General features: G+C 62.5%; 96 protein-coding genes, 1 tRNA gene and 1 pseudogene (2 of these 98 only partly in view). 53 read left to right on the plus strand and 45 right to left on the minus strand.

Annotation, left to right across the window (positions count from 1 at the left end):
* The 3 genes from PY254_RS08540 to PY254_RS08550 form a co-directional block, all read left to right on the plus strand.
* A protein-coding gene (locus PY254_RS08540; protein WP_281015034.1) for a pilus assembly protein crosses the window boundary here: on the plus strand, positions 1 to 2753 show its 3' portion. Its footprint begins 1099 nt before the window's first position; 2753 of the gene's 3852 nt are visible here — the last part of the coding sequence; the start codon falls outside the window, past its left edge; the stop codon is at positions 2751 to 2753.
* Positions 2754 to 2764: 11 nt separating this feature from the next.
* Positions 2765 to 3310, plus strand: coding sequence for a type IV pilin protein (locus PY254_RS08545; protein ID WP_281015035.1), 546 nt, complete (start codon positions 2765 to 2767; stop codon positions 3308 to 3310).
* A 348-nt stretch (positions 3311 to 3658) separates the two neighbouring features.
* Positions 3659 to 7390, plus strand: a complete 3732-nt coding sequence (locus PY254_RS08550; RefSeq protein ID WP_281015036.1) for a diguanylate cyclase domain-containing protein — start codon at positions 3659 to 3661, stop codon at positions 7388 to 7390.
* Positions 7391 to 7711: 321 nt separating this feature from the next.
* Here PY254_RS08550 and PY254_RS08555 read toward each other — a convergent pair whose 3' ends face one another.
* From PY254_RS08555 to PY254_RS08565, 3 genes and pseudogenes are all read right to left on the minus strand, one after another.
* Positions 7712 to 9382, minus strand: a complete 1671-nt coding sequence (locus PY254_RS08555) for a Wzt carbohydrate-binding domain-containing protein (RefSeq protein ID WP_281015037.1) — start codon at positions 9380 to 9382, stop codon at positions 7712 to 7714.
* A gap of 81 nt (positions 9383 to 9463) precedes the next feature.
* Positions 9464 to 10174: pseudogene (locus tag PY254_RS08560) on the minus strand (transposase).
* Positions 10175 to 10562: 388 nt separating this feature from the next.
* Positions 10563 to 10637: transfer RNA gene (locus PY254_RS08565), tRNA-Val, on the minus strand.
* A 135-nt stretch (positions 10638 to 10772) separates the two neighbouring features.
* Here PY254_RS08565 and PY254_RS08570 point away from each other — a divergent pair.
* On the plus strand, positions 10773 to 11114 hold the full coding sequence (locus PY254_RS08570; protein WP_281015038.1) for a lipid-A-disaccharide synthase N-terminal domain-containing protein: 342 nt from the start codon (positions 10773 to 10775) through the stop codon (positions 11112 to 11114).
* 153 nt (positions 11115 to 11267) lie between these two features.
* On the opposite strand, the gene metH is transcribed toward PY254_RS08570, so the two are convergent.
* Genes metH through PY254_RS08585 form a run of 3 tightly spaced genes read right to left on the minus strand, consistent with a single transcriptional unit; the run spans position 11268 to position 16025 of the window.
* Complete coding sequence (metH, locus tag PY254_RS08575; RefSeq protein ID WP_281015039.1) at positions 11268 to 13958, minus strand: methionine synthase; 2691 nt, start codon at positions 13956 to 13958, stop codon at positions 11268 to 11270.
* Between the two features lies 1 nt (position 13959).
* On the minus strand, positions 13960 to 15054 hold the full coding sequence (locus PY254_RS08580) for a homocysteine S-methyltransferase family protein (RefSeq protein ID WP_281015040.1): 1095 nt from the start codon (positions 15052 to 15054) through the stop codon (positions 13960 to 13962).
* 41 nt (positions 15055 to 15095) lie between these two features.
* A complete protein-coding gene (locus tag PY254_RS08585; RefSeq protein ID WP_281015041.1) occupies positions 15096 to 16025 on the minus strand; it encodes an ArsR/SmtB family transcription factor in 930 nt (309 codons plus the stop codon).
* Between the two features lie 190 nt (positions 16026 to 16215).
* Between PY254_RS08585 and PY254_RS08590 the strand changes: the two genes are divergently transcribed.
* Positions 16216 to 17376 carry an acyl-CoA dehydrogenase family protein gene (locus PY254_RS08590; protein ID WP_281015042.1) on the plus strand — a complete coding sequence of 387 codons (1161 nt, stop codon included), beginning with the start codon at positions 16216 to 16218 and terminating at the stop codon, positions 17374 to 17376.
* Here the strand turns inward: PY254_RS08590 and PY254_RS08595 are convergent.
* Positions 17334 to 18428: an AraC family transcriptional regulator gene (locus tag PY254_RS08595; protein WP_281015043.1), complete on the minus strand. Its 1095-nt coding sequence runs from the start codon at positions 18426 to 18428 to the stop codon at positions 17334 to 17336. The genes PY254_RS08590 and PY254_RS08595 overlap by 43 nt on opposite strands.
* A 93-nt stretch (positions 18429 to 18521) precedes the next feature.
* Between PY254_RS08595 and PY254_RS08600 the strand changes: the two genes are divergently transcribed.
* The 3 genes from PY254_RS08600 (at position 18522) to PY254_RS08610 (ending at position 23086) form a co-directional block, all read left to right on the plus strand.
* Positions 18522 to 20129 carry an FAD-dependent oxidoreductase gene (locus PY254_RS08600; protein ID WP_281015044.1) on the plus strand — a complete coding sequence of 536 codons (1608 nt, stop codon included), beginning with the start codon at positions 18522 to 18524 and terminating at the stop codon, positions 20127 to 20129.
* A 127-nt stretch (positions 20130 to 20256) separates the two neighbouring features.
* On the plus strand, positions 20257 to 21237 hold the full coding sequence (locus PY254_RS08605; protein WP_281012220.1) for an IS5 family transposase: 981 nt from the start codon (positions 20257 to 20259) through the stop codon (positions 21235 to 21237).
* A gap of 190 nt (positions 21238 to 21427) precedes the next feature.
* Positions 21428 to 23086: an acetolactate synthase large subunit gene (locus PY254_RS08610; protein WP_281015045.1), complete on the plus strand. Its 1659-nt coding sequence runs from the start codon at positions 21428 to 21430 to the stop codon at positions 23084 to 23086.
* 152 nt (positions 23087 to 23238) lie between these two features.
* Here the strand turns inward: PY254_RS08610 and PY254_RS08615 are convergent, their stop codons facing one another.
* Positions 23239 to 26418 (minus strand): multidrug efflux RND transporter permease subunit, encoded by a 3180-nt coding sequence (locus PY254_RS08615; protein ID WP_281015046.1) that lies wholly within the window; start codon positions 26416 to 26418, stop codon positions 23239 to 23241.
* Positions 26419 to 26431: 13 nt separating this feature from the next.
* Positions 26432 to 27625 (minus strand): efflux RND transporter periplasmic adaptor subunit, encoded by a 1194-nt coding sequence (locus PY254_RS08620; protein ID WP_281015047.1) that lies wholly within the window; start codon positions 27623 to 27625, stop codon positions 26432 to 26434.
* Between the two features lie 534 nt (positions 27626 to 28159).
* Here PY254_RS08620 and PY254_RS08625 point away from each other — a divergent pair.
* The 3 genes from PY254_RS08625 to PY254_RS08635 all read left to right on the plus strand — a co-directional run bounded on the left by PY254_RS08625 (position 28160) and on the right by PY254_RS08635 (position 35023).
* A complete protein-coding gene (locus PY254_RS08625) occupies positions 28160 to 33085 on the plus strand; it encodes an NAD-glutamate dehydrogenase (RefSeq protein WP_281015048.1) in 4926 nt (1641 codons plus the stop codon).
* A gap of 147 nt (positions 33086 to 33232) precedes the next feature.
* A complete protein-coding gene (locus tag PY254_RS08630) occupies positions 33233 to 33994 on the plus strand; it encodes an NAD kinase (protein ID WP_281015049.1) in 762 nt (253 codons plus the stop codon).
* 105 nt (positions 33995 to 34099) lie between these two features.
* Positions 34100 to 35023, plus strand: a complete 924-nt coding sequence (locus PY254_RS08635; RefSeq protein WP_281015050.1) for a 5'-nucleotidase — start codon at positions 34100 to 34102, stop codon at positions 35021 to 35023.
* Position 35024: 1 nt separating this feature from the next.
* On the opposite strand, the gene PY254_RS08640 is transcribed toward PY254_RS08635, so the two are convergent.
* The gene (locus PY254_RS08640; RefSeq protein ID WP_281015051.1) at positions 35025 to 36119 is read right to left on the minus strand and encodes a diguanylate cyclase; all 1095 of its coding nucleotides are present in this window, start codon (positions 36117 to 36119) and stop codon (positions 35025 to 35027) included.
* A 68-nt stretch (positions 36120 to 36187) separates the two neighbouring features.
* Positions 36188 to 37063 carry a DMT family transporter gene (locus tag PY254_RS08645; RefSeq protein WP_281015052.1) on the minus strand — a complete coding sequence of 292 codons (876 nt, stop codon included), beginning with the start codon at positions 37061 to 37063 and terminating at the stop codon, positions 36188 to 36190.
* Positions 37064 to 37164: 101 nt separating this feature from the next.
* Here PY254_RS08645 and PY254_RS08650 point away from each other — a divergent pair, with 101 nt between their 5' ends.
* The 4 genes from PY254_RS08650 to PY254_RS08665 are packed head-to-tail and all read left to right on the plus strand — an operon-like array spanning position 37165 to position 41716.
* Positions 37165 to 38334, plus strand: coding sequence for an acyl-CoA dehydrogenase family protein (locus tag PY254_RS08650; protein WP_281015053.1), 1170 nt, complete (start codon positions 37165 to 37167; stop codon positions 38332 to 38334).
* A 17-nt stretch (positions 38335 to 38351) separates the two neighbouring features.
* Positions 38352 to 38894: a GNAT family N-acetyltransferase gene (locus PY254_RS08655; protein WP_281015054.1), complete on the plus strand. Its 543-nt coding sequence runs from the start codon at positions 38352 to 38354 to the stop codon at positions 38892 to 38894.
* Positions 38891 to 39397 (plus strand): nucleotidyltransferase family protein, encoded by a 507-nt coding sequence (locus PY254_RS08660; protein ID WP_281015055.1) that lies wholly within the window; start codon positions 38891 to 38893, stop codon positions 39395 to 39397. Before PY254_RS08655 ends, PY254_RS08660 begins: the two co-directional genes overlap by 4 nt.
* Before the next feature lie 42 nt (positions 39398 to 39439).
* Positions 39440 to 41716 (plus strand): thiamine pyrophosphate-dependent enzyme, encoded by a 2277-nt coding sequence (locus PY254_RS08665; protein WP_281015056.1) that lies wholly within the window; start codon positions 39440 to 39442, stop codon positions 41714 to 41716.
* A 23-nt stretch (positions 41717 to 41739) separates the two neighbouring features.
* On the opposite strand, the gene PY254_RS08670 is transcribed toward PY254_RS08665, so the two are convergent.
* From PY254_RS08670 to PY254_RS08680, 3 genes are all read right to left on the minus strand, one after another.
* The gene (locus PY254_RS08670; protein ID WP_281015057.1) at positions 41740 to 43500 is read right to left on the minus strand and encodes a sensor domain-containing diguanylate cyclase; all 1761 of its coding nucleotides are present in this window, start codon (positions 43498 to 43500) and stop codon (positions 41740 to 41742) included.
* 341 nt (positions 43501 to 43841) lie between these two features.
* Positions 43842 to 47309 (minus strand): transcription-repair coupling factor, encoded by a 3468-nt coding sequence (mfd, locus tag PY254_RS08675; RefSeq protein ID WP_281015058.1) that lies wholly within the window; start codon positions 47307 to 47309, stop codon positions 43842 to 43844.
* A gap of 145 nt (positions 47310 to 47454) precedes the next feature.
* Positions 47455 to 48060: a GNAT family N-acetyltransferase gene (locus PY254_RS08680; RefSeq protein WP_281015059.1), complete on the minus strand. Its 606-nt coding sequence runs from the start codon at positions 48058 to 48060 to the stop codon at positions 47455 to 47457.
* A 49-nt stretch (positions 48061 to 48109) separates the two neighbouring features.
* Here PY254_RS08680 and PY254_RS08685 point away from each other — a divergent pair, with 49 nt between their 5' ends.
* Entirely contained in the window at positions 48110 to 48652 is a 543-nt protein-coding gene (locus PY254_RS08685; protein ID WP_281015060.1) for an MmcQ/YjbR family DNA-binding protein, read from the plus strand.
* Positions 48649 to 49038, plus strand: a complete 390-nt coding sequence (locus PY254_RS08690) for a VOC family protein (protein WP_281015061.1) — start codon at positions 48649 to 48651, stop codon at positions 49036 to 49038. Before PY254_RS08685 ends, PY254_RS08690 begins: the two co-directional genes overlap by 4 nt.
* Positions 49039 to 49085: 47 nt before the next feature.
* Here PY254_RS08690 and PY254_RS08695 read toward each other — a convergent pair whose 3' ends face one another.
* The 8 genes from PY254_RS08695 to rlmJ form a co-directional block, all read right to left on the minus strand.
* The gene (locus tag PY254_RS08695; RefSeq protein ID WP_281015062.1) at positions 49086 to 49763 is read right to left on the minus strand and encodes a type 1 glutamine amidotransferase domain-containing protein; all 678 of its coding nucleotides are present in this window, start codon (positions 49761 to 49763) and stop codon (positions 49086 to 49088) included.
* A gap of 57 nt (positions 49764 to 49820) precedes the next feature.
* The gene (locus PY254_RS08700) at positions 49821 to 50855 is read right to left on the minus strand and encodes an NADPH-dependent curcumin/dihydrocurcumin reductase (RefSeq protein ID WP_281015063.1); all 1035 of its coding nucleotides are present in this window, start codon (positions 50853 to 50855) and stop codon (positions 49821 to 49823) included.
* 41 nt (positions 50856 to 50896) lie between these two features.
* Positions 50897 to 52054 carry an iron-containing alcohol dehydrogenase gene (locus tag PY254_RS08705; RefSeq protein ID WP_281015064.1) on the minus strand — a complete coding sequence of 386 codons (1158 nt, stop codon included), beginning with the start codon at positions 52052 to 52054 and terminating at the stop codon, positions 50897 to 50899.
* A 73-nt stretch (positions 52055 to 52127) separates the two neighbouring features.
* Positions 52128 to 52739 (minus strand): TetR/AcrR family transcriptional regulator, encoded by a 612-nt coding sequence (locus PY254_RS08710; protein ID WP_281015065.1) that lies wholly within the window; start codon positions 52737 to 52739, stop codon positions 52128 to 52130.
* Positions 52740 to 52828: 89 nt separating this feature from the next.
* A complete protein-coding gene (locus PY254_RS08715; protein WP_281015066.1) occupies positions 52829 to 53368 on the minus strand; it encodes a DUF2058 domain-containing protein in 540 nt (179 codons plus the stop codon).
* A gap of 86 nt (positions 53369 to 53454) precedes the next feature.
* The gene (locus PY254_RS08720; RefSeq protein ID WP_281015067.1) at positions 53455 to 54366 is read right to left on the minus strand and encodes a cation diffusion facilitator family transporter; all 912 of its coding nucleotides are present in this window, start codon (positions 54364 to 54366) and stop codon (positions 53455 to 53457) included.
* Between the two features lie 79 nt (positions 54367 to 54445).
* Positions 54446 to 54961, minus strand: coding sequence for a Slp family lipoprotein (locus tag PY254_RS08725; protein ID WP_281015068.1), 516 nt, complete (start codon positions 54959 to 54961; stop codon positions 54446 to 54448).
* Positions 54962 to 55000: 39 nt separating this feature from the next.
* Positions 55001 to 55915: a 23S rRNA (adenine(2030)-N(6))-methyltransferase RlmJ gene (rlmJ, locus tag PY254_RS08730; protein ID WP_281015069.1), complete on the minus strand. Its 915-nt coding sequence runs from the start codon at positions 55913 to 55915 to the stop codon at positions 55001 to 55003.
* Between the two features lie 210 nt (positions 55916 to 56125).
* Between rlmJ and PY254_RS08735 the strand changes: the two genes are divergently transcribed.
* Positions 56126 to 59050, plus strand: a complete 2925-nt coding sequence (locus PY254_RS08735; protein ID WP_281015070.1) for a ligand-binding sensor domain-containing diguanylate cyclase — start codon at positions 56126 to 56128, stop codon at positions 59048 to 59050.
* Positions 59051 to 59092: 42 nt separating this feature from the next.
* Here PY254_RS08735 and PY254_RS08740 read toward each other — a convergent pair whose 3' ends face one another.
* The 7 genes from PY254_RS08740 to PY254_RS08770 form a co-directional block, all read right to left on the minus strand.
* On the minus strand, positions 59093 to 60022 hold the full coding sequence (locus PY254_RS08740; RefSeq protein WP_281015071.1) for a DMT family transporter: 930 nt from the start codon (positions 60020 to 60022) through the stop codon (positions 59093 to 59095).
* Between the two features lie 30 nt (positions 60023 to 60052).
* Positions 60053 to 62209: an AsmA family protein gene (locus tag PY254_RS08745; protein WP_281015072.1), complete on the minus strand. Its 2157-nt coding sequence runs from the start codon at positions 62207 to 62209 to the stop codon at positions 60053 to 60055.
* Positions 62210 to 62350: 141 nt separating this feature from the next.
* Positions 62351 to 63286: a peptidylprolyl isomerase gene (locus tag PY254_RS08750; RefSeq protein ID WP_281015073.1), complete on the minus strand. Its 936-nt coding sequence runs from the start codon at positions 63284 to 63286 to the stop codon at positions 62351 to 62353.
* 112 nt (positions 63287 to 63398) lie between these two features.
* Positions 63399 to 64040: a DUF2894 domain-containing protein gene (locus PY254_RS08755; RefSeq protein WP_281015074.1), complete on the minus strand. Its 642-nt coding sequence runs from the start codon at positions 64038 to 64040 to the stop codon at positions 63399 to 63401.
* Positions 64030 to 64680, minus strand: coding sequence for an OmpA family protein (locus PY254_RS08760; protein ID WP_281015075.1), 651 nt, complete (start codon positions 64678 to 64680; stop codon positions 64030 to 64032). Before PY254_RS08760 ends, PY254_RS08755 begins: the two co-directional genes overlap by 11 nt.
* Positions 64677 to 66770 carry a DUF802 domain-containing protein gene (locus PY254_RS08765; RefSeq protein WP_281015076.1) on the minus strand — a complete coding sequence of 698 codons (2094 nt, stop codon included), beginning with the start codon at positions 66768 to 66770 and terminating at the stop codon, positions 64677 to 64679. The genes PY254_RS08760 and PY254_RS08765 overlap by 4 nt, the downstream gene beginning before the upstream one ends.
* On the minus strand, positions 66751 to 67464 hold the full coding sequence (locus PY254_RS08770) for a DUF3348 domain-containing protein (protein WP_281015077.1): 714 nt from the start codon (positions 67462 to 67464) through the stop codon (positions 66751 to 66753). Before PY254_RS08770 ends, PY254_RS08765 begins: the two co-directional genes overlap by 20 nt.
* A 169-nt stretch (positions 67465 to 67633) precedes the next feature.
* Here PY254_RS08770 and PY254_RS08775 point away from each other — a divergent pair, with 169 nt between their 5' ends.
* Positions 67634 to 67999 carry a PadR family transcriptional regulator gene (locus tag PY254_RS08775; protein ID WP_281015078.1) on the plus strand — a complete coding sequence of 122 codons (366 nt, stop codon included), beginning with the start codon at positions 67634 to 67636 and terminating at the stop codon, positions 67997 to 67999.
* Positions 67996 to 68919 carry a sensor domain-containing protein gene (locus PY254_RS08780; RefSeq protein WP_281015079.1) on the plus strand — a complete coding sequence of 308 codons (924 nt, stop codon included), beginning with the start codon at positions 67996 to 67998 and terminating at the stop codon, positions 68917 to 68919. The genes PY254_RS08775 and PY254_RS08780 overlap by 4 nt, the downstream gene beginning before the upstream one ends.
* A gap of 15 nt (positions 68920 to 68934) precedes the next feature.
* Here PY254_RS08780 and PY254_RS08785 read toward each other — a convergent pair whose 3' ends face one another.
* From PY254_RS08785 to PY254_RS08795, 3 genes are all read right to left on the minus strand, one after another.
* Positions 68935 to 70134 carry a DUF1501 domain-containing protein gene (locus tag PY254_RS08785; RefSeq protein ID WP_281015080.1) on the minus strand — a complete coding sequence of 400 codons (1200 nt, stop codon included), beginning with the start codon at positions 70132 to 70134 and terminating at the stop codon, positions 68935 to 68937.
* A gap of 19 nt (positions 70135 to 70153) precedes the next feature.
* Complete coding sequence (locus PY254_RS08790; protein WP_281015081.1) at positions 70154 to 71749, minus strand: DUF1800 domain-containing protein; 1596 nt, start codon at positions 71747 to 71749, stop codon at positions 70154 to 70156.
* A 108-nt stretch (positions 71750 to 71857) separates the two neighbouring features.
* Complete coding sequence (locus PY254_RS08795) at positions 71858 to 72145, minus strand: hypothetical protein (protein ID WP_281015082.1); 288 nt, start codon at positions 72143 to 72145, stop codon at positions 71858 to 71860.
* 134 nt (positions 72146 to 72279) lie between these two features.
* Here PY254_RS08795 and PY254_RS08800 point away from each other — a divergent pair, with 134 nt between their 5' ends.
* Entirely contained in the window at positions 72280 to 72888 is a 609-nt protein-coding gene (locus PY254_RS08800; protein WP_281015083.1) for a class I SAM-dependent DNA methyltransferase, read from the plus strand.
* Between the two features lie 102 nt (positions 72889 to 72990).
* Here PY254_RS08800 and nth read toward each other — a convergent pair whose 3' ends face one another.
* Both nth and PY254_RS08810 read right to left on the minus strand, forming a co-directional pair.
* Positions 72991 to 73626 (minus strand): endonuclease III, encoded by a 636-nt coding sequence (gene nth / locus PY254_RS08805; protein WP_281015084.1) that lies wholly within the window; start codon positions 73624 to 73626, stop codon positions 72991 to 72993.
* Entirely contained in the window at positions 73623 to 74243 is a 621-nt protein-coding gene (locus tag PY254_RS08810; protein WP_281015085.1) for an RnfABCDGE type electron transport complex subunit B, read from the minus strand. Before PY254_RS08810 ends, nth begins: the two co-directional genes overlap by 4 nt.
* A 69-nt stretch (positions 74244 to 74312) precedes the next feature.
* On the opposite strand from PY254_RS08810, the gene PY254_RS08815 reads away from it, so the two are divergent.
* The gene (locus PY254_RS08815; protein WP_281015086.1) at positions 74313 to 74603 is read left to right on the plus strand and encodes a hypothetical protein; all 291 of its coding nucleotides are present in this window, start codon (positions 74313 to 74315) and stop codon (positions 74601 to 74603) included.
* Positions 74604 to 74614: 11 nt separating this feature from the next.
* Here the strand turns inward: PY254_RS08815 and PY254_RS08820 are convergent, their stop codons facing one another.
* The 3 genes from PY254_RS08820 to PY254_RS08830 form a co-directional block, all read right to left on the minus strand.
* A complete protein-coding gene (locus tag PY254_RS08820; RefSeq protein ID WP_281015087.1) occupies positions 74615 to 75400 on the minus strand; it encodes a PA3715 family protein in 786 nt (261 codons plus the stop codon).
* A 16-nt stretch (positions 75401 to 75416) separates the two neighbouring features.
* Positions 75417 to 77516: a methionine--tRNA ligase gene (metG, locus tag PY254_RS08825; protein WP_281015088.1), complete on the minus strand. Its 2100-nt coding sequence runs from the start codon at positions 77514 to 77516 to the stop codon at positions 75417 to 75419.
* A 130-nt stretch (positions 77517 to 77646) separates the two neighbouring features.
* Positions 77647 to 78111, minus strand: coding sequence for a DUF2147 domain-containing protein (locus PY254_RS08830; protein ID WP_281015089.1), 465 nt, complete (start codon positions 78109 to 78111; stop codon positions 77647 to 77649).
* A gap of 191 nt (positions 78112 to 78302) precedes the next feature.
* Between PY254_RS08830 and apbC the strand changes: the two genes are divergently transcribed.
* From apbC to PY254_RS08850, 4 genes are all read left to right on the plus strand, one after another.
* The gene (gene apbC, locus PY254_RS08835; protein ID WP_281015090.1) at positions 78303 to 79397 is read left to right on the plus strand and encodes an iron-sulfur cluster carrier protein ApbC; all 1095 of its coding nucleotides are present in this window, start codon (positions 78303 to 78305) and stop codon (positions 79395 to 79397) included.
* Positions 79394 to 79936: an NADPH-dependent FMN reductase gene (locus PY254_RS08840; protein ID WP_281015094.1), complete on the plus strand. Its 543-nt coding sequence runs from the start codon at positions 79394 to 79396 to the stop codon at positions 79934 to 79936. The genes apbC and PY254_RS08840 overlap by 4 nt, the downstream gene beginning before the upstream one ends.
* A 93-nt stretch (positions 79937 to 80029) precedes the next feature.
* A complete protein-coding gene (gene dcd, locus PY254_RS08845; RefSeq protein WP_099653832.1) occupies positions 80030 to 80596 on the plus strand; it encodes a dCTP deaminase in 567 nt (188 codons plus the stop codon).
* 100 nt (positions 80597 to 80696) lie between these two features.
* Positions 80697 to 81203 (plus strand): hypothetical protein, encoded by a 507-nt coding sequence (locus PY254_RS08850; protein ID WP_281015095.1) that lies wholly within the window; start codon positions 80697 to 80699, stop codon positions 81201 to 81203.
* A gap of 99 nt (positions 81204 to 81302) precedes the next feature.
* On the opposite strand, the gene PY254_RS08855 is transcribed toward PY254_RS08850, so the two are convergent.
* Both PY254_RS08855 and PY254_RS08860 read right to left on the minus strand, forming a co-directional pair.
* Positions 81303 to 81719, minus strand: coding sequence for an HIT domain-containing protein (locus tag PY254_RS08855; RefSeq protein WP_281015096.1), 417 nt, complete (start codon positions 81717 to 81719; stop codon positions 81303 to 81305).
* Positions 81716 to 82384 carry a dienelactone hydrolase family protein gene (locus tag PY254_RS08860; RefSeq protein ID WP_281015097.1) on the minus strand — a complete coding sequence of 223 codons (669 nt, stop codon included), beginning with the start codon at positions 82382 to 82384 and terminating at the stop codon, positions 81716 to 81718. The genes PY254_RS08855 and PY254_RS08860 overlap by 4 nt, the downstream gene beginning before the upstream one ends.
* A gap of 164 nt (positions 82385 to 82548) precedes the next feature.
* On the opposite strand from PY254_RS08860, the gene rimO reads away from it, so the two are divergent.
* Positions 82549 to 83886: a 30S ribosomal protein S12 methylthiotransferase RimO gene (gene rimO / locus PY254_RS08865; RefSeq protein WP_281015098.1), complete on the plus strand. Its 1338-nt coding sequence runs from the start codon at positions 82549 to 82551 to the stop codon at positions 83884 to 83886.
* Positions 83887 to 83894: 8 nt separating this feature from the next.
* On the plus strand, positions 83895 to 84713 hold the full coding sequence (locus PY254_RS08870; protein ID WP_281015099.1) for a DUF3025 domain-containing protein: 819 nt from the start codon (positions 83895 to 83897) through the stop codon (positions 84711 to 84713).
* Between the two features lie 30 nt (positions 84714 to 84743).
* Here PY254_RS08870 and greB read toward each other — a convergent pair whose 3' ends face one another.
* Together greB and PY254_RS08880 are read right to left on the minus strand one after the other, a co-directional pair.
* Positions 84744 to 85247 carry a transcription elongation factor GreB gene (gene greB, locus PY254_RS08875; RefSeq protein WP_281015100.1) on the minus strand — a complete coding sequence of 168 codons (504 nt, stop codon included), beginning with the start codon at positions 85245 to 85247 and terminating at the stop codon, positions 84744 to 84746.
* 75 nt (positions 85248 to 85322) lie between these two features.
* Positions 85323 to 86831 (minus strand): helicase HerA-like domain-containing protein, encoded by a 1509-nt coding sequence (locus PY254_RS08880; protein ID WP_281015101.1) that lies wholly within the window; start codon positions 86829 to 86831, stop codon positions 85323 to 85325.
* Between the two features lie 116 nt (positions 86832 to 86947).
* Between PY254_RS08880 and PY254_RS08885 the strand changes: the two genes are divergently transcribed.
* Entirely contained in the window at positions 86948 to 88432 is a 1485-nt protein-coding gene (locus tag PY254_RS08885) for a transglycosylase SLT domain-containing protein (RefSeq protein ID WP_281015102.1), read from the plus strand.
* A gap of 21 nt (positions 88433 to 88453) precedes the next feature.
* Here the strand turns inward: PY254_RS08885 and PY254_RS08890 are convergent, their stop codons facing one another.
* Positions 88454 to 88897: a hypothetical protein gene (locus PY254_RS08890; RefSeq protein WP_281015104.1), complete on the minus strand. Its 444-nt coding sequence runs from the start codon at positions 88895 to 88897 to the stop codon at positions 88454 to 88456.
* A 260-nt stretch (positions 88898 to 89157) separates the two neighbouring features.
* Complete coding sequence (gene asd / locus PY254_RS08895) at positions 89158 to 90003, minus strand: archaetidylserine decarboxylase (protein ID WP_281015105.1); 846 nt, start codon at positions 90001 to 90003, stop codon at positions 89158 to 89160.
* A 75-nt stretch (positions 90004 to 90078) separates the two neighbouring features.
* Between asd and prmB the strand changes: the two genes are divergently transcribed.
* The 9 genes from prmB to PY254_RS08940 all read left to right on the plus strand — a co-directional run bounded on the left by prmB (position 90079) and on the right by PY254_RS08940 (position 99111).
* Positions 90079 to 91005, plus strand: coding sequence for a 50S ribosomal protein L3 N(5)-glutamine methyltransferase (prmB, locus tag PY254_RS08900; RefSeq protein ID WP_281015106.1), 927 nt, complete (start codon positions 90079 to 90081; stop codon positions 91003 to 91005).
* A complete protein-coding gene (locus tag PY254_RS08905; RefSeq protein ID WP_281015107.1) occupies positions 91006 to 91563 on the plus strand; it encodes a GNAT family N-acetyltransferase in 558 nt (185 codons plus the stop codon).
* Positions 91564 to 91597: 34 nt separating this feature from the next.
* Positions 91598 to 92686, plus strand: coding sequence for a chorismate synthase (gene aroC / locus PY254_RS08910; protein WP_281015108.1), 1089 nt, complete (start codon positions 91598 to 91600; stop codon positions 92684 to 92686).
* 30 nt (positions 92687 to 92716) lie between these two features.
* The gene (locus tag PY254_RS08915) at positions 92717 to 93706 is read left to right on the plus strand and encodes a 2-hydroxyacid dehydrogenase (protein WP_281015109.1); all 990 of its coding nucleotides are present in this window, start codon (positions 92717 to 92719) and stop codon (positions 93704 to 93706) included.
* A 37-nt stretch (positions 93707 to 93743) separates the two neighbouring features.
* Positions 93744 to 94775, plus strand: coding sequence for an aspartate-semialdehyde dehydrogenase (locus PY254_RS08920; protein WP_281015110.1), 1032 nt, complete (start codon positions 93744 to 93746; stop codon positions 94773 to 94775).
* Between the two features lie 55 nt (positions 94776 to 94830).
* A complete protein-coding gene (locus tag PY254_RS08925) occupies positions 94831 to 95073 on the plus strand; it encodes a hypothetical protein (RefSeq protein WP_281015111.1) in 243 nt (80 codons plus the stop codon).
* Between the two features lie 171 nt (positions 95074 to 95244).
* Positions 95245 to 97602, plus strand: a complete 2358-nt coding sequence (locus tag PY254_RS08930; protein ID WP_281015112.1) for a motility hub landmark protein FimV — start codon at positions 95245 to 95247, stop codon at positions 97600 to 97602.
* Between the two features lie 100 nt (positions 97603 to 97702).
* On the plus strand, positions 97703 to 98473 hold the full coding sequence (gene truA, locus PY254_RS08935; RefSeq protein ID WP_281015113.1) for a tRNA pseudouridine(38-40) synthase TruA: 771 nt from the start codon (positions 97703 to 97705) through the stop codon (positions 98471 to 98473).
* A complete protein-coding gene (locus tag PY254_RS08940; protein WP_281015114.1) occupies positions 98470 to 99111 on the plus strand; it encodes a phosphoribosylanthranilate isomerase in 642 nt (213 codons plus the stop codon). The genes truA and PY254_RS08940 overlap by 4 nt, the downstream gene beginning before the upstream one ends.
* A gap of 25 nt (positions 99112 to 99136) precedes the next feature.
* Here the strand turns inward: PY254_RS08940 and PY254_RS08945 are convergent, their stop codons facing one another.
* Positions 99137 to 100030, minus strand: a complete 894-nt coding sequence (locus PY254_RS08945) for a LysR family transcriptional regulator (protein ID WP_281015115.1) — start codon at positions 100028 to 100030, stop codon at positions 99137 to 99139.
* A gap of 126 nt (positions 100031 to 100156) precedes the next feature.
* Here PY254_RS08945 and trpB point away from each other — a divergent pair, with 126 nt between their 5' ends.
* The 4 genes from trpB to PY254_RS08965 all read left to right on the plus strand — a co-directional run bounded on the left by trpB (position 100157) and on the right by PY254_RS08965 (position 104191).
* Complete coding sequence (gene trpB / locus PY254_RS08950; RefSeq protein WP_281011714.1) at positions 100157 to 101368, plus strand: tryptophan synthase subunit beta; 1212 nt, start codon at positions 100157 to 100159, stop codon at positions 101366 to 101368.
* 129 nt (positions 101369 to 101497) lie between these two features.
* Positions 101498 to 102298: a tryptophan synthase subunit alpha gene (trpA, locus tag PY254_RS08955; RefSeq protein WP_281011715.1), complete on the plus strand. Its 801-nt coding sequence runs from the start codon at positions 101498 to 101500 to the stop codon at positions 102296 to 102298.
* A 47-nt stretch (positions 102299 to 102345) separates the two neighbouring features.
* Positions 102346 to 103221, plus strand: a complete 876-nt coding sequence (accD, locus tag PY254_RS08960; protein WP_281011716.1) for an acetyl-CoA carboxylase, carboxyltransferase subunit beta — start codon at positions 102346 to 102348, stop codon at positions 103219 to 103221.
* Between the two features lie 640 nt (positions 103222 to 103861).
* On the plus strand, positions 103862 to 104191 hold the full coding sequence (locus tag PY254_RS08965) for a hypothetical protein (protein WP_281011717.1): 330 nt from the start codon (positions 103862 to 103864) through the stop codon (positions 104189 to 104191).
* Between the two features lie 33 nt (positions 104192 to 104224).
* On the opposite strand, the gene PY254_RS08970 is transcribed toward PY254_RS08965, so the two are convergent.
* A complete protein-coding gene (locus tag PY254_RS08970) occupies positions 104225 to 105046 on the minus strand; it encodes a transporter (RefSeq protein ID WP_281011718.1) in 822 nt (273 codons plus the stop codon).
* 30 nt (positions 105047 to 105076) lie between these two features.
* On the opposite strand from PY254_RS08970, the gene gltX reads away from it, so the two are divergent.
* The 11 genes from gltX to hisB all read left to right on the plus strand — a co-directional run.
* Positions 105077 to 106477: a glutamate--tRNA ligase gene (gltX, locus tag PY254_RS08975; protein WP_281011719.1), complete on the plus strand. Its 1401-nt coding sequence runs from the start codon at positions 105077 to 105079 to the stop codon at positions 106475 to 106477.
* Positions 106478 to 106512: 35 nt separating this feature from the next.
* Positions 106513 to 106806: a hypothetical protein gene (locus PY254_RS08980; RefSeq protein ID WP_281011720.1), complete on the plus strand. Its 294-nt coding sequence runs from the start codon at positions 106513 to 106515 to the stop codon at positions 106804 to 106806.
* A 36-nt stretch (positions 106807 to 106842) separates the two neighbouring features.
* Positions 106843 to 107331 (plus strand): transcriptional repressor, encoded by a 489-nt coding sequence (locus tag PY254_RS08985; RefSeq protein WP_281011721.1) that lies wholly within the window; start codon positions 106843 to 106845, stop codon positions 107329 to 107331.
* A gap of 96 nt (positions 107332 to 107427) precedes the next feature.
* Positions 107428 to 107862, plus strand: coding sequence for a MerC domain-containing protein (locus PY254_RS08990; RefSeq protein ID WP_281011722.1), 435 nt, complete (start codon positions 107428 to 107430; stop codon positions 107860 to 107862).
* A gap of 46 nt (positions 107863 to 107908) precedes the next feature.
* Positions 107909 to 108880 (plus strand): cation diffusion facilitator family transporter, encoded by a 972-nt coding sequence (locus PY254_RS08995; protein WP_281011723.1) that lies wholly within the window; start codon positions 107909 to 107911, stop codon positions 108878 to 108880.
* 66 nt (positions 108881 to 108946) lie between these two features.
* Complete coding sequence (locus PY254_RS09000) at positions 108947 to 109108, plus strand: 30S ribosomal protein THX (protein WP_281011724.1); 162 nt, start codon at positions 108947 to 108949, stop codon at positions 109106 to 109108.
* A gap of 199 nt (positions 109109 to 109307) precedes the next feature.
* Complete coding sequence (locus tag PY254_RS09005; RefSeq protein ID WP_281011725.1) at positions 109308 to 109643, plus strand: YerC/YecD family TrpR-related protein; 336 nt, start codon at positions 109308 to 109310, stop codon at positions 109641 to 109643.
* Entirely contained in the window at positions 109640 to 110533 is an 894-nt protein-coding gene (gene hisG, locus PY254_RS09010; protein WP_281011726.1) for an ATP phosphoribosyltransferase, read from the plus strand. Before PY254_RS09005 ends, hisG begins: the two co-directional genes overlap by 4 nt.
* Complete coding sequence (gene hisD, locus PY254_RS09015; RefSeq protein ID WP_281011727.1) at positions 110530 to 111837, plus strand: histidinol dehydrogenase; 1308 nt, start codon at positions 110530 to 110532, stop codon at positions 111835 to 111837. The genes hisG and hisD overlap by 4 nt, the downstream gene beginning before the upstream one ends.
* Positions 111834 to 112925: a histidinol-phosphate transaminase gene (gene hisC, locus PY254_RS09020; protein WP_281011728.1), complete on the plus strand. Its 1092-nt coding sequence runs from the start codon at positions 111834 to 111836 to the stop codon at positions 112923 to 112925. The genes hisD and hisC overlap by 4 nt, the downstream gene beginning before the upstream one ends.
* On the plus strand, positions 112922 to 113908 hold the 5' portion of the coding sequence (hisB, locus tag PY254_RS09025; protein WP_281011729.1) for a bifunctional histidinol-phosphatase/imidazoleglycerol-phosphate dehydratase HisB. It continues 81 nt past the right edge of the window; the window shows 987 of its 1068 coding nt (coding positions 1-987); its start codon is at positions 112922 to 112924; its stop codon lies off the right edge, out of view. Before hisC ends, hisB begins: the two co-directional genes overlap by 4 nt.

Here is a 113908-nt window from a genome sequence, read left to right on the forward strand (position 1 = left end):
GCAAGTATTACCAGTCGACGCAGCCATGGCAGGGAATGGCGTCCGATCCGGACTACACCACGGCAGCGGGAAGCGAGCAGCTTGCCTGTCGCCAGTCTTACACCATCCTGACCACCGATGGCTTCTGGAACGGAGGCGTGCCTAGTGGTATCGGCGATGCCGACGGCACGGCCGGGCCCTCGGTGCTGGGTCCCAATGGTCAGAGCAGCTATTACACCCCGGCGTCGCCGTTCTCCGACTCGGCGTCGTCAACGGTGACCACTACCCAGACGCCCAAGTGCAGCGCTGGTTACAGCTTGTTGCCACCCGGTGGCACTCACACCACTTATTACTGCCTGAAAGGCACCAGCGTCGTTGCGCCAACGTGCAACACCGGCTACACACTGAGCAGCGACCGCGGCATATGCAGCAAGGTAACCACCACCACCGCCACTACCTACAGCAACACGCTGGCCGATGTGGCGATGAAGTATTGGAAGACTGACCTGCAGGACGGTATGTCCAATGAAGTGCCGACCAACACGGACGACCCCGCTTTCTGGCAGCACATGTCGACCTTCACCTTGGGACTGGGTTTTTCGCCGATGTATGCGGACCAGACAACACCCATTCCGATGGATGACGTTCTAGCCTGGTCGCGAGGCGACTCCAGCAAGGCCATCAGTGGTTTTGTGTGGCCGAGGCCAGCCGCCGACAGTTTGAACAACATTGCCGATCTTGCGCATGCTGCAGTCAATGGTCATGGCGGTTTCTACTCGGCCAAGAGTCCGGAGGAGTTCGCCAACGGTCTGAAAGACGCACTGAAACGCGCCTCGGAGCGTGTCGGTACCGGTGCCAGCTTGGCGGCGAATTCTACCCAGTTGCAGACCGGTACCGTGGCCTATCAGGCCAACTACTGGACGGCCAAATGGAAGGGTGACCTGAAGGCGCTGCCCGTGGATTCCACCACCGGCGCCCTTAACCCGGCAACTTGGTTCGCCCAGGTTGAGCTTCCAACGGCTGCCAACCGCAATATCATGACCTTCAATCCGGCAGCGAGCCATGGCAGTCAGTTTGTGGCGTTCAAGGTCGCCAGCGATGGCACATTGCCGTTACTGTCGACCGCCCAACATGCCGCGTTGAGTAACGTGGCTGGCACGGCTACTGACGAAACAAAAGTCATCAACTACCTGCGTGGCGACAAATCAAACGAGACCACAGCTGGGGGCTTGCGCATTCGCGATACCCCCATCGGTGACATCGTGAATTCGCAGCCGGTCTATGCGGGGGCACCGAATTCGAACCAGTTCTACACCGAATCGTTCACCGGTTCGTCGGCGTACTCGACATTCGCAAGCGGTCAATCCGGTCGTTCGGGCGCGATCTACGTGGCGTCCAACGACGGTATGTTGCATGGATTTGACGCCGCTACGGGGGCAGAAAACTTCGCCTACATGCCAGGTGCCGTGATTACCGCTGGCGTCAGTGCGCTCGCCAGTGTGGAATATGGCGGCACGGTCGAGCATAGTTTTTTCAACGATGGCGAGCTGACCATTGCTGATGCCTACATCGGCAGCACGCCGGAGTGGAAGACCGTCATGGTGGGTACCACCGGTCGTGGCGTGGCCAAGACGGTCTATGCGTTGGATGTTACCAACCCGGCCAGCATTCAGTTCCTGTGGGAGCGATCAGCAGCCGACGGCCTGACCAATAGCGGCTTCATCGGCGAGATGGTCGGCAAGCCGGTGATTGCGCAGACGGCCGATGGCACCTGGTCGGTGTTGATCGGCAACGGCTACAACAGTGCCGAGGGCAAGTCTGCGCTGTTGCAGTTCAACCTGGCTGATGGTGGCTTGACCGTGCACCAGACCACCGACACCAGCGGCCTGGCTGCACCGGCGGTCTGGATGGACCCGTCAGGCAATGGCGTCAGCACGACAGCTTATGCGGGCGATGCCGACGGGAATGTTTGGTCGTTCACACTGAACACCAGTGCAGGCACCACGGCCACCGCAACGCCAAGCAGTGATGGTGTGAATCTGTTTACCGCCCTGGACGGCAATAGCGTCAGGCAACCCATCACGGCAGGCATGCTTGTCGGCAAGGATCCGGCGACCGGCAATACCTGGGTGTTTTTCGGCACCGGTCAGTATCTGGACACGCCAGACCTTACCAACCTCAAGACACAGAGTTGGTATGGGTTGATCGTGCAGTCCGGCACGCCAGGTCTGGCCGTCAAATCCACCTCGACCCGTGCGACCGACCTGGTGAATCGCACCATCACTTCTGAGGTCGGCAACGGTCGCACGGTGACGACGTTGGCCCAGGCGGCGGCTGCCAGCACAGCGATTACCGGTAAATCTGGCTGGTACATCGATCTCACGTCGCCGGTCAACGGTGCCGAAGGCGAACGCATAGTCACGCCCAACCAGTTCCAGGGCAACCTGCTGCTGGCTACCACGCGCATTCCGCAGGCTACTGACCCGTGCAATCCGTCAGGGCGAGGCTGGATCATGGCGTTGGACCCCTTCACTGGGACCAATCCCTCGGCGAACTTCTTCGATCGAAACGGCGATGGCAACATCGATTCGTCCGACTCGGTAGGCGGTACGCCGGCGGCTGGCATTGGCTTCTCATCGCTGCCGAACAACCCGATCTTTGTTGGTAGCACCATGTTGACCAGTTTCGACAACGGAACGACCAGCAGCACCAAGACCTCGAGCTCGACCGGCGCCATAATCCGCGTTTCCTGGCGAGAGCTGATCGCCCAGTGAAGGACTGAATGATGAATGCGTTTTTTTTGAATGAAAACGGCGATGTCGCGGTGGATGGCGAATCCGGGTCGTTCTTGGCTGACGGCTCGGTCGCTTCCGCTGGATGCGGTGCGGCTCGGCGCAGCGGGGGCTTCACCCTGATGGAGTTGATGATCACGGTGGTAATCATCGCCATCCTGGCGGCGATCGCCTGGCCGATCTACACCAAGTACATCACCAAGACCCGGCGCGTGGCAGCCGAAGGCTGCCTGTCGGAATACGCGAACTACATGGAGCGCTACTACACCACCCATCTTCGCTACAACGACGATGGCGCCACTCCTCCCGTTCCAAACACGAAGGCGCTGGCCAATCTTGATTGTTCGGGGAATGCGCAGACCGGGCGTTTCTACAACTACGATTTCCCGTCGACCTCGTTGACTGTTTCCAGCTACCTGGTAACTGCAGCACCGAAGGACTCGCAAGCAACCAATGACGCAAGTTGCGGCACACTCTCAATCGATCAGAAGGGTGCGCGTGGTGACGACAGCTCCGTTTCCGGCTCGTGTTGGCGTTGACCCATTTGCCGTGCGCTGACGACGCCTGACGAAGTTCGTGGCGGCGAGATCGAAGGACACCTCTTCATTGCGAAACAGTGGAGAGGTGTTCTTTTTGCTGCACAAGTAACGTGCCAAACCAGGGGTTTCGCGGGACGTTACTGAGCCGTCTGGTGCGGGTGTCCAGCCGGGCTTCACGCTTTGGTGTGTTGGCGCGCTGCGCCCGATTTCCACTGTCGGTAGCCGGGCGAAACAATAGAGTGGCTTTGCTACCCGTACTCGTGGTGAAGTAGAGCTTGGTCGTACCCGGGGCAGGGTATCGAGCCAGTCGTGCCCCTCCTGTTCCGATGATCCTCTGCTGACAGACGGATGACCTCCAAGGAAAAGACCCGCGCCGAACTTCGAGAACGCTTCTATCGGAGCGTTGCGGAAACGCTTTCCCTGCTGCACGAAATGCCGGACGGCGATCGGCAGGAAATCATGGTCACGATCGCCGGCATTCTGGCCTCGACCATGGGACTTCCGCTGGTCTGGATCGGCCGCAGGGAACCGGGGCGGGACGCCGTTGACATCATGGCTGCCGCCGGTATCGCGACGGAATATGTGAAGAAGCTTCACATCAGCGCCAATGAAGCGGACCCTGGCGGTGGTGGCCCGGTGGGCAAAGCGCTGCGACAGGGTTCGGCACGAGCTGACCCAGTTAGTGCACCTGGCTTCGGTCCATGGCTAGCCGCAGCGAAGCAGTACGGGTTTGGGTCCTGCATTGTGGCGGCGTCGAAGACGCGCGATCTGGGTCAACTGGTATTGGTGGCCTATGCCGGAGAGAACGGCCCGAGCTTGAATGTCGAGTTGCTGGAGTGGGCGCAGCGGCTGGCGGATGAAATTGGTCGCTTCTGGGATCAACACGAGTTGCAACAACGCAGCCTGCGGATGAGCCGCTACCGCGATGCACAGCGCACGATTCAGCGCGCCTTGCTGGAGCAGCCTGACCCGCATGCGGTCTACCAGGTGTTGGCCAAAGCGCTGGTGGATATGGCAGGAGCAGCCTGGGCCGAGGTTTTCGTGCCGGAAGATGCCACCGGTCTGCTGCGGCGGAGCGCGTTGTTCGGTCCGAGCATGGACATCGTGCGGGACCTGCCTTGTCCACGGCAATACGACGACGATCCGTCAGTCATGACCCCGACACTGGCGTTCATGCGCCGGATGCCGATGATTCGGCGCCGCCCGGCCGTGTTTCCCGAGTCCATGGAGCCGTGGCGTCGAAAAGTTTTTGAAAAGGTGGGTGCCATCGGTTGCTGGCCGCTGTTCGCGCTGTCGGCTGGCGACTTGGCGGCATCGCGTGAACCGGTTGGCGTGCTGTCGGTGGCAACGGTCGAGATTGACGCGTTTGACGGTGAAATGTGCCGGCTACTGGATGAAATTGTTGATGCTGCCGGACTGGCCCTGAAGCAGCACGCGCAGCGTCAGGCGTTGCAGCGCGAGCAGGAGCGCCAGTCTTATCTGGCGTTGCATGATGATCTGACCGGCCTGCCCAATCGGCGCGCACTGGACCAGTATCTCGACACCATGCTGGTGGACGCGCGACAGCACGGAAGTCGCATGGCGATCGGCCTGCTTGATCTTGACGATCTGAAGCCTGTCAACGACCGTTACGGTCATGCCGTCGGCGATCGGCTGCTGGTGGAAGTGGCCAACCGTTTGCGCAAGGTGCTGCGTGCCAAGGATTACGTGGCACGGTTCGGTGGCGACGAGTTTGTCTTGGTGTTTGAGAACATTCAGCAGGAAGCCGATATCGAGTGGCTGCTGGATCGCGCTGGTGAAATCCTGTTGCGGCCCGTGTGGATGGACGGTTTGGCGTTGCCGATGGGTGCCAGTCTGGGTATCGCATTGTATTCGGCTGATGCTCCGGCCAGCGGCGAACAACTGCTGCGCCGTGCGGATCAGGCGATGTATCAGATCAAGGCGCGGAAAAACTTTCGCACGCGGTGGTGGGCCATGGCGCAAGCCGATGGCACGCTTGAGTCAGCGCAGGATTCCGATGCCAGTTTGTCGGCTTATGACGATCAGGCGGCAGGCTTGCTGAAAACTTGCTGCGTGGTTTGGGAGTCGCAACTTCCCGACGTGGTCGAGAGCTACGTCGACGGTCTGCTTCGGCATGACGGTATTGCCTCGATGCTTCGTGCACTGCCAGAAGCCGAGATGACCGTGCTCAAGAGTCGTGTGATGCATCACATGTTGTGCCTGCTGCGGCCGGATGTGGACTTTGCCTATCACCGCTCGCGCGCTATCCGTGCCGGCATGTTCCATGCTGCCTGCGGGTTGGACGAAGTGTGGATGCTGGAAGCCGTCGATCTGCTGCGTGAGCGCTTGGCCATCCAGTTGCGGGTGGTGAGTCATCACGAGCGCAGGGCACAGACGATCGTGCTGCAACGACTGGGCATGGAACGCCAATGGCAGCTGGAAAGCATGCGCGAAGTACAGCGTCATCGAGTCGCACTGCTGGCTCGGTTGAATGCGTTGGCCTGGTCCGCTGATAGCTACCTGAAGCTGGCCCAGGCCGTGGTCGACATCATGGCTTCGCACGGGGAAATTTGCGCCAGTGCGGTGGGCCGTCCGGATGCTTCGGGTGAGTGGACCTACGAGTTCATCGCCGGGGACCCGATCGCCGGATATTTGCGTGCAGTGAGCGCTGGCACAGCACCGTCAATCCATATCGATGCCGATTCCGTGGGCGGGGGCAACCCCAATGTGCGGGCATGGCAAACCTCGACCATTCAGCGTTGCGTACATTTCGGCAGTGACCCGGCCACGGTAGCCTGGCGCGATATCGCTGCCAAGGTTGGCGTGGTTTCCAGTGTGGCCATTCCGTTGTGTCCCGTGCCGCAGCAACCTGCCGCCGTGCTTACCTTGTACAGCCCGTACCTGGGCGGGTTACGCAGCGACGATCAGCAGGCTTTTGTCGAACAGATAAAGACCGTGCTTGATCTTGCGCTGGCGCGCCTGGCGCCGCCGCGTGCCGGTACCGAATTGCTGCCATTTTTCGTGCGCGAGCGCTGGCGGACCATGGTCGGAACCGATGCCTTGCAGATGCATTACCAGCCCTTGCTCCGGCTTGCCGATGGCAAGGTGGTGGAGTTCGAGGCGCTGGCTCGATTGCGCGACGTCGATGGCAAATGGCTTGCGCCGGGCTATTTTCTTCCCGTGCTGGACACCAACGAGCTGATCACGCTTTTCCATCAGGGCTTGAGCCAGGCGACGGCATGCCGTGCGCGGATGCTGCAGCTGGGTCATGCCTTGGACATGTCCGTGAACGTACCCGCTGCAGCACTTGAAGATTCGCGTTATGCCGAGGTGGCTGCCGCCGTGGTCGAGACTAGCGGCTGTCCTCCACACGCGTTGCTGCTGGAGATACTTGAGTCTCCGATGGGTACCGAACACGCGGCGTGGCTCGATGCCCCCGGCATGCAGTCACTCCGTGCGCTGGGTGTGCGTTTGGTCGAGGACGATCTGGGCGCGGGCTACAGTTCCCTGATTCGCCTGCGGCAGTGGCCGTTTGACCGGATCAAGATTGATCAGGCCATTGTCTTTCAGGCACGGCAGGACCCGTTGGGAACGCTTCGCTTCATTCGCCAATTGATCCGGATTGGTCACGACCTGCAGCTTGAGGTGGTGGTTGAAGGTCTGGAGTCGCTCGACCTGGTCGAGGCTGCTGCCATTCTTGGCGCGGATTTCGGTCAGGGCTATGCGCTGGCTCGACCGATGCCCGCCAGTGCGTTGCCGGCATGGCTGGATGGCTTCAGTTACGAGCTGCACGGCAACAGCCCGCGAACGGCCCTCGGTGCACTGGCTGGTGAGTTGCGTTGGGAGGAGCAATTCATTGCCTTGCCGCCCGAGCCTGCGTTCTGGGCGCGACATGCCAATGTAGCGTGTGATCCTGGCGAGTATCTGCACGTCACCAAGCTGAGTGCTGCGCTTGATGCCAGTCATCAAGCCATGCACAACGCCGCAATGGCGGGCCCCCAGGACCCGGGATATCGGGAGCAGCGTCAGGCATTTCTCGCCCTGTTGGTCGAGCATGTGCTTGGCGCAGGATCGTTCTGACCACGAACCGAACGCCAAAAAGCAAATGGCCCGGCAATGCCGGGCGCTTTGCTTTTGTACAGTGGTGGGCGATGCAAGGGTAGTCCCTCCATGACGGTCTTGGCGTGGGTGATGCTGATAAACCAGCATTCGTCGCGCAGGCGTTCGTTGAATGATTCGATATAGGCGGATGTCATTGACCAGCACGCCAGGTTGGATTTCTTGAGAATCGATGCGATCTTGAACTAGGTCGACCGCGACTTTGCCACGGGAACCTCCCGGACGAAACATGTCAGAAAGTTCCACTTCCGAGCTGTCTAACGAGCTGACTGAGCTTACGCTTTAAGTAAGCCGGATGTGAAAAACGTGTCCGGAATTGGGATTTTTTTCCACGAACCAGGCAACCCCTTCTTGAACCAGCGATACCACTAAGCGAAGATCCCCACGCTCGCGGGGTACGCGTACCCTTAACGGCACGATCACCGTGTTAGCCGGCGACATGTCGAACGGCAGCCGTGTCCGCAGCCCATCGGCAACGACGATCCTGCCCTCAGTCGTCAACCAGCGATAACTCAGTGCTACATGCTGCAGACCGAATGCTGGCCATCCCTCGTCGCCGAGATTCTCCACGCGCAGCGACAACAAAACGTCTGTTCCAACGTCGAGGTGCGCAGGGTCGCACATCGGCGAAATCGTTGACATAAACTGAGACAGTGGTTCATTCATGCGACCCAGTGAGCGGACCAGACGGCTCGGCCCTGTGGATGGCGCACGCTTCCATGACGCTTCAGGCGAAGTGGCGGTCAATGCGACCTCTGCATCCATAAGCAAGCGTCCTTCGAAGTGTTTTGACGCGCTCTCATACACTTCGAAAAAAGCTATCTGTTCAACCCAGTGATAACAGCCATCGTAATGACTGTCGCTGCGTACCAATGCAGCATCCACGCTATAGCGGCCATGACCGGTACGATTGAGCATGTCGAATTGGGCTGTGTACTGGCCCGGGAAGACGGAATATATACTGCCGAGCAGCAATGAGTTGGTGCCGAAGACGAGTTGGCCTAGTTCGTCTTTGATGGCTATGCCGATGTTCAGTTCGTCGATCATCTCGCATGCGACAAAGTCGATCGCTATCGAAAATCGCTCGTCCATCATCACGCATTCGTGCCCAGATATTTCGCCGGTCATTCTTACTCCTTTCACGATGCAGCGTCTGTCACCAAAGTCCTGGACTGTCTCAATGGCGAGACTGCTGGCAGAGGCGAGTTCGACCCTATCGGTGATGAGGGGGAGCTCTTTATTCGGGCCCGGCGACCGGCCGATGAACTTCCTCCGCTCGCGCTTGAATCGGCGCGTGGCCTGCTGGTACAGCTCGAACTCGGCCTCGAGCAGCTTTTGCAGGTGTTGCCGCTGGTAGGGTTTCAAGTCATCAGCGCTAACACGCAGCGAGGTTGCGTTGTGTATCTCAAGCGGCAGTGGCGGCCACATATAGTGGGCGTCCAGCATGCACGCAAAGTCCTCCAGTTCTTCCTGCACGCCAAGCAGCTGAAAACCATCTAGGGCGAGCACCGATGCTGCGAGTTTGTCATTGGTCGACAAGGTAGTTTGGGAACTCGTGCCTAGCGGATAAAGCATCTCGATTTGCAGTGATAGGCAATTCCGCTCTTGCAACGAAAGACTTTCCAGATATTCGTCCAAGCCGAGGGTATGTTTTCTTGCGTCAAGCAACCGTTCGGCGTTATCGCTTTTGGAAAAGAAATAGTCCGATAGGAACCGGTCAATAGGATCTCTTAATACGGTCATTCCGCAGCGATCGGCAGGCAGTCGATCACCTTGACGCAGAGAAAAGTGACCACTGATGACGTCGAGGTTGTCCCATTTGGACACTGCATCATTCAAGCGCATGCCAACTATGCTGGGAGTAACGCGTGCGGCGCCCAGTTGCTCGATTAGGTGATGGCGTAGTGCGGTACCACCAGTTTTCGGTAAATGAAAGTGCAGAATTTTATGCATGCGGTGATCACCACTTTCCATGAAGCAACAATTCAGGTGTATCGGTAATCCCCCCATTTTTAGCAGTCGCCAAAAGTGGAGCTAATGGATCAAGGCCAAACGTTGCATCGGTGTGATGCCGCCGAGTGCCATGTTCGGCCGCTCGTGATTGTAAGTCCATAGCCAGCGGGTAGCCGATTCCTGCACCTCCTCGATCGAGTCGAACAGGAGCTGGGCCAGCCAGTCGTAACGCACGGTCCGTTTGTAGCGTTCGATGTAGGCATTCTGCTGTGGGTTGCCGGGCTGGATGTAGTCGAGCTTGATGTCATGTTGCTCGGCCCACTGCTGCAGTGCGCTGTTGATGTATTCGGGGCCATTGTCGCAGCGAATCGCGCCGGGCTTTCCGCGCCATTCGATGATTCGCTCCAGCGAACGGATCACCCGCGCAGCTGGGAGTGACAGGTCAGCCTCAATGCCCAGCCCTTCGCGGTTGAAGTCATCCAGCACGTTGAACAGCCGAAAGTTGCGGCCATCGCTGAGATGGCCTCACCATTTTTTTGTGAGGGCTTCCTTGAGGATGTCGGCGCTCATCCGTGCCTCGGCGTACATCTTCTTCAGTCGCCGATTTTCGTCCTCCAGCTCCTTGAGCCGGGACATCATCGAAGCGTCCATGCCGCCAAATTTCGACCGCCACTTGTAGAACGTGGCCGAACTGATGCCATGGGTCCGACACAGCTCGGGAACCGGCGTACCGGCCTCGGCCTGCTTGAGCACGGCGATGATCTGGCTGTCACTAAAACGCGATTCCTTCATGGGAACCTCCTCGGATCAGACTACGAGAAAATTCCACTTTCGACTGCTGCTACTTTTCGGGGGGATTACCACATCAACATCGTGCAAGGATCGTCTTAGTCCATCTGCTTTTAGGTTCGCGAGGCTTGCCTAGACTTCGCTCAATCTTTTTCTTGATGGGAATTCACTCGCCAGCCATGGAGCAAGTAAGTGGTGACACCCAGAGTTGCCCATGCCTATTGCTCTAAATCTAGCGCTTCAGCGCGGGGCTGTGCGAGCCTGCTGAGGCCTCGCCAAACTGAGCCAAGATCTTGGCGGCACTGAATGCCAGTTCGGAAAGACTTTCCGTACCAGCATCCGTACAACGAAAAAGGCCACCGTTAAAGGTGGCCTAATTCGTTGATTTCATTGGTGGGCGATGCAAGGATCGAACTTGCGACACCTGCCGTGTGAAGGCAGTGCTCTACCGCTGAGCTAATCGCCCGCCGAGAACGCGCAATTTTAGGGGTAGTCGATGGGCTGGTCAATGTTTTTTGGCAACCGGACGATGGCCGCCTCCGATGACGCTCAGCGTCGCCTTGTTAGACTGGCGTCTTGTCTCTATTGAAAGCGTACCGCCATGGACCCCGTCAGCACCCATCTTGCTTCGATCCTGCATGCCCTCCAGCAGTTCCAGTTGACGCCATGGAAGATGGTGGGGTTCGCCGGTACCTTGCTGTTCACCAGTCGCTGGTTTGTGCAGTTGTATTACACGCGCAAGTACAAACGCGTGGTGATGCCGCTGGCATTCTGGTGGCTGTCGGTATGCGGCAGCATTCTGTTACTGGCTTACTTCACCCTGGGCAAGAACGACTCGGTCGGCATCATCTCGAACTTCTTCCCGGTGTTCGTCTCGGTCTACAACCTGATCGTGCACCTGCGCCACCGCAAGAACAGCGTTACCGGTGACGTGACCGCGTAAGTTCGCGCAGGGCGGGCACTGCCCGCTGTTTTTGCTTGGGGGCCGGCGGGCAGTGCCCGCCCTACGAAGGGTGGAAGCGCCGCTTCCGCGCGATGCTCTGGGTGACGTGGCGGAACGCTTCGCGCGCAGGGCGCGCCCCTATGTGGACGGCGATCACTCGGGGTCGTAGTCGAGGTTGGACGATAGCCAGCGTTCGGCTTCGGCCAGCGTCCAGCCCTTGCGCCTGGCATAGTCCTGAGCCTGTTCCTTGCTGACTCGGCCGACCACGAAATACTGGCTGTCCGGATGCGAGTAATACCAGCCCGACACGGCGGCAGCGGGGTACATCGAGAAACCCTCGGTCAGTTCGATGCCGGTGTTGTTCGTGACATCAAGCAACTTGAACAGGGTGGCTTTTTCGGTGTGTTCCGGACACGCGGGGTAGCCGGGTGCAGGACGGATGCCGCGGTACTTCTCGTCGATCAACGCATTGTTGTCGAGCGCTTCGTCGGGCACGAAACCCCAGAATTCCTTGCGCACGCGTTCGTGCATGTGTTCGGCGAACGCTTCGGCCATGCGGTCGGCCAGCGCCTTGAGGATGATCGAGGAATAGTCATCGTAATCGGCGAGGAAACGCTCAAGGTGTTCCTCGATGCCGAGGCCGGCAGTGACCGCGAAACCACCGATCCAGTCGGGCTTGTTGAACTCTTTTGGCGCGATGAAATCCGCCAGACACAGGTTCGGCCGCTCGGGCGGCTTGTCGGCTTGCTGACGCAGGCTGCACAGCGTGGCGAGGCGCTCGCTGCGGCTGGCATCGGTGTAGACCTCGACGTCGTCCATCAAGTTGGCCGCCGGCCACAAGCCGATCACGGCGCGTGCGGTCAGCCATTTTTCGGCGATGATCTTGTCCATCATCGCCTGGGCGTCGTTGAACAACTCGGTCGCCTGGGGGCCGACGATTTCATCGGTCAGGATGGCGGGGTAATGGCCGGCCAGTTCCCAGGCCTGGAAGAACGGTGTCCAGTCGATGTACTGACGGATCACCGACAAATCGTAATCGTCGAACACGGTGACGCCTGGCTGGTTCGGTTGTGGCGGCTCGTAGTTGGCCCAATCGCAGCGGAAGCGTTGCGCGCGGGCTTTTTCCAGTGACACCAGTTGTTTGCCGGGACCACGGTTGCGGTGGCGTTCGCGCACGTCGGCGTAGTCGGCGCGCACCTTGGCAAGGAAGTCGTCGACAAGATCCTTGCTGACCAGCGACTGCGCGACGCCAACCGCGCGTGAGGCATCTTTCACCCAGACCGTGCCGGCCTTGTAGTGCGGTTCGATCTTCAGCGCGGTATGCGCGCGCGAGGTGGTGGCGCCACCGATCAACAGCGGTACGTGGAAATTCTGCCGCTGCATTTCCCGGGCGACGTTGGCCATTTCTTCCAGGGACGGCGTGATCAATCCGGAAAGGCCGATCATGTCGGCCTTCTCGGCGATCGCGGTTTCCAGGATCTTCTGCGCCGGCACCATCACACCCAGGTCGATCACTTCGAAGTTGTTGCAGCGGAGCACCACGCCGACGATGTTCTTGCCGATGTCATGCACGTCGCCCTTGACCGTGGCCATCACGATCTTGCCGTTGTTCTTGCCGGTGTCGCCGGTGCGCAGCTTTTCTTCTTCGATGAACGGCAACAAATAGGCGACTGCCTTCTTCATTACACGGGCGGACTTCACCACCTGTGGCAGGAACATCTTGCCGGCACCGAACAGGTCGCCGACCACGTTCATGCCGTCCATCAACGGGCCTTCGATCACGTCGAGCGGGCGGGTGGATAACTGGCGTGCTTCCTCGGTGTCCTCGACGACGTATTGATCGATACCGTGGACCAGCGCGTGACTCAGGCGTTCGCGTACATCCTTCTCGCGCCAGGCCAGGGTCTCGACCACTGCATCGCCGCGCTTGCCCTTGTAGTTGTCGGCGATCTCCAGCAGCCGTTCGGTGGCATCGGCGCGGCGATTCAGCACCACGTCCTCGACGCGCTCGCGCAAGGGCGGGTCGATGTCGTCCATGATGGTGAGCGCGCCAGCATTGACGATGCCCATGTCCATGCCCGCACGGATTGCGTGGTACAGAAATACCGAGTGGATCGCCTCGCGCACGATATTGTTGCCGCGGAACGAGAACGACACGTTGGAGACGCCGCCGGAGATGTGGCAATCCGGGAAGAGCTTCTTCAACTCGCGTGTGGCGTTGATGAAATCCACCGCGTAGTTGTTGTGTTCCTCGATGCCGGTGGCGATGGCGAAGATGTTCGGGTCGAAGATGATGTCTTCGGGCAGGAAGTCGAGCTCTCTGGTCAGCAATTCATAGGCACGCGAACAGATCGCCACCTTGCGCTCGCAAGTGTCCGCCTGGCCTTGTTCGTCGAACGCCATCACCACCGCAGCGGCGCCGTATTGCTGCACCTTGCGTGCCTGTTCGAGAAATGCTGCCTCGCCTTCCTTCATCGAGATCGAGTTGACGATGCCTTTGCCTTGCAGGCAGCGCAGGCCAGCCTCGATCACCGTCCACTTGGACGAGTCGATCATGAACGGCACACGGGCGATATCGGGTTCGGACGAAATCAGGTTGACGAAGCGGGTCATCGCCGCCTCGGAATCGATCAGACCTTCGTCCATGTTGATGTCGATGATCTGCGCACCATTGGCAACCTGCTGACGTGCGACTTCGATCGCTTCGTCGTAGCGATCCTCCTTGATCAGCTTCTTGAATTGCGCCGAGCCGGTGACGTTGGTGCGCTCGCCGACATTGATGAACAGCAGTTCGGGTGTGATCACCAGCGGTTCGAGGCCGGACAGGCAGGTATGACGTGTCATTTCAGGCGGCCTCGGTTTCGATGATGGAAGGCAGCTTGCGTGGTGCGTATGGGCGCACGGCGTCGGCAATGGCCTTGATGTGTGCCGGTGTGGTGCCGCAACAGCCACCGACCAGGTTGATCAGGCCGTCGCGTGCGAAAGCGCCGATCACACTGGCCATTTGTTCGGGCGTTTCATCGTATTCGCCAAACGCATTGGGCAGGCCGGCGTTGGGGTGCGTGCTGACGAAACTCTCGGCAAGATTCGCCAACGTCTGAATATGCGGACGCAGCTCGTCGGCGCCGAGGGCGCAGTTGAAGCCCACCGAAAGCGGTCGCGCATGGCGCACCGAATAGTAGAACGCTTCGGCGGTCTGCCCGGAGAGCGTGCGGCCAGAGCGATCGGTGATCGTGCCGGAGATCATCACCGGCATGCGGGTGCCGCGCTGATGGAAAAGTTCGGAAAGGGCGAACAAGGCGGCTTTCGCATTCAGCGTGTCGAAGATGGTTTCCACCATGAGCACGTCGGCACCGCCATCGATCAGACCGTTGGCGGACTCGGTGTAATTCGCCGCCAGTTCCTCGAAGGTGACGTTGCGGAAGCCAGGGTCGTTGACATCGGGTGACAGCGACGCGGTACGGCTGGTCGGCCCCAGTACACCGATCACGAAGCGCGGCTGGTCCGGTGTTTTGGCGGTCATCGCGTCGCAGGCGGCGCGCGCCAGCTTTGCGCCTTCGACGTTCAACTCGTGTGCCAGATGCTGCAACTGGTAATCGGCCTGGCTGATCCGGGTGGAGTTGAAGGTGTTGGTCTCCAGCAAATCGGCGCCGGCTTCCAGATACGCGTCGTGCACGCCGCGGATGATTTCCGGACGGGTCAGACTGAGCAGGTCGTTATTGCCCTTGAGATCGCAACTGCCGGGATGGCTGTGGTTGTCGTGGATCTCGGCGTGGCCGTCATGGCCATGTTCGAAGCGGCCACCACGGAACCCGGTTTCGTCCAGTTCGTGCGCCTGCAGCATGGTACCCATGCCGCCGTCGAGAATCAGGATGCGTCGCTGCAATGCCTGTTCCAGCAAGGCGACGCGATCGGGGTGGAGCCAGGGCAGGGTGCTCATCGAACTTCCTTCAGACGACATGGGTATTGCGGTGAATCGGTTTATGCGGATTTGCGTGCGAGCAGGCTGATCACTTCAAAATGCGGCGCCTTGCGCTCGCGGCTCAGTCGATTGCAGCTCAGTACTTCCAGCCCGGCAGTGCGCGCGTAGCTGTCCAGTTGCTCGCTGCTGAAACCTAGGTTGCGATGGTCGAACGGCTCCACCGCCTTGGCGTGGTCGTGCTGGCCCAGCGTCACCGCCAGCAGACGACCGCCGGGACGCAACAGGCGTGCGGCTTCGGCGACGGCCTTGGCAGGATGCTCGGCATACGTCAGCGCGTGCAGCATCAACACCAGATCGAAGCGCTGTTTGCCGAGCTCCAGCGCATGCATGTCGCCCTGAAGCACCTGCACGTTGGGGAACGCCTGCAGGCGCTTTGCGGCGGCTTCGACCACGCGCTCGCTGGAGTCCACGCAGACGATCGAGTGTGCGTGAGGTGCCAGCAATTCGGCGGTGATGCCGTCGCCCGAAGCGATGTCGAGTACGTCGCCGGTACCGAGCAATTGCAACAGCGAGCGTGCCAGCGTTTCCCAGGTGCGGCCGGGTGAGTAGTGGCGTTCCATGTCGCCAGCCACGGTGTCTGCCCAGCCTTCTTCACGTGCGCGGTTGGCCAGCACGCCGGGCAGGCGCGCAGCGTCTTCACGCAGCAGCGCGTCATCGATACTGGCGCGCAGCGAAGTGAGCAGATCGTGCTGTGCCTCGTCGCCCTCGTTGTTGGCACGGTAATAGGCCGACACGCCAGCACGGCGGTCGCGCACCAGTTCGGCTTCCTTGAGTTTGGCCAGGTGGGTCGATACGCGCGGTTGCGCAAGGTGCAGCACGGCGGCCAGTTCGGCTACCGTCAATTCCTCGTTCTCAAGCAGAGCCAGCAGGCGCACCCGCGTGGGGTCGGCCAGCAGCCGAAGCAGACTGGAAGCGGTCGCCAGATCCATAATCATCCATGTATCGCGATATAAAGATGTATAGGCTAGGGCGCGTCGCGCAGGGCGTCAAGGTGCCAGCCGACAGAGGACGGTTTGGCCGGCGGTAAATGGCCGCCTTTCTGGCCCCGCCCCGGCCGGTAGCCATCCCGGCTAAAATGGATGGCTTTCCCGATTCCCTTTCAGTTGCCGGAGCCTTCCCATGGATTTCAGCTTTACCGAAGACCAGTTGTCGATTCAGTCGATCGCCCGTGATTTTGCGCAAAAGCGCATTGTGCCGGTGGCTGCCGAACTCGATGCGAAGGGCGAGTTCCCGCTGGAGAACATCCGCGAGATGGGCAAGCTCGGCCTGATGGGCATCGAGGTGCCGGAGGAGTACGGCGGTGCCGGCATGGACCCGATCGCCTATGTGCTGGCGATGATCGAGATTGCCGCGGCCGATGCCGCCACCTCGACCATCATGTCGGTCAACAACTCGCTGTTCTGCAATGGCATCCTCAAGCATGGCAACGAAGAGCAGAAGCAGAAATACGTGCGTGCGATTGCCACCGGCGAAGCGATTGGCGCGTATGCGCTGACCGAGCCACAGTCCGGCTCCGACGCATCGGCCATGCATACCCGCGCGACCAAGAATGCCGACGGCGACTGGGTGATCAACGGCAAGAAAAGCTGGATCACCTCCGGTCCGGTGGCGCGCTACATCGTGCTGTTCGCCATCAGCACGCCGGGCATTGGCGCCAAGGGTGTGTCGGCGTTCATTGTCGACACCCAGTTGCCGGGCTTCCATGCCGGCAAGAGCGAGCCGAAGCTCGGCATTCGCGCCTCGGCCACCTGCGAAATCGAATTTACCGATTACGTGTTGCCGAAAGAGAACCTGCTGGGCGAAGAGGGTAAGGGCTTTTCGATGGCGATGGGTGTGCTCGACGCCGGACGCATCGGCATTGCGTCGCAGGCGGTCGGTATTTCCCGGGCAGCATATGAGGCCACCTTGCAGTGGTCGCGCGATCGCAAGGCCTTCGGCGTGCCGATTGGCACATTCCAGATGACCCAGTCGAAGATTGCCGACATGAAGTGCAAGCTCGATGCGGCAACCCTGCTGACCTTGCGCGCGGCCTGGGCCAAGGGCGAGGCTGAGAAGAACGGCGGCCGCTTCGGCACCGAAGCGGCGGTGGCCAAGCTGGTCGCTTCCGAGGCGGCGATGTGGATCAGCCACCAGGCCGTGCAAATCCACGGTGGCATGGGTTATTCGAAGGAAATGCCGCTCGAGCGATACTTCCGTGACGCCAAGATCACCGAGATCTATGAAGGCACCAGCGAAATTCAGCGGATGGTGATTGCGCGAGCGGAGACTGGCTTGCGCTGAGTCGATCCGTGGCTGGCTTCATGGACTCGCGCAAGCGTGTCTGCGGAAGCCACCATCCGACGGCGCCACTGGCCAGGCGTGTAGCCAGTCCAGCGATGGAACGCTCGCCAGAACGTGCTGGGCTCGGCAAAGCCCAGCGACTGGCCGATCTCGGTCAGATCGCGGTCGCTGTGTTCGACGGCCTGTAACGCGGCGTCGCGCCGGGCCTCGTCCAGCAGCACCGTAAAACTCAGTTGCTGGGCCTGCATGCGCCGCGCCAGCGTGCGTTCGGTGACGCCTAACGCCTGCGCCGCCAGGCCACGTGTGGGTAGTTGGCATTGCAACTGCACCGCGATCCAGCTGCGCAACTCCTGTACCAGCGTGCCAGGTGTGGACAGGCTAGCCAGTCGTGCCTGTGCGTGTTGGCGGTGTAGATGGGCCAGCTGCGCATCGGCCTGCGGCAGGGCCGCGTCGAGCACGGCGTTTTCCAACAGCACGCCGCTGAAGGCCTGCCCGAAATCGACCGGGCACTGGAACAACTTGCGGTAATCCGCCAGCGGGCCGATCTGCGTCTGGCTGAATTGCACGCGCTGTGGCCGTAGCGGCGTTCCGGCAACCCGTCGCGAGAAGCTCACCACCGCGGCCAGCACGGCTTCGATCTGGTGTGGGCTGAAGGTCAGCAGGCCGTGTTGCGGGTGGTAGATCAGCCAGCTCGCGGACTCCCCGGCAATCATCTGGAAGCGTCCGCCATCGCTGATCAGGTGCTGATACTTCTGCAACAACACGATCGCCTCGCGCAGGTTGGGTGCGGATTGCAGCAGTGCGCTGACCACGTTGAAACTCGCCGGCCCCACGTCTGCACCCACCTTCAAGCCGAACCCCGGGTCTTGCGTGCATTGCACGGCAGCGCGCCACAGTCGGGTGATGTAGTCGATCGGCCAGCGCTCGCGCTGCCATGCGGACAGCTCGATACCCGCCCGGGCCAGTACGTGTTCGCGCGCCACGCCTTGTCGCTGCGCGGTGTCCAGCACGGTATTGGCCCAGCTTGTCGATACGGTTGCCTGCAGGGTCAAGCGGCGTGTCCTCCAAGGTCAATCGCCAAGGCATCATAAACCGGTATCAATGGTGGCACTGCACAGGGTATTGCACTCGCGAGACAACGACTCATGACGACACAGGCTTCAGATGTCCTGATCATCGGCGGTGGTCTTGCCGGCATCGTCACCGCACTTGAAGCACTGCGCGCGGGTCAGAGTGTGACCCTGGTGGACCGCGACACTCAGGAACGCTTCGGTGGCCTGGCCCGGTGGGCGTTTGGAGGCATGGCGCTGGTGGGGACGCCGCTGCAGGCGCGCATGAAGATTCCCGACACGCCGGAGCGTGCATTGCAGGACTGGCTGCGCTTTGGCGAACTCGACGCGGACGATGAGTGGCCGCTGCAGTGGGCACGCTACTACGTGGAGCATTCGCGTTCGCAGGTCTACGACTGGCTGCTGGGTGAGGGCGTGAAATTCATGCCCGCGGTGAACTGGGTGGAGCGTGGCCGCCATGGCGAAGGCAACAGCCTGCCGCGGTACCACATCGTCTGGGGAACGGCGCGCGAGTTGACCCTGCGACTGATCGACGCCTTGCAGCGGGCCGCTACGGGCGGAAGGCTTGTCGTGTTGCACGGTCATCGCGTCGTCAGTCTGGACTACCACGCCGGGCGGCTGGCCGGTGCCGTGGCGGTGAACGAAGCGACGCAAGAGCAAGTGCGACTGCAGGCGACGACGGTGGTGCTGGCGATGGGTGGTCTCAACGGGAGTCATGCCGAAACGCGAGCGAACTGGCCAGGCGATCGCCCACAGCCCACGACCATGCTCAACGGTGCCCATCCGTTTGCCGACGGCCAGTTGCACCATCTGGCCAGTCGACTCGGCGCACAGATTACCCACGCAGGCGAGATGTGGAATTACGCGGCGGGCATCCCGCATCCGTATCCGCACTTTCCCGGGCATGGCCTGTCGCTGATTCCGTGCAAGTCAGCGCTATGGCTCGATCACCGTGGTGAACGCATCGGGCCCGAACCGCTGGTGACAGGTTTTGATACGCATTGGCTATGCCAGCGTGTGGCGGCGCAGGAAAAGCCATGGACCTGGCATCTGCTGAACTGGCGCATCGCCGCCAAGGAGTTCGCGATCTCCGGCGCCGAGCACAACCAGCGCATTCGCGATCAGCAGTTCCTGCGCTTTCTCAAGGAGACGCTGCTCGGCAATCACCGTCTGCTGCACCAGATGCAGTGCGAGAGCCCGCACTTCCTGGTGGATGACACACTGGCCGGGCTGGCCGACAAGATGAATGCGCTGACCTGTTCGCACAGCATCGACCCGAGTGTGCTGCAGGCTACTGCCGATGCCTTCGATGCGAACTTCGCCAACGGCGACAAGCTGCAGAACGATGAGCAGATCGACCGCGTCCTGCATGCGCGTCAATGGGGTTCGGATCGCCTGCGCACATGCAAACCTGCACCGCTGCAGATGAAAGGGGCGGGGCCGTTCATCGCCATCCACATGCAGTTGATCACGCGCAAAAGTCTGGGTGGGTTGCGCACCGACCTGCAAAGCCGTGTGCTCGATGCGAGTGGTCAGCCGATCGCCGGGCTTTACTGTGTTGGCGAAGCGGCCGGCTTCGGTGGTGGCGGTGCTTCCGGCAAGCGATCGCTCGAAGGCACGTTCCTGCCCGGCTGCATTCTTACGGCGCGGGCGGCCGCGCGTGCCATTGCCGGTGGCGGCTGATGAATATCCCGACTTCATGGTTGATGCGATGTGCGTGACAAACATTCATGCGAGCCCGCTAAGGATGCTCTGATTTATTCCCCGTCTGCGGCATCATAGCCAGCAGTCCCCAGGAAGCCCATCGCCGATGAAGCAGCGTTCGTTCGCCTCGTTGAGTTTTGAAGTCAAGAAGAAGCCGACACGTCGTGAGCGGTTTCTGGGTGAGATGGACAAAGTCGTGCCGTGGGCCGACCTGCTGGCGCTGATCGAACCGAGCTATCCGACCTCCGGTCGTCGCGGTCGCCCGCCGATGGCGGCATCGACGATGCTGCGGATCCACTTCATGCAGCAGTGGTACGCACTGAGCGATCCAGCGATGGAAGATGCGTTGTACGAGATAGAGTCCATGCGCCGGTTTGCCGGGCTGGAGCTGAACGAGGACGCGATTCCGGACGAGTCGACGATCCTGAAGTTCCGTCGCTTCCTGGAGCAGCACGGCCTGGCGGTGAAGATCTTCGAAGCGGTCAATGCGCACCTGAGCGGTCAGGGCCTGTTGCTACGTCAGGGCACGATCGTGGATGCCACGATCATTCAGGCGCCGTCCTCGACCAAGAATGCGGACAAACAGCGTGACCCGGACATGCGCCAGACGAAGAAGGGCCAGCAGTGGTACTTCGGCATGAAAGCGCACATCGGGGTGGACGTGGAATCGGGGCTGGTGCACACGGTAACCACGACACCTGCCAACGTGGGCGACGTGACGGAAGTGGACAAGTTGCTGCACGGCCAAGAGAAGACGGTGCATGCCGATGCCGGCTACCAAGGCGCCGAGAAACGGGCACCCAAGCGCGGCCGCACGTGGCATATCGCGGCCAAACGCGGCAGCGTGAAGGCGATGCCCGAGGGCGAGTTGAAGGATGCGGTCAAGCACACCGAGCACATGAAGGCCGCGGTTCGAGCCAAGGTGGAGCATCCGTTCCGGGTGGTGAAGCGGCAGTTCGGCTATCAGAAGGTGCGCTTCAAGGGCTTGCTCAAGAACACCGCTCAGATACTCACGCTGTTCGCGCTATCGAATCTGTGGATGGTGCGACGAACGTTGCTAGCGTCCGCAGGGGAGGTGCGCCTGTGAGGCGGGAAATCGAGGCGATTGGGGGTAACCCAGCACGGCGATGGCGGCGATATGCCTCACAATCTGCCTTTTCGTCGTAGTCAATCCATATTTTTAGCACGGCCGTCTGGACGGCCATTTTGAACTTAATTGATCAGAGCATCCCTAAGGCGGCTCGCCGAGTTCGATTGATCATCCGAGGAAAACGCTCATGTCCAACGGCGCTCAAGCCCTGCTGAAAACGCTGGCCGATGCCGGCATCGAGGTCTGCTTCAGCAACCCCGGTACCAGCGAGATGCACTTCGTGGCCGCGCTGGATGGCGAGCCGCGCATGCGCGCGGTGCTGGCATTGTTCGAGGGTGTCGCCACCGGCGCGGCCGATGGCTATGCACGCATGGCAGACAAGCCTGCCGCTACGCTGCTGCATCTGGGTTGCGGCTTGGGCAACGGTCTGGCCAATCTGCACAACGCACGCAAGGGCAACGTGCCGATCGTCAATATCGTGGGTGATCACGCCACCTATCACACGCAGTTCGACGCGCAGCTACAGTCCGACATCGAGACGGTGGCGCGCAATGTTTCGCCCGGTTTTGTGCGCACGTCCTCAAGCACCGAAGCGTTGTGCCGTGATGCGGTCGAGGCGGTTGCTGCCGCACGCGGCCTGCCGGGGCAGGTCGCTACGTTGATTCTGCCGGCTGACGTTTCCTGGGGCGACGGTGGTCAGGCGTGTTCGCCGTTGCCGGCACCTGCGCCGCTTGCGGCAGACGACGCAACCGTCGAGGCGATTGCTCAGGCCATCCGTAGCGGTGGCAAGGCTGCGCTGCTGCTGGGCGGGCAGGCGTTGCGCGAAGATGCGCTGTTGGCCGCCGCACGCATTGCTGCGCAGTCAGGCGTGAAGCTGTTGGCTGAAGTCTTTCCGACGCGCATGCAGCGCGGTGCGGGCTTGCCTGCCGTGGAGCGAATTGCGTATCTGGCCGAGATGGCTGGTGTGCAGCTGGCCGGGATCGAGCATCTGATTCTGGTCGATGCGAAGGCGCCGGTGTCCTTCTTCGCCTATCCGGGCAAGCCGAGTTATCTGGTACCTGAGGGCTGCGCCGTGCAGACGCTGGCTTCGCCAGAACAGGATGCACGCGCCAGTCTGGAAAAGCTGGTACTTGCACTCGGTGCCGCGCAGTCGCAGCCCGCGCTGAGTGAGGCACGACGCCCGGGACGTCCGCGCGGCAGACTCACGGCACCCAAGGTTTGCAAGGCCGTGGGCGAGCTGCTGCCCGACAACGCGATCCTCATCGATGAGGCGATTACCTCCGGCCTGATGCTGGGCATGATGACCGCAGGCAGCCCACGCCACGACCTGATCACGTTGACCGGGGGCGCCATCGGCCAGGGCCTGCCCAACGCCGTGGGTGCAGCGGTCGCCTGTCCCGACCGCCCGGTAGTCGCACTGATCGGCGACGGCACTGCGATGTATACCATTCAGTCGTTGTGGACGATGGCGCGCGAAAAGCTCGACGTCACCGCCATCATCTTCAACAACGCCTCCTACTCGGTGCTCAATGTGGAACTGGAGCGCGTGGGAACCGACTCCGTCGGCCCGAAGGCACGTGCGCAACTGGAGCTCACTGGCGCGGCACTGAACTTTGCCCTGCTGGCCCAGGGGATGGGCGTGCACGCCGTGCGCGTGAATACCGCGGAGGACTTCTGCAAGGCGCTGGAATATGCGCTGGCAAACCCCGGCCCGCATCTGATCGAGGCGCTGGTGCCCGAGGCGTTGAGCGGTGCGAAGCGCAAGGTGCTGCCGTGGCTGTTGCGCTCGCTGCCCAACTTGCCAGCGCCGGTAGCACGTGCGCTCAAACGCAAGATCGCACCTTGAGGAGAAGGTGTCGGACAGGCGTGAGTCGATGGATGCTGATGCGGCGTGTTGAAAGCGAACTGGATTGATCACGTTCATCAAACTGGTCGCGATTCACGCTGCAAAAAAAAGCCCGGCAGGTTACCTGCCGGGCTTTTCGTTACCGCGATGGATCAGGCGCCGCGGCGTGGGTCTGAATCGAATGTCTGCATGCCGTTGGGGCCGGCTACGGCGGGTGGCGGTGCTTCGCCGTCGAGCGGGTCGCCGAGCAGGCGGCGAACGACCACGTAGAACACCGGGATCAACAGCACGCCGAGGAACGTGGCGAACAACATGCCGCCGATCACACCGGTACCGATCGCGTGACGCGCATTGGCGCCGGCGCCGCTGGAAATGAACAGCGGGAACACGCCGAGGATGAAGGCCAGTGACGTCATCATGATCGGGCGCAAGCGCAGGCGCGCAGCGTCGACCGTGGCTTCGCGCAAGGTGCGTCCGGCCTTCTGCTCGGCCACCGCAAACTCCACGATCAGGATCGCGTTCTTCGCGGCCAGACCAATCACCGTGATCAGGCCGATCTTGAAGTAGATGTCATCGGGTAGTCCGCGCAGCAGGGTAAACACCACCGTGCCGAGCAGGCCCAGCGGCACCACCAGCATCACCGAAACGGGAATTGACCAGCTTTCGTACAACGCAGCCAGCGCCAGGAACACGATCACGATCGACAGCAACATCAGCAGGGTAGCGGCGTTGCCGGACAGCACCTCCTGATAGGACTGGCCAGTCCAGTCGAAGCCGAAGCCCTTGGGAAGATCGTTGTTGACGAGCTTTTCCATCTGGCTCATGGCTTCGCCCGAAGACCGCCCGGGTGCGGGCGAGCCGACGATTTCCACCGCTGAGTAGCCGTTGTAGCGCGTCAGTGACGGGGACGATACATTCCACTTGCTGCGCACCACTGTGGACAACGGGATCATTTCCGGTGCGCCACTGCTGGAACTCAACGTGCTTGGGGTGAAGATGTGCTGCAGCGCTTCGGGGCCCATGCGGTACGGTGCATCGGCCTGCATGATCACCCGCTTGATGCGGCCGCCATAGGTGAAGTCGTTGACATAGACCGGCGCCAGCATCAGGCCGATGGCATTGTAGATATCGCCCATCTGCAGGCCCATCGACTGCGCCTGCACGCGGTCCACGTCCAGTTGCAGTTGCGGCGCGTCTTCCAGCGCATTGGGGCGCACGCCGGTCAGCGACTTGTTCTGGCTGGCCTTGCCCAGCAGCATGTTGCGGGCCTGGGTCAGCGCGTCGCGACCGGCACCGCCGCGATCTTGCAGATACATGTCGAAGCCGCCGAACTGTCCCAGGCCTTGGACAGTGGGAATGTTGGCGACGAAGATCCGCGCATCATGGATCTGCCGCATGGCGCCATTGGCGCGCTGGATGAAGTCGCCAGCCGTGCCGTCGCGCTTGGCCCAGTCCTTCAACTTGATGAAGGCCATGCCGGCATTCTCGCCGGAGCCGATGAAGCTGAAACCGGTGACCTGAAGCACACCTTCCACGGACGGATCTTTCTTCAAGATATCGCGCATCTGCGCCATCACTTCCGACGTGCGCTGTTTGGTAGCGCCCGGCGGCAGCTGGATCACCGACAACGCATAGCCCTGGTCCTCTTCCGGCAGGAAGCTGCCGGGGAGGCGCGTATAGAGCACGCCGCCCAGTACCGCGAGCAGAACAAAGACCAGCATCCAGCGCGGCGCATGACGTACTGCCCCGCCGATATGGCCGGTGTAGGTCGTAGTAGTCCAGTCGAAGAATTCGTTGAACTTGCGGTAGACGATGTTCTTCTTCTTGTGGTGTTCCGGCTGCAGGAAGCTGGCACACAGCGCCGGTGTGAACGACAGCGCGAGGAAGGCGGAGAAACCCATCGAGACAGCGATGGTGAGGGCAAACTGCTTGTAGATGATGCCCGACGCACCCGGCTGCAGCGACGACGGCACGAACACGGCCGCAAGTACCACGGTGATGGCCACCACCGCGCCAGTGATTTGCCCCATCGCCTTGCGCGTGGCGTCCTTCGGCGACAGGCCGTCCTCGGTCATGATGCGTTCGACGTTTTCAATCACCACGATAGCGTCATCGACCACGATGCCGATGGCCAGCACCATGCCGAACAGAGTCAGCTGATTGATGCTGAAGCCCAGCACCAGCATGCCCAGAAAGGTGCCCAGCAGAGCCACCGGGATCACCAGAGTCGGAATGATGGTGGCGCGGATGTTCTGCAGGAACAGCAACATCACCAGAAACACCAGGATGATCGCTTCGATCAGCGTGTGGACCACTTCGTTGATGGAGATGGTGACGAAGGCGGTGCTGTCATAAGGGCTGAACCAGCTCACGCCTTGCGGGAAGCTGGGTGCCAGCTCGTCCATTTTGCCGCGTACCGCAGCGGCCACATTGAGCGCGTTGGCGCCGGGCAGCAACTGGATCGCAAACGCGCCAATCGGCTTGCCGTCAAATTGGGTATCAAAGCCATAGCCGCCGGGACCGAAGCTGATTCGTGCCACGTCACCCAGCTTGACCGTGGTGCCGTCAGCGTTGGCGCGCAGAATGATGTCAGCAAATTGCTCCGGTGAGGTGAAGCGCCCTTCCGTGGATACGGTGGCAGTGAACCCCTGGCCCGGCAGTGCCGGGTCGGCGCCGAGCGAGCCGGCCGCAAATTGCACGTTCTGCGCCTTGATGGCTGCCAACACCTGGGTGGCTGACAAGTTGTAGCCGTGCAGCTTGTCCGGGTTGAGCCAGATACGCATGGCGTACTCGGAGCCGAATTGCTGGGTGCTGCCGACGCCGGGCACGCGGGCGATCTGGTCAAGTACCTGCGAGCCGACGATGTCGTTCAATCGATCACGATCGATTTTCGGATTTTCGGACTTCAGCGCGACCACCATCAGGAAGCCGGCGTTAGCCTTGGCCACTACCACGCCCTGCTGGATCACTTCGGAGGGCAGGCGCGGGGTCGCCAGTGCAACTTTGTTCTGCACCTGCACCTGCGCAATATCCGCGTCGGTGCCGCTCTCGAAGGTCAGAGTGATGCTGGCGCGACCGCTGGCGCTGGACGACGAGCTGAAATACAGCAGGTGATCAATGCCGGTGAGTTGTTGCTCGATCACCTGGGTCACGGCTTTTTCCGTGGTCTCCGCGCTTGCACCGGGATAGGTCGCGCCCACCGTTACCGAGGGCGGTGCGATGGACGGGTAGGACTCCACGCCCAGGTTGAGGATGGCCAGCACGCCACCCAGCGAAATCAGGATCGCCACCACCCAGGCGAAAATCGGGCGGTCAATGAAGAAACTCGGCATCGTCGGGGCTCCGTTACTTGCGGTTCGGGGCTTGGCCCGAGGGGCGGCCGGACGATGCCGCGGGCGCAGTAGGCGCATGCCACGGGCTGGCAGTGGCCGGCTCGCCGGCCTTCACGCTCTGGATGCCCGACACCACGACTTGATCACCGGCCGTGAGGCCGTCGTTGATCACCCAGTTGCTGCCAGTCATTTCGCTGGTGGTGACGTCCTTGCGGACCGCCTTGCCGTCGGCGCCCACCGTCATCACGTAAGCGCCCACGGTGTCGCGCTGCAAGGCCTGCTGCGGCACGATGAACACGTCGTGCTGCTGGCCGAGGTTGGCTTTCAACGTCACATACATGCCGGGTAGCAGGGCGTGCTTGGGGTTGGGCACTTTCGCGCGCAAGTTGACCGAGCCGGTGGCTGGGTTGACCGTGCTGTCGGAGAAGTCCAGCACGCCAGTCTCGGCATAGGTGCTGCCGTCCGGCATGCTGATCTGCACGCTGGCCTTGTTCGGGTCGGCGAGGGTGACGTTGCCGTTGCTCTGCGCGCGACGCATCTGTTCCATCGCTTCCACGCTCATCGTGAAGTTCACGTACAACGGGTCGATCTGGTCCACCGTGGTCAGCAAGGTGGCTTCACCATTGCCGACCAGGGCGCCTTCGGTGACTCGCTGCTGACCGGCCCGGCCATCAATCGGCGAGGTCACGCTGGCATAGCCGAGGCTGATGCGCGCGGTGTCCACATTGGCGCGCGCGGCCTGCACGGCGGCGGCGGCGCTGCGTTCTGCGGCCAGTGCGTTGTCCAGGTCCGACTTCGACACATAGCCCTTTGGCGCCAGTTCGCGCACGCGCTGCGCGGTGACCTTGTTGTTCGTGTAAGTGGCCTGCGCCTGTGCCAGCGCTGCCTGTGTGGCGCTCAGTGATGCCTTCAGTGGTGCCGGATCGATCTGGAACAACAACTCGCCTTTCTTGACGTTGGTGCCTTCGTCATAAGCGCGTTTGAGCAGCACACCGGCGACGCGTGCGCGCACATCGGCACTGCGATAGGGCGACAATCGGCCGACCAGGTCGCGGGTGAGCGGTGAGTTCTGCGGCTCTACCTTGATCACGCCCACCTGCGGCGGCGGCATCTGGGGTGGCCCCTGTTCCTTGCTTTTGCCGCCGCAGGCAGCCAGTGTCAGCAGGCCCAGGCACAGCAGGGGGGCGCGCAATAACGACGAATTCATGAAAGCTCCGAACTTGCTTCAACGTGCAGGGGAATGGGGTAGCGCAGGCACGTGTCGCAACAGGGCCCCGAGAGGCGTGCCGTTTCGCGTGCCAGAGATCCTGAATCAACGAGCCCGTGCGCTGCAATGATCCGCAGCGCGGCGTTCAGACGCATTGCCAGACGCAGTGGAATGCGGGCTTCCAGCCAGACTATACCGGTGAGTTTACATTTTATCGTGGACCGGAATCCAGTCGTTGACAGGGCAATAGCACTGTGAGCACTCGCCACCAACGTCTTCCACGGAACGCTGGTCTGCCGGCTACGCGCCGCGTTGATCCGCGCGTGCACGCATGTGAATCAAGACGGATATCGACTGGCCTGCATGCGCAGCCGTGTCGGGCAAGCTGTACGAACACTGAGCTGTCGTGCAGAACATGCGGCACAGCATGGTTGTGCTGTCGTTCGCGGGTGGATTCACTCGGTTGTGCGGCGTATCCTTTCAAGGCTTTTTACCTGCATTACCCACCATCGTTTCCACTGACAAGTAGATGCCATGAATGCCACCCATGCGGCGAACGAATCCTCCCTTCCGTCAGTAGTACTTGCAGAACTGAAACAGGGCGGTTTTTCGCCCGAGCGCCTCAGCGAGGCGCAGGTATTCTGCGAGGCATTCTTTGCACGAGTAGGAGGCGGCGACGCGCATCTGCACACTCCCGTGCAGTGGGCGGCCGTGGTAGGCAGCCTGCTGGATTTCATGCAGCAACGTCAGGTGGGACGCGCCAGCGTGCGCGTGCTGAACCCCCTTGATGCCAATTCGGGGCGCAGCCTGCTGCAGATCGTCACCGACGACATGCCGTTCCTGATCGACACGGTGAGCATGATCGTGTCGGCTCGCCTGCAGATTCATGCGGTCATCCATCCGATGCTGAAGGCTGTCCGCGATGCGTCCGGCAAGCTGTTGTCGCTGAACGAAGCGACCGGTCAGGCCGAGTCGCTGATGCACTTCGAGATCGATCGCGTCGCCGATGCCGCTGAGCAGGCCCAGCTGACCGCACAGGTCGAGGCGGCACTGGAAGATGTACGGGCGGCGGTGAACGACTGGTCTGCGATGCGCGACAAGGCGCTGGCGATTGCCGACGAGTTGCCGCAGCGCAAGCTGCCGATCAGCCCCGAATCAGTGCAGGAAGCCAGCGAATTCATGCGCTGGATAGCTGCCGAAAATTTCACCTTCCTCGGCTATCGCGAATACGAAGTGGCCGATGCCGAAGGCGATCGCGTGCTGCGGGCGAACGAGGCATCGGGCTTGGGTATCCTGCGTCGTACCGAGCGCTCGATCGCGCCGCGTTCGTTGCGTACGCTGGCTGCCACTGAATTGCCGCAGTCCGGCGCCACCGACGCGATCATCCTGACCAAGACCAATGCCCGTTCGCATGTGCATCGGGCCGGTTACATGGATTACATCGGCGTACTGCAGTTCGGCGCCGATGGTCGCGCCGTCGCCGAACAGCGTTTCCTCGGCCTGTTCTCGTCCAATGCCTACATGGCCCGTCCGCAGGATGTGCCGATGGTGCGGCAGAAGGTCGAGGCGGTGATGTCACGTTCCGACCTGAAGCGCGACTCCTACTCGGGCAAGTCGCTGCGGCATATCCTGGAGACCTTGCCGCGCGAAGAGTTGCTGCAAGGTACCGAGGACGAGCTGTTCGCTACGGCGATGGGCATACTCGAATTGCGCCAGCGTGCGCATACGCGACTGTTCATGCGTCGCGACCGTTATGGCCGCTTCTTCACCTGCATGGTGTTCGTGCCGCGTGACCGCTTCAACACCTCGGTGCGCGAGCGTATCGAAAACCTGTTGGGCTCGGCGCTGCATGCCGAGCAGATCGACTCGTCGGTACTGATGGGTGAAGCTACCCTGGCGCGCCTGCACATCGTGCTGCGGCCGAAGATCGGCGATCAGCCGACCTATGATCTTGCCGAGCTGGAGCGTGGGGTCGCCGGCATCGTGCGCAACTGGCAGGACGAAGTGCGCGATGCGCTGGTGGCCTTGCGCGGCGAACACGAAGGCGTGGTGCTGGCCAATCGTTATGCGCGTTCGCTGCCGGCCGGTTATGTCGAAGAAGTGAGCCCGGCCGTGGCGGCCCAGGACGTGCACCAGTTGTCGCTGCTGCAAGGCGACAATGCGCTGCGCATGTCGTTCTATCACCCGCCGGAAGACCCGGAAACGTTGCGCTTCAAGGTCTATCGTTCGGGCGGTGACATTGCATTGTCCGAAGTGCTGCCGCAGTTGGAGAATCTCGGCCTGCGCGTGCTGACCGAGCACGTGTATGACGTCTCCGGTGACGCGCCGCTGTCGATCCAGGATTTCGAAGTGCAGCCGGTCGGCAAGCTCACCTTCAGCGTGCAGCAGGTGGGTGCACTGTTCGAAGACGCGTTCGAGCAGATCTGGCGTGGCAATGCCGAGAACGATGGCTTCAACCGACTGGTGCTGGGCGCGAAGTTGAACTGGCGGCAGGTCGCCATGTTGCGTGGCTATTGCAAGTACCTGCTGCAGACCGGCGCCACGTTCTCGCAGACCTACATGGAGGAAACCCTCAATCGCTATCCGGCGATCGCCGGCCTGTTGGTCGAGCTGTTCCTGGCGAAGTTTGATCCGCGCCGTGAAGCCCTGTCCGCCACCGAACTGACGGCCGCTACTGCCACCCTGGTGGCCGAAATGCAGGCGCTGATTCCGGCCAATGTGCAGACGGCGCAGCCGACCCTGGTCGACGGGCTTGGGGCCGCGTTGAGCAAGTCGCGCAACGAACAGATCCCGGTGGTGGAAAGCGCCATCGGCATCCTGCTGGAAAATGTCGCCAGCCTCGACGAAGATCGCATCCTGCGCAGTTTCGTGAACCTGATTCATGCCACCTTGCGTACCAGCTTCTTCCAGCAGTGGAACGGCGCGTACCGCGACTACATCAGCTACAAGATCGATTCGCACAAGGTTCCCGAGCTACCCAAGCCGGTGCCGTACCGCGAAATCTGGGTGTGTGCACCGCGAGTGGAGGGTATCCATTTGCGCTTCGGCGCGGTGGCGCGTGGCGGCCTGCGCTGGTCCGATCGACGCGAAGATTTCCGCACCGAAGTGCTGGGCCTGGTCAAGGCGCAGATGGTGAAGAACACGGTCATCGTGCCGGTCGGCTCCAAGGGCGGCTTCTTCGTCAAAAAGTCACCCACCAGCGGTGATCGTGATGCCGTGCTGGCCGAAGGTATTGCCTGCTACCAGTTCTTCATCAACGGCCTGCTCGACATCACCGACAACCTGGTCGATGGCAAGGTGGTCAATCCACACGACGTGGTGCGCCATGACGCGGACGACCCCTACCTGGTGGTTGCTGCGGACAAGGGCACCGCCAAGTTCTCCGATATTGCCAACGCGATCTCGATCGAACACAACTACTGGCTGGGCGACGCGTTCGCCTCGGGCGGTTCGCACGGTTACGACCACAAGGGCATGGGCATCACCGCCAAGGGCGCGTGGGAGTCGGTCAAGCGCCACTTCCGCTCGCTCAATCGCGACTGCCAGACCCAGGACTTCACCTGCGTGGGAATCGGCGACATGTCCGGTGACGTGTTTGGCAACGGCATGCTGCTTTCCGAGCACACCCTGCTGCTGGCTGCGTTTGACCATCGCCATGTTTTCCTCGATCCCAAGCCGGATGCAGCGAGCTCCTTCATCGAGCGCAAGCGCATGTTCGATGTGCCACGTTCGAGCTGGGACGATTACGACAAATCGCTGATTTCGGCAGGCGGCGGCGTCTATCCGCGCAGTGCAAAATCGATTCCGATCTCGCCGGAAGTTCGCGTTGCGCTGGGGCTCAAGGCCGACGTCGAGCATATGGCACCCAACGATTTGCTCAGCGCCGTGTTGAAAGCGCCAGTGGACCTGTTGTGGAACGGCGGTATCGGCACCTACATCAAGTCCACCGCTGAAACGCATGCCGAGGTGAGCGATCGCGCCAACAACGGTCTGCGCATCAACGGTGCCGAGGTGCGGGCTAAAATCATCGGCGAAGGCGGCAACCTGGGCATGACCCAGAAAGGTCGTATCGAGGCGGCGCAGAAAGGCGTGCTGCTGAATACCGACTTCATCGACAACTCCGCCGGCGTGGACACCTCCGATCACGAGGTGAACATCAAGATCCTGCTGAACGATGCCGTACAGCGCGGTGAATTGACCTTCGACGCGCGCAACACGCAGCTGGCGGCGATGACCGAAGAGGTTGGCCAACTGGTGTTGTGGGACAACTATCGGCAGAACCAGGCGATCACCTTGATGGAGCATCAGTCCGTCGGCCGCATCGGTTCGATGGCGCACTTCATCCGCACACTGGAAGCGGAAGGCACACTGGATCGCCAGGTCGAGAACCTGCCTTCGGATGCCGAACTGCTTGAGCGCAAGGCGCGTGGGCTGGGTCTGACCCGGCCGGAACTGTCGGTGCTGCTGTCCTACGACAAGATTCGCCTGTTCCAGCAGTTGCTGGACTCGGATGTGCCGGAAGACCCGTATCTGTCGAAGGAATTGGTGCGCTACTTCCCGCTGCCGCTGCATGAAAAGTATGCCGAGCACATGCAGCGCCATCGCCTGAAGCGCGAGATCATCGCCACCGCGGTGACCAACTCGACGATCAATCGCATGGGCGCCACCTTCATGATGCGCATGCAGGAAGACACCGGGCAGGGGCCGGCGGCAATTGCCAAGGCGTATACCGCCGCGCGCGAAATCCTCGATGCGCGTGCGCTGTGGGCGCAGATCGAAGCGCTCGACGCCAAGGTTGCGGAAGACACCCAGGTGGATGCGGTCAAGCAGATCTGGTCATTGCTGCGGCACATGACGCGCTGGCTGCTCAATCGCCCGGGTGGTTCGCTGGATATCGCGGCCAACGTAGAGCGTTACCAGTCGGCGGTGTCGAGCTTGCGCAATGCACTGCCCGAGGTGTTGACGCCGACCGGCAAGAACGACTTCGCGTGCAGCCAGGAAAAGTGGGAGGGTCTTGGCCTGCCAGCCGATCTGGCCTTGCGCCTGGCCCGCATGCCGGAGCTGCGTGCGGCGCTGGACATGGTCGAAATTGCACAACAGAGCGGCCAGCCGATCGAGAAGGTCGCTGGCGTGTTCTACGAACTGGGTCAGGCACTGGACCTGCCGTGGCTGCGCGACCAGATCGAGGCGTTGCCGGTCGATGGTCACTGGCATGCCCAGGCCCGCGGCTCGCTGCTGGACGAACTCAACCACCAGCATCGTGCATTGGCGCTGCAGGTGCTGAGCCTGTGCGGTGCCAGCACGGACGTTTCGCCGGTGCAGGCATGGTTGCAGCGTGATGACGCCACGTTGAAGTACACCCGCAGCATGCTGGCGGAAATCCTCAGTCAGAACGCGGACTACCCGATTGTCTCGGTGGCCGTGCGGCGTCTGGCCCAGCTGGCGCAGGTGCCGGTATAAGCGTATTGCGCTGAGGGTTTTGCAACGTTGATCTGATCCCATCCCTGCCCGGCAGGGGTGGGATCAGTCATTTCTGCATCGGCAATTTAGGGTTAGGCGCCTGCTCTGTCGTACTCTTGGAACTCTTTCCGCCACTTCGGGATTGCCATGCGCCTTGCTTTCGTCGCCAGTGACGCCAGTGTCGCCCAGCAGGCACGGCGCAAACTGGTCGATCGCTACGGCGATGTGCCACCGGAGCAGGCCGAGTTGATCGTGGCGTTGGGCGGTGATGGCTTCATGCTGCGCACCCTGCACACCTACCGCGAACTCGAAGTGCCGGTGTATGGCATGAAACTGGGGCGGGTGGGCTTTCTGATGAACAAGCACCAGCTGGATGGCTTGCCCGAGCGGATCGCCCGCGCACACACCGCCTCGCTGTCTCCGCTGCAGATGCAGGTCACCGATGGTGCCGGCAACGAGCACACCGCCCTTGCGTTCAACGAGGTGTCGCTGTTGCGCCAGAGCAATCAGGCGGCGCACCTGGAAGTCCAGTTGAACGATACGGTCAAGCTGCCCAACCTCGTCTGTGACGGCATCATGGTGGCGACGCCAGCGGGCTCCACTGCCTACAATCTTTCCGCGCACGGCCCGATCCTGCCGCTGGACGCCAACGTGCTGGCGCTCACCCCGATCAGTCCGTTTCGTCCGCGACGCTGGCGCGGCGCAATCCTGCCGCATCGCACTACGGTGGTACTGCGCGTGCTGGACCCTGCCAAGCGACCGGTCAGTGCCACAGCCGATTTTCGCGAAGTGCGCGACGTGCGCAGCGTGTCCATCCACCAGTCCGGCGATCAGTCCGTGCGGCTGCTGTTCGATCCGGAGCACAATCTTGAGCAGCGCATCCTGGATGAGCAGTTCGCGGCCGAGTGAACCAGCGAGAAGTGGGTGCAGAGGAGTGAGGGCGGCATCACCCGCATCGCTCTCATTTGTCACTCCTCTCCACTCACTTCCTGCTCGATGCGGTAGATTCCTGTCATGAACCAGCCAACCGTCCACGATCCTGCTGCCGCCACCGACCAACGACTGGTGGTGGCGATTTCCTCACGTGCGCTGTTCGATCTGGGCGACAGTCATGCCTTGTTCGAACGCGATGGGCTCGACGCGTATCGTTCCTTCCAGATCCAGCATGAGGACGAGATCCTGCAGCCCGGCGTGGCGTTTCCGCTGGTGCAGAAACTGCTTGGCCTGAACAAGCTGGCCGGCGACGTGCCCCCGGTGGAAGTGATTTTGCTGTCGCGCAATTCGGGTGACACGGGTCTGCGTATTTTCAATGCGATCCAGCACTACGGCCTGGAGATCAGCCGCGCTGCGTTCACCAGTGGCGCGCCGACCTCCGACTACATTGCGCCGTTCAAGGCTGATCTGTTTCTTTCCGCCAACGCGGAGGACGTGGGGCGCGCACTTGTTGCTGGCGTGGCCGCAGCGACGATCCTGCCGAGCACCGCGCCACCACGCGCCAGCGAACAACTGCGCATCGCGTTTGATGGCGACGCGGTATTGTTTGGTGATGAGGGTGAGCGGGTGTCGCGTGAAGAAGGGCTGGAGGCGTTTCATCGCAGCGAAACGGAGCACGCCGCCGAGCCGCTGTCGGTTGGCCCGTTCCGTGGTTTTCTGACAGCGTTGCATCGCCTGCAGGCGGCATTTCCGGCGGAAAATTCGCCGATACGCACTGCGCTGGTCACCGCGCGTTCGGCGCCGGCGCACAAACGCGTCATCCTCACCTTGCGTCGCTGGGGCGTGCGCATCGACGAGGCCTTGTTCCTCGGTGGTCGCGACAAAGGTCCGTTTCTCGATGCATTTGGTGCGGATATCTTCTTCGACGACTCACCGGCCAATGTGGAATCGGCGCGCCAACATGTGGCTACCGGGCACGTGCCGCATGGGGTGAGCAACCGCTGAATCAGGCCTCCGCGAGGCTCACTTCGTTTTCGCTGGATGCACGGTTGCGGCCGGCCTGCTTGGCGCGATAAAGCGCACGATCGGCTGACTCGATCCATTCGCGCAGGTTGCTGTCCGTGTCAGTGGCCTCGGCCAATCCCAGACTGACCGAGCAGCGCAAACCAGGGGCCTGCGGCAAGTTAAGTTGCTCCACCGTGTGACGGATGCGCTCGGCCACCACGCTGGCTTCGGCCAGGTTGGTAGGCAGCGCAATGGCGAATTCGTCACCGCCAAAGCGGCCGATGCACGCCGCTTCGCCGTGACCGTGGCGCAAGATGGCGGCAATGCTGCAAAGCACGTCGTCACCCAGAATGTGACCATGCTGGTCGTTGATCTGCTTGAACGAATCCACGTCGACCATGATCAAGGTCGCGGCATGCTGGCGGGTGTGGCGCTGCTGCAAGAGCGCTTCGGCGCGTTCCTGCCACGAGCCGCGATTGTCCAGTCCGGTGAGTACGTCGAGACGGCTAAGTTCGTCCAGTCGCTGGTTCTGCTGTTGCACCCGTCGCACCAGCCGGTAGCTGGCCAGACTGACGCCCAAGGTGTGAATCAGCATGAGCGGCAGGCAGGCCAGCAGTACCGACATGCTGGTGGCTGGATGAAAGGCGAAGCCGGTGAGCAGCCCGCCAACCAGAATCGCCAGCAGCACGCCTGGCAACGAGCGCCACCACAGGTTCCGCACGCCAGTGTTGATCTTGTCGGCGGTAGCCACGGTGATCAACAGCACTGATGGCAGCGCGTTGAAATGCATCAGTGCAACCCACGAGCCGGCGATTGCCGAGTCGAACATCAGGTTGTGCAGTTCGGCGTTGAAAGGTTTGGGACTGCGCCGGGCACGCCAAAACGCCAGTTGTGGCCACACCAGCGCGGTGAAGATGCCCCAAAGCCAGCTGCCGATCGGCGCGTGGTGTTCGAGCAGCACCAGTGCCAGCGGCAAGCCGGCCAGACCCATGCCGAGCATGCGGAAACGGTAAACCCGTTGTGGCAACAAGTCGCGCTGGTTCGGTCGGATGGGCCGGTGGCTGGACGATGCGCTGGCGACGCTCGGTGACTTCATGCCGTACGATTCCCCTGGAATGTCCCGAGAATAGCGCAAGCTCTTGCGCACAAGGGCGCTGCCGCCGCTCAGAGCATGCGCATGCGTTGCCACCATCCGGTGACTTTTTCCTCGCGTATCAGGGTGAACAAACCCGCCCCGAGAATAATCACGATGCCCACCGCCATGAAGCCGTCGAGCCCGTCGTGGAACACCAGATAACCCAGCAGCACGGCCCACAGCATCTGGCTGTACTGGGTAGGCGCGACATGGTTCGCCGGCGCCAGTTGGGTGGCCAGCATCAACAACACCGAGGCAAGCGCGGCGAGCAATCCGTAGCCGAGCAGCAGCGACCACTGGAAAAGTGTGGGCCAGTGGAAATCAGCCAGCATCAGCAGCCCGGAAACCAGCAGCGAGCCGATAACTCCGGCGCCGTAGAGTGTTACGCGCTTCTCGTGCGATCCGGACAAGCGCAGGGCAATCATCGAGATCGCGCCGGACAGCCCACAGGCGATGGCCGCCAGATGTCCGATGCCAAGCGCGCGAAAGCCGGGCCGCAGCACCACCAGCACGCCGATGAAGCCCGCCAATACCGCCGACCAGCGGCGCCAGCCGACATGTTCCTTCAGTACCAGCACGGACAGGATGGTGACGAAGATCGGCAGCAGAAAGATCAGTGCAAACGCCTCGGCCATCGGCAAGGCGGTAAAGGCTATCACCGCAGCGATGCTGCCCACCGCACTGGCTGCTGCGCGTATCAGCCACAGACCCTGGCGCCTGGCCAGCACGACGTCGTGCCAGCGATCGCCCGGCTTCCTGATGAAGGGCAGGGCAGTCAAGCCCAGTACGGCACCGAAGAAAACCGCTTCATAGGCCGGCAACAACCCGTGCAGCGACTTCACGAACGCGTCGCTGAGTGCAAACGCAGCGAACGCAGCAAAACCGAGCATGACGCCTTTGAACATGGGCTACCGGATGATCGACGGCGGAAGGATGGCGAAGGGGTCACCGGGACGCCCCCGGGACGCTACAATAGCGGTTTTCCGCGCTCATCATCGGAGTCACCATGGCCGTCAGTCTGAACCCGCTCGATCTGTACGATGTCCGCTCGTTGCTTACTGATGAAGAGCGCATGGTGCAGGACTCTGTCGGCCGCTTCGTCGACGAGCGCGTGCTGCCGATCATCGGCGATTGCTTCGACCAGGGTCGCTTCCCGAAGGAGCTGATTCCGGAGATCGCTGCGCTGGGCTTGCTCGGCGCGACGATTCCCGAGGCATACGGCGGTGCCGGCATGAATGCGGTCAGCTACGGCCTGATCTGCCAGGAGCTTGAGCGGGGCGATTCCGGTCTGCGCAGCTTCGCTTCGGTGCAGAGCTCACTGTGCATGTACCCGATCTTTGCCTACGGCAGCGAAGAGCAGAAAAAACAGTACCTGCCGCGCATGTCCGCCGGTGAAGTGATCGGCTGCTTCGGCCTGACCGAACCGCATGGCGGCTCCGATCCGGCGAACATGAAGACGCATGCGAAGAAGGATGGCGGCGACTGGGTCATCAATGGCGCCAAGATGTGGATCACCAACGGCAACCTGGCGCATATCGCGATCGTCTGGGCCATGACCGATGACGGTATCCAGGGCTTTGTGGTGCCGACCGATACCGCCGGTTTCAAGGCGCAGGAAATCCACAAGAAAATGAGCCTGCGCGCCTCGGTCACCAGCGCGTTGTTCTTCGACAACGTGCGCGTACCGGACAGCGCACGGTTACCGAACGTGAAGGGCCTGAAGGGGCCGCTGGGCTGTCTGACCCAGGCGCGCTACGGCATCACCTGGGGCCCGATTGGCGCGGCCCAGGCGTGTCTGAAGGAAGTGCTGGACTACACCGGTGAGCGCATCCTGTTTGGCCGTCCGTTGTCGTCCAACCAGGCGGTGCAGTTGAAGCTGGCCGACATGGCCCGGCGCATTACCACCGCGCAGCTGCTCTCGCTGCAGCTCGGCCGTCTGAAGGACGCCGGCAAGATGCAGCCGACCCAGGTGTCGCTGGCGAAGTGGAACAACTGCCGCATGGCGATCGACATCGCGCGTCAGTGCCGTGACATCCTCGGCGGCGCCGGCATCACCACCGAGCACGGCGCAATCCGTCATGCGCTGAATCTGGAATCGGTGATCACCTATGAAGGCACCGAGACCGTGCACGAACTGGTGGTTGGTCGCGAGCTGACCGGCATCAACGCATTCTGAAACGAGGCGTCGCGCCCATGGATGTCGATTCGCTGCGCATCGAGACCGAGCGGCTGATCCTGCGGCCGCCGCGGGCGGAGGATTTCGACGCCTACGCGGCCAACATGGCCGATGCCGAGGCGGCCCGCTTTATCGGCGGTCAGCAGGCGCGCCCTGTGGCGTGGCGTGGCTTCCTCACCGGCGCTGGCGCCTGGATGATTCAGGGATTTTCGATGTTTGCGGTGATCGAGAAAAGCAGCGGTCAATGGATCGGACGGCTCGGGCCGTGGCGCCCGGATGGCTGGCCCGGCAATGAAGTGGGTTGGGGACTGGTACGCAGCGCCTGGGGCAAGGGTTACGCGTTGGAAGGCTGCACTGCGGCGATTGATTGGACTTTCGATCAGCTGGGCTGGGACGAGATGATCCATTCCATCCATCCTGACAACCATGCCTCGCAGGCACTCGCGCAACGGCTTGGCTCGGAATGTCGCGGCCCCGGCAAACTGCCGGAGCCTTACGAGGATTCACCCACCGAAATCTGGGCGCAGACGCGCGAACAATGGCGCCGGCATCGCGCATGAGCCACTTGTCGCCCGCGCTGTATGCCACGTTGCTCGAGATTGTGCCGGATCTGTACGTGCACTGTGCTGATCCGTGGTGCGTGATTGGCAGCACCGCGGCACTGCTGCTGGGTGCGGAAACCAGTGCTGCAGATGTCGACATCCTGACCTCGCGCGCGGACGCTGATACCTTGACGGAATGCTGGGCGCCGCGCCGCGAGGCTGCCTTCGTTCCTGCCGCTGAGCAGCGGTTCCGTTCGCACTTCGCGCGTTTTCGTTTTTCCGGCGTCGCTGTGGAAGTGATGGGCGCGCTGGAACTCCATGCCGAGGATCACTGGCAGGCTGTACTGCCGGGAAAACTGGTGCTTGCCGGCGTGAACGGCATGGCCGTGCCGGTACCTTCCATCGACGACCAGATCCGCATTTGCGAAAGCTTCGGGCGCGAAAAAGACCTGCGCCGGCTGGCCGCGCTGCACGCGTTGAGGGCTCCGGCGTTTGCCGTACCCATCGTTTCCGTTCATTGATGGCCGCATGGCGGCTGTTTACTCAACTCACAAGAATTCACCATGACTGCCATTCCGTTTGCCATCAGCGCTCGCCACAAGGGTTTCAACCGTGCCGAGATCGTCGACCAGAACTTCATCGAGTTCGTGCAGTTCTGGAACGGTGACGTTCGCTCCCCCCCGCGTGACGGTGAGGCGGTGCTGCCGGGCAGTGCGCTGGATGCGCGCGGGTTTCGCGAGTTGTTCGAATCGCAGCTGATTTCGCGCCACCTCGACTTGATGGCGCGCGTGCTGCGCGTGCAGAACAAGGTGTTCTATACGATCGGATCGTCTGGCCATGAAGGCAATGCGATGGTGGCGCGGTTGACTCGCCACACCGATCCGGCGTTCCTGCATTACCGCTCCGGCGGCTTCATGGCCGAGCGTTTCCGCAAGATTCCCGGCATGGACCCGGTGATGGACTCGGCGCTGTCGTTCGCTGCCAGCAAGGACGATCCAGCGTCTGGTGGGCGCCACAAGGTCTGGGGCAGCAAGCCGTTGTGGGTATTGCCGCAGACCTCGACGATTGCTTCGCACCTGCCCAAGGCGCTGGGCACGGCGGTAGCGATCGAGCAGGCGCGACGCATTGGGCACCAACTGCCCATTCCTGATGACAGCATCACGATTTGCTCGTTCGGTGATGCTTCGAGCAATCACGCCAGTGCGCAGACAGCGTTCAACACGGCAGCATGGACGGCGTATCAGAAGTTGCCCGCGCCGGTGCTGTTCGTGTGCGAAGACAACGGCATCGGCATTTCGGTGAAGACGCCGTCGGGCTGGGTGGCAAACAACTACCAGCATCGCGCCAACCTCGATTACTTTTTTGCCGATGGCCTGGATCTGGCCGAAGGTTATGCACAGGTGCAGCGCGCGGTGGAACACTGCCGCAACACGCGCCGCCCGACTTTCCTGCATCTCAAGACCACGCGCGTGATGGGTCATGCCGGTACGGATTTCGAGATCGAGTGGCGCAGTATCGAAGAACTGTTTGCGGTGGAGTCGACCGATCCGTTGCTGCGTTCGGCGGGTATTGCGCTGGAGTCGGGACTGTATTCGAAGGACGAGGTGCTGAACCTGTATGAGGCCACCCGCAAGCGCTGTTTCGCTGCCGCCGAAGATGCCGACTCCCGCCACCGGCTGACCTCGCTGGAAGACGTGATGAAACCGCTGGCGCCGTACACGCCAGCCGCCGTGAAGGCTGAGGCGACGCGTGCTGATTACGCCGACAAGCGTCTGGCGGTCTTTGGCGGCGAAGCGAAACTGCCGGAAAAGCTGCCGCCGCGTCATCTGGCGATCCAGATCGGGCAGGCGCTGCACGACCTGCTGGCGAAGTATCCCGAGGCCTTGTTGTTCGGTGAGGACGTGGCACAGAAGGGCGGCGTGTATACCGTCACCAAGGGATTGAACAAGACGTTCAAGGGCAGTCGCGTATTCAACACGCTGCTGGACGAGACGATGATTCTCGGCCTTGCGCAGGGCTACGCCAACATGGGCATGCTGCCGCTGCCGGAAATTCAGTATCTGGCGTATTTCCACAACGCCTGTGACCAGATCCGTGGTGAGGCGGCTTCCCTGCAGTTCTTCTCCAACAATCAGTACCGCAACCCGATGGTGATGCGAGTCGCCTCGCTGGGTTATCAGAAGGGCTTCGGTGGCCACTTCCACAACGACAACTCGATTACGGCGCTGCGCGACATTCCCGGCCTGGTCGTCGGTTGTCCCAGCCGTGGCGACGACGCGGCAATGATGCTGCGCACGCTGATGGCGCTGGCAAAAGTCGATGGGCGGGTTTGCGCGTTCCTTGAACCGATCGCGCTGTACATGACCAAGGACTTGTACGAAGCCGGTGACGGCCAGTGGCAGTTCGACTATCCGGCACTGGATCAGGCGATGACCCTGGGCGAAGGACGCGTCTACAACGAGGCCGCGGTCGACTTGGTGGTGTTCACCTTTGGCAATGGCGTACCCATGGCTTTGCGCGCCGCCCGCACGATCGAAAAAGAACTGGCTTGGCAAGTGCGCGTGATCGACCTGCGCTGGCTGGCGCCGCTCAACGATGCTTTCATCGCGGCGCAGGCAAAGACTGCCAGGCGCATCCTGGTGCTGGACGAAGGTCGCAAGAGCGCCGGCGTGGGCGAGGGTGTGATCACCGCGATCGTCGAAGGTGGCTGTGGTGGCACACCGTTGCATCGCGTAGTGGGTGCCGATACGTTCACGCCGCTCGCTGGTGCTGCGTTGCTGGTGTTGCCGGGTGAGGCCGATGTGGTGGCAGCGGCGCGCGAGTTGGCTGCGCGGCAGTAGACGACGGGTTGGCTGCGCTGAACTTAGCCGTCCGATTCGCGTTTTTCCACGATGTGCAGCCGCCGGCTGGTGCCGGTTTCACCGACATCCGTGGTGGCGCCACGGTACATGCAGACGCGATTGCGGCCTTTGAGCTTGGCGTCGTACATCGCCTGGTCGGCACGCTCCACCAGACTTTCCACGTTGTCACCTTCGCGGTGGGTGGCGATGCCGATACTGACGCTGAGCAGGCCGGAGTCACGGTCAACGGGAATCTCCAGTCGATATACGCGGCGGCATAAACGCGTGGCCACCTGCATCGCTTGCGCGGACTGGGTGTTGTCGAGAATGGCGACGAATTCCTCGCCACCGTAACGCCCGAGCAGGTCGCCCGGGCGCAGTTCGGCGGTCAGCGCCTTGCTTACTTCGACCAGTGCGCGGTCGCCGGCATGGTGGCCGTGGCAATCGTTCAATTGCTTGAAGTGATCCAGATCGAGAAACAACATGGCGATCGGTCGCGGCTTGCCATCGGACAACATCACGTTGGCGCGCTCCACCCAGGCACGGCGATTGAGTGCATTGGTGAGCACGTCCCGGTCGGCCAGTACGCGCACCAGGTCGCTGTCGCGCCGCAACCGCAGCGTGCGGTCGGCCAGTCCGATGGACAACACCAGCGCTTCGAACGCGCCGCCGGCAAGGCTGCCATCGCTGAGCCAGTCGATATGGGGCAGTGCACCGTCCACCTGGGCACTGCTCAGTGCAGTCAACAGCAGCAGTGGCGTCCAGCCGGCCAGGAAGAACCACGCCTGACGCGAGCCGCGAATGGCAGCCACGATGGCGGCCAGCAACAGCAACAGCGCGCCGAGCATCAGCAACGGATTGAGCAGGATCTGAGCCACGGTCACCAGCAGTGGAATCTGGCTGCTGCGCATCAGTACCAACTGGATCATGCCCACCGCCAACGCGGTGATCGGCACGCGCAGCAGCGGGGCATAACGCGGTAGCTCGCAGAAGCGGATCATGAACAGTGACGCGAACGCGACCGACAGTGCCACCGCCGCCGAACCCGTCAATGTCGCCATGCCCGACAGCCATTCCCATTCCAGCGGATGGAACACGAAACCCGTCTGAATCCCCTGGATGATGCTGTAGCAAAGAATGTAGCCGGCATACCAGGCGTAAGTGACATCGCGCAACATGCCGGCAAAGCAGATCGCCATCAACACCATGGCCAGCATCACCGCGAAGCAGGCGCTGGCAAAGACCAGCCACTGGGCGTCCTGCTGCGCGTAGTCGTGCAACGACTGGATGTCGAAACGCACCGGCGCAGCCAGCGTTTTGCTTGGCTGGAATCGCAGCAGAATCGGTGCACGCGACGACAGATCGTCGGGCAGTTGCCAGGCCAGTCGGCCGTGCCCGTGGAACGGTGCACTGAAATCATCCAGCGCCAGTGTTTGCGCGGCTGCGCCGGAAATCACGGTGACTTCGGCGAAGGTCGGCGGATAGATCGTCAACACCTGCTTCACCGCCTTCCAGGGCGGCTGCGGTGCGATGACCACCCAACTGCCGGCACCATCGTTGGGAAACCGCTGCAGCAACGAGGGGTCAAAGCTGTGCAGCAGGCCGGCGCGGTAGTCCTTCAGGATACGGGCCGGTGTATCGCCCGTGCGTGCCACACGCCAGGCGCCATTGAGCGGGGTGGCCGCATGGCTTGCGCCGGCGATCAGCACAAGCAGGGTCAACAACCAGCCGCGCCAGACGCGTGCTGGACGACGCGAGGTCAGTAGTGCGCGCAGCTTTTCCATCTGCCGTTCTCCGAACTGCCATGGTGTTGCGTGAGTGCCGTTGCTTGATCCTGGTTGTGATAGGGGGGGGGCGCCGTTTCCTGATGGTGTCTGGCGCCTGCTGATTATTGCCCCAACCTGTGCCGATTCAGAGGCTTCCCCTTCCAGCGGGTCGACTATCTGTTCGGCTGGCCTTTGCTGATATTCAGGAAAGCACGGGCCGTGCCAATGGCCTTGAGAGTGCCGCAAGGCGCAGGTTTGTCGCGATTCCTGCTGAGCAGTCAGTCGTGGGAAGGTTGTGCGCGCAGTAGAAACTGGTCCAGTCGCGACGCTGGGTGTCAGCGGCACAACAATCCGCTGGCTCAGCCGGGGCGACGCGCTCCCAACAGAATCAATACTTCCTGTGCGCTGCGAATGCGCTCGCTGGCACCGGGCAGCTCAAGCATGATTTTCAGTTTGTCCTGGCCATCCAGCTTGTAGACGCGCGGCAGTTGCTGGATCAATTTGATGATCGCCATGGGATCGACTTCGGGTTTTTCGCGGAAAGTGATCCGTCCACCGTTGGCACCGAAATCGAGTTTGCGAATGCCTAGCGGGGTGGCCATCAGTTTCAGGCTGGCCACGGCGAACAGTTGCTTGGTGCTATCCGGAAGCAAGCCGAATCGATCGATCATCTCCACTTGCAGATCGCGCAGGTCGTCTTCGCTGCGCGCGCTGGCGATGCGCTTGTACAAGGTCAGGCGTGCGTGCACATCGCCCAGGTAATCGTCCGGGATCAGTGCGGGCAGGTGCAGCTCGACTTCGGTTTCGTGTTCGCTGCTGAGGTCGAAGTCCGGGATCTTGCCGGACTTCAGCGCGCGCACCGCCCGATCGAGCAGCTCCGTGTACAGACCGAAGCCGATTTCCTGGATCTGCCCGGATTGCTCGTCGCCCAGCAGTTCGCCGGCTCCGCGAATTTCCAGATCATGCGTCGCGAGGGTGAAGCCGGCGCCAAGTTCTTCGAGCGAGGCCAGTGCTTCCAGGCGCTTTTGCGCATCGGCGGTGATCGACTTGCGATCGGGCACGACCAGATACGCGTAGGCGCGATGATGCGAACGACCGACGCGGCCACGCAGCTGGTGCAACTGCGCCAGGCCGAAGCGATCGGCGCGGTCGATGATGATGGTGTTGGCGGTGGGGATGTCGATGCCGGTTTCGATGATGGTGGTGCATACCAGCACGTTGAAACGCTGGCGATGGAAGTCCGCCATCACGCCTTCCAGTTCGCGCTCGGGCATCTGGCCGTGCGCGATGCGGATGCGCGCATCGGGAACCAGCTCCTGCAGCTCGCGCACCGTGCGATCGATGCTCTGTACCTCGTTGTGCAGGAAGTACACCTGACCGCCGCGCGATAGCTCGCGCTGCAGTGCCTCGCGGATCGTCGCCGGGTCCCACGCCGAAATGAAGGTGCGCACGGCGGAGCGGTGTGCCGGTGGCGTGGCAATCAACGACAGGTCGCGCAGACCGGCCATCGCCATGTTCAGCGTGCGCGGGATCGGCGTGGCGGTCATCGTCAGCAGGTCGACTTCGGCACGCAGCTTCTTCAACTGCTCCTTCTGGCGCACGCCGAAACGCTGTTCCTCGTCGACGATCACCAGGCCCAGATTCTTGAACTTGATATCCGGCTGCAGCAGCTTGTGGGTACCGACGATCACGTCGATCTGGCCATCGGCCAGACGCTTCAGCGCCTCGTTCACTTCCTTGGCGGATTTGAAACGTGACAACACGTCGACGCGCACCGGCCAGTCGGCGAAGCGGTCGGCGAAATTGCGGTAATGCTGCTGGGCGAGCAGGGTGGTCGGCACCAGCACGGCGACCTGCTTGCCGGCCGTGGCGGTGGCAAACGCGGCGCGCAGCGCGACTTCCGTCTTGCCGAAACCGACGTCGCCGCAGATGACGCGGTCCATCGCACGCGGTGCGGCCAGGTCGGCCAGCACCGCCTCGATCGCGCTTTCCTGATCAGGGGTTTCCTCGAACGGGAAGGTGCTGCCGAACTCCTCCACCAGCTGACGATCAATCGGCATCGACTCGCCACCGCGGGCTGCGCGCTGCGCGTAGATCGCCAGTAGTTCGGCGGCCACGTCGCGCACTTTTTCCGCGGCCTTCTTGCGTGCGCGCTCCCATGCGTCGCCGCCCAGCGAATGCAGCGGTGCCAGTTCCGGCGCGGTGCCGGAATAGCGGCTGACCAGACCGAGCTGCGCCACCGGCACGTAAAGCTTGTCGCCCTTGGCGTATTCGATGGTGAGGAACTCGCCATCCATGCCACCGACGTCCATCGACTGCAGGCCCTGGTAGCGGCCCACGCCATGATCGACATGCACGATCGGCGCGCCGAGGGTGAGTTCGGTGAGATCGCGGATGATGCTTTCCGGATCACGCGCAGTGCCGCGGCGGCGCTTGCGGTCGCGTTCGCTGCGCACGCGCTCGCCGTACAGTTCGCGCTCGGTAAGCACGGTCAGCACGGGCTTGGTCAGCGCGAAGCCCTGTTCGAGGCTGGCGATGGTGATGGCGAATTTCGGGCCGTCGCTTTGCGTGGGCGGCAGGAAATCAGCCCAGCTCTCGATGTTCTGTGGCTTCAATTCTGCGCTGGCGAGGGTCTCGATCAACGCTTCGCGTCGTCCCGCCGAGTCCGCGGCGATCAGCACGCGGCCGGGATAGCTGGACAAGAAGTGCCTGAGCGAGCTACCCGGTTCTTCGCCCTTGCGGTTGAGCGGAACATCCGGTGCGGGCTGCGTGCCCACGGCGACCGCGTGCTCGTGGCTGGCATCGACCACTTCCACACGCAGCCGCTTGTTCAACTGCTCGCGCAGCTTGTCCGGTGGCAGGTAGAGCTCGGCCGGTGGCAACACCGGGCGCTCGATGTCGTGCGCCCGCTGGTCGTAGCGAGCTTCGGTTTGTGCCCAGAACTGATCGGCGGCTTCGCCGGTACCTTCGCCGAGCACGAACAAAGCGTCGTCGGCGAGATAGTCAAACAGCGTGGCGGTTTGTTTGAAGAACAGCGGCAAGTAGTACTCGATGCCGCCGGGCGTCACGCCTTCCTTCATGTCTTGGTACAGCGGGCAGCGACGCACGTCGATCGGAAAGCGTTCGCGCAGGTTGCCGCGAAATTCCTTCGCTGCTTCATCGGTCAGCGGAAATTCGCGCGCCGGCAGCAGTTCGACTTTTTCGACCTGCTGCTGCGAGCGCTGCGTTTCCGGATCGAAGCTGCGGATCGAGTCCACTTCGTCATCGAACAATTCGATGCGATACGGCTCGTCCGTACCCATTGGAAAGACATCGAGCAGCGCGCCGCGCACTGCAAAGTCGCCAGGTTCGGCGACTTGCGGCACATGCCGGTAGCCGGCAGCCTCCAGTCGGCGCTGTTCGGCGGCCAGGTCGAATTTCTGTCCCTTGGCCAGCACCAGTCCGGAGCCGGTGATGTGCGAACGCGGCGCAATCCGCTGCATCAGGGTGGCGATCGGCACCACCAGCACGCCGCGCTTCACGTTCGGCAGCTGATACAGCGTGGCGATGCGCTGGGAGACGATTTCAGGGTGGGGACTGAAGACGTCGTATGGCAGCGTCTCCCAGTCCGGGAACGGCAGCACCGGCAAGCCACCGGCGAAAATCTTCAGTTCGGATTCGAGCGCCTGCGCGCGTTGCGTATCGCGCGTGACCGCCACCAGCAGGCCGTCGTGCGAGCGCGCCGCTTCGGCGATCAGCAGCGCGCGAGCGGAACCGTGTGGCGGCGTCCAGTAGCGGCGCTGCTTGGGCGTGGTTGGCAGGGGCGGGTGCTTGATCAGGTTGGACATGGGCGCGCGGGTGCTGGGCGCCGCGATCGAGCCGCGCCGGGGAAAGCGGACAAGTGTACCGCGATGCGCTGTCGGCTCCCCGGTTTGGCTCGTCAGTTACGCGCCACTGCAAGCCGAGCGCAATTGTCGGGGTGCCGTTTCCCGATCAGAGCTTCAGCGTGATCTGCGCCGTGCCGGGTTCGTCCGGCATCAAGTGCTGGACGAAACCCAGTTCCTGGCATAGCTGTAGCATCGGGCGGTTCTCGAACAGCACGTAGCCCCACAATTCGGCAATCCCGCGGTGACGACAGTCGTCGACCAACCGCTGCATCAGCAGGGCGCCGAGTCCTCGGCGGGTCCAGTCGTGTTCCACCAGCACCGAGAACTCCGCGCTGTCGCTGGCTTCATCGACGTAAATACGTCCCACGCCACGCATCTCGGCAGGTGTGGCTGACTCGTCCATCAGCACCCACGCCGTTTCCAGCGCGGGATCGATGCGACACAGCCGCTGCGCCATCGGTGCGGGCAGCTCGGACATCGCATGCAGGAAGCGGCGCCGGATATCTTCCGGCGAGAGTCGGGTGAAGCAGCGCTGCATGGCGGCTACATCGCCGGCTTCAATCGGACGAAGTAGCAGTTCGAGACCATCCTGGGTATGTACCAACTCGCCGTGCGAGGCCGTGGCGACCTGCGGACGCGCGAAACGCTCGTTGCTGCGTGGTGGCAGCGCGGCGTAGCGGGAGGGTGCGGCAAAATCGATGGCAGGGATCATGACAGCTCCATACTTTCGCGTATTGTGTGCATCGCAGCATGAATTTGCAATGATCAATTCGCCGCCATTTGTGCTGTGGGCTGCCAATTGTGTTTCGCTGTCGCTTGTTCGTGTTGCGGTACGGAACGCAGGAAAGCAGAAGGTCTGGCGATCTGGCAGCCTATGCATGACGAAACCGCAGGGGCTTCCCATGAGCAAGAACACCCCACCCATGGGTATGTCGGTGACCCAACTGGAGGGGCTTTGTGGCCTCTGGCCCGGAGTTGTTCGAGACATCAAGTGGGGCGACAAGCTGGTCTTCAGCGTGGGCGGCAAGATGTTCGTGATGATGCACCTGGATGGCCGCGCAGATGGTCGGCTGGCTTTCAAGGTGGCGGACGATCGCTTTCTTGAGTTGACCGATTTGCCCGGGATGATTCCCGCGCCGTACCTGGCACGTGCACACTGGATCGCGGTCACCGAGCCTTGGCGCTTCACTACGGCTGAACTGTATGCACTGCTGCGGGATGCTTACGCCACGATCCGCACGAAGCTATCGAGAAAACTGCAGGCCGAACTCGGTCCGCTTCCCACCATGATGGACATGCCATGACACAACATCTGGGCGCGCTGGCGCTGCTGGTTGCCGATTACGACGAGGCGATTGCCTGGTACACGCGAGCGCTGGGTTTCGAGCTGGTCGAGGACACCGACATGGGTGGCGGCAAACGCTGGGTTTTGCTGGCGCCACAAGGTTCGCGGGAGACGCGATTGCTGCTGGCCAGAGCGGTCAATGACGAACAACGGTCGCGTATCGGCAATCAGACCGGTGGCCGCGTATTCCTGCTGTTGAACACCGACGACTTCCAGCGTGATTGGCAGCGCATGCGCGCCGCCGGCGTGCATTTTCGCGAAGAGCCACGCCAGGAGGCTTACGGCACCGTGGCGGTGTTCGACGATCTCTACGGCAATGGCTGGGATCTGCTGCAGCTGGCGTGATGTGGAGCCACCAGCGATGCCGTTACGGCGTCGCTGGTGGCGGTCGATCAACCCAGCATCTTCAGCAACGCCTCGGCGGCGGGCGCGGACGAGGCCGGATTCTGGCCGGTGATCAACCGACCATCGGTGACCACGTATGGCTGCCAGTCGCCGGCCTTGCTGTAGTTGCCGCCATTCTCTTTCAGCATGTCTTCGACCAGGAACGGCACCACCTTGGTCAGCTCGACTGCTGCTTCCTCGGTATTGGTAAATCCGGTGACCGACTTGCCTTGTACGAGTGGCTTGCCGTCGGGCGACTTCACGTGGCGCAGCACGCCGGGCGCGTGGCACACGGCGGCTACCGGTTTGCCGGCGGCCAGCGTGGTCTCGATCAACGCGATCGAGTGGCTGTCCTCGGCCAGATCCCACAACGGGCCGTGGCCGCCCGGGTAGAACACGGCGTCGAAATCGGCGGCGGAGACATCCTGCAGCTTGTGCGTGCTGGCCAACACGGCTTGCGCGGCGTGGTCATCCTTGAAACGGCGCGTCGCGTCGGTCTGCGCCGACGGATCGTCGCTCTTGGGATCGAGCGGCGGCTGTCCGCCATGCGGCGAAGCGACGGTGACCTGCGCGCCCGCGTCCTTGAACACGTAGTAGGGCGCCGCGAATTCTTCCAGCCAGAAGCCGGTCTTCTTGCCGGTGTCGCCGAGTTTGTCGTGCGAGGTCAGTACCATCAGGATTTTCATGCATTTTCCTTTTTTGAAATGGGGGTAGGGGGAGCGAGCATTCTGGCTCGTCAGGCTTCATTCGCCGGCAACGCGGACCACCAGCTTGCCGAAATTGCTGCCCTGGAGCATGCCGATGAAAGCCTGCGGTGCCTGGTCCAGTCCTTCGACGATGTCTTCGCGGAACTTGATCTTGCCCGCCTGCACCCATTGGCTCATCTGCTGCATGAATTCGCCGTAACGATGGCCGTAGTCATCGAAGATGATGAAGCCCTGCATGCGGATGCGGCGGGTCAGGATGGTGCGCGCCAGCAGACCCAAGCGATCCGGGCCGTCGGGCAGCGCGGTGTCGTTGTAGTTGGCGATCAGGCCGCACACCGGCACGCGCGCCGAGGTATTGAGCAACGGCAACACGGCATCGAAGACGGCGCCGCCGACATTCTCGAAATACACGTCGATGCCTTCGGGGCAGGCGGCGGCCAGCTCGGCGGCGAAGTTGGCGCCGTGATGATCGATGCAGGCATCGAAGCCCAGTTGCTCGACCACGTAGCGGCACTTCTCCGGACCACCGGCGATGCCGACGCTGCGGCAGCCCTTGAGCTTGGCGATCTGACCGACCACCGAACCCACCGCACCGCTGGCGGCTGCGACGACAACGGTTTCACCGGGCTTGGGCTGGCCAATGTCGAGCAGGCCCATGTAGGCGGTGAAGCCGGGCATGCCCAGCACGCCCAGCGCCAGTGACGGGGTTTTCATCTGCGGATCGAGTTTGCTCAGGCCGCTACCGTCGGACAGTGCATGGTCCTGCCAGCCGCTGAAGCCGAGCACCAGATCGCCTTCCTTGAAGTCCGGATGCCTGGAGGCCTGCACCCGCGAGACGGTGCCGCCGACCATGACGTCGCCGATGGCCACCGGCTCGGCGTACGACTTGGCGTCGTTCATGCGTCCGCGCATGTATGGATCAAGCGAGAGGTAGAGCGTGCGCAACAACAACTGACCGTCGGCGGGCTCGGGCAGCGGCGTTTCGCGCAGGCGGAAGTTGTCAGCGGTGGGCGCGCCGACCGGCCGGGAGTTCAGCACGATCGCGCGTTGCATGGACGGGTTTGCAGACATGGGGATGATCTCTTTTGACAGGACAGGTACGGCAGGACGGCTCAGAGTGCGGCTTCCAGAATGCGCCGACTGGTCGTCAGGGTGACGTCACGATGCTCGCCGAGCTGGGTCATGCCGTGGGCTTCCAGTTGCGCCACGATGACGTCGATCGACTCGGCATCCAGTTGGTAATCGGGCAGGCGCGTGGCGATACCCATCTGCTCAAAGAACGTGCGGGTCTTTTCGATGGCCTGGTCGATGCGCTCGTTCTCACTGCCGTCGTGGATCTGCCAGACCCGCTCGGCGTACTGCAGCAACTTGGCATGCTTGGCATCGCGACGCACGTGCAGGCTGGCCGGCAACACGATGGCCAGCGTGCGGGCGTGATCGATGCCGTGCAGGGCGGTCAGCTCATGGCCGATCATGTGGGTGCTCCAGTCCTGCGGCACGCCGGCGCCGATCAGGCCATTCAGGGCCAGTGTGGCGATCCACATCAGGTTGGCGCGGGTGTCGTAATCCTGCGGATGGGCCAGGGCCTCCGGGCCGGTCTCGATCAGGCTCAGCAGCAGTCCTTCGGCGAAGCGATCCTGCACCTTGGCCTGCACCGGGTAGGTCAGGTACTGCTCGACGATGTGCACGAAGGCATCCACCACGCCATTGGCAATCTGTCGCGGCGGCAGGGTGTAGGTCCTGGTCGGGTCGAGGATGGAGAACTGCGGGAACGTGTGCGAACTGGAGAACGCCAGCTTGGCGTGGATCGCCTTCTTGGTCACCACGCCGCCGTTGTTCATTTCCGAACCGGTGGCGGGCAGGGTGAGCACGCTGCCAAACGGCAAAGCGGTGGTCACATTGCGGCCGTGCTTTTCGAGGATGCTCCACGGGTCGCCTTCGAACGGCACTGCCGCCGCGACAAACTTGGTGCCGTCGATCACCGAACCGCCGCCCACGGCAAGCAGGTAATCCAGCTTTTGCTCGCGCACCTGCTCCACCGCACGCATCAGCGTCTCGAAGGTGGGGTTCGGTTCGATGCCGGCAAACTCCTCGACGTGCCGCTGGCCAAGTGCGGCCTTGACCTCATCCAGGGTGCCGTTGGCTTGGGCGCTGGCGCCGCCGTACAGAATCAGCACCCTGGCCGACGCGGGCAACAAGGTGTCCAGCTTGCTGATCGTTTCGGTGCCGAACACGATGCGGGTGGGGTTGTGGAATTCGAAATTCTGCATGGAAAGCTCCTTGATTAGACCGGTCGTCTAAATTGTGGGCAAAGCTCAGCCGCGCACGCTGACGCGGCGGGGTTCATTCGGAAGGGTGGTTGTCGGACGGCAGTTGCAGCCATTGCCGGGTCGCGGCCATGGCGCCATCCAGGCTGCTGCGGTCGTGCCGGAACTTGCTGAGCAAGGTGGCACCCAGCCAGGTTTCATACAGCGTCTGGGCCGTCTGCCTGGCGTCCAGGTGCGAGCCCAGCGAGCCATCGGCGATGCCTTCGCCAATGCAGCGGGCCAGTCGATCAATGACCCGGTCGGTACCGCGATGCAGGGCAATACGCATGGCTTCGGAAAGGTCGGACACCTCACCGCCCAGCTTCACCGCCAGGCAACGGCCGTCGACGCAGTCGCCGACCTGACTCTCCTGCCACTGCTGCCAGTACGCCATCAAGCGTTCGGCCGCCGTGTGGCCGGGGCGCGAGAGCAACGCATCCAGTTGGGTCAGGTAGTCGTCGAAATAGCTGTCCAGCAGGGCTTCGCCGAACAGCTCCTTGGACTTGAAGTAGTGGTAGAACGAGCCCTTGGGGACGTCGGCCGCGCTCAATACCTCGTTTAGCCCCACCGCCGAGAACCCCTTGCCGAGAATGATCGGTTTGGCGGTGTCGAGAATATATTGGCGTACGCCGTTGCGGTCGGTGTCCATGGGCCGGGATGATAGCGCAGATTAGACCAGTCGTCTAGAGTGCCTTCCGCCCGATGATTTCGGGGCAATCCCCTCGGCGCTGATCCCTGTCACCAGATCAGATCGTCCGGTACCTGAAACTGCTTGTAAAAGTCGTCGTCGGCATCGCTGCTATCGCTGCGTTGGCTGCGAGCATGGTCCAGCACGATCATCGTGGCATCGCGTTCGTGAACCTTGTCGGCGGCCATTCGCGGCAGCAGCTCGTAGCCGTCCCCGTGGCGCACGATCACCAGCGTGCCGGCGGCCAGCTGGGCGCGCAGTGCCTCGTTCACCAGCACGTCGCGGATCTTGTCGCCGTCGGTGAAGCGATAGGCGATCTCGCCCTCGCGCTTGACCTTGTGCGCCTCGACGATCTGGCGCACCTGGATGCGTGCTTCGTTGAGACGAAGCAGGGCATTGCGCTCGGCCGCGATCGCACGATCACGCTCGGCCTTTTCTGCCTGCAGGCGCTGCGCCTCGACCTGCTCCGCGCTGGCTGGCGCGGATGCCTTGCCGTTGTGCTTCTTGACCTGTTCGCGCACGACTTGCGCGGCCTTGGTCTTGTTGACCAGGCCGGCCTTGAGCAGTTGTTCCTGCAGGGGATTGCGCATGTGAAGTCGTGGATCGGTAGGCGTGAATGATGGCCGCAGTGTAACGCGGCGGTGATTGTCGCCCGCGCAGGGCGGGCGGTAGCGACTCAGTCGGCGTTGTCTGGCTCGAAGAAGCTCCAGCGCACGTCGGTGAACTCGGCCTTCATCGCTGCTTCGACCGTGTTGATCGCCGCGATCAGACTCTGATTGTCGGCGGTCGGTTGCATGCGCGCCTTCACCGCGACCATCACCTCAGCGCCCATTTGCAGGGTGATCAGGTTCAGCACCTCGGCGACCTCTGGCCGGGCCTGCAGGAACGCCTGCAGTTCGTGGCGTCGGCGCGGTTCCACGCCCTGACCGATTAGCAAGGCCTTGACCTCGATCGCTACCAGTATGGCGACCACGATCAGCAGCACGCCGATCACGATGGTGCCGGCAGCGTCGAACATCAGGTTGCCAGTGAGCATGGTCAGGCCGACCGCGAGTGCGGCCAGACACAGTCCGACCAGTGCGGCCAGATCTTCGCCGAAAATTACCAGCAATTCGCTGGAGCGGGTTTCGCGGAACCAGGTCCACAGGTTCTGATCACCGCGCACCTTGTTCACTTCCTGCAGGCAACCGCGCATCGAGAGACCTTCGGCAATGATCCCGAAGCCGAGCACGCCTAGTGCCAGCCACGGCCACTTCAGCGGTTCGGGATGGGACAGTTTGTGCACGCCCTCGTAGACCGAGAACATGCCGCCGACACTGAACAACAGAATCGCGACCAGGAACGACCAGAAGTACAGCGCACGACCCCAGCCCAGCGGGTATTCGTCGGAAGGTGGACGTTTGGCCTGGCGGATGCCCAGCAGCAGCAGACCCTGGTTGCCGCAGTCAGCCAGCGAATGCACCGCTTCGGCCATCATCGCGCCGGAGCCGGTGACCACGGCTGCGACCAGTTTGGCTACGAAAATGGCGAAATTGGCGCCCAGCGCGAGCAGGATCGCCTTGATCGGATTGGCGTGACCGGATGACATGCGGCTTCAGTCCATGGAAGGAGGCCGCCAAGTTTACCGGTCGCGCAGGATTTTGCGTGCGGCCCGCCGTGACGGACGATCAGCGAATGCCGACGCCCAGACCCAGGCCGAAGTGGATGTTGCTGCGACCTTTGGTCATTTCATCGGCGGTCCACACGTGCGATTGGGCCACGCTGACCAGCGGGAACACGTAGTCAGCTTCGCCGACCTTGCCGGCACGGCTGCCGGAGAGCTTGCCGTCAACCGTCATCAGCGAGCCTGTCGGGTAGTCCAGCGGCTCGACATAGCCACGCATCACCGCGATGAAGCGACCGTTGCCGCTGTCGTTTGCTTTCGGACGCTGCGAGGAGTCCAGGGGATAGGCCAGCAATTCAATCTCGCTGTGGTCGGCGAATACCTTGACCTGCACGATGCGACCACCCCAGACCACTTCGCTGTTGCTGAACTTTTCCGGCGCCTGGGCGACCTGGAACGGAGCTGCCGTAACGGCGGCTGCGCTGTTCTTGTAGATCGGCGCGGGTGCGCAGGCGGCCAACAGCAGCAAGGTGGCCGGGGCAGCAAGACGAACAAGGAAGGACGTTCGGCGGAAAGACATGGTCGTGCTCCTGCGGGACGCGGATGAATGCTTGCGAGCTTAGCGGCGACCCGGCGGTCGTGGTAGCCGGGAAGCGGGCATCGTGCTGGGTGCGTTCAGCTGGCTGCCTTCCTCGTCCAGCAGCCAGTCCAGCTTTACCTCCGCCGGGCGATCCTGCGACAACAGGCCTGCCAAAGCGCGGAGTGGTTCGCGCAGGATGTCGTCAAGATTCCAGGGTGCATTGATGATGACCATGCCCGAACCGTTCAGGCGGAGCGGTGAATCGTCCGGATGCACCAGCAGTTCGGCACGCAGGATGCGCTTGACGCCACTGTGCTGCAGCCGACGCAGGAACGGCTGCACCTGGCTGCGCAACTTGATCGGATACCACACGGCGTAGACGCCGCCAGGCCAGCGCAGCAGGGCGGCCTTCAGCGCCTGCTCGATCAGCTTGTACTCGGCGTCCTGCGCTTCGTAGGGCGGGTCGATCAGCACCAGACCGCGCTTTTCCTTCGGTGGCAACAGTGCCTTCAGTGCTTCGTAACCATCGCGTTGATGCACGTGCACCTGCGGGTTGCCATGGAACAGGTCGCGCAGTTTCGCCGCCTCATCACTGTGCAATTCGCACAACTGGGCGCTGTCGTTGGGGCGCAGCAGCCGGGCGACTTGCAGCGGCGAACCGGGATACTGCTTCAGTCCCTGCTCGTTGCCTTCACCCTCGAGGATGCTGGCGCGCCAGCGCTGCAGCAGCGGCGGCACCTTTTCCGCCGGATGCAGGCGCGAGATGCCGTCCTTGTGCTCGCCGGTCTTCTTTGCTTCGAAACCGTCCAGCAGATAGTTGCCACTGCCGGCATGCGTGTCGACGTAGCAGAACGGTGCCGGCTTGGCCTGCATCGCCTCGATCAGCGCGAGCAGCACGGTGTGTTTCAGGACATCGGCGAAATTGCCGGCGTGATAGGCGTGGCGATAATTCATGGCGGTCACGGCGGGCGGGGTGGTCAAGTATAGATGGGGTCGCCTCCCTGCCTGTCGTTGATTGCCATTTCCCTGCGTCGTGGCCTGGACTAAAGGAGTGAGGCCTGTCGGCCGATGACATATGAATGTGCGGGTTCCGGTAGTGTCACGGTTCATGCGTATGGCCGGGGTCGCCATCGGGCTGACGCAAGCCAAGGGGATCGTTTGTTGATGTTGAGCAAGAGCCGTTTACAGCTTGTCGCGTTGCTGGTCTTGCTGCTGACGTCCTTGTCGGCCTCGGCGCAGCAGTATTCGATGACGACGTACGACCGCAAGTCGGGTCTGGAAAGTCAGTCGATCAATGTGCTGCTGCAGGATCAGCGCGGTTTTGTGTGGGCGGGCACGGAAATGGGCCTGTACCGTTACGACGGCGGCAGCTTCGAGCGCATGGGTGCGGCGCAGGGCTTCGATCACGGTGAATACGTCACCACGATGGCGCAAAGCCCGCACAGCGGTCGGCTGTGGGTGGGGACCCAGTCTGGAATGCGTGTGGGCAACGGACTGCACTTCAGCAAGGTCGAGCCGCAGGGGAAGCCGCTGATTATCGACACAAGTCGCCAGATAGTGGCGCTGGGCGATGATCGACTGCTGCTGGTGAAAAACGATGAACTGATGGTGCTGTCCGGTGGAATGGCGGGCCAGCCATGGCAGTTGTTGCCGATGTTCAGCGAGGCGCAGCTTGCTGCCATGCCGCAGTTGCGCAAGATCACCGCGGTGCAGAGCACGCCCACCGGCCTCTGGTTCGGTTGCGACCAGGCGCTGTGCAGTGTCGATGCTTCGGGCAAGGTGATCTTGCATGGTCAGGCTGACGGCGTGCCGTCGGATACCTGGACGGGACTGTTGCTTGATCGCGAAGGCACCTTGTGGTTGCGCGGCGTGCACCACCTGCTGGCCTTGCTACCCGGTACGCAACATTTTGTGGCGCGCGACTTGTTGGCGGAGGATACCGGCGTCGTCAGCGACAATGGCGTGCTGGTGGAGGATGCCGGTGGTCATCTGTTGACGCCCACCAATCGTGGCCTGGCGCGTTGGGATGGCGACGGCTGGACGCGAATGGACAGCAGCAACGGGCTGCCCGACATCGAAATTACGGCGTTGCTGTTCGACAATCACGGCACGCTGTGGATGGGCACTTACGGGCGCGGTATCTCGCGCTGGAACGGCTACGGGCTGGTCGACGGCTGGGGCCTTCATCAGGGTTTCGACAGTGTGCCGAACTGGTCGATCCTGCGGTTCGACGCGCAGCACCTGTGGTTTGCCGATGAACTGGGTGGCAGCGTGCTTGCGGATGGCCAGAACCGCCTGCAACCGTGGCCGATCGCCTTCACGCCCGCTCCGCGCCAGATCTTGAGCATTGCCAAGGCGAAGGACGGTGCGATCTGGGCAGCCTTGTACGACCATCGCGTACTGCGCTATGACGCGGTCAGCCGGCGTACCACGCTGGCTGCCGAACTTCCTACGTTTATACGATTCCTGCATTTTGATCAGCAGGGACGGCTGTGGATAGTCACCAACAACGGCATCTATCACATCGACCATGCTGACGCACCGGCCGAACGCGTGCCGGTGGCGGACAGCACCGGTCAGCAATGCTCGGACATTGCCGAAGGTGATGACGGCACCTTGTGGTTTGCCTGCAATGCTGGGGTGGTGCGTTTTGCTGGCGAACAGTGGACGCGTATGCAGCAAAGCGGCACGGCATCCCGCGCGTCAGGCTTCAGCACCATCGCGGTGGATCGCGATGGCAGCCTGTGGCTGGGGACGAACGAGGCGGGCTTGCTGCATGCCGCAGTGCGCGGCAACCAGCTGTCGCTTGCCCACATCGAAGATGCCTGGCTGGACAACACACTCGCGTATTTCGTGCGGCGCGATCATCGTGGCTGGATCTGGGTCGGTGGCGGTGGCGGTGTGGACGCCTTTGACGGCCAGCGCTGGACGCACCTTTCGCAAGCCAATGGCCTGCTGTGGGATGAAACCAGCCAGAACGGCTTCTTCGAGGATCGCGATGGGTCGATCTGGATTGGGACGGCCATCGGCGCAAGCCATATCCTGCACCCCGAAGCTATGCTGGCCCACCAACCCGGCGAGGTGTTGATCACCACCGCAGTGCATGGTGCGCTGGCCGTGCAATCGGGTGACAGCATTCCGCTTGACGGCAAGAACGCTGCGCTCACCGTACGCTACGCGCTGCTGGGGAAATCGGCAGGTTTGCCCCCACGTTACCGTTATCGCCTGCAAGGCTCCGGCTGGGTTGAAACCAACTCCAACGAGATTAACCTTACCGGTTTGTCGGCGGGTAGTTATCGTCTGGAAATCCAGGCGATCGATGACGACCATCGCACCGTTTCGCCGCCGGCTTCGTTCGATTTCCGCATTCCACCGCCATGGTGGTTGAGTTGGTGGGCGCAACTGCTGGCTGTGTCGGTGCTGGCCCTGCTGCTGGTGCTCAGCTGGCACTGGCGCTCGCGCCAATTGCACGGCCGTAACCGTCGGTTGGAGGCCATGGTGGAGGGCCGCACCGTGGAGCTTACCGAAGAGAAGCGCGAGCTCGAGCTGGCGCGTGCCGAGCTCTATCATCAGGCCACGCACGACAGCCTTACCGGCATGCACAACCGGCGCGCCATTCTTGAGCATCTGGCGGTGCTGCTGGAGCCGGAACGGCGTCCGGTTCCTGGTCTGGCGGTGGGGTTGATCGATGCCGATCATTTCAAGCGCGTCAACGACACGCTGGGTCATCAGGCCGGTGATGCGGCGCTGGTGGCGATCGCGCGGCACTTGCAGTCGCACATCCGCGGCGGTGACCAGCTGGGGCGTTATGGCGGTGAGGAAATTCTGCTGCTGTTGCCGGATATCAGCCGCGCCGATGCCGAACAGCGCATGGGTCATGTCCAGTCGGCGGTAAGCAGCATGCCGCATCTATGGAATGGCGACACATTCAACGTAACGCTAAGTATCGGTGTGGTGTGGGTTGGTCAGGAAGCGGCGGGCGTCGAAGACCTCATCCAGCGCGCCGATGCAGCTCTGTACGAGGCGAAGAGCCGCGGCCGTGATCGGGTCGTGTTGGAAGCTGCGGATGGCCGCTTGGGTGCGGGATGAATGATCCGGTTGTGTGGCCGTGGCGCCAACACACCCGCTTGATCAGTCGATCATGCTGTGACTTTCCGTCGTGCCAAGCAGCTCCGGTTGCTTGGGTACGCGCTGGCGGCGATGCAGCAACGGGTGCATGAACACCGCGGCAAGGATCACCGCCACGCCGGCGTAGAACCAGCTGTCCAGCTCGTGCTGCTCACCCAGCAGCAGAATCGCCAGCACAATGGCGTAGACCGGTTCCAGGTTGGTCACCATCTGCGTACCGAACGCACTCATGTGGCGCAAGGCGACCAAGGCCAGCGCGAAAGGTAGCAGCGTGCAACCGAACGACAGCGCGAGCAGCAACAGCGTGTCGTGCAGATCCGGTACCACGAACGCCGGGCCGACATGTGGCAGCAGCGGCGCGAGCAAACTGAGGAACACGCTGCCCGTACCCAGTTCGATGAAGGTCACGGTAAGCGGGTCGCCATGTTCGACCAGACGCTTGTTGAGCGAGCCGAAGAACGCCACGAACAGCGCGGACAGCACGCCCACCGCGATACCCAGGCGCATGTCGTGCGGTACGCCGCCCACCACCATCACCACCCCCGGCACCACCGCCACACCGATCATCAGTTCGCGTGGATCGAACTTGCGTTTGGCCACCCATGGTTCGATGAAGGCCAGAAACACCGGGCCCAGTGCAATGCAGGTCGCGCCGACCGAAGCGTTGGATAATTTGATCGCCGCATAGAAGCTGAGCCAGTGCAGCGACACCAGTACGCCGATACCGGCGTACGCCCAGATCAGCCGCGCCGGCATGGCGCGCAGCCCGCGCCACACCCGCGGCACCAGCAGCAAAGCAACGGTGACCAGCGCCATGCGCCACAACACCAGCGGCAGGGTGGGCAACGTGATCAGCTTGCCGAGAATCGCGGTAAAACCCCATAACACTACGCAGAAGTGGATCTGCAGACGGGCCTGATTGACGGCTTGCATGAGCGGCATCGTGCGGGGAGATGCCGCATTCTAGCGCCCGGCGGCCGCCTTCTTGTCGCTGACCGGTGGGTTCATTGGCGGCATCATCTTTCCCGACTGCCGCAATTGCTGCAATACGGTCCGGCAGGTGTTTTGGTTGTCGTCGTGGCTGGGTGCCACCAGTGCAAGCAGGGCAGCAGCAGGCGCGGCAACCAAGCTGAGCGCGACCGCACCTGCGCCCCGAGCGATCAGCGGGCCGGGGTGCACGCCGACGTTGGGGTTCTTCAGGGTCCCGTTGATATACAGCGGCGAGCGCAGCGAGAACACACGGAAACCCTTGGTGTGCGGGATCACGTCAAGATCGAGTTTTTCGCTGGCCAGATTCACCGTGCCACTGATGTTGATCACCGCGTCATCGGTGTCGAACACGAACAGGCGCGTGTCGAACAGACCATCATTGGCTGTCATGTCGCTCGCGGCGCAGTTGATCTGCACGGTCTTGTCGCCGAACAGTTTGCCGATCACGATATTGCCCACGTTGAGGCCGGCGGTCTCCAGCAGGGTCTTGCTGATCGCGCCATCGTTCATCAGCAGCTTCAGTTCGCCGTTTGCATGGCCCAGCAGCTCGGCCACGGAATTGCCTTGCGCCGTGAGTTCGGCATCACCGTTGATCTCGCCAAAGCTGGTGTGCATGGATTCGAAGGTCGGGAACAATTGCTTCAGCTTGAGATGCCGCGCATGGAGTTCCAGTACGCCGTGCATCGGGGTGCGACTGCCATCCAGCGTCATGTTGCTGCGCACCTGGCCGCCAGCCATGCCGAAACTGAGCGGATCGAGATAGAGCGCGCCGTTATTCATCACCAGATGCGTGCTCAGCGAATCGATCGGCAACGCGTCGCCATGCACGATGCGCTCGCTGCTGAAGTCTACGTCGGCGTCCATTGCCTGCCAGCGTTCGGTGCGAAACGGTGCGACTGGCAACAACTTGTCAGCGGGCTGTACAGGGTCGCCCTCTGAATTCGCCGTCGCCGAAGCGCCGCCGATCAGCGGCGCGAGGTCGGCGAACTGCAACAGTTTCGAATGCAGCTTGCCGGTGAGCTTGGGTCGCGCGCCCCCGGTGACAAACAGCAGGTCGCCGGAAAGATCGCTGCCGCCCACTCGGCCACGGAAGTCCTGGTAGTGATAGCGACTGCCCTTATGCCCCAACTGTCCACTGAGATGGCCTTCGGTGGCGTAAGCGGGCGTGTCGGGCAGGGTGACGCCAGTCAAGGGGTAGAGCTTTGCCATGCTGGAGCCGGACAGCCACAAGCGCACATCCAGCGCGCCCAGGTGCAGTGGGTCGGTCAAGGTACCGACCAGTGCGATATGCGTGTCGCCCAGCATGACGTCCGCTTGCAGCGGGAACGGGCGACGCGTGTCGTGCAAGGCCAGCATGGCGCCGGTCTTGCCATGACCCTTCAGTGGGCTGCCCTGATGGCTGCCTTCAAGGGTCCAGCCAAATTGATAGGTCAACGATTGGTGTGCCGTGGGACTGCTGTTGGCGGGTGCTTCGGACTTGTCGTCGGAGCGCGCCTGGTCGCCGCTGGCGCCCGTCTGTTTGCGCGCGGCCGCGGTCTGCTGTGCCACGATCTGGTCGTAGGGGATGGCGGCCTGAAGTGGCTCGACGGTGGCCTTCAATTCGGTGCCGCTGGGTGCGTCCTGCAAGGTGATCAGCCCGCGATCGAATCCGACCGTGCCGATCTCCAGTGTCCAGCGCGAGGGTGTCACGCTTGGCGGAAAGCTGAAGTCCCAGGTGGCCCGCTTTTGCTTGTCGCGTTCCAGATCGATGCGGGGTTGCATGAGTTGCAGCGAGGGTACGTCGATGCGATGCGCCAGCAGCGGCAACAACGAAAGCCGAAACCGCAGCGCCTGCAGTGTGGCGAATTGAGGTTGTTGCGACCACGGGGGGTTTGCAATGCTGATGTCGCGCGCGGTGAATTCCGGCCACGGCACCCAACCGGCTATCCCGCTGCCACTGCGGTCGCGCGTCCAGTCGACCGTGAGCTCACCACGAATGACAAACGGACGGCCAATCGCCTGGCTCACCTTGTCGTTGATGAATGGGCGCATCCGGTTCCAGTTGAAGGTGGCAACCAGCACCACCAAGACCAGTACGACCACCAGCAGACTGCCAGCTATTCCCGCGAGGATTTTGCGGTTGCGCGTCATCCGTGGATCTCCGATCGGTTGTGGCCAGATCCATGCATAGCCGGTCGCGTGACAAGACTACGTGTTGCTGGTGGTGCGGTGTCAGCCGCCGTTCATTCTGGCGCTGTTCGCGCGCCGGGCCGGCGGTCTGCTGGCAACTCCTCAGTGGCCGGGGCCAGTGATCTTCACCGGAACATTCATGCCGCACAGTTCAAGCTTGCCCGGCGGGTGGGTGTAGAACGCGCTGTGGCCATTGCGCTTGGCATCCACCAGTGCCGCAAAGGTGGCGCTGTCGGTGCGCAATACCTTGACCGAGGGACGATCTTTCGCAGGCATGTCGGCCGCCACGCGTACCGATTCGATGCCCACGCGCTGGGCTGGATCGGTGTAGAAACCCATCGGCTCGGGACCGCGGGGCAGGCCCGAAAGCAGCGGCATGCCATCGAGCACGCGGCCGGCAATAGCCAGTGCGTGATCCAGTCGGCGTGCCTGACCGATGACCGCGTACAACGAACTGCCGTTGCCACTGTCCGGAGCCACGTCGCGCGCCACGCCGACCGTGCCGTAGCAATGCGCTATCCATTCCTGACCGTTGGCGGGGTCACGGGCGACCGGAAAGCCTTCGGAAAATCCGACCTGGGGTGCGTAGACATCGCCATCGGGCAGGGCGGTCCATGGCAGCTTCGCATCGATCGCGCGGGTGAACTCGGGCGGCACGGTCAGGTTCGCCTTGCCCTGCGGGTGGATCTTGCTCTTGTCGCCATGGTCATCTTCGTTCGGATCACCCCATTGGGTGACGAAGTTGTCCTGTACGCGAGTGATCGCCAGCCCGTCGAAGTAGTGCTGGCGCACCAATGTGCGAATGTTGGCGGCATGCAGCGGCGTGAAATCCTGCGCCAGCTCGATCACCACGCGTCCACTCGGCAACTGCATGAACAGCAGGTTCTGCGGGTCGGGTGTACGCCACTCGGCAGGGGTGGATTTGGCCAGGATTTCCGCCACGGTCGGCGTGTCTTTCTGCTGTTCGGCGGCGAGCGTCGGCAGGGCCAGCAAGCTGCTGGCCAGGGCGAGCGCAGAGATCAGATGGCGACGACGCATGACGTTCCCCTCAATGGCGTTCAGATCAGGAGAGCAACTTAGCAGAGTGCTGGCGGTCGTGGTCTGGATTGATCCACCTTGCGTCGCGTGCTGCGGCTGATGGCTGGCGGTGCTAGCGAGGTTTGCGACGGCTGCGCTTGCCGGGGCTTCCGGCACCGACGGTATTCTTGCCGCTGGCGCTGCTGCTGCTGCGTAGTTGCTCGATCCACGACAAGGCGTCGACGTAGGAAAGGAATTGCTGCAGATATTCCGGCGACAGCTCGCGCATCAGGGTGAGCGAGCGGTGCACCAGACTGGCCGAGTTCAGCGGACCGGCATCCGCAGGCACTTGCTCCAGCGCCTGCCGCAACTGGCTTTCGATGCGCACCGTCGACCAGATTTTCTGCAGGTCGTCGAGTGCGTCCATAGGTGGGTGTGACACCCCCGCCGCCTGCGTGTCATGCACGGCCACTCGCTGGCTGCGTTGGCTGCCCCGACGCGAAAGTTCATCGGTCAGCTCGGCAAGCGCGCTAGCAGACGACGGACACGGCGTGGTGGCGCCGCCCACAGCGTCGACTGCGTCGAGTTCGTCCGCATAGGCGGCGAGCAGTTGCGATAGTCGACCATCCAGCAGGCGCCGTGCTTCACCTTCGTGGCTGGCGGCGCGACGCTCCAGCGCATCGATGAAATGAAAGCGGACCGGGTGCAGTCGATCCGCGCCTTGCGCGCGCCATGCGTCGAGCCTGGCCCGTGGATGATTCCGGCTAGGGCTCATCGGCAGCCACGGCGGCTTTCGAGGGTTTTGGCACTGGCGCGATTTCCACGCGGCGATTGCGCGCGCGTCCGTCTTCATCGGCGTTGGAGCCGACCGGCTGGCTGGAACCAAATGCTGCGGCGAAGATCGCGTCGGCCGGCACGCCGTCGGCAATCAGCGCGCGCGTCACTGTCAGCGCGCGCTCGGCGGACAGCTCCCAGTTGTCGGCAAACTGGCGGTTGTCGCCGCGCACCTGGCGGTCGTCGGTGAAGCCGCTGACCATCAACACTTCGTCGCGCGCCTTGAGGTAATCAGACAGCGGTCCGGCCAGACTCTTCAGCACGCTCAACCCCTCGGGCTGCAACTGGTCGGAGTTCAGCGCGAACAGCACGTTGCCACTGATCCCGATGCGGCCGTTGGCGAACGTCACGCGTCCGACTGCCAGCGGTATCGCCAGCGCCTGTTCCAGCGTCTTGCGCTGCAGTGCCTCGATCCGTCGTTGCGCGACTTCGTGTTGCAGTCGCTGGGAAAGTTGCAACTGCACGCCGATGACGCCCACCAGCACCAGCACGAACGCGCCCAGCAACACCGACATCAGGTCGCCGAAGGCCGCCCAGATCGGTGTGGCCGACTCGGTATCGGCTTCGATCTCGTCGCTCATGCTGTTTCAAGCCCGGCGGCACGCTGGCGGGCCAGTTGCTGCAGGTCGTCGACAATCTGCTTTTGCGACAGCATGCTCAGGTCGATCACTTCGCGCGCCTGTGCCACGTAGTAGGCGAGTTGCTCGTCGCTGCGGGCAAGTGATTTGTCCAGCGCGATTTCGATGTGTTGCAGGCGGCTGACCAGCTGCTCGCTGGATGCGCCGAACAACTCCACCGCCATGCCGAACGCTTCACCGAGGCTGGCCACTTCAACGGCGCTGCCGGTAACCTGTGCAGCGGCGGCATCCAGCTTGCCGGCTTCGCTGGCGATGTGATCAGTGAAGCGGTTGCCGACACGATCGAGCAGGTCGGCCGAGCTGGTGACCAAGGCGTCGATCGCGCCTTTTTGTTCGTTGGACGCGCGATTCACCCCATCGAGCAGGGTCTCCAGCGTGGCCATCAGACGGTTGCGCTCGTCCAGCATGGCGGTGTCGCGCACCATGCTGTCGGAGAGTTTCTGGCGCAGCTCGGCGACCACTTCGGCGGCGGCCCTCGGTGCTTCCGAGGCGGCCTGCACGAGGCGGGATATTTCGGTGATGGTGTCGCGTGCATGGGCCTGACTGTGGGCCGACATTTCGCGGGCAGTTTCCGCCAGCGTGTCGCAGATTTCCTGTTGGCGGCTGGTCGCATGCGTGCCGGCTTCCTGCCACTTTTCCCCCAGCGCGGTGGCCATCGAGTCTAACGTGTCGGTCCATGCAGCAAGACGCTGTTGATCGTTGGCTGCCAGGGCTTTCTGCAAACCTGCGTGCGACTGGTCCACACGTTGAACCAGTGCGGTAGCCTGCTGTTCGATCGTTGCCGTCGCGGCGTTCAGTGCCTGCTGCTGATTGCTGACCAGTTGCTGATTGCTTTCCTGTTGCTGCGACAACGCTTGTGCCCATCCCTCGCCGACGTTGCCTGCGGTGGCGTCCATGCGGCTGAACACGTCTCCGAGCAGGCTGCTCGAGCGTTGTTCGAAGGTTTCGGCAAAGTGGTCCAGTGAGCTGCGCAGATCCGCCGCCTGCAGCTGGTTCGTTTGGCGATGTTCGGCAAGTGCCTGCTGCCAGAGCTCGGCTACCGTTGCAGTCGATGTCTCGAAGCCGCTCGACAGGCCTTCCAATTGGGTGTCCACCGCGTGCGTGATGGTGTCATGCAGCGTCGTTGTTTCGCGTGCCAGTGCGGCCATGGTGGCTTCCATCACCGGCAGCAGGGTGGCACTGGCCGCGCGTGCGTTTTCGGTGACGCTGTCCTTCAGCGACTGCTCCACGGAGCTGGCCAGTCGCGTGTACGCCGCTTCGGTGTGGCGATGGAAGCTATCCTGGCTGGCGAGCTGTCGCTCATTCGCGGCTGCACTTTGTTGCTCAATGGTGCTGATCATTGCCTGCAGACGATCCACCAGCGTCGGCATCAGTTCGGATTGTTGCTGCAGCAGCTTGAAGGTTTCTTCGCGCTGGTGTGCCTGCGAATACACGCGCAAGGTGGTGGCGATATGCAGGTCCAGCGATTGCACGGCTTGCACGCGCTCGCGCCGGCACAGCGCGGAAAGCAGGCCCAGCATCGCCGAGCTGGCCACGCCTGCGATCGAGGTGCCGAACGCAAAGCCCAGTCCCTTCACCGGTGCGGCAAGCGACGCGTGCATGGCCTGCAGATCGGTGGCGCTATCCAGCGCAAAACCGGTGCCGCGGAGTGTGGCCATCATGCCCAGCAGCGTGCCCAGCATGCCCAGCAAGACCAGCAGGCCAACCAGATACGGCGTCAAGGCCGGCGCCGGCAAAGCGGCGCGCTCGCCTTCGACGCGAAGACGCACGGCATGACGCAAGCTCGGGTGCAGTTGGCTCAGCCAGTCGCCGAGGTTGGTGGGCGCCGTCGACAAAGCGCTCACGGCCTGCTGTAGCGAGGCCGTGGCCTGGCGATAGCGGTAAAGCTCCAGCGCACCGGCCAGGTAGCAGGCGCCAATCAGCGCGGTGACCGAAAGTGCCAGCGGATTGGTGCCGACATAGCCCGCACCGATCCAGCTGATGGCGGCAAGGCCGGCAGCGAAAACAACGAAATTAAGCAGATTTTTGAACATGACTTCCTGCGGCGCTGGTGCGAAGCGCTGCAAGCAGGCCTTCGACCGGTTGAAAACGAACATCCAGTTCGGCGAGTAATACGCTTTGCATATCGTGGCGGAACCGCTCCAGCCAGGTGCTGGTAACGGTTACCGCGTGGCGTTCCTGTGTCTGCGCGATCTGGCGCAGACGTTCAAAGTGTTCGCCGAGCAGAGCGGGCACGGTAGCCAGCAAGTTCTGCTCACGCGGGCTCAGCGCCAGCTCCATCACCGCATCCACTTCCGCCAGCCGAGCCATCTCGTCGCTGGTCTGCGCGAGCCGGTCACGCAGGTGTCCGCGCAGCCGGCCCGTGGCGGCCTGCATCGACCGCTGCAGGGTGAGATGACGCTGACGGAACGCCGCGTAGTCATCCGCCGCCTGCACGCCGTCATCAGCGGTGATGTTTGCCGCCAGCGACGCTCGCACGCGAGCGCACTCGTCGCTTTCGACCTCGCTCGATAGCGGCAAATCGCTCGCGACGACGGCGAGCTTGCCGTCGAGTGCGGTCGACAAGACCAACGCCTGATTCCAGTCGAACCACTGACTGAGACGATCGGGTAGTGAGCTGCCGGCCGGAGCCACGTCGGCGCCAGCCAATCGCGCCAACAGGCGGATCAGCGTGGGGCCGGGCAGGTGTGGGCCAGCCTTCGGTTTGCGCAGAGGGGCTTGTTGCATGGGGCCGGGACGATCAAAACGCCCAGTTTACATGCTGGCGCGGCACGGGTTGTCGCCTCCCGTCGGTTTGAAGCGGCAGCCCCTGCAGGGCATGACTTCAGGCCCATGTACTAGTGTCAAGTTCACACTATGATTCACTCCAGTCTAAGCGGCAGTGCAGGTGAGCGTGATGGATGACAACACCAGCCATTTGAAGAAGTTCCAGAAAGAGCTTTCCAGCGGCACCGTGTCGCTGGTGTTGCTGGCCGTGCTTGGTCAGTCGCGCCAGCCGATGTATGGCTACCAGATCGCCAAGCGACTGGAAGAGGTTGGCGAAGGCGTGCTCGCCGGCAAGCAAAGCGCGCTGTATCCGGTGCTGCGCAATCTGGAAGGTGCCGGCCTGTTAGGCAGCGAGATCGAACCGTCCGTCAGTGGACCGCCACGTCGTTACTACCGCATCACCAAACCGGGTCGTGAAGTGCTGCGCGAGTGGGTTGCAGCCTGGAACGCCACCCGCGATTCCGTCGACAACGTCTTGCAAGGAGGGGTGTCATGAACGCGCCACGCAGCATCACCGACTATCTTGAACAACTGCGCACCGCTTTGCGCGGCGCTGACCCGGCACTGATTCAGGATGCGTTGTACGACGCCGAGGAACACCTGCGCTCGGAACTGGCCGAACAGCCCGAGCGCAGCGAAGCGGCCATGCTGGAACATGTGGTCAGCAGTTATGGCGCGCCCGACGAGGTGGCCGAGATCTACCGGGATCAGGAGATCAAGATCCAGCGCGCGATCCGTCCGCCGGCGCAGCCGCCACGGCGTTCACTGGCAGGTCGTTTCTTCGGTGTGGCGGCCGATCCGCGTACTTATGCGTCGCTGTTCTACATGCTGCTGTCGCTGGCCACCGGCATCTTCTATTTCACCTGGGTGGTGACCGGCTTGTCGCTGTCGGTGGGTTTGTCGGTGTTGATCATCGGACTGCCGTTCATCGTGCTGTTCTTCGGCAGTGTGCGCGTGTTGTCGCTGGTGGAAGGACGCCTCGTGGAAGCCATGCTCGGCATGCGCATGCCGCGCCGGCCGGTCTACCCGACTACCGGCATGACACTGATGCAGCGCATCGGGCGCATGTTCACCGATGTGCATACGTGGACCACGCTTTGCTACATGTGGCTGATGTTGCCGCTGGGCATCGTGTACTTCACGCTCGCGGTGACCCTGCTCTCGATGTCGGTGACCTTCATCGCCGCGCCGCTGCTGCTGTTGTTCCACAGCGACTGGCTGCCCGGTTTTTACGTGGACCATCAGGTCACGGTGGATTGGGGCTTCGGCGCGCATGCACCGAACTGGGCTGACGCGATCGGCATGTGCGCGTTCGGCATCGTGCTGCTGTTCACCACCTTGCACGTGGCGCGCGGCGTAGGTCGCATGCATGGCTTGATTGCCAAGCACATGCTGGTGCCACGCACCGATGGCTGAGTGGAAGGGCCTGCATCACACCAGTTGCAGGTCCTTCGGTTGCGCTTGCGGGAACACGTGCTGCAATTGCGAGCCCGACAATCCCCACGTTCGCCCGAGCAGACCACCAAGCACATCCCGGTAATTGTTGAGCACCGGATAGTCACGATTTTGCAGCAGCCCAGAGGCATTCACGCTGGCCTGTTCGCCGGCGATACGGCCGCCGTTGACCTTGCCGCCCAGCACCCAGTGCACGGTGCCGTGGCCATGGTCGGTGCCTTTGTCGCCGTTCTCACGGAAGGTGCGGCCAAACTCGGACAGCACCACCACGGTGGTGTTGTTCCACTCGTCACCCAGCGCTTCTGCGTACGCGGCCAATCCTTCGCCGAGGTTGCGCAGGTTATTGGCCAGACCACCGGAGACACTGCCCTGATTGACGTGGGTGTCCCAGCCACCGACGTCGACGAAGCCGAGGCGGTACTGGTCGCGCATCAAGGTGGCGATGCGCCTTGTTTCGGTGGCGAAGCTGCGCGCGCTGGGCGCGCCACCGCTGGCCTTGACCATCTCGTTGCGCAAGTCGTCGGAGATTGATCCGGGCAACGCCAGACCGTCGGCGGTGGCAGCGGCCAGCGGCGTTTCCTTGTACATGTCACTGAGAATCGACGACTGCCGTGCATCGAAACGCGCCTTCGGCTCGGCCTTCATCGAGATGTTCGGAATGTCCTTGCCGGCGCCCTGGAAACTCAGCGGCAGGTTCTTGGTGAAGGCAATCGCCGGCACGCCGGTCAGCTGTTCCGACAGTCGCGCCAGGAAGCCGGAGCGGAAGCTGTGCGCCGCGCTGGGTTGGCCTGCCTCGATATTGTTCTGCGTTTCGAAATGGCTGCGTGAGAGGTCATCGGTGCCGGCGAACGGCACGAAGGCAATCTGCTTGCGTTGCCACAGCGGCAGCAGCGAATCGCGCAACACCGGGTTCAGTCCCCACTGCGCGTCCAGCGCGATCGCGCTGTTCGGGTTGGCGGGATCGGGTCGGGCAATCGCCAAGGTGGGACGTGACTCGTAGTAGAAGTCGCTGGCGTAGGGCACCAGCAGGTTGTTGCAGTCGTAGCCGCCGCGCAGGAACACCAGCAGGAAACGCGGTGAACTGGTCGGTGCGGCGAACAGCTTGCCGCTGAACGACAAGGCGGGCAACGTGGCCGCAGCGGCCGCGGCAGTCAGCAGGAATTCGCGACGATTCATGATCGGCCTCGCAGGTAGTTCAGCGGTAGTTGAAGTCGGGTGACGACAGCAAATAGGTGTTCCATTCGGCGACGGTTGCCGCCTTGCCCAGTGCTACCTTGGCGGACTCGGACAGATACGGCTCGATGACGGCGTGGTAAAGCGCTGTATCCATCGCCGGTGCAATCGGGCGTTGTCGCGGCGTGTCGGCTGCGGCGTTTTCGGGGCTGTCGACCATGAACAACTTGTTGCGGCCGCTGCCGATGGCGCGAGCCACTTCGAAGCGTGACGCCATCTGGCCGGAGCCTGACCAACTGGCGCCATCCACTGGCCAGCCATCCGGAGTGATCCGGCCGAACACCGGCTCACCCATCTGGTTCAGCCAGTTGACCAGCGGTTGGGCGTTGCTGATCGGCTGGCCGTCGTACGTCAGCTTCATTGCGGAAACCAGAAACTGGGTGGGGTCCTTGAATTTCTTCGCGTTGTCGGCAAGCAGTTCGGGTGAATCGAACATCGTGCGCAGCACGGCGGCGATATCGCCATCGGTTTGCTTGAAGGTTTTTGCCATGGCATCGACCAGGGTCGGTGGCGGCTGGTCAGCCACGAAATACTCGGCCAGTTGACGCGAGACGAACTGGGCACAGGCAGGTTGGCGGGTGATCAACTGCAGTGCCTGTTCGATTTCCTCGTAGCCGCGGCCACGAATGCGCTGACCGAACAGGACCTTGTCGCTGAAGTCGTGTTTTTGCGGGTTGAAAACGAACAAGCCCTCGCGCATGACAGCAGCCTGCTGGTGGCCGAACCGACCTCGTCCCGCACGCTCGAATCGACGTGGCGTTTTCGGCGCGATGCCGGCACCGGTCAGGATCAGTGCCAGCTGCTGTACATCCTGTTGGGTATAGCCGGAACCCACACCGAGCGTATGCAGCTCCATCAATTCGCGTGCGTAGTTCTCGTTGGTCTTGCCTTTGACATTCTTGGCATTGTCGAGAAACTCCAGCATCGCGGGGCTTTTCAGCGTGGCCAGCAGCAGGTCGCGGAATTTGCCCAGTGCGTGCGGCCTGATCACGTGCTCTTCGTAGTCGGCGGCGACCAGCCGCACTCGCCCCTTCGCGGCATACACACTGAAGTGATTCAGCCAGAACCACACTATCTGCTCCTTCAGCGGGTTGCTGCCGTAGATCGCGTGCAGCAACTCCGCTTGCTGGGCCTGCTGGGCAAGTTCACGGGACTGCTTCTGCAAATCCTTCTTCGCGGCGACCTTGGCGTCGCCATCGGGCATCGCCTTCAGTTGGCGGCGTGCCTCGGCCTCCTTGTCCAGCAATTCCTCCGGTGGCGTGCTGACTGCCGGGTAGCTTGCGATCAGTGCGCTGATCGCTGGTGGAAGCGTGTCGTCGTGGTCGGCCAGTTGCGCGTCGAGCCAGCGTTGTCGACCCAGTTGGCGGTAGCTCGCCAGGCTGGCCGAGTCGATGCCAAACGTCGCCCGCTGCAACCAGCGCACATCGGTCGAACCCGGCGCCGGTGTTGGCGTAACGGCCGGTTGTGCCGATGCCGCGCAGGCCAGCAGCAAGCCGGCGGTCAGAAGAATCAGCCGCGGGCTGCGAAGTCTCTTGGGCTGGGTGGAAGCTGGGTTCATGGGGGTAACCTTGACCGGTCGAAACGAAAGGCGCGGTAGCGCTACTGATCACCAACGCAGCCGGTCGCTTCCGGATGACACCCATGGCCGACAATTTTCGGGGCGGGTTCAGAACTCCTCAACAAACTCGATGCCGGCAGCACGTTCCCCAGCGGCCTGCTCGGCGCTGATCCTGACATCATCGGCGAGACTGTCGTCCGCCGCGTCCACTTCGATGCAGTAGACATGACCTTCGCTGTCGCTGACCGAGTCGCTGGAACTGGAATCATCACGCATCCCGGAAACCAGGTCGTCGATCTCTTCGACATGTTCGATACGATCGAGACCATGCAGGGTTGCGATGACGGCATCAGCGTCGGCGCGGCTGCCGATCAGGCGGAAACGGACCATGGACATGGGGCACTCCTTGGGCAAGTGGCGGTAGTGGGCGACGATGTTTGCACCGGCGGCGCATGCAGAAGGTGACGTCGTCGAAGTTGCCGGCGTGTGGGCGGGATATCATGGGCACTGCCCAGTGTCCCTTTGTACCCATGCCCAAGACCTACGACCGCGCCTATTTCGACAAGTGGTATCGCGACCCGCGCCATTCGGTAGCTTCGCCGGCCGAGCTCAAGCGCAAGGTGGCAATGGTGGTGGCGCAGGCCGAGTATTACCTCGGTCGGCCAATCCGCAACGTGCTCGACGTGGGCTGTGGCGAGGCGACCTGGCGCGCACCGCTGCGTGCGCTGCGGCCGGGCATCGAGTATCGCGGGCTGGACGCCAGCGAGTACGTGGTGGCGCGTTACGGTCGCAGCCGCGACATCGGGCTCGCCCGTTTCGGCCAGCTCGAACATCTACGCTTCGACGAGCGTTTCGATCTGGTCGTGTGCACCGATGTGTTGCACTACCTGAAACCGGCGGAAATTCGCGCCGGTCTTCACGGCATTGGCGAAATGCTTGAAGGCGTGGCTTTCCTCGAGGTGTTCACCAGCCGCGACGATGTCGCTGGCGATCACCATGGTTTCGTATCGCGATCGCCGGCCTGGTACTTGCGTGCGTTCGCCGAAGTCGGCTTGCTGGCCTGCGGCTCGCATTGCTATCTCGGCCCGCGGCTGGAACGCCATATTGCGGCGCTGGAACGGGCGCAGTTGCCGGTTTGAGTGGGAACAGGGAACAAAGGCGAAAGCTGCGAGGCTGCCGTTCCCCGTCCCCCGTCCCCCGTCCCCCGTCCCCCGTTCCCCGTTCCCCGTTCCCCGTTCCCCCTAGTCCACCGTCTTGTGCTTGTAACGGCACAGGTCGCGAATCACGCAGTGCGGGCAATCCGGTTTGCGCGCCTTGCAGACATAACGGCCGTGCAGGATCAGCCAGTGGTGGGCGTCCTGCTTGAATTCCGCCGGCACTACTTTTTCCAGTTTGTCTTCAACCGCGCGCACGTCTTTGCCGGGTGCCAGGCCGGTGCGGTTGGCGACGCGAAAAATGTGCGTGTCCACCGCAATGGTCGCTACGCCGAACGCGGTGTTGAGCACCACGTTGGCGGTCTTGCGGCCGACGCCTGGCAGCGCTTCCAGCGCTTCGCGGGTGCGTGGTACTTCGCCATCGTGCTGTTCGATTAACAGCTGGCACAGCGCGATCACGTTCTTCGCTTTCGCGTTGAACAGGCCGATCGTGTTGATGTAGCGCTTCAGGCCTTCTTCGCCCAGTGCAAGCATCGACTGCGGCGTGTTTGCCACCGGGTAGAGCTTCCTGGTGGCCTTGTTGACGCCCACATCGGTAGCCTGCGCCGACAGCACCACGGCCACCAGCAATTCGAAGGTCGTGGTGTAGGCAAGCTCGGTCGTCGGATGTGGGTCCAGTTCGCGCAGACGCGAGAACAGCTCGATCACGTCGCTGCGTTTCATGGTTGCGGGTCCTGCTGTTTCGCCTTGGCGCGCGCCAGCGCGGCTAAAACCGGATTGACCGGGCCGGCTGAACGTTCCACCGCCGCCTTGCGCGCGGCCAGCTCGGCATCGCGTTCCACGCGTTGACGTTCAAGCCGCGATTCACGACGCTGGAAGTGCGCACGCCCTGCATCGGCATGTGCCGCGTCGATCTGTTCGAGCGGCATCGGTTCCAGCACGATGCAATCGACCGGGCAGGCGGGCACGCACAGCTCGCAGCCGGTGCAGTCATCGCTCAGCACTGTGTGCATCAACTTCGATGCACCAATGATCGCGTCGACCGGGCAGGCCTGGATGCACTTGGTGCAGCCGATGCAATCGGCTTCGATGATGCGTGCCAACAGGCGTGGATGCTCCACGCCATGCTCGGAGTTCAACGGTAACACCGGGCGCTGCAGGAGCTTGGCGAGCTTGTCGATGCCGCTGGCGCCACCGGGCGGGCACAGATTGATCTCGGCCTCGCCGCGTGCCATCGCTTCGGCGTAAGGCCGACAGCCGTGATAACCGCATTGCGCGCACTGCGTTTGCGGCAACAAGGCATCGATGCGAGCGGTCAGGGCGTCGATGGGTTCACTCATGCGTGGATTCGGGACAGGACATAATCGACGCCCATTGTCCCGCAATTGATCGTTGAAGGAGTATCCACGATGAAATCGAACTGGCTTGCCTCGCTGTTGGTCACCGTCGTGCTGGTTGGCGCCGGCACCATGCTGGTTACCCAGGCTGGGCCGGCGCGCGCGGCGGTGCCGGCCGATCAGGCCGAAACCATCACTGTTTTCGTGGATGCCACCTTCGGTTTTCGCAAGAAGCACATGGCGACGCAGTTGACCAAGTCGCATGCCGACTACGCGGCGCGCGGCTATCGCTATGTGGACATGGCGCCCTATCTGGAAAACGGCGACCTGGTGGGCGTTTTCGTAACCTATACGCGGCAGTGAACGATTGTCCGTCAGAGCTTGAGCGCTGCCGGCACCACGTAGTGCGTGCCGTTGTATTGCAGCTGTTGCCGATCGTGACTGAGTGTTTCCGGGCCACTGGTGCAGTCGCCGTGCGAGTCGAGTGATGAGTTGGACGAAGTGCTGCTGCTATTCACCGTGATGTCGCGATAACCATGATGTACCGCAGCTTGCATGCTCAGGCTGCGCGACGTCGAGTGGAAGTTACCCGTGCAATCACCATCCCATTCCCCACCATCCTGGCTCGTCAGCAAGCCGTCCAGAATGCGTGCCAGTTGCCCATGGCGTATCACGAAAAGTTGCAGCTCGGTTTCGCCATACGGATTTACCCGGGAGCTGCCGATGCGCTGGATGCGCAGCCCGAACGCACGCACTCCGGCAGCGAGCTGGTAGGGAGCGGTGTCAAAAATCAATTGATCAATGCGGACGGCATCGTCCGACATTTGATCCGGCAGCAGCAGGCGCTGGCGAACCTGCAGCGTGGGTTGATCCAGCACCAGTATTTCGAGATCGCCGGTGTTGTCGTCGACAACGTCGAGTTCCTGCATCAACGGCACGGTAGCGAGCAAGGTGTCGGTCTGACCGGGCCATGCCTTGCAGATCATGCGGCTCGCATCAACCTTTCGATTTGCCGGCGCAAGCGGCTGCATCTGAGTCAGGATGGCCTCGGTAGCGGCGGCGCTGCACGTGTTGCCCGAGTCCGCATGCGCCATGCTGGCGATCGCGCACGCGCTGACCAGCAGCAGGGCGCCGCGCCAGATGCCAAAACGGCGAGACATGCGCGCGCCGCGCCGCTTAGCGAACCGTGGCGCCGGGCTTTGCGCCCTGGTCGGCATCCAGCAGGAACAAATCGCTGCCGCCGTCACCTGCAGACAGAATCATGCCTTCGGACAAGCCGAAACGCATCTTGCGTGGGGCCAGGTTGGCGATGAAGACCACGTTGCGGCCGACCAGCTTTTCCGGCTCGGCATAGGCGGCGCGAATGCCGGAGAAAATCTGTCGCGTGCCCAGCGGGCCGGCATCCAGCTCGAAGCGCAGCAGCTTGTCGGAACCTTCGACGAACTCACACACGCTGACCTTGCCGATACGCAGGTCGAGTTTGGCGAAGTCGTCGATGCTGATGGTGGTGGCGTCCTGGCTTTGCGGTGCGGCATTCGATGCGGCGGGTTTGGCATCTTCGGTCATGGGCTTTTTCTTTGGAGTTTTGGGTGCGTCGACAGGTGCGCCGAGTGAATCCTTCGAGGATTCGATCATCGCTTCGATACGCTTGGGATCGATCCGACCCATGAGCGGTTCGAAGGCACGAATGGTGTGGTTGTGCAGACTGCTGCGGGCGTCGTCGAAATCGAGAATCGGGGCAGCCAGGAACTGTTCGGCAGCGACGACCGTGGCCGGCAGAATCGGCTTGAGCATGCCGGCCAGCAGACGGAATGCGCTCAGCGCGAAGGAGCAGACCTGGTGCAGTTCTGCGCGCCGGCTTTCGTCCTTGGCCATCGTCCATGGCGCCTTGGCGGCAATATGGCCATTGACGATGTCGGCCATCAGCACGAAGCGGCGGGTGATCTCGGCAAAATCACCGGCGTCATAAAGCTCGGCAACGCCGTCGTAGTGTTCAAGCAGGCTGTTCCACAACGCGGTTTCTTCGGCACCGAACTGCGCGGCCAGACGGCCATCGAAAAACTTTTGCACGAAGCCGGCGGTGCGGCTGGCGATGTTCACCCACTTGCCGACCAGATGCGAGTTGACGCGTTCCTCGAACGCCTTCAGGTCGAGATCGACGTCGACCGGCGTTTCGTTGAGCATGCTGGCGAAGTAGTAGCGCAGGAATTCCGGGTGCAGGCCCGAATCCAGATAAGTGCGCGCCTGGATGAAGGTGCCGCGCGACTTGGACATCTTCGCGCCGTTCACGGTCAAATAGCCGTTGACGTGCAGCGCGGTGGGCGTGCGGAAGTTCGCGCCGTGCAGCATCGCCGGCCAGAACAGGCCGTGGAAATTGATGATGTCCTTGCCGATGAAGTGATGCATTTCCGCGCTGCTGTCGGCGGCGAGAAAGTCGTCGAAATTCATGCCGCGCTGGCCGCACAGGGCCTTGAAGCTGGCCAGGTAACCGACCGGCGCGTCCAGCCACACATAGAAGAACTTGCCTGGCGCGTCGGGAATCGGAAAGCCGAAGTACGGTGCGTCGCGCGAGATGTCCCAATCCTTCAGTCCGCCATCCAGCCATTCGCGCAGCTTCGCCGCCACGCCGCTGTTGGCCACCGGCTTGCCGCCGGTCAGCTTGCCGGCGAACCAGTCGCGCAGCAGGCCCTCGAACTTGCCCAGCTCGAAGAAGTAATGTTCGGAGTCACGCAGCACCGGCGTGGCGCCGGACATCACCGAATAGGGATTGATCAGGTCGGTCGGTGCGTAGGTGGCACCGCAGTTCTCGCAGTTGTCGCCGTATTGGTCCGGCGTGCTGCATTTCGGGCACGTGCCCTTGATGTAGCGGTCCGGCAGGAACATTTCCTTTTCCGGATCGAACAGCTGCTTGATGCTGCGCTTGGCGATGTAGCCGCTATCGCGCAGGCGCGTGTAGATCAGCGTTGCCAGTTCGCGGTTCTCATCCGAATGGGTGGTGTGATAGTGGTCGAATGCCACGCCGAACGCGGCGAAGTCGGCCTCGTGGCCCTGGCGAATGCCGTCGATATAGGTTTCCGGCGTCATGCCGGCCTTCTCGGCCGCCAGCATGATCGGCGTGCCATGCGCGTCATCGGCGCAGACGTAGGCCACTTCGTTGCCGCTCATTCGCTGCGCGCGCACCCAGATGTCGGCCTGGATGTAGCCCAGCAGGTGGCCCATGTGCAGCGGGCCATTGGCATAGGGCAGGGCGTTGGTGACGAGCAGGCGGCGACTCATGGTGGGCGGGTACTCCGGAAAGACTGCGCATTATGGCATGGCCGTCCAAATCGCCATGCGTCGAGCGCGTGCCTTGCTGCAACGAAAAAGCGCGCCGAAGCGCGCTTTCGTGGAGTTGAAGGGGCGAGGTTCAGGGTTGGCGTTCCCACACCTGCGAGCGGCCGACCCAGGAAAAGCCGATGTAACCGCGAACGTTGAGCTTCTGGCCACCGTCCAGCATGGAGAGTTTCACCTTGTAGATCTTGCCGCTCTTCGGGTCGAGGATCTTGCCGCCATCCCAGACGTCGTCATCAGCGTGCACGCCCCACATGATGTTCATGCCTTCGACCGGCTTGTCCTTGCGCTCGCCGTCGCACTTCTTGCACATCGCCACGTCGCCGTCGCGGGCGATGTCGGCCGGGCTGCGGTTGAGCAACTTGACGATATGCGCCTGCAACTCGCCGTTGTTCTCGGTGATCTCCACGATCGACTTGGCCTGGCCGGACTCGTCGTCAATGGTCTTCCAGGTACCTACCGGCGTGTTGGTGGCTGCCAGCACGGCACCCGTGGCAAACAGCAGGCTTGCGGCGATGGCCAAACGAAACGCATGCTTCATGGTGTTTCTCCCGTACGAAAGCGTATGGTGCTGAGACTGGCGAGGAATCGGGAGGCCGTCAAGCTGCATCGCGCAAATGCTTGCGCCTTCCGCCTGGTCGAGCGGCTCGGCCAGGAGCCCACTGATCTGGGTCAGTCGGCTTGGCTGAGGTCACTGGCATAATGGCGCCCCCGCAAAACCCCCGAGCAGACATGACACAGGCGAACGAAGCGCTGGTGCGCCAGATCCTTGGTGACCTTATCGACACCCATACCGGCGCGCCGCTGGCCGACGCCGTGCGTGCGGTGGGCGTGGACGGCGCAAAAGTGTCGGTGGACCTGCAATTGGGCTATCCGGCGGCCGGTGCGATCGCCGCCCTCAAGGCGCGCGTGCAGCAGGCACTCGAGGCTGATCCGGCAATCGAGTCGGCCACTGTGTCGATCACCAGCCGCATCCACGTGCACAAGGTGCAAGGCACGCTGGGGCCGCTGCCGAACGTGAAAAACATCATCGTGGTGGCTTCCGGCAAGGGCGGTGTGGGCAAGTCCACTGTTTCGGCGAATCTGGCGCTGGCACTGCAGGCCGAGGGCGCGAAAGTCGGCGTGATGGATGCGGACATCTACGGCCCCAGCCAGCCGACCATGCTCGGCGTGCACGGCAAGCCGGCGTCGCCGGATGGCAAAAGCATCATCCCGATGCAGGCCCACGGCATGCCGGTGATGTCGATCGGCTTTCTGGTGGAAGAAGACACGCCGATGATCTGGCGCGGCCCGATGGTCACCCAGGCGATGATGCAGTTGCTCACTGACACGCGCTGGGAGCAGCTCGACTATCTGATCGTCGACTTGCCCCCCGGTACCGGCGACATCCAGCTCACGTTGTCGCAGAAGGTGCCGGTGGCTGGCGCGATCATCGTCACCACGCCGCAGGACATCGCCTTGCTGGATGCGCGCAAGGCGCTGAAAATGTTCGAGAAGGTCGAAGTGCCGGTGCTCGGCGTGGTGGAGAACATGGCCACCCACGTTTGTTCGAATTGCGGTCACGAGGAAAACATCTTCGGCGAAGGCGGCGGCGAGCGGATGGCCAGCCAGTACGGCGCGGCCTATCTGGGTTCGTTGCCACTGGATATCCGTATCCGCGAACAGGCCGACAGCGGCAATCCCACGGTGGCGGCAATACCCGATTCCGATTTGGCCATGCGTTATCGCGAAATCGCCCGCAACGCGGCTGGACGGCTGTCGCGGCAGCCACGCAACAAGTCGCTCGGCCTGGGCAAGATCGTGGTGCAGGGTATGCCCGCCGCATGAAGGTGGTGGCGCAGGTGTTGTGCCTGTCCGGCAGCCTGCGCCGTGTGTCGTCGAACTCGGCCGCGCTTGAAGCGGCGTACCGACTCGCACCGTCGACGCTGGAGCTTTTGCTTTACCGGGATCTTGGCGAGCTGCCGTTGTTCAATCCGGACGCAGACGTCGATCCCCTGCCGCCGCTGGTATCCGAGTTGCGCGAAGCGGTGGTTTCGGCGGATGCCTTGTTGATCGCCTGCCCCGAATACGCGCATGGCGTACCGGGTGCGTTCAAGAATCTGCTGGACTGGCTGGTCGGCAGCCCCGACTTTCCGGGCAAACCGGTGTTGTTGCTGAACACCGCGGCGCGGGGTTCGTACCACGCACAAGAGGCGCTGGCCGAAATCCTGACCACCATGTCCGCGCAGTTGCTTACCGCGCAGCCATTGTCGGTGGCGCTTCCGGGAGCGGGTTGTTCGCCGATGCAGATACTGCAGAGCGCCGAACGCTGTGCGGAGTTGCAGGCCGTGTTTGGGGTGCTGATCGAGGCATTTCCAGCGTCTTGAGACGCCTGGCTGGCGCCACGATGCCCTGACCGTGTATTTTTGCCGTCTTGTGCCCGGTTGATCCGGGCCTTTCTGCCAATGACCGGAGACAGCGTGAGCATCAAACCCGACAAGTGGATTCGTCGCATGGCCGAAAGCCACGGCATGATCGAACCGTTCGAGCCGGGCCAGGTGAAGCTGCGCGATGGCAACAAGCTGATTTCCTACGGTACATCGAGCTACGGCTACGACGTGCGTTGCGCGCGCGAATTCAAGATCTTCACCAACATCAATTCCACCATCGTCGATCCGAAGTCGTTCGATCCGTCGAGTTTCGTGGATGTCGAGGCGGACGTCTGCATCATTCCGCCGAACTCGTTCGCGTTGGCGCGCACGGTCGAGTACTTCCGCATTCCGCGCAAGGTGCTGACGATCTGCCTGGGCAAGAGCACGTATGCTCGCTGCGGCATCATCGTCAACGTCACGCCGCTGGAGCCGGAATGGGAAGGTCATGTGACGCTGGAGTTCTCCAACACCACCCCGCTACCCGCAAAAATCTACGCCAATGAAGGCGTGGCGCAGATGCTGTTCCTCGAATCCGACGAGGAATGTGAAACCAGCTACAAGGATCGTGGTGGCAAGTATCAGGGCCAGCAGGGCGTGACCTTGCCGCGCACCTGAATGGGCGGTTTGACCGGGCGATACCTGTCCGTGCCGCCGTGTCGATCCGCGTTACACTTCGACTGATTGCGTCATTCGTATTGTTTGCCAGGAGACCTGCATGATTCATTTTCCCACGATGCTGAAGCGAGCCACGGCCGCACTCATGCTGGGCAGCCTGCTTGCGCTTGCCGGCTGCCATACCGGCAACACGAAAGATGAGGTGAGCACGGCCTCGATGACAGGCCAGTTCGACGCCACCCTGAAGTCCTACAAGGATGGCCAGTTCCTGGTCGATGGCGCGGTACTTTCGGCGCTGGATGTGGGCAGTCACTTTGCCTATCTGAAGGATCAGGGCAAATTGCCGAAGACAGTACTGCTGATGCCCAGCGATGATTCCAAGATCCGCAAGGTGCATCTGCAGTACATGGCCCGCATGCAGATGGATTACGGCTTCACCGTGTTCTACGACAACAAGGGTGCGTTGACCAAGATCAATCCGGTCGAAACCAAGGCACGCGCGCTTGAGGATCATCACGCGCCGTCGCAGTTGCCCGACGAACAGAAGGGCAAGTCGGCCAGCAGTGGCGGCTTTGATCCTTCCCAGCAGCAGCAACAGCAGTACTGAGGGCTGATCACTGACCGGCAGTGAGTTGGCTCGGTTAGTCGTCAAAACCGAAGAAGGGCTGCAGCGCAAACTGCAGCCCTTCTTTATTTGAGTGTCTGCTCAGTTGCCGAGCGACTGGCGCAGTGTTGTGATCAACTTTTCACCCGCGCTGTCGTCGTAAACCTGGGCGCGGCCGTTGCCCCACACCGGACCTGGCCACGCGGCATCACCTTCGCGACGCCCCACCAGATGCACGTGCAGTTGCCGCACGATATTGCCCAGTGCACCGAGGTTGAGCTTGTCGAATGGAACGGCTGCGCGAAGGGCTGCGCTGGCGTGGTTGGCCTCCTGCCACAGCAGGGTTTGGTCCGTCGCGTCCATGTCGCTGATCTCGACCAGACCCGTGCGCCGCGGCACCAGAATCAGCCATGGATAGCGGGCATCGTTCATCAGCAGCACGTCGCACAGCGGCAGGGAAGTCACCGGTTGCGTATCGGCGGCCAGTCGTGCGTCGAGGGTGAAGCTGGCCTCGCTCATGCGCCGGCCAGATATTTGTCGAAGAAGCCCAACGTGCGTTGCAGTGCGAGTTTCGCGCTGGCCTCTTCGTAGCTCGGGCCACCATCGCGGTTGAACGCGTGGTCGGCGGGATAGCTGAAGGTATCCATCTGCGGCATCGCCTCACGATGCTTCGCTACCGCTTCGGGCGTGATGCTGTGATCCTTTTCGCCGAAGTGGAACATCACCGGGGCCTTCGGTATCTCGTGCAGGAACGGCAGGTTGCGTGCGCCGTAATAGCTCACCGACGGCAGCCCAAGGCGCAGTGCGGCGAGCAGGGCCACGGTGCCGCCCCAGCAGTAACCGACGGTGCCGATCTTTCCGGCTGAACTGATCGACTCGGCAGCACTGGCCACGTCTTCCAATGCACGTTCCAGGCCCAATTCGGCCACGAGTTGTTTGCCACGATTCACGCCGACCAGGTCGTATGGCAGCTCCACGCCGCTTTCCAGATGATCGAAGAAGGCGGGCGCAATCGCGGTATAGCCCTGTTCGGCAAAGCGGTCGGCCACGTTGCGGATGTGCTCGGTGACGCCGAAGATTTCCTGAATCACCACGATGCCACCCTTCGACTTGCCCGCCGGCTGGGCCAGGTAGGCGCCGATGCATTGGGTGCCGGAGGTGGGGATGTTGATGGACTGGCCCATGACGTAACTCCTGTGCGAAACGGTTGATTCTAGGCAGTGGGCCGGGTCGCGAACAGGCCGGTTGATCCACGACGGCAGGCACGGGTCGCACGGTGTGCCAATCCGGCGTGTCGATGTTCCTCTATAATCAACCGTTTACCCACCTGACCCCGGCAGCCTGCACCATGTCCACTCCCGCCCACAAGATCGGTTTCGTCAGTCTCGGCTGCCCCAAGGCGCTGGTCGATTCCGAGCGCATCCTCACCCAGCTCAAGGTCGAGGGTTACCAGATCGTGCCCAGCTACAACGAGGCCGACGCGGTGGTGGTCAACACCTGCGGCTTCATTGATTCGGCGGTGCAGGAATCACTGGACTCGATCGGCACCGCGCTCAACGAGAACGGCAAGGTGATTGTCACCGGCTGTCTGGGCAAGCGTGAGGCGCTGATCCGCGAAGCGTATCCGGACGTATTGTCGGTGAGTGGTCCGCAGGATTACGCCAGCGTGATGACGGCGGTGCACACGTTGCTGCCGCCCCAACGCAACAAGTTCATCGACATCGTGCCGGATATCGGCGTCAAGTTGACCCCGAAACACTATGCCTATCTGAAGATTTCCGAGGGCTGCAATCACCGCTGCAGCTTCTGCATCATTCCGTCGATGCGCGGCAACCTGGTTTCGCGTCCGGTCGACGAGGTGTTGCTGGAAGCCGAGCGTCTGGTCAAGGGCGGCGTGAAGGAGCTGCTGGTGATTTCGCAGGACACCAGCGCTTACGGTGTGGACCTGAAATATGCCGAACGCGAATGGCGTGGCAAGAGCTACCGCACGCGCATGACCGAGTTGTGCGAAGGCTTGTCCGAACTCGGTGTGTGGGCGCGCCTGCACTACGTCTACCCGTATCCGCACGTGGACGAGGTGATGCCGCTGATGGCCGCCGGCAAGCTGCTGCCGTATCTCGACATCCCGTTCCAGCATGCCAGTCCGCGCATCCTCAAGTTGATGAAGCGCCCGGGCAATATCGACAAGACGCTGGAGCGCATCCAGAACTGGCGCAAACAGGTGCCGGATCTGACCATCCGCAGCACCTTCATCGTCGGCTTTCCCGGCGAGACGGATGCCGAATTTGAAGAGCTGCTGGACTTCCTGCGTGAAGCCGAGCTGGACCGCGTCGGTGCGTTCGCCTATTCGCCGGTGGATGGCGCAAAAGCGAATGAGCTGCCGAACCCGGTTTCCGAGGAGTTGAAGGAAGACCGGCTGGAACAATTCATGGCCGTGCAGGCGGAAATTTCAGCAGCTAAATTGCAGCGCAAGATTGGCCGCACGATCAAGGTGCTGGTTGATGAAGCAGGCGTCGACGGCGCCATCGCACGCTCTGCCGCCGATGCGCCGGAGATCGATGGCACGGTGCTGATCGCCGATGGCCAGTCGCTGCGACCGGGTCAGTTTGTCGAGGTGGTGGTCGAGTCCGCCAGCGAGCACGACTTGCACGCCCGGCTGGCCCATCCGCAACTCAAGGTCGTTTAAGACCCGCCATGCGTTACGTCGCGCCGGCTCGCGACAGCGTCGATCCCGCGGTTTTCGCGCGGATGCCGCTGGCGGGCTGGCGCGATTTCAGTGAATTGCTTGAAGGCGCACCGTGGCCATCGATCGATGCGTTGAACCAACGCTGGCCTGACGGATCGCGCCAACGCTTCGTGGCACAGACGCCCGCCTTGCTCGGCGATGGCCTGCACTACGAACAACGCATCGCCGAATGCGGACTGATTGCCACCCGCGAAAACAACTGGCACGACCTGCTGAACGCCATGATCTGGCTGCGCTATCCATCGCTGAAACAGGCGCTCAACCGACGCCAGATCGACGAGATGAAGCAGATGGGTCCGAAGCAGCGTTCGCGTGCCCAATACGCGATGACCCATTTTGACGAAGGTGGAGTGATCGTCGCGCTGAGTGATCCCTCACTGCTTGCGTTGTGGGATGCGCATGATTGGTATGGCCTGTTCTGGCAACGTCGACAGGCGTGGCTGGACGGCTCAATCCAAGTGGAACTGTTTGGCCACGCCTTGCTCGAGTTGGCCTTGAACCCGGGCAAGCTACTGGTGGGCAAGGCGCTGGTTTTCCATATCGATAAGAGTGCTGATCTGAGAAGCTCGTGCGCCGCGGCCGTGGCGTCTGGCCAGTTATTGCACGACCCGCTGGAGCTTCGCCCGCTACCGCTTTCCGGTTTGCCGGGCTGGCATGCGGACAGTGCCGACGAAGCCTTCCATCGAAGCACGCCTTGCTATCAGCCACGTCGTGCCGGTCGCAGCTACCCACCGGTTTTCGTGCAAAGCGAGCCGGAGCCTGGCTGATTTACCGAGAATGCCGAGCTGCGCTTCCGGTCAGTCTTCGTAGGTCACTGCGACGATGGCGAACTCCGCCGGTCCGCCAGGCAGTTCCACGCCGAACTCGTCATCGATACGCCTTTTCAACAAAGCCCGGGCCATCGGTGAGTCAATGCTGATCCAGCCTTGTCTGGCATCGGTCTCGTCGGGACCGACGATGCGGTAGTGCAGGACTTCACCGGTGTCGACGTTTTCCAGCTCGATGCGGGCGCCGAAGAAGACTTGCTGACGATTGGCTGGTGCGCCTTCGGCCACCTTGAGCAACGGAATGCGTTTGGTCAGGTAGCGGGCGCGGCGATCAATTTCGGCGAGCTGTTTCTTGCGATAGATGTATTCCGCGTTTTCCGAGCGATCGCCTTCGGCAGCGGCGGCCGTGATCGCCCTGACCACTTCCGGCCGCACGGTATGCCACAAGTGGTCGAGTTCGGCCTTCAGTCGTTCGAAACCGGCGCGGGAGATGATCGCGGTGGATCCGGGCGCTGCCGGTCGCCAGCGACTCATGCGAGGCTGGTCAACTTCTGCGACGGTGGCTGGCGCGGAATGATCAGTTGGCTCCTGAACATGGTTGCTGATGTTTCAGCGCTTGCCGCCGAAGATGCCACCGAGCACGCCGCGCAGGATCTGACGCCCGAGCTGACTGCCTGCGGTACGTACCATCTGCTTGCCCATCGTTTCGATCATGCCCTGGCGGCGTTTGGTGCCGAACAGGGCGTCATGGACGGCGCCGCCCCAGCCGGGTTCGGCCGCTTTGTCGCCACTGTTGGCGGGTGCATCGGCGGCAACGGTCGTGGCATCGGCAGCCTTGTCTTCGGCACGCTTGGCAAGCATCTCCGCGGCCGATTCGCGATTGATGGTGGTGTCGTACTTCGCACCCACCGGCGAGCGCTGGCGGATGGTGGTGCGTTCGACGTCGGTAATCGCGCCAATGCGGCAGCACGGCGAAGTTACCAGCACCTGTTCCACCGGCGTCGGCACGCCACCATTGGCCAAGGTGGAGGCCAGCGCTTCACCCACACCGAGTTTGGTGATGGCTTCAGTGACATTGAGTTTCGGATTGACGACGAAGGTTTCTGCTGCCGCTTTCACGGCCTTCTGGTCGCGTGGGGTGAATGCACGCAGCGCGTGCTGGATACGGTTGCCGAGCTGGCCGAGGATCACGCCGGGTACATCATCGGGGTTCTGCGAGCAGAAGTAGACGCCTACGCCCTTGGAGCGGATCAGTCGCACAACCTGTTCCACCCGCTGCATCAGTCCCGGAGTGGCATCGTCGAACAGCAGGTGCGCTTCGTCGAAGAAGAACACCATTTTCGGCTGGTCCAGATCACCCACTTCCGGCAGTTGTTCGAACAGTTCGGACAGCAGCCACAGCAGGAAGGTGGAATACAGCCGGGGTTTCATGATCAGCTGGTCGGCGGCCAGTACATTGATGATGCCGCGCCCGCTCATGTCCTGGCGCATCAGGTCGGCCAGTTCCAGCGCCGGTTCGCCGAAGAACTGATCGGCGCCGTCGCTTTCCAGCTTCAGCAGCGCACGCTGGATCGCCGCGATGCTGGTCGTGCTGATCAGGCCGTATTGGGTGGACAGAGCCTTGGCGTTTTCGGCGGCATAAGTGAGCAACGCACGGAGATCGGCCAGATCCAGCAGCAGCCAGCCCTGGTCGTCGGCGGCCTTGAACACCACTTCCAGCACGCCTTCCTGGGTGTCGTTCAATTCCAGCACGCGGCCGAGCAGGGTGGGGCCCATTTCACTGATGGTGGCGCGTACCGGGTGACCGAGCTTGCCGTAGATATCCCAGAACACCACCGGGTTGGCCTGCGGCTTCCAGTCGGTGAGTTTGAGCTTTTCCAGTCGCGCCCTGAGTTTGTCGCCGGGTTCGCCGGCCGCCATCGCCAGACCAGCCAGGTCACCCTTGGCGTCGGCCAGAAAACACGGCACGCCCAGCCGCGAAAAGCCTTCCGCCAGCACCATCAACGAGACGGATTTCCCGGTGCCGGTGGCGCCGGCGATCATGCCGTGGCGGTTGCCGTAGTGCGGGTCCAGGCTGACGCTGGCGCTGTCGTTGCGGCCGATCAAAATTTCGGTCATGGCGTTCCATCCGGTGGTGATGGAACGATTGTAGCCAGACCGCCCGGACATCGCGTGCGTTGAGTCAAACCCCGGCGCCCGCTATGGTGGGCGTTTGCCATGGAATAAGGTTCGTGATGTCGTCGTTTTCTGCAGTTCGTTTCATGCGTCTGGTTTCACTCGCTGTGGCAGTCAGTTTGGTGGCAGCCTGTGCCAGTGCCGGACCGGCCAAACCCTCGGCCGCGATTGGTGCGCTGTATGGCCAGCTTGATGTAGCCAGCAAGGGTTACGAGACCGCGTTGCAGCAGTCGCGCGAAGGCGACCTGCCGGCGTCACGAGCCACGCTGGTGCAGTCGCTGGATCGTTTGAAAGTGGCCGCCACACAATGCGGCAATACGCCAGGCTGTGACTCGCAGCGCTTCTTTTCAACATTCGATCATCTGCTGCGCCTGAAAGATGGTGATTTCGGTGGCGCGCAGGATCTGGACGGTGATGTCGATCCGACCCAGGCGGCATTGGCGGTGGCCGGCAAGACGGGTGCGGCCAGCCTGCCGCAGTCCCAGCGTAGCGTGACCTTGCTGCATGGCCAGAAACTGTCGCAACTGATTGCGATGAACGGTCCGGTCAAGGCGGCGCTGGAGATGTGGCTGACCCAGTGGCGGCCGCAGCTGATGGATGCGTACGTCAACTATGAATACATGCGCTATCAGATGTGGCCGTCTTACGAAAAGGCGGATCTTCCCGAGGCCTTGTTGTTCGGCATCATGGCCAAGGAATCCGGCGGCAAGGTGCACGCGGTTTCGCGTGCGGGCGCAGCCGGCCCGCTGCAGTTCATGTACGCCACGGGCATGCGTTTCGGTCTGGTCAGTGACAATGGCTTCGATACCCGTTTTGATCCGGCCGCCTCCGCACGCGCCAATGCCGAATACATCAACGAGCAACTGCGGATCTTCAACGACAACCTTGAAGTGACCATTGCCGCTTACAACGCCGGCGAAGGCCGCGTGCGCCGGATCGTGGGCGACGACACCTCGGTGAGTTTCTACGACCCGCGCATCTACAACGAGCTTTCGCAGGAGACCCGTGACTACGTGCCAGCGGTGCTGGCAGCTGCCTGGCTATTCCAGCATCCGGATAGCTACAACCTGCGTTTCCCCAAGCTCGATGTAGTGCCTGGCTCGATCACCTTGCAGCGGCCAGCTTCACTATCTGAGCTGACCGTGTGCCTGGGTTCGGCCGGTGGCATGAACGACGGCTGGTTCCGCACCTTGCGCAATCTCAATCCGCGGCTCGACCCACAGGTGAGCCAGCCCGTCGGCACGGCATTGCAGGTGCCAAAGTTGCTGGAGCAGGCCTATGCGTCGCGTTGCGTCGACGGGCCATGGCCGATCCTGGCTGACGACCTGCACAAGGCAGCAATTCCCGTGGTAGCCGCGCCGCCCGTTGCCAGTCCGGCAAAGAACCGGGATGTGAAGAACTACAAGGTTCGTCCTGGCGATACGCTGATCAGCATTGTGCGCAAGCTGCACTGCTCAAGCGTGCAGGAAGTTGCCGAGATGAACGATCTCGGCCACCGCCACTTGCGAATCGGCCAGGTATTGAAAGTTCCGGTTTGCCGCTGACTCGCTGAGCCAGACTGCCGGTCAGGCGACGGCAGTCTGCTGCATCCAGCTGTCGACCGTGCTGGTCTGTCCCTGGCCGTGCACTTCCTTCAGTTCGCGCAGCAACTGCATCAGCTGGCGGGAATGGGCTTGCAAGCTGCGATGCGGCGAATTCTTGGTCTCGTGATAAGCCACGGCCAGCCACAAGGCAATGCCGCGCATCGCCACTTCGGCATTGCCGGAGCGGGCGCGCTCGTAACCAGCCTCGGTGCCTTGCCCCCACGGCAGGTAGCGCGCTTCCGGCGCGGTGCCATGCAGGTGCGGAAAATCGCTCTGCGAGGCCTGTCCGATTTCACGCAGGGTGAAGGTGCTGAGCCGTTCACGCTGGCGCTTCGGCAGCGTTCGCACGATACGTTCGATATCACGGAATTGGCGGCTCAACTGGCGCGCGCGCATCATCACAAGGAAAGGCGTAAGAATTTGCATGAGTTCCCCTCGGTGCCTGAATTCAACCGTGCCCCTGTGCACGACTCCGGGGCGCGATGTTAGCAGGGACTTGTCCAAAATTGCGCGCTGGGCGTCACATACTGACGTGCCGCGTCAGTTATTTGTCTGCTCTATCGCGCAACAGTCACCGAGAAATGCCGTGCTTTATCGTGATTTTGTCACGGCAAATTCATGATTTGGTTGATGTTTCGTGGGTGGCGCGGGTAGCCAAGTCAACGCCTGAAGGCATGGCTGGGGGTTCAGCCCTGCGCTTGTCCCAGCCGCTGCCCCACCTGCACGGCTTGTTGCGGAGTGAGTTGATCCAGCTCCGCCGTGCCTTCAGGCAACAACATGATCACGGTTGAACCCATGTTGAAGCGGGCCATTTCGGCGAAGCGCTCCAGCGTGATGTTCTGACCGGCGAATGACTTTCGCTTGATCGACGAGGCGTACGGTGGAATCACCAGGCCATCCCAAACCGTGGCGACCGACGAGACCAGAATCGCGCCCACCATCACCACCACGAACGGACCGTGTTCCCCGTCGAAATGGCAGACCAGTCGTTCATTGCGGGCAAACAGGCGCGGGATGGCCGCGACCGCGAACGGCGCCACGCTGAAGATCCGCCCTGGAACATGCACCGTTTCGCGCAGCGTGCCTTTCAGCGGCATGTGCACGCGGTGGTAGTCGCGTGGCGACAGGTAGACGGTGACGAAGCGGCCATTGCGATACGGTGCGGCCGCAGCCTCGTCGCCACCGAGCAGCTCGGCCGCGGTGTATTCCTGCCCCTTGGCCTGGAAAATTCGGCCCTCGACGATCGCGCCGGACTGGCTGATGCGGCCATCGGCGGGCGAGATCAGTGCGGAGGCGGCGGCATCAGCCCGGCGGGCATCGGGGCGCAGCTTTCGCGTGAAGAACGCATTGAAATGCTGGTAGCTCAGCGGATCAGGCTGCGCCGCCTCCGCCATGTTGACGTTGTAATTACGCACGATGGTGCTGATCAGCCAGTTTTTCCACGGCGCGAAGGTCCAGCGGGTGGCCCAGTAGACCACCCGCGACAGGGCGCGGTGCGGCAGGATGTATTGGAGCAATACGTTGAAAGTCATCGGCTCAGTATAAGCGGTGGGCGGCCCGCGCAGGCCTTATAATCGCTGGCCAATCTTCAGCCCCTCTGGATCGCCGTGACCGCCGAGCTTGCCACCATCATCGACTTCATCCGTTATGGCGCCAGCCGTTTCTCCGCGGCCGGGCTGACCTTCGGGCACAGCCACGACAACCCGATCGACGAGGCCACCCACCTGGTGCTGGCTAGTTTGCACCTACCGCCGGATATCCCCCCGGCCTATGGCGCGGGTCGGCTCACCGCCGAGGAACGCGCGAACGTGCTCTCGTTGATCGAGCGTCGTGTGAGCGAGCGTCTGCCGGTGGCTTATCTGGTTGGCGAAACCTGGTTTGCGGGGCTGAAATTCAAGAGCGATCGCCGCGCACTGGTGCCGCGCTCGCCGATCGCCGAGTTGATCGAGTCGGGCTTTGCGCCATGGCTGGACGAGCGCCACATCGAGCGCGCGCTCGACCTGTGCACGGGCTCTGGCTGCATCGGCATTGCCATGGCCGAGTACAACCCGGACTGGCAGGTCGACATTGTCGACATCAGCGACGAGGCCTTGTCGCTGGCGCGCGAGAACATCGTGTTCCAGCACCTCGAGGGCCGGGTCGAGGCGATCCAGTCCGACCTGTTTGCCGGCGTTAAGGATCGTCGCTACGACCTGATCGTGTCCAATCCGCCGTATGTCACCGAGGACGAATATGCCGCCTTGCCGCGCGAATACGCTCATGAGCCGAAGCTGGGCCTGACGTCGGGCGTGGATGGTCTGGACCTGTGTCTGCGCATGCTGGACGAGGCGGCCGACCAGCTCACCGAAGACGGCTTGCTGATCGTCGAAGTAGGCGAGAGCGAGCACGCCCTGGCTGCGCTGCTGCCACAAGTACCGTTCATCTGGATCGAGTTCAAGGTTGGCCAGATGGGCGTGTTTGCGCTGGAACGGCGCGACCTGGTCGAGCATGCTGCCGTGATCAAGGCCGCTGCCACGGCCCGCCACGCACGCTGAATGATGGAGCTGGTCACGGCGCGGTTGAAGATCGACGCGCTGCGTTCGGCGGATGCGGCAGGCCTGTTTGCCTGCCGCGCCGAGCCTTCCGTGGCGCTTTATCAAGGCTGGTGTCCGGCTGATCTTGCGGCGGCCCGCGAATTCATCGAAGAGCAGCCGCAGTCGCCGTCCAGTGGCTGGTTTCAGCGTGCCATCCGTTTACGTGAGAACGGCACGCTGATCGGCGACTTGGGCGTGTGCCTGCCGGAAGACCCGCAGGATTCGGTCGAGTTCGGCGTGAGCCTTGCGCCGGCTTACCAGGGACGTGGCTATTCCAGCGAGGCGGTGCGCGCGTTGTTTGCCTTCGTCTTTGACGAGCTTGGCCGCCATCGCATCCATGCCTCGGTTGACCCGCGCAACCTCGCCAGTATGGCGATGCTGCAAGCGCTGGGCATGCGCCAGGAAGCGCATCACCGCGAGAGCCTGTGGTTCAAGGGCGAGTGGGTCGATGACGTGATTTTCGCCCTGTTGCAACAAGAGTGGCGCTCGCGGCAGGCAGGCGGGGCTCATCACGGGTAAGCTGTGCCGGTTATCCTGTGGACGTCCAAACCCCGTGTCCAGCAATTCGTTCGGCAAACTCCTTACCGTCACCACATTCGGCGAAAGTCATGGGCCGGCGATCGGCTGCGTGATCGACGGCTGCCCGCCGGGGCTGGCCATCGCCGCGGAGGAATTTCGGCATGATCTCGAACGCCGTGCCACCGGCCGCAGTCGCTACACCTCGCAGCGGCACGAAGCGGATGACGTGGAAATTCTTTCCGGCGTGTACGAGGGCAAGACTACCGGCACGCCCATCGCGCTGCTGATTCGCAACACCGATCAGCGCAGCAAGGATTACGGCGACATCGTGCAGACGTTCCGCCCGGGGCATGCCGATTACACCTACTGGCAGAAGTACGGCATCCGCGATCCACGCGGTGGTGGCCGGTCGTCGGCGCGGGAAACCACGATGCGCGTGGCCGCCGGCGTCGTGGCGAAAAAATGGCTGGCTGAGCGGCATGGTGTGCGCGTGCGCGGTTTTCTGGCGCAGATCGGTGATGTGGCGCCTGACTCTTTCGACTGGGACGCGGTGGAACAGAACCCGTTCTTCTGGCCGGATACGGCCCAGGTGCCTTCGCTGGAAGCCTATATCAATGCATTGCGCAAATCCGGCGATTCGGTCGGTGCGCGCGTCAACGTGGTGGCCGATGGCGTGCCGCCGGGTTGGGGTGAGCCGATTTACGGCAAGCTCGATGGTGATCTGGCCAGTGCCTTGATGTCGATCAACGCGGTCAAGGGTATCGAGATCGGTGACGGCTTCGCCGCCGTCAGTCAGCGCGGCAGTGAGCACCGTGACGAAATGCGTTTGGACGGCTTTACGTCCAATCATGCGGGCGGTATCCTCGGTGGCATCAGTAGCGGTCAGCCGGTTACTGCGTCGATCGTCTTGAAGCCAACCTCCAGCATCCTGATTCCCGGTCACAGCGTGAATCTGGCGGGTGATTCGGTGGATGTGGTCACCAAGGGGCGGCACGACCCCTGTGTCGGCATTCGCGCCACGCCGATCGCGGAGGCGATGATGGCGCTGGTGCTGATGGATCACGCCTTGCGCCATCGCGCGCAATGTGGCGATGTGGGGGCGGTCGAGCCGCGCATTGCCTGAACTTCAATCGTCGCAACCGGAACCACGTCGATGACTGACAAGCCGCGCGTATGGGTTTCCCGTCCTACCTTTCCGGGTGTCATAGCACGGCTCGATCCGTATTTCGAGGTGACCGTCGAAGCGGATGAGCGCAAGTTCAGTCCGTCCGAACTGGCGGCCCGGCTGGCTGGACAGGACGCTGCCATCGTCGGGCTGAAGGATCGCATCGGCGCCGCCGAGATCGCCGGCGCCGAGCGGCTGCGCATGGTGGCCAATCTGGCGGTTGGCTATGACAACATCGACCTGGATGCGCTGAGCGCGGCCGGCATTGCCGTATCCAACACGGCCGACGTACTGAACGAAAGCGTGGCCGACTACACCTGGGCTTTGCTGCTTGGCGCGGCGCGCCGAATGAGTGCTGCCGAACGCTGGTTGCGCGACGGCCACTGGCAGGCGACCGAGTTCAAGGCCTGGCTGGGCAGTGATGTGCGCGGTCGCACACTCGGCATCCTCGGCATGGGGCGCATCGGTCAGGCGATTGCCCGGCGGGCGGTCGGCTTTGGCATGCCGGTGATCTATTACAACCGCACCCGCTTGCCCGAGGCGGACGAGCGTGCCTGCAACGCGCGCCATGTCGACAAGCAACAATTGCTGCGTGAAGCGGATTTTCTGGTGCTGGCGCTGCCGCTGACCACGCAAACCCGTCACGCCATTGGTGCGCCCGAGCTGGCGCTGATGAAGGCGACGGCGATGCTGATCAATATTGCCCGTGGCGGCATCGTCGATGATGCGGCACTGGCCGCTGCCCTGCGCGAACGACGCCTCGCCGGTGCCGCGCTGGATGTGTTCGAAGGCGAGCCAAAGGTGCACCCGGCCTTGCTTACGCTCGACAACGTGGTGCTCAGCCCGCATATCGCCAGCGCCACCACCGATACTCGCCGCGCAATGACCTCGGTGGCGGTGGACAATGTGCTGGCGATGTTCGGTCACGGCCCCAACGCGGGCCGTCCGCCCAACCTTCTCAACCCGAACGTGCTGTGAGCAGCGCGCTTTACCTTTCCCGAGAGCAAGACATCCCATGAGTCAGAAGAGCAGTTACAAGGTTGCCATGGTTGGCGCCACCGGTGCGGTTGGCGAGACCCTGCTGGCGATTCTCGCCGAGCGCAATTTCCCGGTCAGCGAACTGGTGCCCTTGGCCAGCGAGCGTTCGGCCGGCGGCAAGGTCAGCTTCGACGGCAAGGACATCACCGTGCAACTGCTGGATACCTATGATTTTGAAGGCGTCGACATTGCCTTCTTTTCGGCCGGTGGCTCGGTCAGTCGCGATCACGCGCCGCGTGCGGCGGCTGCCGGTGCGGTGGTGATCGATAACACCTCGGAATTCCGCTACCAGGATGACATCCCGCTGGTGATCAGCGAGGTCAATCCGCACGCGATCGCGCAGTACACCAACCGCGGCATCATCGCCAACCCGAACTGCTCGACCATGCAGATGCTGGTGGCGCTGGCGCCGATTCACCGCGCCGTGCAGATCGAGCGCATCAACGTGGCTACCTACCAATCCGTGTCCGGTGCTGGGCGCACCGGTATGGAAGAGTTGGGCAAGCAGACCGCGGCCCTGTTGAACTTCCAAACCGTGGAGCCGGGCAAGAAATTTCCGGCCCAGGTCGCGTTCAATGTGATTCCGCAGATCGACGATTTCCAGCCCAACGGCTACACCAAAGAGGAAATGAAGCTGGTGTGGGAGACCCGTAAAATCCTCGAAGACGAGTCGATCCAGGTGAATCCGACCGCCGTGCGGGTGCCGGTGTTCTATGGCCATTCCGAAGCCGTGCACATCGAAACCAGCGACAAGATCACCGCTGAACAAGCTCGCGAGCTGCTTCGCGAAGCGCCGGGCGTGGTGCTGGTGGACGAGCGCAAGCCGGGCGGTTATCCCACGCCGGTGGGTGAAGCGGCCGGTGCCGATGGGGTTTTCGTGGGTCGCATCCGCGAGGACATTTCGCACGAACGCGGGCTGGATCTGTGGATTGTGTCGGACAATATCCGCAAGGGCGCCGCCCTCAATGCGGTGCAGATCGCCGAATTGTTGATTGAGGACTATCTCTAGAATGCGTTGTATCCAAGTTATTGTATTTTCTGCATTCATCTCGTCGGGCGTGGTCATGGCCACCAGCCCGGCGTCGGTGCATCAAGACGCCAAATCAACCACGCCCGCGCCGCTGAAGGTGCAGCGGAAACTGGTGGAGAGCCAGGCGCAGGTCCGGCGCCTGGAACGGGACGTTCATCAGCAGGAATTGGACAGCCAGCGGGCCAGTCAGCGACTGCAGCAGCAGGACCAGGTAATCGCCGAATTGCAAAAGCAACTGCAGGCATTGCAGCCGCCTCCTTCTGGTGGGCAGCACTGAATTGTGGTGCCGCGGTGAGAACACACCACAGCAATACGCTGCAAGTATTCGCCACGCCTATTGTTGATTGGCCCTCATATAACTAAAGTGGCACATCGTTTGGGGCTGTAGTCGCTGTCGCGGCCATGCCAATTTGAGAGATTTGCGTCTGGATCGTTCGGGGGAACACGCATGAATCGTTCGTTGAAGTTGTCGATGTTGATCGCGTTGGCGTTGGGTACCAGTCAGGCGATGGCCATGGATATGGGCCAGGTCCAGATCAAGTCGGCGCTGGGTCAGCCGCTGCTGGCCGAGATCCCGCTCCATCCAGACAATGCGGCGGAACTGCAGAATCTGCAGATCCGGTTGGCTTCCAGCGAGCAATTCGCGCGCGCCGGCATCGTCGGCGGCCGGACCTCGATCCCGCTGACGTTCAGTGTGGCCAATGCCGGCGGCAGCCATCCGGTGATCCGCATTACCAGTACGGCGCCGATAGACGATCCGTTTCTCGATCTGCTGATTGAAGTGAACGGCAAGGCCGGCACGAGCGTGCGTGAGTACGCGATCCTGCTGGACCCGCCGAATGCGCAGACGAAAGCTGCTGTGGCGGCAACGCCTGCGCCCGCTCAGCCTGCCCAGCGACCGAAGCCGGCCGCTACAGCACCGGTCGCCGCCGCTCAGCCGAAACCGGTTGCTGCCGCGCCGGCACCGAAAGCTTCCGCAGCGGTGCCCAATGATGGCCAGATCGGCACGGTCAGCCGTGGACAAACCTTGTCTGGCATCGCGCGCGACGCGGCGCCTGCCGGTGTCGACGTGCAGCAGATGATGCTGGCGATCAAGCAGGCCAATCCGGATGCGTTCTACCGCGACAATATCAACGCGCTGAAGACTGGCGCGGTGCTGCGGATGCCGAGCACGGCCGAAGCACAAGCCATGACGATCGCCGCAGCTGTTGCCGAGGTTCGTCGGCAGAACAGTGATTGGCGTGCCGGCGTGCCGGGCAAGCCCACGGTGGTGGCTGATGCCGCGGCTCGCACTGCCGCTTCTGCTGCGCCCACCAGCGCTGCCGATACCGGTGACCGACTCGCGCTGGTGCCGGCGAAGCAGGGCAGTGGTAGCAGCAGTCAGGGCGCGGGTTCCAATGACAAATCCAGTGCCAGTTTGCGGCAGGATCTGCTGCGATCCAAGGAGAGCCTGGCCAGTCTTCAGCAGCAGAGCTCGGATCTGAAGACGCGTCTGAAAGATCTGGGCGACATCAACAGCAAGAATGAGCGGCTGCTGTCGCTTAAGGACAGCGAGATTGCCGAACTGCAGGCCAAGCTCGCCGCGGCGCAGAAGAATGCTGGCGCCAAGGTTGCACCGGCGGCGGCAGCAAGTGCGGTGAAGCCGGCTGCGACACCGGCCGTTGCGGTGGTGCCTGTTGAGAAGGAGCCGGCGCGCGCCGGTACCGTGGCGAATGCGGCGAACACGCCGGTCGTTGCCACCGTCACGCCGGCAGCCGCGTCCACGGCCGCCAGCACCCCGGTTTCTGCAGCCACTGCGGTAGTTGCGCCCGTGCCGGTCGTGGTGCCGGCAAAACCAGTGGTGAAGCCGGCTACCAAGAGTGCCGTCAAGCAGCCGATGGCAACGCCGGCAGCGGTCGAAGAGCAGCCTTGGTTCATGCAGACGTGGGCTTGGGCAGCGGGCGCCGGCGTAGCGGTGTTGCTGATCTTGTTGGCCATGCTGGGTCGTCGGCGCAAACCGGCTGCGGCAGCAGCACCCAAGGCATCCTCGTCGCTGGCCGATCGCTTCGGCTCGGCGAATGGTGGTGCCGGACACGATCTGCTGGGCGACGACACCGACCAGGACGAGCTGCTTGACCAACTGGCCGAGCATCCGGACGACATCTATCTGCATCTGGAGCTGGTCACGCTGTATTACTCGCGTCGTGACGTCGAGCACTTCGAGGCGGCGGCTGAGGCGATGCACGCCCATATCACCGATCCACAGCAGGATGAGTGGCAGGACGTGGTGCACATGGGTGAAGACCTGGCGCCGGGTCACCCGCTGTTCGATCACCACGAAGAACCGGCAGCGCATGCCGATGACGAGGGCCATGGCGCGTTCAATATCGACGACTATTCGGCTGCAGACGATGCACCCACGGTCGTTTCGTCGATGCCGCCGTTGCCCGGCGCGGGCCCGAAAAAGGTCAGCGAATACAACTTCAATTTTGACCTCACCCACCCGGCGCCTGACGCGCCAGCTTCCGCTCCTGTTGCAACGGCGCCGGAAGATGTCACCGTGGTTGCGCCGCTTGCGGCAGAGCCGACAGAGCCGGTTTCCAGCTGGAATTTCGATGAGTCGACCAACAGTTCGGATCTGGCGGACGATGGCGAGGGCTTGGGCAACTTCAGCGATGATCCGGTGGATACCAAGCTCGATCTGGCGCGTGCCTACGTCGACATGGGTGATGCCGAGGGGGCTCGTGCCATGCTGGGCGAAGTGATCAAGGAAGGCAGCCAGACGCAACAGGACGCGGCGAAGCGCTTGCTGGACAGTCTGGCTTGAGATTCCCGCTTCGCTGACTGCGCATCGGGCCGGCTTAGCCGGCCCGATGTCGTTTTGGCCTGCTAATCTTTGCTGTTTCCGAACAGGTTTTGCACGATCCATGCGTATTGCCCTGGGTATTGAATACGACGGCACCGACTTCTGCGGCTGGCAGCGGCTGAAGGCGGATGCCAGCGTGCAGGGTGCACTGGAACAGGCGCTGTCGAAGGTGGCGGCGCATCCGGTCGAGGTCAGTTGCGCCGGGCGTACCGACGCGGGTGTGCATGGTCGCTGCCAGGTCGTGCATTTCGATACCGAGGCGCAACGTGACATGCGTAGTTGGGTGCTGGGAACGTGTTCGAACCTGCCCACCAGCGTGGCTGTGCTGTGGGCGCAACCGGTGCTGGACAGCTTCCACGCGCGCTATGCGGCACGCAGCCGGCGCTATCGTTATCACATTCTCAATCGACAGGTGCGCGCCGCGCTGGATGCGCGCTACGTCACCTGGGAGCGGCTGCCGCTGGATGCCGAACGCATGCATGCCGCGGCGCAGTCGCTGCTGGGCGAACATGACTTCAGTGCGTTCCGTGCCTTGTCCTGCCAGGCTGCGCACCCCCGGCGCACGGTGCTGGCGGTGAGTGTGCGACGCGAGGGCGAGCAGTTGTTTGTCGAGATCGAGGCGAACGCCTTCCTGCATCACATGGTGCGCAATATTGTCGGTTCGCTGCTGCTGATTGGTCGCGGCGAGCGGCCGATCGAATGGCTGGGCGAATTGCTCGCCGGCCGCGACCGCCAGGTTGCCGGCCCCACCGCGCCGGCCTCGGGGCTGACGTTCATCGGTCCGCGTTACGAGCGTCATTGGGGATTGCCAATGGAGGTGAGTCAGTCATGACCCGGATCAAATGTTGCGGCATGACCCGCCTCGAAGACGCGTTGCTGGCGGCGCAGCTGGGCGTGGATGCGATCGGTCTGGTATTCGCCGCGCGCAGCAAGCGCTGCGTGTCGCTGGGGCAGGCGCGTGCGATTGTCGAGGCGCTGCCACCGTTTGTCAGCACGGTGGCGCTGTTCATGGATGATGATGCCAGTCTGGTGCGGCAGGTACTGGACGAGGTGCGTCCGACACTGCTGCAGTTTCACGGTCACGAGAGCGACGGGTGGTGCGCGCAGTTCGGGCATCCGTTCGTCAAGGCGATTGCGATGGGAGGCGGTGCCACGACATCACCACGCTTCCGCGAACATCCTCGTGCAGCGGCGATCCTGCTCGACGGGCACAGTCCCGGCGAGGCCGGTGGCAGCGGCAAGACGTTTGACTGGCGGATGCTTCCGGCGGAACTTGGCTGCCCGTTGATCCTGGCCGGTGGACTCGATCCAGACAATGTTGCTGAAGCGATCCGGATGGCGCAACCGTGGGCCGTGGATGTGGCCAGCGGGATTGAATCGGAACCCGGGATCAAGGATGCCGACAAACTGAGGGCATTCGTCCGTGCCGTTCGCCAGGTCGACGTGGAACGCCCGCCATCTCTTCGCTGAGTATTCCCGGCACCAGCTGGCTTGATCAGCCGCCCGCCAATTCCTTGCGCAGCCAGTCGGCCAGCAACGCCGTGCGTGGGTCAGGCGTTCGCCGAGACGTGGCCAGAATCCACGCCGCCGTGGTCGGTTGGAAGCCCCACGGCGCGACCAGCCGGCCGCTGGCAAGGTCGTCGGCCACCAGCGGTGCCGGCGCAATGGCCACGCCCAATCCGGCAATCGCCGCTTCCAGCAGGTGGTAAAGGTGCGGGAAGCTCGGCCCCGCTGCGGCGCGTGGTGCTGGCAGTGCCATGCCTCGCAGCCACTCGGGCCATGCTTGCGGGCGTGATGTGGTGTGCAGCAGCGGTTCGTCCAGCAGGCAATCGGCGGATTGCCCCTGCAATCGCGACCAACCGGAATAGCCGGGGCTGACCACCGGGCCGGTATGTTCCGGCGCCAGTACTTCTACGTGCCACTGGGCCGGCCACGGCGGAGCGGCCAGCAGCAACATCGCGTCGAGCCGATCGAGTTCGCTGGTGGGCGCGGATTCCTGTGCGGACAAATGCAAGGGCAGGGTGGGCAAGTCGCGACTGAGTCGATCCAGTCGCGGGATCACCCAGCGCGCCAGCAGGCTGCTGGAGCAACCGAGTACAAACGGCGCAGTGGCCACACCCTGGCGCAGGCTGCCCCAGCTCTCGCGCAACTGCCCAAAGGCGAGACTGGCGCCTTCCTGCAACTGGAGGCCGGCATCCGTCAGTGTCAGTCCTCGGCCCTGGCGTACGAACAGCGGTCGACCGAGTGCTTCCTCCAGCAGTCGCAATTGCCGGCTGACGGCGCCATGGGTGACGTGCAGCTCCGCTGCGGCGGCCGTGACGCTGCGCAGGCGCGCCACCGCGTCGAAGGCGCGCAAGGCGTTCAAGGGCGGCAGTTCGCGCTCGGCCATTTGTGAGTATTCCTGACAAGTTGTGGCGATCTTATCGCTTTTTTGGCCCGTTCCGTCTGAGCTATGCTTTGCCAATCAAAAGCGCCACGCGGCGCGTATATCAGTTTTTCGCACAGGAATTCGCACATGCCCACGATCCAGGACTACCACCGCTGGCCCGACGAGCACGGCCGCTTCGGTGACTACGGCGGCAGCTATGTTGCCGAGACCCTGATGGCGCCGCTGGCCGAGCTTGGCGAAGCCTACGAGCGGTTACGGCAGGACCCGAATTTCATTGCCGAGCTCGATCGCGACCTGCAGCACTACGTCGGCCGGCCCAGCCCGGTCTATCACGCCGAACGGCTGTCGCAACATGTCGGCGGTGCCCGCATCCTGCTCAAGCGCGAGGACCTGAATCACACCGGCGCGCACAAGATCAACAACACCATTGGCCAGGCGCTGGTGGCGCGGCACATGGGCAAGCAGCGGGTGATCGCCGAGACCGGCGCCGGCCAGCACGGCGTGGCCAGCGCCACCGTGGCGGCGCGCTTCGGCATGAAGTGCGTGGTCTACATGGGCGCGGTGGATATCGAGCGGCAGAAAATCAACGTGTACCGGATGAAGCTGCTGGGCGCCGAAGTGGTGCCGGTAACCTCCGGCTCGAAGACGTTGAAGGATGCGCTCAACGAGGCGATGCGCGACTGGGTCACCAACGTGACGGACACGTTCTACATCATCGGCACGGTGGCCGGTCCGCATCCGTATCCGAAGATGGTGCGTGATTTCAATGCGATCGTCGGGCGCGAGGCGCGCGCACAGATGCTGACGCAATACGGCCGCCTGCCTGACGTGTTGACCGCCTGTGTGGGTGGCGGCTCCAATGCGATCGGGCTGTTCCACGCTTTCCTCAATGACGCGGATGTGCGCATGGTTGGCGCCGAGGCGGCAGGCGAAGGCATCGCCACCGGCCGCCACGCGGCGTCGCTGGCTGCCGGGCGGCCCGGTGTGCTGCACGGCAATCGCACCTACGTGTTGTGCGACGACAACGGACAGATCACCGAGACCCATTCGATTTCGGCCGGACTCGACTATCCCGGCGTCGGCCCCGAGCATGCGTTCCTGAAGGATGCCGAGCGCGCCGAATACGTCGGCGTAACCGACGACGAGGCGATGGAAGCATTCCACTTGCTGGCGCGTACCGAAGGCATTCTTGCTGCGCTGGAGTCCAGTCACGCGGTGGCGCAGGCGATGAAGTTGGCGCGCGAGCTGCCGAAGGACGGCATCGTACTGTGCAATTTGTCCGGTCGTGGCGACAAGGACGTTCACACGATTGCGGCGCGCGAAGGAGTCCAGGTATGAGTGAGGAAAGAGTGGCGAGAAGTCAGAAATGCGAGAACGGCAACGCGCACCCCATCAACCTCCACGACTTCGGCAAGGTATCGTCATGAACACTCGTTGCTCACTCCTCTTCACTCGTTTCTCGCACTCATGAGCCGCATCGACCGTCGCTTCGCCACGCTCAAGAGTGCAGGTCGTACCGGCCTGATCCCGTTCGTTACCGCCGGCGATCCTGCACCCGAGCATATGGTCGCGTTGATGCACGCACTGGTCGATGCCGGCGCCGATCTGATCGAACTGGGCGTGCCGTTCTCCGACCCGATGGCCGATGGTCCGGTGATTCAGCACGCCAGCGAGCGGGCGATTGCCAAGGGGGTTGGTCTGGGCGAAGTGTTGGCCTGGGTCAGTACGTTCCGTCAACGCGATGCGGATACGCCGATCGTGCTGATGGGGTATCTGAACCCGGTCGAGATTCACGGCTATGCCCGCTTCGGGCAGGAAGCTGTGGCAGCCGGTGTGGATGGTTTATTGCTGGTGGATTGCCCGCTGGAGGAATCGGCGGTATTCCAGCCGCTACGCGATGCGGGATTGCAGCAGATTCTGCTGGCCGCGCCAACCACCGCACCCGCGCGTATGGCGCAGCTGTGCAGTTCGGCCGAGGGCTTCCTGTATTATGTGTCGTTCGCCGGCATCACCGGGGCGGGACAGTTGAGTACGGATGACATTGCTGCACGGGTGGCCGAGGTTCGCGCCCGCGCCAGTGCCCCCGTAGCGGTCGGCTTCGGCATTCGCGATGCGGCCAGCGCCGTGGCGATTGGCAAGTTCGCCGATGCGGTGGTGATTGGCAGTGCGTTGGTAGAACGGTTGGCAGGTGCCACGGATGCGGCAGATATCGCGGCTCGCGTGCAACAGTTTCTGCAGCCGATCCGTACGGCGCTCGATGCACACTGAAACGGTCGCCTGACCGTTTCTGGTCAGGAAACGTTTGAGGTGTTGCGATGAATTGGCTGCAGAAAATCATGAATCCGCGCACCCGACCGCAGGGTGCCGGTACCCAAGGCGGCAAGGGTTCGGTGCCCGAAGGTGTGTGGGAAAAGTGTGGCGGCTGCGGCACGGTGCTTTACAAGCCGGAGCTTGAGCGCAACCTGATGGTCTGCCCGAAGTGCGATCATCACCACTACATCAGTGCGCGCATGCGCCTCGGTGCGTTGCTTGACGAGGGCTCCGCCCAGGAATTGTGGGCCAGCCTGGAACCCACCGATCCCTTGAAATTCCGCGATTCGAAGAAGTATCGCGATCGCATCATCGCCACCCAGAAAAAGCTCGGCGAGAAAGACGCGATGGTCGCCATGAGCGGCAAGCTCAAGGGCCGGCCGTTGATGGCGGTGGCGTTCGAGTTTGCCTACATGGGCGGCTCCATGGGTTCGGTGGTCGGCGAGAAATTTGCCCGTGCTGCCGAGCGTGCATTGGCCGACAAAAGTGCACTGGTGTGCTTCTCCGCCACCGGCGGTGCGCGCATGCAGGAGGCACTGTTCTCGCTGATGCAGATGGCCAAGACCTCGGCTGCGCTGGCGCGCCTGCGTGATGCCGGCGTGCCGTATATCAGCGTGTTGACCAACCCGACCACGGGTGGCGTTTCTGCGAGCCTGGCGATGTTGGGTGACATCAATATCGGTGAGCCGAAGGCGCTGATCGGTTTTGCCGGCCCACGGGTGATCGAGCAAACCGTGCGCGAAACCCTGCCCGAAGGTTTTCAGCGTTCGGAGTTCCTGCTCGATCACGGTGCGATTGATCTGATCGTCGACCGTCGCGAGATGCGGGACAAGCTGGCCGACCTGCTCGGCATTCTGACCAAGGCTGATCGCGCCGCCTGATTCGGGATGCTGGCCGATTGTGAGTGATGCCGCCTTCGGGCGGCATCGTTGTATTCGTTGCAGAGTTTTCCACAGCGGCTGTGGAAGTGTTGCGGTAAAGCCTGTGGACAAGCCCGATTCGTCGCTTGTCGATCAGTCACTTGCTACGCGGTGGTCACGAATTACGCAGGCGGGAAATGCAACTGCCGAGTTGCGCGAACACGATCCGCGCAACAGTTTTCCACAGCGATTGTGCGTGCCTTCTGTACAAGCCTGTGGACAACATGCATTCCTTGTTGGCTGGCAGGCACTTGCCTCACATTGTCTATTCTTTGCTCAGTCACGCGAAGTTTTCCACAGCGATTGTGGAGCCAGCGCGGTAAAGCCTGTGGACAAGTAAGCTATCTGTCTGAGCGCAAACGAGGTAATGACGGCGTGCGTACATTTTGTACGGCCCGTCGCCAACACGTGTTCGTGGCGCAACCCACAGTGCGCGTCGATGGTTTGTTTCGGCGCCTTCCTTTGGGGTCTCCCGTGTGCTTGCAATGTGACTGGGGTGTGGTCTGCGATGGAAAGACGCGGCGCAAGGATGGAAAGGGACTACGATGGTCCTGCGGCAGGCAAGTCTCCAGTTTGCAGCCAGTGATTCGGGAGCAACCTCATGAAATATCTTCTGTGCTTCATCGCTCTGGTGATACCCCGCCTGTCGATGGCTGTCGTTGATCCCGCGCCACTGTCTGCGCCACAGACGACGGCTAGCGGAAGCTCGGGCCATGCGGCGCGTCATCACCCGCTGATTGAAGTGAGATTCGTCCTGATCAGCGCACAGCGGCAGCCGCAGGACATGCCCACGATCGACCTTGGCGATCAGCGTTCAGCCATCGCGCCGTTGTCGTTGAAGGACGGTCGCGCCGTGCTTCTTCGCGGCAGTTACGTGAACCCCAATATGTATTGGTGCACCTCCTGGGGATGCATGCCCGGTGCGTACTGAGGTTCGCTGACGCGTGGTCGCGGTCGTTGCTGATCAGCGACCAAAATAGATCGAAACGCCGAGGTTGCTCTGCCAGCGCGGCGCCACGCCCCCTAGCCGGTGATCGAAGCCGGCATCCAGTTGCACACGCGGATTGATCATCCAGGTCAGGCCAGCACCTGCCAGCGTGCCGTTGCCCTGATCCGGTGCATGCAATGCAACTGTTTCGACGTACAGCGCGAGCGTCCTGCTCAGACTGTAGTTGTCGCCCAGTGCCAGCGTGGTGTTGTTCAGGCCACCGTTACGGACATCCTGCAGGTACAGACCCAGGCCATTGCGTTCATTGACTTGCAGGTTGAACTGCGCGCCGAACAGGTACTGGCGGCGGTCGCTGCGAAAGGCCTGCGCTCCGTCCGTGAATTCCACGCTGGCCAGCAGACCCCAGCTGAACGAAGTGGCGGAAGAGGGCAGTGCCAGCTTGAGGCCAAGGCTGCTGTCGCCATGACCACGGTAGCGCGCCACACCATCGTTGCCGGTTTGCCGCAGCGCATTCCACGGTGAGCTGCCCAGCTGCAGTTCCAGCGAGTCGCCGAGGCCGATGCGCAGCAGGCTGTCAGCGGTGTATTGCGCGCTGGTTGCGCCATCCTGCTTCGTCAGGCTCCAGTCGGGCAGACCTTGTTCGAGTGTGATGTCGCCGGGACCAAGCACGACCGGCGTGAATCCGTAACCGGGACGGTCGTAACCGGGGTTGTCGGCCCGTGCAGGCTGAGCTGCGCAAAGCCAACCCAGCAGTGCGATGGTGGTTGTGCAGATCAGAGCATGGCGGATCTGCCGCCTCCGGCCGCGGTTGTTGCTGCTGTATCGGCTAAAATCCATGGCTTCGCTCCGTCCCTTTCGAAAAAGATCATGACCGTACGCACCCGCTTTGCCCCCAGTCCCACCGGTTTCCTGCACATCGGCGGAGCCCGTACGGCACTTTACTGCTGGTTGGAGTCGCGCCGCCGTGGCGGTGAATTCATTCTGCGCATCGAAGACACGGACCGCGAGCGCTCCACTGACGAAGCGGTGCAGGCGATCCTCGATGCGATGCATTGGCTCGATCTGGATGCCGATGAAGGTCCGTTCTACCAGACCCACCGGCTGGAGCGTTACAAGCAGGTAGCCGACCAGTTGCTGGCTGCCGGCAACGCCTACTACGCCTACGAGAGCAAGGCGGAGATCGAGGCGATGCGCGAGGCGGCGATGGCCGCGGGCGAGAAGCCGCGTTACAACGGCTACTACCGCGATCGCAACGAACCCTTCCGTGAAGACGCGAACCGGGTGATCCGCTTCCGCAACCCGCACGAAGGTTCGGTGGTGTTCGAGGACAAGGTGAAGGGGCGCATCGAATGGGCCAATACGGAGCTGGACGATCTGGTGATCTTCCGCTCCGACGGCTGGCCGACCTACAACTTCGCGGTGGTGGTCGACGACATCGACATGGGCATCACCGAGGTGATTCGTGGCGACGACCACGTCAACAACACGCCGCGCCAGATCAACATCTACAAGGCGCTGGGCGCCGCGGTGCCGGAGTTTGCGCACCTGCCGATGATTCTGGACAAGGAAGGCAAGAAGTTGTCCAAGCGCACCAGCGCGGTCAGCGTGATGGATTATCGCGCCGATGGTTTTCTGCCCCACGCGATTCTCAATTACCTGGTGCGGCTGGGCTGGTCGCATGGCGATCAGGAAATCTTCTCGCGCGAGGAGATGATTGCCCTGTTCGACATCGGTGACTGCAACAAGGCCGCCTCGCGTTTCGACACCGAAAAGCTGGCCTGGCTAAACCAGCACTATCTGAAGACCGACGAGCCACAGTCGCTGGCGGCCGAATTTGAATGGCACCTGCAGCGCGCCGGTATCGACTTCAGCCACGGCCCCGCGCCGGCCGAAGTCATCGTGGCGCTGCGCGATCGGGTGCACACGCTGAAGGAAATGACCGAGCGTGCGGCGATCTGGTACGGCCCGATTCTCGAGTGGGACGACAAGGCAGTCACCAAGCACTTGAAGAACGACACCGCCGTAAGTGTGCTGGAAGCGGCGAAAGCATTGCTGCTGGATTGCAGCTGGCAGCCGGAGCCGATTCATCAGGTGATCGAGCAGGTGGCGGCGAAGCTTGAACTGGGCATGGGCAAGATCGCCCAGCCGCTGCGTGTGGCCATCACGGGTACCCAGGTCTCGCCGTCGATCGACCAGACCTTGTATTTGACTGGTCGCGTGGAGGCGATCAAGCGTATCGATGCCGCCATCGCTCTTGCCCGCGGCTGATTCTGTAGCCACGTCGATGACGCACTGAGCGCGCGATGGACGAATGGCTGGCCAAGGCTGCCGAAGGTGTCGATCTGGAGGCGCCGGGTGCGTTCTGGCACGTCTTCTTCAATCTGTTGAATACGGTGCCTTGGGCCGCCATCTTCTGGTGGAACCTGCTGTTCGTGGTGGTCGGAGCGTTACTGGGCTGGTGGCGCGGACGATTGCTGGAAGGCATTGTCTGGGCATGGGTGCTGGGCCCGATCGGCTGGATCGTCGTCCTGTGCAAACCCCGCCAGCTGCCGCGACCCAGACCGCCGCCGCTGCCCTCTTCACGCCGCCGGCGGTAATTTGGTGGCAGTGTATGATTTCCACGAGGTGACCTTTTGAGCCAGGATTCAGCCAGCAATCCACACCATCACCACGCGCATCATCACGACGACGCGAAGGGTTTTGTGCGAGCCGTGGAACATGCCAGCGAGGAACGCGGCCTGCGTCTGACTCCGTTGCGCAAGGAAGTGCTGGAATTGGTCGCCGCTGCCGACAAGCCAGTGAAGGCCTACGACCTGCTGGATCAATTGCGCGAAAAGCACGGCAATGCGGCGCCGCCCACGGTTTATCGCGCGCTCGACTTCCTGCTCGAAAACGGTTTCATTCACAAGCTGGAATCGATCAACGCTTTTGTTTCCTGCCACCACCCCGCCGAAGCCCATCAAGTGCCGTTCCTGATCTGCGACGTCTGTTCGAGTGCGCAGGAAGTCTGCGATGAACGAGTGGCTGAACTGATCGAGGCGCAGGCACGGGCGCTCGGCTTCCGCCCGCAGGCGCAGACGCTGGAAGTGCATGGCACCTGCAAGCATTGTCGTGACGCTTGAAGGGGCACGGGAAGGGATGGCAGGTTTTGATGTTATAAAGTAACATGGCGCCGCCGGGGACAGAGTGGCCACGTTTGGTGACGCCGGGGCGTAAAAATGAATTCCGAGCAGTCGAACAAATCCCGTTGGTGGCATTTCGCTGATCGCGTTGGCGCGATCGCATCGTTCCTGTGCGCGATTCACTGCGCCTTGCTGCCGTTCGTGCTCGCGCTGTTGCCGCTGGTTGGTCTGGAGTTTCTTGCCGATCATCGCTTCGAGCGCATCTTCGTGCTGTGTGCCTGCGGGCTGGCCGGGTTGGTTTTGTATCGCGGCTACCTGCGGCATCGGCGCGCCTTGCCGCTGCGTTTGGCGGTGCCGGGGCTGTCGCTTTTGCTGCTCGGCATTATCTTCATCGACGTGGGTACGCCGATCCTCCACAGCGTGCTGGTGACGACTGGCGGCTTGCTGCTGGCGGCGGCGCACTTCACCAATTTGCGGCTGGACCGCCACGACGATCACGTCCACGTGCACGGTCCGCAGTGCGCGCACTGACGCGTGGTGATTGTGTAACGGCGGCGCGGGTTCCTAGCATGCGCGCATGAATCATCCTCAGCATCACCCCCACGAGCACGAGCACGAGCATTCACCGGCGCAGGGACACGGAGCCCATCAGCATGGTCCGGCGGCCGGCGGAAGCAGTCGCAAGCTGCTGCTGGCACTGGTGTTGACCAGCATCATGATGGTGGTCGAGGTGATTGGCGGCCTGTGGTCCGGCTCGCTGGCCTTGCTTGCCGATGCAGCGCACATGATGGTCGACACGCTGGCGCTGTTGCTGGCTGTAGTTGGCGCGTGGATGGCGACCAGGCCCGCCGACGCGCGCCGCAGCTACGGCTACGGCCGGATGGAAGTGCTGGCCGGTTTCGTCAATGCGTTGAGCCAATTCGTGCTGGTCGCGTGGATCGCCTGGGAGGCAGCGGTGCGCTTGCGTCATCCCGGCGAGATTCTCTCGGGCGTCATGCTGGTGGTTGCCGTTGCGGGGCTGCTGGTCAATGCATTGGTGCTGCGCACGCTGCACGGACACGCGCATGACGACGTGAATTTGGCTGGAGCCAGCCTGCATGTGCTGGGTGACCTGCTCGGTTCGGTGGCTGCCGTGCTGGCGGCGCTGGCAATTCGCTGGTTCCACTGGTTGTGGGCCGATCCGCTGCTGTCGTTGCTGGTTTCGCTGCTGATCCTCAACAGCGCGTGGCGACTACTGCGAAAGTCGGCGCATATTCTGTTGGAAGGGGTGCCCGACGGCATCGACACCCACGCGGTGGAGGCTTCGCTGCGCACGGCGGCGCCGGGCATCTGCGATATTCATCATCTGCATGTCTGGCAGCTCGCTTCAGGTTCGCGCATGGCTACCGTACATGCCGAGCTGGATGAGGGCGCCGACGGGGTGATGGTGTTGCATGCCATCAAGCGCACGCTGCTGGAACGTTTCTCGATCCGGCACGTCACCGTGCAGATCGATCCGGGGCCGTGTCCTGATCCGGCAGGGGACTGCAACGGCCATGGGCATCACTGACTATGCCGTTTAGCCTGGAGGCTGCTATAATGGCAGGCCGTACATTCAATAATTCAAGGAATTCCCATGGGTAAGGGCGATCGCAAGACCCGTCGCGGCAAGACCAATCGCGGCAGCTACGGCAATTCCCGTGCGCATGGCGTGCAGCCTGCCGTGGTTGGCGCCAAGTCGACGGTGACCAAGCCGGCTGCTGCCAAGAAAGCTGCGCCGAAGAAAAAGTCGGCCTGAGCCAGCTTCTCGCTGCAGGTGTTGCCAGAAAACCCCCGCCTCGGCGGGGGTTTTTGTTTATGCGCGGACTGGCTTGGATGGACCGACTGCGGTTCCGTCAACGGGTTTCGGGAAGCGTCTTGCTTCGGTAAATCAGTGATTGCTGCGCGATAACCTGTCATGTATGCTTCGCACCACTGTGTTAATGCGTTAGTACATTATGAAGCGTCGTTCACTCGATCCCGAATCCCCGCCCGGCTCTGCCGAGCAGAGCCTCTATGAGGCTTTGCTGTCCTTGCGCAACAGCGAGGAGATGGGCGCGTTCCTCAGCGACCTGTGCACTCCGGCCGAGCTGGAAGTGCTGGTGGATCGCTGGCGGGTAGTGCCATATCTGCTCGAAGAAGTGTCCTACCGCGAAATCCACGAGCGCACCGCGGTCAGCATCACCACCATCGGGCGGGTGGCGCGCTACCTCAATCAGGGCAGTGGCGGCTACCTGGCTGCCGCCGCCCGCGCCGCCAAGAAGCAGGCGCAGACAGCAAGGAAAAAAGCATGAAGCCGCGGGATCGTTTGCGTATTGCCATGCAGAAATCCGGTCGATTGACCGAGCCGGCACTGGATCTGTTGACCCGTTGTGGGCTGACCTTCCGACAAAGCCGTGACAAGCTTTTTTGTTTCGGCGAAGGCGAGCCGGTGGACTTGCTGCTGGTGCGTGATGACGACATCCCGGGCCTGATCGCCCAGGGTGTATGCGATCTCGGCATTGTCGGGCGCAATGTGCTGAACGAGTTTCAGCTCACCGCCGGGCCGGACAGCGAACCGCTGAACGAGCTGCGTCCGCTCGGTTTTGGTCGTTGCCGCTTGTCGATCGCAGTGCCACAGGAAATGGCATACAGCGAGCCGAAGGACCTGGCAGGAACGCGCATTGCCACGTCATATCCCGGCCTGCTTGGCGAGTGGTTGCGCACGCAGGGTATCGACGCGGGGGTGATGACCCTGGCCGGTTCGGTCGAGATCGCGCCCAAGCTGGGCACCGCTGACGCGATCTGCGATCTGGTGCAGAGCGGCGGCACACTGGTGGCCAACCAGCTGCGCGAAACCGATGTGCTGCTGGAAAGCGAGGCCGTGCTGGCCGGCGCGTTGACCCTGCCGGTGGACGAGCGTGGCGACATGCTGGAGCTGCTGCTGAAGCGGCTGGATGGCGTGATCCAGGTGCGTGAGTCACGCCTGCTGTTGCTGCAGACTTCGCGGCACACGCTGGAGGCGGTGACCCGCCTGTTGCCGGGTGGCCCGCAGCCGACCCTGTTGCCGGTGCTCGGTCAGCCCGATCAGTTGATGCTGCAGGCACTGTGCGCCGGTGAAGTGAGCTGGCGCCAGCTGGAGGAAATCAAGAAGGCCGGTGCACGCGAAATGTTCGTGCTTCCCGTTGAGAAGATGCTCGCATGAAGACTCTGGACTGGAACGCACTGGATGAAGCTGCTCGTGGCCAGGCGCTGGCACGCCCGGCGCAGTCGCGTGCGGACGAATTGCGCGATGGTGTCGCGCAGATCATCGCCAGCGTGCGCGCAGGTGGCGATGGGGCGCTGCGTGAGCTCAGCGCGAAATACGATCGCTGCACACTGGACGCCATCGCTGTCGACGAATCTGAATTCATCGCGGCCGAGGCGGCGCTCGATCCTGCGCTGAAAGCGGCGATCCGTGAAGCTGCCGCACGCATCGAACTGTTTCACCGCGCCGCGGCAATGCAGCCGGTATCGGTCGAGACTGCGCCCGGCGTGCGTATCGAGCGGGTGCTGCGACCGATCAGCCGGGTCGGCCTGTATGTGCCGGCCGGCAGTGCGCCATTACCGTCGACGGCGCTGATGCTGGGTGTGCCGGCGCAGATCGCCGGTTGCCGCGAAGTGGTGTTGTGCTCGCCGGCGCGCGCTGACGGAAGTTGCGACGAAGCGGTGCTGTACGCGGCGCGACTCACCGGCGTACACAAGGTATTCAAGCTCGGCGGCGCGCAGGCAATTGCCGCGATGGCGTACGGCACGGATAGCGTGCCGAAGTGCGACAAGCTGTTCGGGCCGGGTAATGCGTGGGTCACCGAAGCGAAATTGCAGGTGTCGTCCGATCCGGAGGGCGCAGCTATCGACATGCCGGCCGGCCCGTCCGAAGTGCTGGTGATTGCCGACGCGGACGCCAACCCCGTGTTCGTCGCCGCTGATTTGTTGTCACAGGCTGAGCACGGTCCGGATTCGCAGGTGATTCTGCTGAGCCCGTCCGCCGCGCTGCTGGAAAAGGCGGCGGTTGAAGTCGAGCGGCAGTGTGCCGAGTTGCCGCGCAACGCGATTGCCAGCCAGGCGTTGGCACAGAGCCGGCTGATTCTGGTCGAGTCGCTGGCGCAGGCGGTTGCAGTCAGCAACCGCTATGCGCCGGAACATTTGATCGTGCAGGTCGCCGCGCCGCGCGAATTGCTGGCGGATGTCGAAACTGCCGGCTCCGTATTTCTCGGCCAGTGGGCGCCCGAGTCGGTGGGTGACTATTGCAGTGGCAGCAACCACGTGTTGCCGACGTACGGTTACGCGCGCAGCTACAGCGGCGTGTCGGTGGCCAGCTTTCAGAAGCAGATCAGCGTGCAGGAAGTGTCGGCTGAAGGGCTGCGCAACATCGGCCCATGTACCGCCACGCTGGCCGCTGCCGAGCAACTGGAGGCGCACCGCCGCGCGGTGACTTTGCGCCTGGCCGCATTGGAGGCGATGTCATGAGCGTGCTCGATCTGGCGCGAGCGGAAATTCGCGCAATGCAGCCGTATTCCTCCGCGCGCATGGAAGCCAGCGGCGGCAAGGTATTCCTCAATGCCAATGAATCGGCATGGGCGCCGGTGGGTGATGACGGACTGGGTTGCAACCGCTACCCCGAACCGCAGCCCGCTGCATTGATCGAAGCATTGGCCACGCTGTACGGCGTACGCCGTGAGCAGTTGCTGGTGGGGCGCGGCAGCGACGAGGCGATCGACTTGCTGGTGCGTGCGTTCTGTCGCGCGGGTGAGGATGCCATCCTGATCCAGCCGCCGACCTTCGGCATGTACGCAGTATGCGCAAAAATTCAGAACGCCGGCGTTATCGAAGTGGGCTTGAACGCCGACGCCACGCTGGACGTGGACGCGGTGCTTGCTGCGGTCACTCCCGCGGTGAAGCTGGTCTTCATCTGCACGCCCAACAATCCCACCGGGCAACTGGTGCCGCGTGAAAGTATCGAACGTCTGGCGGAGGCTCTGGCTGGCCGCGCACTGCTGATCGTGGACGAGGCGTATGTCGAGTTTGCCGAAGTGGCCAGCGTGTCGGATTTGATCGACCGCTACGAAAACCTCGCCGTGCTGCGTACCTTGTCAAAGGCATGGGCGCTGGCCGGCGCACGCATCGGCAGCCTGCTGGCCAACGCCGAAGTGATCGCGTTGCTGCGGCGGATCATGCCACCGTATCCGCTGCCGTTACCGTGCGTGCATGCCGCATTGCTGGGTTTGTCCGGCTGGGGGCAGGCGAATGCCCGTGAGCACCTGGCCACCATTCGCGCCGAGCGTACGCGGCTGAGCAAGGCACTGATGCAATTGCCTGGCGTGCGCGAAGTGCTGCCGTCACACGCGAATTTTCTTGCCGTGCGTTTCGATGATGCCGGTGCGGCTTATCAGCGCCTGCTGGCTGCCGGTGTGCTGGTACGTGATGTACGGCGCTATCCGAATCTGGGCGATGCCTTGCGCATCACCATCGGTACCCCTGCGGAGAACGAGCAGATGCTCACTGCCTTGAAGAGTTCAGTCATGGCTGGTCAGAATGTGGTCGAGGGATCGGCATGAGTCAGCGCAAAATTCTCTTCGTCGATCGTGATGGCTGCCTGATCGAGGAGCCCGCCGATGAGCAGATCGACCGCTTCGAAAAACTGGCCTTGTTGCCGGGTGTGATCACTGCCTTGCAGCGCTTCGCGGCGGCGGGTTACGAGTTGGTGATGGTGACCAATCAGGATGGCCTGGGCACGGCCAGCTTTCCCGAGGCCGACTTCACCGGCCCGCACGCATTGTTGCTCGGCATCTTCGCCTCGCAAGGCATTCGTTTTCGGGAAGTGCTGGTCGACCGCAGCTTTCCGCAGCAAGGTCTGGATACGCGCAAGCCGGGTGTGGGATTGGTGCGTCACTACCTCGCCGACGACAGCTGGAGCCGCGCCGCCTCGGCCATGGTTGGCGATCGCGAGACCGACCTGCAATTCGCCGCGAACCTCGGCGTGCGTGGCTGCCGTGTGGGACCGCTCGGTGTCAGTTGGGAAGCACTGGCGCACGAGTTGCTCGATGCGCCGCGCACCGCCAGCGTGGTTCGCAACACCAAAGAAACCCGTATCACCGTCAGCGTGGATCTCGATCGGGTAGCCGAGCCGAAGGCGCACACGGGGCTGGGTTTCTTCGACCACATGCTGGAACAGATCGGCAAGCATGGCGGTTTTGCGTTGGCGTTGAACTGTGATGGCGACACGCATATCGACGAACACCACACCATCGAAGACTGTGCATTGGCGCTGGGTCAGGCATTGAAGCTGGCGCTGGGCGACAAGCGTGGTATCGGTCGCTATGGCTTCACCTTGCCGATGGACGAATCGCAGGCCAGCGCTGCGCTGGATTTGTCTGGCCGTCCCTACTTCAAATTTGAAGGCAGGTTTCCGCGTGAGCGTGTCGGCGAAGTGCCGACCGAACTGGTGCCGCACTTCTTCCATTCGCTGTGCGAAACGCTGGGTGCCAACCTGCATCTGAGTGTGCAGGGCGACAACGCACACCACATGGTCGAAGCCTGT

The sequence above is a fragment of the Rhodanobacter sp. AS-Z3 genome (assembly GCF_029224025.1).
Lineage (GTDB): Bacteria > Pseudomonadota > Gammaproteobacteria > Xanthomonadales > Rhodanobacteraceae > Rhodanobacter.

What these genes read in the sequence shown, in the direction of transcription:
- PY254_RS08545 (WP_281015035.1), top strand. Translation starts at nt 2,765, where the DNA reads ATGAATGCGTTTTTTTTGAATGAAAACGGCGATGTCGCGGTGGATGGC.
- PY254_RS08550 (WP_281015036.1), top strand. Translation starts at nt 3,659, where the DNA reads ATGACCTCCAAGGAAAAGACCCGCGCCGAACTTCGAGAACGCTTCTAT.
- PY254_RS08555 (WP_281015037.1), bottom strand. Translation starts at nt 9,382, where the DNA reads ATGCATAAAATTCTGCACTTTCATTTACCGAAAACTGGTGGTACCGCA.
- PY254_RS08570 (WP_281015038.1), top strand. Translation starts at nt 10,773, where the DNA reads ATGGACCCCGTCAGCACCCATCTTGCTTCGATCCTGCATGCCCTCCAG.
- metH (WP_281015039.1), bottom strand. Translation starts at nt 13,958, where the DNA reads ATGACACGTCATACCTGCCTGTCCGGCCTCGAACCGCTGGTGATCACA.
- PY254_RS08580 (WP_281015040.1), bottom strand. Translation starts at nt 15,054, where the DNA reads ATGAGCACCCTGCCCTGGCTCCACCCCGATCGCGTCGCCTTGCTGGAA.
- PY254_RS08585 (WP_281015041.1), bottom strand. Translation starts at nt 16,025, where the DNA reads ATGGATCTGGCGACCGCTTCCAGTCTGCTTCGGCTGCTGGCCGACCCC.
- PY254_RS08590 (WP_281015042.1), top strand. Translation starts at nt 16,216, where the DNA reads ATGGATTTCAGCTTTACCGAAGACCAGTTGTCGATTCAGTCGATCGCC.
- PY254_RS08600 (WP_281015044.1), top strand. Translation starts at nt 18,522, where the DNA reads ATGACGACACAGGCTTCAGATGTCCTGATCATCGGCGGTGGTCTTGCC.
- PY254_RS08605 (WP_281012220.1), top strand. Translation starts at nt 20,257, where the DNA reads ATGAAGCAGCGTTCGTTCGCCTCGTTGAGTTTTGAAGTCAAGAAGAAG.
- PY254_RS08610 (WP_281015045.1), top strand. Translation starts at nt 21,428, where the DNA reads ATGTCCAACGGCGCTCAAGCCCTGCTGAAAACGCTGGCCGATGCCGGC.
- PY254_RS08615 (WP_281015046.1), bottom strand. Translation starts at nt 26,418, where the DNA reads ATGCCGAGTTTCTTCATTGACCGCCCGATTTTCGCCTGGGTGGTGGCG.
- PY254_RS08620 (WP_281015047.1), bottom strand. Translation starts at nt 27,625, where the DNA reads ATGAATTCGTCGTTATTGCGCGCCCCCCTGCTGTGCCTGGGCCTGCTG.
- PY254_RS08625 (WP_281015048.1), top strand. Translation starts at nt 28,160, where the DNA reads ATGAATGCCACCCATGCGGCGAACGAATCCTCCCTTCCGTCAGTAGTA.
- PY254_RS08630 (WP_281015049.1), top strand. Translation starts at nt 33,233, where the DNA reads ATGCGCCTTGCTTTCGTCGCCAGTGACGCCAGTGTCGCCCAGCAGGCA.
- PY254_RS08635 (WP_281015050.1), top strand. Translation starts at nt 34,100, where the DNA reads ATGAACCAGCCAACCGTCCACGATCCTGCTGCCGCCACCGACCAACGA.
- PY254_RS08640 (WP_281015051.1), bottom strand. Translation starts at nt 36,119, where the DNA reads ATGAAGTCACCGAGCGTCGCCAGCGCATCGTCCAGCCACCGGCCCATC.
- PY254_RS08645 (WP_281015052.1), bottom strand. Translation starts at nt 37,063, where the DNA reads ATGTTCAAAGGCGTCATGCTCGGTTTTGCTGCGTTCGCTGCGTTTGCA.
- PY254_RS08650 (WP_281015053.1), top strand. Translation starts at nt 37,165, where the DNA reads ATGGCCGTCAGTCTGAACCCGCTCGATCTGTACGATGTCCGCTCGTTG.
- PY254_RS08655 (WP_281015054.1), top strand. Translation starts at nt 38,352, where the DNA reads ATGGATGTCGATTCGCTGCGCATCGAGACCGAGCGGCTGATCCTGCGG.
- PY254_RS08660 (WP_281015055.1), top strand. Translation starts at nt 38,891, where the DNA reads ATGAGCCACTTGTCGCCCGCGCTGTATGCCACGTTGCTCGAGATTGTG.
- PY254_RS08665 (WP_281015056.1), top strand. Translation starts at nt 39,440, where the DNA reads ATGACTGCCATTCCGTTTGCCATCAGCGCTCGCCACAAGGGTTTCAAC.
- PY254_RS08670 (WP_281015057.1), bottom strand. Translation starts at nt 43,500, where the DNA reads ATGGAAAAGCTGCGCGCACTACTGACCTCGCGTCGTCCAGCACGCGTC.
- mfd (WP_281015058.1), bottom strand. Translation starts at nt 47,309, where the DNA reads ATGTCCAACCTGATCAAGCACCCGCCCCTGCCAACCACGCCCAAGCAG.
- PY254_RS08680 (WP_281015059.1), bottom strand. Translation starts at nt 48,060, where the DNA reads ATGATCCCTGCCATCGATTTTGCCGCACCCTCCCGCTACGCCGCGCTG.
- PY254_RS08685 (WP_281015060.1), top strand. Translation starts at nt 48,110, where the DNA reads ATGATCAATTCGCCGCCATTTGTGCTGTGGGCTGCCAATTGTGTTTCG.
- PY254_RS08690 (WP_281015061.1), top strand. Translation starts at nt 48,649, where the DNA reads ATGACACAACATCTGGGCGCGCTGGCGCTGCTGGTTGCCGATTACGAC.
- PY254_RS08695 (WP_281015062.1), bottom strand. Translation starts at nt 49,763, where the DNA reads ATGAAAATCCTGATGGTACTGACCTCGCACGACAAACTCGGCGACACC.
- PY254_RS08700 (WP_281015063.1), bottom strand. Translation starts at nt 50,855, where the DNA reads ATGTCTGCAAACCCGTCCATGCAACGCGCGATCGTGCTGAACTCCCGG.
- PY254_RS08705 (WP_281015064.1), bottom strand. Translation starts at nt 52,054, where the DNA reads ATGCAGAATTTCGAATTCCACAACCCCACCCGCATCGTGTTCGGCACC.
- PY254_RS08710 (WP_281015065.1), bottom strand. Translation starts at nt 52,739, where the DNA reads ATGGACACCGACCGCAACGGCGTACGCCAATATATTCTCGACACCGCC.
- PY254_RS08715 (WP_281015066.1), bottom strand. Translation starts at nt 53,368, where the DNA reads ATGCGCAATCCCCTGCAGGAACAACTGCTCAAGGCCGGCCTGGTCAAC.
- PY254_RS08720 (WP_281015067.1), bottom strand. Translation starts at nt 54,366, where the DNA reads ATGTCATCCGGTCACGCCAATCCGATCAAGGCGATCCTGCTCGCGCTG.
- PY254_RS08725 (WP_281015068.1), bottom strand. Translation starts at nt 54,961, where the DNA reads ATGTCTTTCCGCCGAACGTCCTTCCTTGTTCGTCTTGCTGCCCCGGCC.
- rlmJ (WP_281015069.1), bottom strand. Translation starts at nt 55,915, where the DNA reads ATGAATTATCGCCACGCCTATCACGCCGGCAATTTCGCCGATGTCCTG.
- PY254_RS08735 (WP_281015070.1), top strand. Translation starts at nt 56,126, where the DNA reads ATGTTGAGCAAGAGCCGTTTACAGCTTGTCGCGTTGCTGGTCTTGCTG.
- PY254_RS08740 (WP_281015071.1), bottom strand. Translation starts at nt 60,022, where the DNA reads ATGCAAGCCGTCAATCAGGCCCGTCTGCAGATCCACTTCTGCGTAGTG.
- PY254_RS08745 (WP_281015072.1), bottom strand. Translation starts at nt 62,209, where the DNA reads ATGACGCGCAACCGCAAAATCCTCGCGGGAATAGCTGGCAGTCTGCTG.
- PY254_RS08750 (WP_281015073.1), bottom strand. Translation starts at nt 63,286, where the DNA reads ATGCGTCGTCGCCATCTGATCTCTGCGCTCGCCCTGGCCAGCAGCTTG.
- PY254_RS08755 (WP_281015074.1), bottom strand. Translation starts at nt 64,040, where the DNA reads ATGAGCCCTAGCCGGAATCATCCACGGGCCAGGCTCGACGCATGGCGC.
- PY254_RS08760 (WP_281015075.1), bottom strand. Translation starts at nt 64,680, where the DNA reads ATGAGCGACGAGATCGAAGCCGATACCGAGTCGGCCACACCGATCTGG.
- PY254_RS08765 (WP_281015076.1), bottom strand. Translation starts at nt 66,770, where the DNA reads ATGTTCAAAAATCTGCTTAATTTCGTTGTTTTCGCTGCCGGCCTTGCC.
- PY254_RS08770 (WP_281015077.1), bottom strand. Translation starts at nt 67,464, where the DNA reads ATGCAACAAGCCCCTCTGCGCAAACCGAAGGCTGGCCCACACCTGCCC.
- PY254_RS08775 (WP_281015078.1), top strand. Translation starts at nt 67,634, where the DNA reads ATGGATGACAACACCAGCCATTTGAAGAAGTTCCAGAAAGAGCTTTCC.
- PY254_RS08780 (WP_281015079.1), top strand. Translation starts at nt 67,996, where the DNA reads ATGAACGCGCCACGCAGCATCACCGACTATCTTGAACAACTGCGCACC.
- PY254_RS08785 (WP_281015080.1), bottom strand. Translation starts at nt 70,134, where the DNA reads ATGAATCGTCGCGAATTCCTGCTGACTGCCGCGGCCGCTGCGGCCACG.
- PY254_RS08790 (WP_281015081.1), bottom strand. Translation starts at nt 71,749, where the DNA reads ATGAACCCAGCTTCCACCCAGCCCAAGAGACTTCGCAGCCCGCGGCTG.
- PY254_RS08795 (WP_281015082.1), bottom strand. Translation starts at nt 72,145, where the DNA reads ATGTCCATGGTCCGTTTCCGCCTGATCGGCAGCCGCGCCGACGCTGAT.
- PY254_RS08800 (WP_281015083.1), top strand. Translation starts at nt 72,280, where the DNA reads ATGCCCAAGACCTACGACCGCGCCTATTTCGACAAGTGGTATCGCGAC.
- nth (WP_281015084.1), bottom strand. Translation starts at nt 73,626, where the DNA reads ATGAAACGCAGCGACGTGATCGAGCTGTTCTCGCGTCTGCGCGAACTG.
- PY254_RS08810 (WP_281015085.1), bottom strand. Translation starts at nt 74,243, where the DNA reads ATGAGTGAACCCATCGACGCCCTGACCGCTCGCATCGATGCCTTGTTG.
- PY254_RS08815 (WP_281015086.1), top strand. Translation starts at nt 74,313, where the DNA reads ATGAAATCGAACTGGCTTGCCTCGCTGTTGGTCACCGTCGTGCTGGTT.
- PY254_RS08820 (WP_281015087.1), bottom strand. Translation starts at nt 75,400, where the DNA reads ATGTCTCGCCGTTTTGGCATCTGGCGCGGCGCCCTGCTGCTGGTCAGC.
- metG (WP_281015088.1), bottom strand. Translation starts at nt 77,516, where the DNA reads ATGAGTCGCCGCCTGCTCGTCACCAACGCCCTGCCCTATGCCAATGGC.
- PY254_RS08830 (WP_281015089.1), bottom strand. Translation starts at nt 78,111, where the DNA reads ATGAAGCATGCGTTTCGTTTGGCCATCGCCGCAAGCCTGCTGTTTGCC.
- apbC (WP_281015090.1), top strand. Translation starts at nt 78,303, where the DNA reads ATGACACAGGCGAACGAAGCGCTGGTGCGCCAGATCCTTGGTGACCTT.
- PY254_RS08840 (WP_281015094.1), top strand. Translation starts at nt 79,394, where the DNA reads ATGAAGGTGGTGGCGCAGGTGTTGTGCCTGTCCGGCAGCCTGCGCCGT.
- PY254_RS08850 (WP_281015095.1), top strand. Translation starts at nt 80,697, where the DNA reads ATGATTCATTTTCCCACGATGCTGAAGCGAGCCACGGCCGCACTCATG.
- PY254_RS08855 (WP_281015096.1), bottom strand. Translation starts at nt 81,719, where the DNA reads ATGAGCGAGGCCAGCTTCACCCTCGACGCACGACTGGCCGCCGATACG.
- PY254_RS08860 (WP_281015097.1), bottom strand. Translation starts at nt 82,384, where the DNA reads ATGGGCCAGTCCATCAACATCCCCACCTCCGGCACCCAATGCATCGGC.
- rimO (WP_281015098.1), top strand. Translation starts at nt 82,549, where the DNA reads ATGTCCACTCCCGCCCACAAGATCGGTTTCGTCAGTCTCGGCTGCCCC.
- PY254_RS08870 (WP_281015099.1), top strand. Translation starts at nt 83,895, where the DNA reads ATGCGTTACGTCGCGCCGGCTCGCGACAGCGTCGATCCCGCGGTTTTC.
- greB (WP_281015100.1), bottom strand. Translation starts at nt 85,247, where the DNA reads ATGAGTCGCTGGCGACCGGCAGCGCCCGGATCCACCGCGATCATCTCC.
- PY254_RS08880 (WP_281015101.1), bottom strand. Translation starts at nt 86,831, where the DNA reads ATGACCGAAATTTTGATCGGCCGCAACGACAGCGCCAGCGTCAGCCTG.
- PY254_RS08885 (WP_281015102.1), top strand. Translation starts at nt 86,948, where the DNA reads ATGTCGTCGTTTTCTGCAGTTCGTTTCATGCGTCTGGTTTCACTCGCT.
- PY254_RS08890 (WP_281015104.1), bottom strand. Translation starts at nt 88,897, where the DNA reads ATGCAAATTCTTACGCCTTTCCTTGTGATGATGCGCGCGCGCCAGTTG.
- asd (WP_281015105.1), bottom strand. Translation starts at nt 90,003, where the DNA reads ATGACTTTCAACGTATTGCTCCAATACATCCTGCCGCACCGCGCCCTG.
- PY254_RS08905 (WP_281015107.1), top strand. Translation starts at nt 91,006, where the DNA reads ATGATGGAGCTGGTCACGGCGCGGTTGAAGATCGACGCGCTGCGTTCG.
- PY254_RS08915 (WP_281015109.1), top strand. Translation starts at nt 92,717, where the DNA reads ATGACTGACAAGCCGCGCGTATGGGTTTCCCGTCCTACCTTTCCGGGT.
- PY254_RS08920 (WP_281015110.1), top strand. Translation starts at nt 93,744, where the DNA reads ATGAGTCAGAAGAGCAGTTACAAGGTTGCCATGGTTGGCGCCACCGGT.
- PY254_RS08925 (WP_281015111.1), top strand. Translation starts at nt 94,831, where the DNA reads ATGGCCACCAGCCCGGCGTCGGTGCATCAAGACGCCAAATCAACCACG.
- PY254_RS08930 (WP_281015112.1), top strand. Translation starts at nt 95,245, where the DNA reads ATGAATCGTTCGTTGAAGTTGTCGATGTTGATCGCGTTGGCGTTGGGT.
- truA (WP_281015113.1), top strand. Translation starts at nt 97,703, where the DNA reads ATGCGTATTGCCCTGGGTATTGAATACGACGGCACCGACTTCTGCGGC.
- PY254_RS08940 (WP_281015114.1), top strand. Translation starts at nt 98,470, where the DNA reads ATGACCCGGATCAAATGTTGCGGCATGACCCGCCTCGAAGACGCGTTG.
- PY254_RS08945 (WP_281015115.1), bottom strand. Translation starts at nt 100,030, where the DNA reads ATGGCCGAGCGCGAACTGCCGCCCTTGAACGCCTTGCGCGCCTTCGAC.
- trpB (WP_281011714.1), top strand. Translation starts at nt 100,157, where the DNA reads ATGCCCACGATCCAGGACTACCACCGCTGGCCCGACGAGCACGGCCGC.
- trpA (WP_281011715.1), top strand. Translation starts at nt 101,498, where the DNA reads ATGAGCCGCATCGACCGTCGCTTCGCCACGCTCAAGAGTGCAGGTCGT.
- accD (WP_281011716.1), top strand. Translation starts at nt 102,346, where the DNA reads ATGAATTGGCTGCAGAAAATCATGAATCCGCGCACCCGACCGCAGGGT.
- PY254_RS08965 (WP_281011717.1), top strand. Translation starts at nt 103,862, where the DNA reads ATGAAATATCTTCTGTGCTTCATCGCTCTGGTGATACCCCGCCTGTCG.
- PY254_RS08970 (WP_281011718.1), bottom strand. Translation starts at nt 105,046, where the DNA reads ATGGATTTTAGCCGATACAGCAGCAACAACCGCGGCCGGAGGCGGCAG.
- gltX (WP_281011719.1), top strand. Translation starts at nt 105,077, where the DNA reads ATGACCGTACGCACCCGCTTTGCCCCCAGTCCCACCGGTTTCCTGCAC.
- PY254_RS08980 (WP_281011720.1), top strand. Translation starts at nt 106,513, where the DNA reads ATGGACGAATGGCTGGCCAAGGCTGCCGAAGGTGTCGATCTGGAGGCG.
- PY254_RS08990 (WP_281011722.1), top strand. Translation starts at nt 107,428, where the DNA reads ATGAATTCCGAGCAGTCGAACAAATCCCGTTGGTGGCATTTCGCTGAT.
- PY254_RS08995 (WP_281011723.1), top strand. Translation starts at nt 107,909, where the DNA reads ATGAATCATCCTCAGCATCACCCCCACGAGCACGAGCACGAGCATTCA.
- PY254_RS09000 (WP_281011724.1), top strand. Translation starts at nt 108,947, where the DNA reads ATGGGTAAGGGCGATCGCAAGACCCGTCGCGGCAAGACCAATCGCGGC.
- PY254_RS09005 (WP_281011725.1), top strand. Translation starts at nt 109,308, where the DNA reads ATGAAGCGTCGTTCACTCGATCCCGAATCCCCGCCCGGCTCTGCCGAG.
- hisG (WP_281011726.1), top strand. Translation starts at nt 109,640, where the DNA reads ATGAAGCCGCGGGATCGTTTGCGTATTGCCATGCAGAAATCCGGTCGA.
- hisD (WP_281011727.1), top strand. Translation starts at nt 110,530, where the DNA reads ATGAAGACTCTGGACTGGAACGCACTGGATGAAGCTGCTCGTGGCCAG.
- hisC (WP_281011728.1), top strand. Translation starts at nt 111,834, where the DNA reads ATGAGCGTGCTCGATCTGGCGCGAGCGGAAATTCGCGCAATGCAGCCG.